The organism is Streptomyces sp. S.PNR 29 (assembly GCF_030386795.1).
Classification (GTDB): domain Bacteria; phylum Actinomycetota; class Actinomycetes; order Streptomycetales; family Streptomycetaceae; genus Streptomyces.
The window spans coordinates 285342-400684 of sequence record NZ_JANUQM010000007.1 but is presented as its reverse complement, the minus strand read 5'-3'; the positions used below and the strand labels follow the sequence as shown (position 1 = coordinate 400684).

Here is a 115343-nt window from a genome sequence, read left to right as displayed (position 1 = left end):
AGGCGCTGGCCGGGCTGGGCGCGGCCGCGCTGTTGCCCACGACGCTGGCGCTGATCAGCCACGCGGTACCCGACCCGCACCAGCGCGCCAAGTTCGTCGGTCTGTGGGCCGCTGCCCTGATGACCGCACTGGCCATCGGCCCCCTGATGGCAGGGGTGATCCTCGACCACGTCGCCTGGCGGTGGATCTACCTGCCGGCCATACCGGTGGCCGTCCTCGCCATGGCGATCGCGGCGCCGCTGGTTGCCGACTCCCGGGCTCCCGGCTCCCGCAGGCTGGACTGGCCCGGGCAGATCACCGCCGCACTGGCGATCACCTCCCTCGTCTACGGCGTGATCGAGGGCGGCGCCGAGTCCTTCTCCCATCCCCGGGTGATCGCCGCCCTGGCGCTGGCCGCCGTCGTCCGCTCCGTCGAGACCGCCCTCAGCTTGCGGGAGGTCAAGCAACTCACCTACGAGCCCGGCCGCTGACCGGAGCGCGGGCCGAGGCGCTCCGCGGACCGCCTACTCTTGAAGGCATGACCAGCAGCAGCGACCGGAGCTCCGCAGTGGACGTTCAGGGATCCAAGAGTTACGAAATCCGCACCTACGGGTGCCAGATGAACGTCCATGACTCCGAGCGATTGGCCGGGCTGCTGGAGGACGCCGGCTATGTGCGCGCCCCCGAGGGCTCGGACGGCGAGGCGGACGTCGTCGTCTTCAACACCTGCGCCGTCCGCGAGAACGCCGACAACAAGCTGTACGGCAACCTCGGCCACCTCGCCCCGAAGAAGGCGAGGCGGCCCGGGATGCAGATCGCGGTCGGCGGCTGCCTGGCCCAGAAGGACCGCGACACCATTGTGAAGAAGGCGCCCTGGGTGGACGTCGTCTTCGGCACGCACAACATCGGCAAGCTGCCGGTGCTTCTGGAGCGCGCCCGCGTGCAGGAGGAGGCGCAGGTCGAGATCGCCGAGTCGCTGGAGGCGTTCCCGTCCACGCTGCCGACGCGGCGCGAGAGCGCGTACGCGGCCTGGGTCTCCATCTCCGTCGGCTGCAACAACACCTGCACCTTCTGCATCGTCCCGGCCCTGCGCGGCAAGGAGAAGGACCGCCGGCCCGGCGACATCCTCGCCGAGGTCGAGGCCCTGGTCGCCGAGGGCGTCTCCGAGATCACGCTGCTCGGGCAGAACGTCAACGCCTACGGCTCCGACATCGGCGACCGCGAGGCGTTCAGCAAGCTGCTGCGGGCCTGCGGGAAGATCGAGGGCCTGGAGCGCGTCCGTTTCACCTCCCCGCACCCGCGCGACTTCACCGACGACGTCATCGCCGCCATGGCCGAGACGCCGAACGTGATGCCGCAGCTGCACATGCCGCTGCAGTCCGGCTCGGACACGGTCCTGAAGGCGATGCGCCGCTCGTACCGGCAGGAGCGTTACCTGGGGATCATCGAGAAGGTCCGGGCCGCCATCCCGCACGCGGCGATCACCACCGACATCATCGTGGGCTTCCCCGGCGAGACCGAGGAGGACTTCGAGCAGACCCTGCACGTGGTGCGGGAGGCCCGGTTCGCGCAGGCGTTCACCTTCCAGTACTCCAAGCGCCCGGGCACCCCGGCCGCCGAGATGGAGAACCAGATCCCCAAGAAGGTCGTCCAGGCACGCTACGAGCGTCTGGTCGCCCTCCAGGAGGAGATCTCCTGGGAGGAGAACAAGAAGCAGGTCGGCCGCACTCTGGAGCTGATGGTCGCCGAGGGCGAGGGCCGGAAGGACGACACCACCCACCGGCTCTCCGGCCGGGCCCCCGACAACCGCCTGGTGCACTTCACCAAGCCGGAGCAGCAGGTCCGCCCCGGCGACGTGGTGACCGTCGAGGTCACCTATGCCGCCCCGCACCACCTCCTCGCCGAGGGCCCCGTGCTGAACGTGCGCCGCACGCGCGCGGGTGACGCGTGGGAGCAGCGCAACGCCCAGGAGCGGGAGAAGAAGCAGGGCGTCATGCTGGGCCTGCCGAAGATCGGCGTGCCCGCTCCGCTGCCGGTCGCCACGGGCAGCGGCTGCGGCTGCGACTGACCGGCCGGGACGCGGTTCGCCTGTTCCGCGGATCGCGTACGGCGTTACGCTGCCGATCATGCTTGTCGCTGCCGCTGTCTGCCCCTGCCCGCCCCTTCTCGTGCCCGACGTCGCCGCGGGCGCCGCACCCGAGCTGGACGCCGCGCGTGCCGCGTGCACGGACGCGCTCGGCGTGCTCGCGGCCGCCCGGCCCGATCGGCTGGTCGTCGTCGGGCCCGTCGAGCAGGGCGGCCCCGAGACGTACCCGGAGGGCACGCGCGGCTCGTTCCGTGGCTTCGGCGTGGCGGTCGACGTGACGCTGGGGGCGGACAAGGGGGCGGGGGCCGAGCGGGAGCTGCCGTACTCGCTGGCCGTGGCCGCGTGGCTGCTGGAGCGGACCGGCTGGTCCGAAGCCCCGATCGAGGGAATCGGCGTGGGGGAGACTCTTGTGCCCGGGCGATGTGCCGGGATCGGGAGGGACATCGCCGGGCGGCCCGAGCGGGTCGCGCTGCTGGTGATGGGCGACGCCAGCGCGTGCCGCACGCTCAAGGCGCCGGGCTACCTCGACGAGCGGGCCGCGCCCTTCGACGCGGAGATCGCCCGAGCGCTGGGGGCGGCGGACACGGCCGCCCTCGCCGCGCTGGACGCCGGGCTGGCGCACCAGCTGAAGGCCTCCGGCCGTGCCCCCTGGCAGGTCCTCGCGGGCGCCGCCGAGGACACCGGGCTCGCCGGCACGGTGCTGTACGACGACGCGCCGTACGGAGTGGGGTACCTCGTCGCAAGCTGGTCGTAGCCCTCACGTGCCTGTGCCCGTGCGCCGGACGGCCGAGTACGGGGTTGTGCTCGGGCCGGGGTCCGTCGTCGTGTCGGCGCCTGTGCGCCAGACGGTCTCCGTGCGCTCGGCGCGGGATCCGGCTCGTGTCGTGTCCGCGTGCGTGGCGGCGTTCACCTGGGCCGAGGACCGGCTGCCCACCGACGTCCGCACGTGAAACGGCGGACGGCCGGGAGCGTCGTGCTCCGCGGCCGTCCGCCGATGTGCCGGTCAGGAGGTCGGCGGTGGTCCGGCGGGCGGCGTGGTGCCCGGCCCGGTGGGCGGCGTGACGCCCGGTCCGGCCGGCGGCGTGGTGCCGCCGGTCTCCGCTTCGGGGCCACCCTTGTGCGCGAGTCGGTCCATGGCGTCCTTGGCCCTGCCCGTGCCTCTCTGGATCCTGTCGCTGTACTTGCCCTTGGTCTTCTCGTCGACGACCTTCGCGGCCCTGTCAAGGCCGTGCTCGACCTTGTCGATCTTGTCCCCGTGCCGCTGCGCGAGGTCAGAGACCTTGCCCTTCGCCGGGCCCAGCTTGGCCTTCATGTTGTCCAGGAGACCCATGGTTCACCTTCCCTCGCGGGGCAGTTACGTGCGGGCGCCCTCACCGGCCTCGTTGTCGACCGCCTCGTCGGCGGACTGCTGCCTGGGGATCTCGACGCCGTCGGAGTCGGTGTCCTCGGCGGCCTCCGTCGCCGCCGGCTTCACCGCCTCCCCGGCTCCGGCCTCGGCCGTACCCTTCCCCTCTGCCGCCTCCTCCGCCTCGGAACCGGCTGCCGGTGTGTCGGCCTGCTTCTCCGCGGCCGGCACCTCCTCCGTGGCCTTCCACCTCCGGAGAAGCCGTGCAAAAACGCCCATATCAACTCCATACGTTACTCGTGCGGGCGAAATCCCGCGTCGCCCGGTGCGTCCGTTTGCGCAGCTCGGGCCACCACCCCCGGGATCCGGCGGCGGGAACCTCGCAACGGGCAACGACCCCGGGGCCGTACCGTCACGTAACTCGTTCGAGAGCACGGTGTGATGTTTGGGAGACTGGGGCGGTGAGCAGTGGACCCCCCACCCCCCGCGTCATCGCCGTCGTCGGACCCACCGCGGCCGGAAAGTCCGATCTGGGAGTTTTCCTGGCCCAACGGCTCGGCGGCGAGGTCGTCAACGCCGACTCCATGCAGCTCTACCGAGGGATGGACATCGGCACCGCCAAGCTGACGTGCGAGGAGCGCGGCGGCGTCCCGCACCACCTCCTGGACATCTGGGACGTGACCGTCACGGCCTCCGTCGCCGAGTACCAGCGGCTGGCCCGCGAACGAATCGACGCGCTGCTCGCCGAAGGGCGCTGGCCGATCCTGGTCGGCGGCTCCGGCCTCTACGTCCGCGGGGCCGTCGACAACCTGGAGTTCCCCGGGACCGACCCCGAGGTCAGGGCCCGGCTGGAGGAGGAACTCGTGCTGCGCGGCTCCGGGGCGCTGCACGCCCGCCTGGCCGCCGCCGACCCCGGGGCCGCGCGGGCCATCCTGCCCAGCAACGGCCGCCGGATCGTCCGGGCCCTGGAGGTCATCGAGATCACCGGCAGGCCCTTCACCGCCAACCTCCCCGGCCACGACTCCGTATACGACACCGTGCAGATCGGCGTCGACGTGGCGCGCCCCGAGCTGGACGAACGCATCGCGCGCCGGGTCGACCGGATGTGGGAGGCGGGTCTCGTCGACGAGGTGCGCGCACTTGAGGCGCAGGGGTTGCGCGAGGGGCGTACGGCCTCACGTGCGCTCGGCTACCAGCAGGTTCTCGCAGCGCTCGCCGGGGAGTGCACGATGGACGAGGCCCGAGCCGAGACCGTACGCGCCACCAAGCGCTTCGCGCGCCGCCAGGATTCGTGGTTCAGGCGCGATCCGCGGGTGCACTGGTTGAGTGGGGCTGCGGCGGATGTCACAGATCTTCCGCACCTCGCCCTGTCGTTGGTCGAACGACCGGTTACAGCCTGATCACGTGATGGCATCGGGACGCCCAGGCCGCCATCCCGGCCTCCGGCGTCATGCCATCATCGAGCTTCGATCGACCAAGTGGAGTCCTAGTTGGGAGGGCGCGTGGCGATGGAGGCCGGCCCTCGTGACACCGCACAAGGCACCGAGCGCCTCACCGCTGACCTCGGTGAAGGCACCGTCATCGGTGAACCGGAGCAGGACGGTACCCCTCTGAGCTCCGACGGGCCCGACGAGACCCAGGGCGGTGTGACCGCCGACGGCCCCGAGCCCGAGGAAATGTACACGGGCGGCGAGGAGGTCGAGGTCGAGCTGCGCCCGCAGCGCCGGCTGCGCATCTGGCAGCTCGCGCCCATCGTGAGCCTGGCCGCGGTCGGTTCCCTGATGTTCGCCTTCCCGCTCGCCTTCGACTTCGGCGACAGCGGGGCCGTGATCGCGATGCTGGGGCTGCTGATCTGCTCGTGCGCGGCCGGCTGGGGCATGATGGCCGCCCGCCGGGTGGGCTACACCTGGCCGGGCCTGCCGCAGCGGGGCTCCGAATGCCGCCCGGACTGGCGGGTGGTCCTCGCCTATGTCGTGGCGGTCGCCGCGGTGGTCGTCCTGGCCGTGTGGCGAGTGGCCCGGCTGCGCGGGTGACGCCCGGCGGCCGTCATCGGCCGGCGTCCGCCTGTCGTACCCACCCCGTACGATCGAGGAATGAGCACGCGGATCGCCTTCCTCAAGGGGCACGGCACCGAGAACGACTTCGTGATCGTCCCGGACCCCGAGAACACCATCGACCTGCCCCCCGCCGCCGTCGCCGCCCTGTGCGACCGCCGCGCGGGCATCGGCGGTGACGGACTGCTGCACGTGGTGCGGTCCGCCGCGCACCCCGAGGCCCGGCACCTGGCGGCCGAGGCCGAGTGGTTCATGGACTACCGCAACGGCGACGGCTCGATCGCCGAGATGTGCGGCAACGGCGTACGGGTCTTCGCGCGCTACCTGCAGCACGCCGGGTACGTCGGCGAGGGCGACCTGACCGTCGCCACGCGCGGGGGCGTGAAGACCGTGCACATCGCCAAGGAGGGCGACGTGACCGTCGGCATGGGCAGGGCGCTGCTGCCCGAGGAGGGCGTCACCGTGAGCGTCGGCGAGCGCAGCTGGCCCGCGCGGAACGTGAACATGGGCAACCCGCACGCGGTCGCCTTCGTGGACGACCTCGCGCACGCCGGGGACCTGTTCTCCCCGCCGGCGTACCGCCCGGCCACCGTCTACCCGGACGGCGTGAACGTCGAGTTCGTGGTCGACCGCGGCCCGGGGCACGTGGCGATGCGGGTGCACGAGCGCGGTGCCGGCGAGACCCGCTCGTGCGGCACGGGCGCGTGCGCCGTCGCCGTGGCCGCCGCCCGCAGGGACGGTGCCGACCCGGCCGTGACCGGCACCCCGGCGACCTACACCGTCGACGTGCCCGGCGGCACCCTGGTGATCACCGAGCGGCCCGACGGCGAGATCGAGATGACCGGTCCCGCGGTGATCGTCGCCGAGGGCGAGATCGACCCGGAGTGGCTGGAAGAGGCCGCCCGCCGCCGAGCCTGACGGCCCGTCGGCTTCGGTAACCGGCTCTGACCTGCGGCGCCCGGAAGGGCCTGGGCAAGGGCGCCGCGGAATCGCATGGCCGAAACCGTCTCTCACCCGGGCCGCACGGCGCGAAAACGCAGACTTCCCGACTCTCGCACGAATGGGTGATCCGTTTCACGCTCCGCGAGAGGCGGTCAGACGCACGTGATGGGCTCGGTAGCATCAAGCACCGGCCCGGACGGGGGACCGACGCCTTCCCCTGAGCCGTGTCCGCCTGGGGCACCCCGTCCGCCGGTCCACGCAGCCGGAGGTGCCCATGAGTGCGGAGGCCACAAACCCTGCGACGCCAGGCCCGGTGACGTCGGGCCCGACGACATCGGGCCCGATGACGCCGACGACGTCCCGCAGAAAGGCCCGCGCCCGCATCGACCTGCGCCGCCTGGGCCGCGCCGCGCTGCTCGGACCCGCCACCCGCGACCGGCTGCCCGACGCCATCAGCCACGTCGTCGAGGCGCACCGCGCCCACCACCCCGACGCCGACCTCGAACCCCTGCGCCGCGCCTACCTCCTGGCCGAGTCCTCGCACCGCGGCCAGATGCGCAAGAGCGGCGAGCCGTACATCACGCACCCGCTCGCCGTCACCCTCATCCTGGCCGAACTCGGTGCCGAGACCACGACCCTGACGGCCTCTCTGCTCCACGACACCGTCGAGGACACGGACGTGACCCTCGATCAGGTCCGCGAGCAGTTCGGCGAGGAGGTCCGCTATCTCGTGGACGGCGTCACCAAGCTGGAGAAGGTCGACTACGGCGCCGCCGCTGAACCCGAGACCTTCCGCAAGATGCTCGTCGCCACCGGCAACGACGTCCGCGTGATGTCGATCAAACTCGCCGACCGGCTGCACAACATGCGCACCCTCGGCGTCATGCGCCCCGAGAAACAGGAGCGCATCGCCAAGGTCACCCGCGACGTCCTCATCCCGCTCGCCGAACGGCTCGGCGTCCAGGCCCTCAAGACCGAGCTGGAAGACCTCGTCTTCGCGATCCTGTGCCCCGAGGAGCACGAGCACACGCGGAAGCTGATCGCCGAGAACGCCGCCCGCGCGGACGACCCGCTCGCCGAGGTCTCCGACGAGGTGCGCGCGGTCCTGCGTGAGGCCGACATCCCGGCCGACATCCTCATCCGGCCCCGTCACCTCGTCTCCCTGCACCGGGTCTCCCGCAAGCGCGGCCGGCTCCGCGGCTCCGACTTCGGGCGCCTGCTGGTGCTGGTGAACGAGGACGCCGACTGTTACGCCGTGCTGGGTGAGCTCCATACGTGCATGACGCCGGTCGTCTCGGAGTTCAAGGACTTCATCGCCGTACCCAAGTTCAACCTGTACCAGTCGCTGCACACCGCCGTGGCCTGCAAGGACGGCCAGGTCGTCGAAGTCCTCATCCGCACCCACCAGATGCACAAGGTCGCCGAGGCCGGCGTGGTCGCGCTGGGCAATCCCTACGCTCCCCCCGCCGAGGAGCAGTCCGCCGGCGACGGCGAGCGCGTCGACCCCACCCGGCCCGGCTGGCTCTCCCGGCTTCTTGAGTGGCAGCGCGCCGCCCCCGACCCCGACACGTTCTGGTCCACCCTGCGCGAGGACCTCGCCCAGGACCGCGAGATCACCGTCTTCCGGCCCGACGGCGGCACCCTCGGTCTGCCCGAGGGAGCGACCTGCGTGGACGCCGCGTACGCGCAGTACGGCGAGGACGCGCACGCGTGCATCGGCGCCCGCGTCAACGGCCGTCTGGCGACGCTGAGCACGGTGCTGAAGGACGGCGACACCGTCCAGCTCCTCATGGGTCAGGACCCGGCCTCGGAGCCCTCCAGGGAGTGGCTGGAGCACGCCCACACGCCCGCCGCCCGGATCGCCATCCAGCGGTGGCTCGCGGCGCACCCGGCGCACGGGGACGGGCAGGAGCACGGCGGCGCCGAGGCGGGCGCCGCGGCTTTCCGGCCCGCCGCCGAAGGACTGGCCACCGAGGGACCGGCCCCCGGCCCCTCCACCGCCCACGTCCTCGTCGACCGGCCCGGCGCGACCGTACGCCTGGCCGGCTGCTGCACCCCCGTGCCGCCCGACGACGTCATCGGCTTCGCCGTGCGCGGGGGAGTGGTGACGGTGCACCGCGCCGAGTGCCCTGCGGTGGCGCGCATGCAGAGCGCGGGGCGCCCGGAGGTCGGCGTGCGCTGGGGTGACACCACCGAGTGCCGGGTCACGCTCGTCGCCGAATCGTTCGTCCGGCCCCATCTCCTGGCGGACCTCACCGAAGCCATGGCCCTCGAAGGCGCGGAGATCGTCTCCGCGACCGTCGAACCTCCGGCCCGTCAGCACGTACGCCACACGTACACCGTCCAGCTCCCGGACGCCGCACACCTGCCCGCCCTGATGCGGGCGATGCGCAACGTCGCCGGGGTGTACGACGTGAGCCGGGCGCAGCCGCAGACGCAGGGCACGTGAGGCGGACGGGCGCCGGAGGCGGCACTGGCGCATATGTACGTCACTGACGCACCCGTTCGAGTGGGCCGGGCGCGCGGCGTCGCCGCACCGTACACGTGCGCTGATAGCCGTGGTCCATGCTGCTCACCCCCCACCCCTGCATCAGGACCCCGCGGCGGCTGAAGGCGACGGCCCTGCTCGCCTCGGCCGTCTCCGTCTGCCTGGTCGCCGCGAGTGCCCCCGCGACGCCGCTGGGCATCGGCGACCGCCTCTTCCCGTACCTGGGAAATCCCGGCTACGACGTCGCGTCGTACGACCTGGCCTTCACCTATCCCGGTACCAACCGCGAGCCCCTCCGGGCCGTCACCACGATCGACGCCCGGACCACCGCCGACCTGGACCGCGTCAACCTCGACTTCGCCCACGGGAAGGTCGACTCGGTGAAGGTCGACGGCAGGCCCGCCACGTTCACCAGCGCCGGTGAGGACCTGGTGATCACGCCGGAAAAGCCGCTGTCCCAGGGCAGCCGGGTGAAGATCACCGTGCGGCACACCAGCGACCCCGCGCCCGCGAAGGGGCGGGAGGGCGGCTGGGTGCGCACCGCGGACGGCCTTGCCATGGCCAACCAGGCCGACGCCGCCCACCTGGTGTTCCCGTGCAACGACCACCCCTCCGACAAGGCGCTGTTCACCATCCGGGTCACGGCGCCCGACGGGTACACGGCCGTCGCGGGCGGCCTGCCGGCCGGCGTGGACCGGGACGGCGGGACGAGCACCTGGACGTACCGGACCAAGCACCCCATGGCCACCGAACTCGCCCAGGTGTCCATCGGCCGCTCCACGGTGCTGCGCCGCACCGGCCCGCACGGACTGCCCGTACGCGACGTCGTGCCCACCAGGCACCGCGCCGCGATCGAGCCGTGGCTGGAGAAGACCCCCGGCCAGATCGCGTGGATGGAGAGCAAGGTCGGCCGCTACCCCTTCGAGACGTACGGGTTGCTCACGGCCGACGCCGACACCGGCTTCGAACTCGAGACGCAGACGCTCTCCCTCTTCGAGAGAAAGATCTTCGCCGAGGGCGGCTACCCGAAGTGGTACGTCGAGTCGATCATGGTGCACGAGCTGGCCCACCAGTGGTTCGGCAACAGCGTCAGCCCGCGCACCTGGTCCGACCTGTGGCTGAGTGAGGGGCACGCCACCTGGTACGAGGCCCTGTACGCGGAGGAGAAGGCGGGCAAGGCCCTGCAGGCGAGGATGAAGGCCGCGTACGGCGTATCCGACCGCTGGCGCGCGAGCGGCGGGCCCCCGGCCGCGCCCAAGGCGCCGGCGCCCGGGAAGAAGACCGGCATCTTCCGGTCGAACGTCTACGACGGCGCCGCCCTCGTGCTGTACGCCCTGCGCCAGGAGATCGGCCGCCCGGCCTTCGAACGCCTCGAACGGGAGTGGGTGAGCGTCCACCGGGACGGCAATGCGACGACCGCGGACTTCGTCCGGCTCGCCTCCCAGATCTCCGGACGTGACCTGGGCGGCTTCTTCCAGGCCTGGCTGTACGGCGCGAAGACCCCGCCCATGCCCGGCCACCGGGACTGGAAGACGTCGGCGGCCGGGGCGGCGACCGGTGAGGCGCACGGCAGGACGCGCGGCGTGCACACCAAATAAGCCGGTGACCAGACGGGGCGTGCCGTGCGACCATCTTCAGGTCGGCACGGCACGGAGCACGGGAATCTTCCGGGGTGTCCCTGCGTTGTCGACAGTGACGGACCAGCTCCGTCGCCGTAAACGGCTTCCCATCTACGTAAGGATCCAATGACCTCCTCTTCTTCCCCTTCCCAGGACACCAAGCGCCTCGCGCGCGCCTACGCCGAAGGTCTTCGGGCCGATGCCCTGATGGAAGAGGACGTCGCCTGGAGCCCCGAGATCGACGGAGAGTGGGACGGCGACCAGTTCGACCGCTCCGACCGCGCGGCTCTGCGCCGTGTGGTGGGCCTGTCCACCGAGCTCGAAGACGTCACCGAGGTCGAGTACCGCCAGCTGCGTCTGGAGCGGGTCGTCCTCGTCGGCGTCTGGACCTCGGGAACCGTGCAGGACGCGGAGAACTCCCTCGCCGAGCTCGCCGCCCTCGCGGAGACCGCGGGCGCTCTGGTGCTCGACGGCGTGATCCAGCGCCGCGACAAGCCCGACGCGGCGACGTACATCGGCTCCGGCAAGGCCGAGGAACTGCGCGACATCGTGCTCGAAACGGGCGCGGACACCGTCATCTGCGACGGTGAGCTCAGCCCGGGCCAGCTGATCCACCTCGAAGACGTCGTCAAGGTCAAGGTCATCGACCGTACGGCCCTGATCCTGGACATCTTCGCCCAGCACGCCAAGTCCCGAGAGGGCAAGGCGCAGGTCGCGCTCGCGCAGATGCAGTACATGCTGCCGAGGCTGCGCGGCTGGGGGCAGTCGCTGTCCCGGCAGATGGGTGGTGGCCGCGGCGGCCTCGCGACGCGTGGTCCCGGTGAGACCAAGATCGAGACGGACCGGCGCCGGATCCGCGAGAAGATGGCGAAGATGCGCCGGCAGATCGCGGACATGAAGGCCGGCCGCGACATCCAGCGCCAGGAGCGCAAGCGCCACAAGGTGCCCTCGGTCGCCATCGCCGGCTACACCAACGCCGGCAAGTCCTCCCTGCTCAACCGCCTCACCGGCGCGGGCGTGCTGGTGGAGAACGCCCTGTTCGCGACCCTCGACCCGACCGTGCGCCGGGCCGAGACCCCGAGCGGACGGCTGTACACGCTGGCGGACACCGTCGGCTTCGTCCGCCATCTGCCGCACCACCTGGTCGAGGCGTTCCGCTCCACGATGGAGGAGGTCGGCGACTCCGACCTGATCCTGCACGTGGTCGACGGATCGCACCCGGCTCCGGAGGAGCAGCTGGCCGCCGTGCGCGAGGTGATCAGGGACGTCGGCGCCACCGACGTACCCGAGATCGTCGTGATCAACAAGGCCGACCTGGCCGACCCGCTGGTGCTCCAGCGGCTGCTCCGGGTCGAGAAGCGCTCCATCGCCGTCTCGGCCCGCACCGGCCAGGGCATCGAGGAACTGCTCGCCCTGATCGACAACGAGCTGCCGCGTCCCTCGGTCGAGATCGAGGCGCTCGTGCCGTACACCCACGGCAAGCTCGTCGCCCGCGCTCATGACGAGGGTGAGGTGATCTCCGAGGAGCACACCCCGGAGGGCACCCTGCTCAAGGTGCGGGTGCACGAGGAACTGGCGGCCGAGCTGGCACCGTACGTGCCGGCCGCGACCGCCTGATCGACGACCGAAGGCCCGCCCCCTGGCGCGCAGGGGGGCGGGCCTTCATCGCATCGGCGTCACCGACCGCCGTACGTCCTGCTCATGTTCTGGTACAGCGCCTCGGCCTCCCGGCCCAGCTGCGGGCCCGCGAGCCAGGTGTTGTCGAGCGGACCGATCGACGTGTTGGAGACCAGCACGGTCTTGCCGTTCTGCACCCGGAACCAGCCGCCGCCGGACGATCCGCCGGTCATGGTGCAGCCGATGCGGTACATCGTCGGCAGCGAGGGGCTCAGCGAGAACCGGCCCGGCTGATCGATGCACTTGAACATCTTCAGACCGTTGTACGGCGGCGCCGCCGGGTAACCCCAGGCGCCCATCTTGGCGACCTCGGTCGCCGACGGGGCGGAGAAGTCCACGTCCAGCGCGGCGCCGACCGTCTCCTCCAGGGACTTGGCGCCGGACTCCGGCTTCACGTGCAGCACGGCGTAGTCGTACGCGGCGCCGTCGCCGCCGGTCTCCGAGCCGCCCTTGATCCACTCGTTGGAGGTGGAGGCCCAGTCCGCCCACCAGTTGCCGTAGGGCGCGATCTCCGTCGGGTTCGCGTTGCTCAGTTCGGCCTCGGGCTTGCCGAGGTCGTTGTAGGCCGGGACGAAGACGATGTTGCGGTACCAGCCGCCGCTGCCGCCGGCGTGCACACAGTGGCCGGCCGTCCAGACGAGGTTGGACTTGCCCGGGTGGTTGACGTCCTTGATGACCGTGCCGGAGCAGACGGCCGGACCCTCGGGCGAGTCGAAGAAGACCTTGCCGACCGGGGCCGCGTTCTTGTGGTACGGCGTCTTCTCGGCCGCTGCCCGGACGGGCGCCGGCTCCGGGTCGCTGACGCCCCGGCCGCCCGCCGCGTCCTTCGTCGAGACCGTCTTGTCGGCCTCCTTCGCGGACTGCATCCGCTCCGGTTTCCAGAGGCCCTCGATCACCGGGTTGACGAAGTCCTTGGCCTCACTGAGCCACTTGTCCTTGTCCCAGTCCTTCCAGCCGCCGTTCTTCCACCGGTCGACATCGATGCCGTGCTCCTTGAGCTTGTTCGCGAGGTCGGCCGGAATCCGGACCTTGCCGCCGCCGGCGGCCTGGGAGGTGGTGGCGCCCGGCTCGGCGTCCGCGTCGGTGCCGCTCGAACCAGCACAGGCGGTCGCGGTGAGCGCCAGGGCCGCGACGAGCCCGGTGGCGGCGAGGACGGTGCGTCGCCCGCGCCTGGGCGCGGAGGGCGTACGTGTGGAACGCATGGTGCGTTGACCCCCGTTGACATGTGCGTAAGTCATGTGCTTGTCACGGTGACGGGCACCGCTGAGACGGGCCCGCCACGATCGACTCCCCACTATGCCCGTCGAGTTGAGGTCTTACGGCGGTGGCGTGGTGAAGGTTTCCGTCACCGACCGGCGAACTTGCCGCTCACCGCGTCGTACACGCCCTTGGCCTCCGCGCCCAGCCGCGGACCGGCCAGCCAGCCCGATGTCACCGGGCCTATCGAGGTGTTGGACACCAGCGCCGGCTTGCCGTCGGCACCCGTAGCGACCCAGCCGCCCCCCGACGAACCGCCGGTCATCGTGCAGCCGATCCGGTACATCGTCGGTTCCGACGTGTTGATCGACAGCCGGCCCGGCCTGTCCTGGCACCGGTACAGCTTCTGCCCGTCGTAGGGCGGCGCGGCCGGGTAGCCGATCGCCGTCACGCTCCTCACCTTCGGCGCGGCCGGGGCGTCGAAGTCCACCGGCAGTGCCGAACCGACCGTCTCCTCCAGCGACTTGCCTCCGCTGCCCTCCTCCGGCGTCACATGGATGACGGCGTAGTCGTACGAGGCACCGTCGCCGCCCGTCGAACCGCCCTGCTCGATCCACTGGTCCGAGGTCTGCGCCCAGTCAGCCCACCAGACGCCGTAGGGAGCGGCCTCCTCCTTGGTGGCGTTCCGCAGTTGCGCGGCCGGCTTGCCCGCGTTGTTGTACGACGGCACGAACGCGATGTTCCGGTACCAGCCGCCCTTCTTGCCGGCGTGCACACAGTGGCCCGCCGTCCACACCAGGTTGGACTTGCCGGGGTGGGCCGGGTCCTTCACGACCGTCGCCGAGCAGACCATCGTGCCCTCGGGGGAGTCGAAGAAGACCTTCCCGGCTGTGGCGGCGTTGGCGTGGTACGTCGGTGGCACGGCCTGCGCGGCCACCGGCTCCGGCGTCGGGTCGGTGACGCCCTGGTCACCGGAGAGGTCGCTCTCGTCGACGCCGTGGTCCGGCTCCTCGGCGTCCCGCATGCGGTCCGGGTCCCACAGGCCCTCGATGATCGGGTTGACGTAGTCCTGGGCCTCGCGCAGCCAGTCGTCCCGGTCCCAGTTCTTCCAGGCGCCGTTCCTCCACTTGTCGATGTCGATCCCGTGTTCCTTGAGCTTGTCCTTGAGCCCGTCCGGGATCCTGATCCTGCCGTCACCGGCATCCGACGCCGACGCGGAGGCCGAAGCCCCGCCGGCCGCCTCGGGTTCCCCCGACTCGCAGGCGGTGGCGGTGAGCGCGAGCGCCGAGGCGAGGGCGAGGTGAACGGTGAACGACGGCCGTATGGATCGCATCCTGGTGATTCCCCCTGCTGTGACAAAGCGTGGTGCCGGTGCCGGTGCCGGTGCCGTGAAGTCACGGGTGATCTCACGGCGCCCTGGAACGGCACACACACTATGTGCTCGCCGTGGGAGAGCTCCGGCTGAACGGCAACGGGTTCGCTACTGGGCGCCTGAGCCGGCGAGGCATCGGTCGGGCGGCCGGCCAAGGATTTCGGAGCAACCCGTAACCCGGTGAGCGGTCCGGGGTTGGTAGCGGTGGGGGGCCTGCTGTCCGTGTGCGGTCCCCTGTGCCCGTGGCGTTGCGAGCAGCCGACTCGCCAGTGGACAGCGGGAGGACCAGGGAGCCGTGGCGGAGTCTGCGTCTGCGTATGGAGGGCCTTCTGGGGCGCGTGGCGGTGAGGGGGCGCCTTCCGGGGTGAAGGGCGGTGAGGGGGCGCCTTCCGGGGCGCGGGTGGCGCACGAAGGGAGCCTGCGGCGCCAATCGGCGCGCGAGTCGGCGGCACGCACGTATGCGCACGCTCTGCCGATCGTGCCGGTCCGGGCGCGGGGGCTCACCATCGAGGGCGCGGACGGCCGCCGCTACCTCGACTGCCTCTCCGGCGCGGGGACACTCGCCCTGGGACACAACCACCCGGTCGTCCTGGAGGCGATCCGCAAGGTCCTCGACTCCGGGGCGCCGCTGCACGCCCTCGATCTGGCCACACCCGTCGAGGACGCCTTCATCACCGAGTTGTTCCGCACGCTGCCGCCCGGATTCGCCGCCCACGCGCGCGTGCGGTTCTGTGGACCGGCGGGCACGGACGCGGTGCAGGCTGCCGTCCAGCTCGTACGAGCCGCGACCGGGCGGACCGGCGTGCTCGCGTTCACCGGCGCCGACCACGGCACGACCAGCGGGGCGCTGGGGTCGCCCGAAGACATCTCCGGCACCCCGATCGCGCACGTGCCCCACTCGCAGGACCGTCGCTGCCCATCCGGCGCGGGAGGCGAACGCGGCACCGAACTCGCGCTCCGCTGGACCGAGTCCGTCCTCGACGACCCCGAGTCGGGGACGCCGCTGCCCGCCGGAGTGATCCTTGAGCCGGTCCGGGGCGAGGCCGGCGTGGTCCCCGCGCCCGACGCGTGGATGCGACGCATACGGCAGATCACGGCCGACCGGTCCATCCCGCTGATCGCCGACGAGACCCGGACGGGCGTCGGCCGGACCGGGGCCTTCTGGGCGGTGGAGCACAGCGGTGTCACCCCCGACGTGATGGTGCTCTCGAAGGCGATCGGTGGGAGCCTGCCGCTGGCGGTCGTGGTCCACCGGGACGACCTCGGCCCTTGGCAACCCGATTCCCTTGCCGCCACCTTCCGCGGCAACCAACTCGCCATGGCCGCCGGCACGGCGACACTCGCCTACGTCCGCGAGAACCGACTCGCCGAGCGGGCGGCTGCGCTGGGGGACCGCATGCTGGGGCAGCTGCGGGCGGTGGCGGGGGAGTTCGCCTGCATCGGTGAGGTGCGTGGGCGGGGGCTGATGCTCGGGGTCGCGGTGGTGGATCCGGAGCGGGGGGCTGCGGCTGGTGGGGGTGCCGGCTCCGAACTCGCGGCCGCCATCCAGCGGGAGTGCCTCCGGCGGGGTCTGATCGTCGACCTCGGCGGTCGGCACGCGAGCGTCCTACGGCTGCTTCCGCCGCTGACGATCACCGATGAGCAGGCGTCCGCGGTCCTCGACCGACTGGCCGACGCGGTGCGGGCGGTGGACGACGGCAGCTTTCGGACCCCGGACGCGTGAGGGACCTCGGGTCCTTCGACCGGGAGTGAATTGCCCTGATAGTGCCTAAATGTTCTGAAGGTCTCGGATACCTCGGATACTCCGGGGGAGCCCCGACCGCTTCGAAGAGGAACCGTCTTGAACACCATCCCCGCACCTCACAACCGCTCTCTCCCACAGACGGACCGCTCGTCCCACGCACCGGCGCCGCTCCAGCGGACGCCCGCATCGGTCCCTCGCCAGGAGGGCGCGGGGCGGGGCGCCGAGTTGTTGCACGGTGCCACCACCGACCTCCTGGAGCATCCCGACCCCCATACCGCCGCCCAGGCCGCGGCCGTGGAGAACCTGCTGCGTTGCTGGGTGCGGGAGCACAGCCTGCCCGCCCCCGACGACGGCATCCTCCGCATCCCCCTGCCGGCCGGTGGCACCGCCCTGCTCGCTCCGGTCCACTACTGGTCCCCGACGGGCTGGCACCGCTTCGGCCTCCCGTATCTGGCCGACGCCCTCGAACAGATCCCTGAACAGATCCCTGAACAGTCCCGCGAGAAGTGTCCCGAACATTCCCGAACGGTGGACGCCGTCACGGTGGCGGCACTGCTCACCAGAGAGACGCTCAACGGGAGGCATGCGCAGGGCGGTGGAGAGGCGACCGGTGACGCGGGGACCGCTGTCGACCTCGTGGCACGCGTCGCCGACTCCCTCCGCCGGACGGCCACCTTCATCAGCGACCGCCGGGAACGTCCCTCCGACACCCCCGACCTCTTCCTCTCCGCCGAACAATCCCTCGTACTCGGACACCCTCTGCACCCGGCCCCCAAGAGTCGTGAAGGACTCTCAGCGGCCGAAGCACGGCTGTACTCACCCGAGTTGCGCGGCTCCTTCCCCCTGCACTGGATGGCTGTCGCTCCCGCCGTACTCGCCACCGACTCCGCCTGGACCGAACGCGGCCGCCCACTCACCGCAGCCCAGCTCACCGCACGCCTCGCCGGAACCGGGCTCAGGCTGCCGGACGGGTACGTGGCGCTCCCTGTGCACCCCTGGCAGCTGCGCGAGATCCGGCACCGTACCGAGACCGCCGCCCTGCTGGACGCCGGACTGCTCCGGGACCTCGGGGCGCACGGCGCCCCCTGGCACCCCACCTCTTCCGTACGAACCGTCTACCGAACCGGCGCCCCCGCCATGCTCAAGCTGTCGCTGGGCCTGCGCATCACCAACTCCCGCCGGGAGAACCTCCGCAAGGAGCTGCACCGAGGCGTCGAGGTCCACCGTCTGCTCCGCAGCGGACTGTCCCCGCAATGGCGGGCGGCGCACCCTCACTTCGACATCGTCCGCGACCCGGCCTGGCTCGCCGTCGACGGACCGGACGGCAGGCCCGTGCCGGGACTCGACGTGATGATCCGGCACAACCCGTTCACCCCCGCGGACGACGTCTCCTGCATCGCCGGACTCGTCGCACCCCGGCCCCGTGCCCGGGCGGGCACGTCCGAGGGCCGGCCGGAGGAGGCCCACGGTCCCGCCGCACGCTCCCGTCTGGCCGAGCTCGTCACGCGCCTCGCCGAGCGAACCGGGCGCCCCCGCGGCGCCGTTGCTGCCGAGTGGTTCCTGCGCTACCTCGAACAGGTCGTACGCCCCGTGCTCTGGCTGGACGCAGAGGCGGGCATCGCCCTGGAGGCACATCAGCAGAACACGCTGCTCCTGCTGGATGCCGACGGCTGGCCCGCGGGCGGCCGCTACCGCGACAACCAGGGTTACTACTTCCGCGCGTCACGGCGCGCCGAACTCCAGGCCCGGCTGCCCGGCATCGGCGCGCACAGCGACACCTTCGTCCCCGACGACGTCACCGACGAGCGCTTCACGTACTACCTCGCGGTCAACAACGTGCTGGGCCTCATCGGTGCCTTCGGCTCCCAGCGCCTCGCCGACGAACGACTGCTGCTCGCCGCCTTGCGACGCTTCCTCAGCCGTGCCGCCTCCGGCCCGGACCGGCTGCGCACCCCACTGCCCGCACGCCTGCTCGACTCACCCGTCCTGCGCTGCAAGGCCAACCTGCTGACCCGGCTGCACGGCCTCGACGAACTCGCGGGCCCCGTCGACGCCCAGTCCGTCTACGTCACCATCGCCAACCCCCTGCACTCCTGACCACCACTCCTGACCACCGGAACCCCTCCCACCCTCTACGAGCTTGAGGACCGCGCCCCCCCAACGCCTCACCCCGCCTCCTGAGAGGAGCGTCGCCGTGCCTCCGACCGACGCGAGCGCCGACGCCGGTTCAGCCCCGACCGCCGACACCCGCACCGAAACCAGCCCCGATACGGACGAGAACAGCGCCGGTACGGACAACGAGGACACGCTGGAGCTGCACCTGACCGAGGAACTCGCCGCGCTCCTCATGGAGGACCCCGACGTCGGCGACGACAGCCCGGAGGGTGCCCGGGGCACGGCACGGTCCGCTTCCCCCGCCCCGCTCCGAGACGCCTCCGCCCCTTCACCCGGAGGCGACTCCCTCGTCCTCCCCGGCGACGATCTCCTCGACCACATCGTCGACTGGGGCCCGACCGTCACCCCCGTGGGTGTGTTCCATCTCGTACCCATCCGCGTCGAACGAGACCTTCCGCTCGTCAGCCGCTGGATGAACGACCCAGCCGTCGCGGCGTTCTGGGCCCTGGCCGGACCGCGGAGCGTGACGGAGGACCACGTGAGGGCCCAGCTCGACGGAGACGGCCGCAGCGCCCCCTGCGTAGGCGTGCTGGACGGCATGCCGATGAGCTACTGGGAGATCTACCGGGCCGACCTCGACCCGCTGGCCCGCTACTATCCCGCCCGGCCTCACGACACCGGAGTCCACCTCCTCATCGGGGAGGCCGCCGATCGTGGACGGGGCGTCGGCAGCACCCTGCTCAGAGCCGTCGCCGACCTTGTTCTCGACCAGCGGCCCGCCTGCGCACGCGTCGTCGCGGAACCCGACCTGCACAACATCCCCTCCGTCGCCGCCTTCCTGAGCGCCGGCTTCCGGTTCTCCGCCGAGATCGACCTGCCCGCCAAGCGGATCGCCCTGATGATCCGAGACCGGGCTCTGCGCGACCTGCTGTAGCACCGCCTTCCGCCCAACCCCTCCAGCAGACCACCCACACCACCCCGCCCCCGCCGCCCCGATGCCCGTCCGCACCGACACCGACGTCCCGGCCTGCCTACCCGCTCCAGCCCCCACCGAGCTGACCCGTCCACCAGCCACCGACAGCCACCGACCTCATGTCCCACGACCAACCGCCCCGACCCCGTTTCGCGCCATCACAGCCATCCGCCCTGCTCACCCCCGCTCTCCCGCCCCGTCCCGAGGAGCCCGACGTCTTGATCCCACCCTCCGTCCCCGCCTTGCTCACCCGTTTGTCAGTGCCGGGCCGTAGGGTGGTCGCGCTATGACGAAGCCCTCACTCCCCGAACTCCTGCACGCTGCCGTCACCGCCGTCGGTGGCACGGAGCGTCCCGGCCAGGTGGCCATGGCCGAAGCCGTCGCGGAAGCGATCGACGACGGTTCCCATCTGCTGGTCCAGGCCGGCACCGGCACCGGAAAGTCGCTGGGATATCTGGTGCCCGCGCTCGCCCACGGTGAGCGGGTCGTCGTCGCGACCGCGACCCTGGCCCTGCAGCGCCAGCTCGTGGAGCGTGACCTGCCGCGCACGGTCGAGGCGCTGCACCCGCTGCTGCGCCGCCGCCCGGAGTTCGCGATGCTCAAGGGCAGGTCGAACTACCTGTGCCTGCACCGCCTCCACGAGGGAGTCCCGCAGGACGAGGAGGAGGGCCTCTTCGACCAGTTCGAGGCGGCCGCCCCCACCAGCAAGCTGGGCCAGGACCTGCTGCGGCTGCGCGACTGGGCGGACGAGACCGAGAGCGGCGACCGCGACGACCTCACGCCCGGGGTCTCCGACCGGGCCTGGGCGCAGGTCTCCGTCTCCTCGCGCGAGTGCCTCGGGGCTTCCAAGTGCGCCTACGGCGCCGAATGCTTCGCGGAGATGGCCCGCGAGCGCGCCAAGCTCTCCGATGTGGTCGTCACCAACCACGCGCTGCTCGCGATCGACGCCATCGAGGGCGCGCCGGTCCTTCCGCAGCACGAGGTGCTGATCGTCGACGAGGCGCACGAGCTGGTCTCCCGGGTCACCGGGGTCGCCACCGGCGAGCTCACCCCCGGTCAGGTCAACCGAGCGGTGCGCAGAGCGGCGAAACTCGTCAACGAGAAGGCCGCCGACCAGCTCCAGACCGCCGCCGAGGGCTTCGAGCGGCTGATGGAGCTGGCGCTGCCGGGCCGACTGGAGGAGATCCCGGAGGACCTCGGCTACGCGCTCATGGCGCTGCGCGACGCCTGCCGTACGGTCATCTCCGCGATCGGAGCCACCCGCGACAAGTCCGTCGAGGACGAGAACGCGGTCCGCAAGCAGGCGCTGGCATCGGTCGAGAACGTGCACGACGTGGCGGAACGGATCGTGAACGGCTCCGAGTGGGACGTCGTCTGGTACGAGCGTCACGATCGCTTCGGAGCCTCCCTGCGCGTCGCCCCCATGTCCGTGTCGGGCCTGCTGAGGGAGAAGCTCTTCGCGGACCGCTCGGTCGTCCTGGCTTCCGCGACCCTGAAGCTGGGCGGCGACTTCAACGGTGTCGGCGCCTCCCTGGGGCTGGCCCCGGAGGGCACGGAGGGCGACGACGTCCCGAAGTGGAAGGGCGTCGACGTCGGCTCGCCCTTCGACTACCCCAAGCAGGGCATCCTGTACGTCGCGAAGCATCTGTCGCGCCCCGCGCGGGACGGCGACCGTGCGGACATGCTCGATGAGCTCACGGAGCTCATTCAGGCGGCCGGCGGCCGCACCCTGGGCCTGTTCTCCTCCATGCGGGCGGCCCAGCTGGCCGCCGAGGAGCTGCGCTCCCGCATCCCGGAGTTCCCGATCCTCCTCCAGGGCGAGGAGACCCTCGGCGAGCTGATCAAGAACTTCGCTGCCGACCCGAAGACCTGCCTCTTCGGCACGCTCTCGCTCTGGCAGGGCGTCGACGTGCCCGGGCCCAGCTGCCAGCTGGTCGTCATGGACAAGATCCCGTTCCCGCGCCCGGACGACCCGTTGATGAGCGCCCGCCAGAAGGCGGTGGAGGACGCGGGCGGCAACGGCTTCATGGCGGTCGCCGCCACGCATGCGGCGCTGCTCATGGCCCAGGGCGCCGGCCGCCTCGTACGGGCCTCGGGCGACCGCGGTGTGGTCGCCGTACTGGACCAGCGCCTCGCCACGGCTCGGTACGGCAGCTATCTGAAGGCGTCGCTGCCCGACTTCTGGTACACCACGGACCGTAACCAGGTGCGTAAGTCGCTGGCCGCGATCGACGCGGTGGCGAAGCAGACTGAAGCCGGATAATCGGTTGGCCTGCCCCACTGCCGGGACAGGCCAACCCCTGACCGCGTCCATCCGTCACCAGGTCGGAAGCCACACGCCACAGGGAGCCGGAAGCCACGCGCCGCAAGGGGCCGGAGGCCAGGAGCCGCAGGGGACTGGAAGCCCCACGGGCCGCAGGTAGCCCGGACAGCACAGGGCCCCGGAACCGGCGCAGGGGTCCCGGGGCCCGGTCAAAGAGCGGGGCTCACCCGCCCGCCGCAGCCGTCACACGCGCCGCAGCACCGCCACGACCTTGCCCAGGATGGTCGCGTCGTCACCCGGAATCGGCTCGTACGCCGAGTTGTGCGGCAGGAGCCAGACATGGCCGTCCTCGCGCTTGAAGCGCTTGACGGTGGCCTCGCCGTCGAGCATCGCGGCCACGATGTCGCCGTTCTCGGCGACCGGCTGGCGGCGGACCGTGACCCAGTCGCCGTCGCAGATGGCGGCCTCGATCATCGAATCGCCGACCACCTTCAGCACGAACAGTTCACCGTCGCCGACCAGCTGTCGGGGCAGCGGGAAGACGTCCTCGACGGACTCCTCGGCGAGGATCGGGCCACCGGCGGCGATGCGGCCGACCAGCGGGACGTACGACGCGGCCGGCTTGCCCGCGGTGTCGGTGGGCTGCACGGTGGCGGCCTGGTCGGAACCGCGCACCTCGTACGCGCGCGGGCGGTGCGGGTCGCGGCGCAGGAAGCCCTTGCGCTCCAGTGCCATCAGCTGGTGTGCGACGGAAGAGGTGCTGGAAAGTCCGACGGCCTGGCCGATCTCCCGCATGGACGGCGGGTAGCCGCGACGCTGCACCGAGTCCCTGATGACCTCGATCACCCGGCGCTGTCGGTCGGTGAGCCCGGAACTGTCCGCCCGGATGCCTGGAGGTCGGCCGGGCAGGGAACGCTTGTGCCCCTCGGTATTCGTGGCTTCGTTCATCGCATGCACCGGCTCGAATCGGCCCTGGGAGCGGTCCTGGGCAGTGATGGTGGCACTGTCTGCGGTGGTGGTCACGTCGGCCCCTCTCGATGGTCTCCCTGCTGGACAACGGTAGTTGCTTTCGAAAGGTTGCGCCAAACACACGTTCGAGTGAAAAAACGCGAATCACCCGGCGTGATCTTGCGTCTGGGTGTATGGCTACCGCAGTGCCTGGCGGGACAAAAGGGCCCATTGTTGTACCCTTCACCGCCGGGGTGGCGACCTCGTGGGTTGTCGCTCCAGTCTGCCATCCGGCATTCCGGCAAGCGGGCACCGGCTCTCATCTGTGCGGGAGTCGCACGCCCCCTCCTCCGGGCGCCCACGGTATCTCCGCATGTGTCGCAGCGATACGGCTGTGCACTCCGGAGAGCGAAACGGCTGTGCACTCCTGGGTGGGTGCGATGCACGACTCGCGCGGTACCCGCCCGTACGGATGCGACGCGCGTGTACGGCTGGATGTATGAGCCAATCCCCACATCTAGTGGTTGGATTGCAGCAGCGGCCCAGAAGTTGTGGTCCCCCGGGTCTTCGCGCTCTCGGAGATCGCCTATGCTTGGGGCTGCTTCATGGGGCCCGAGAGGCCTGTGAGGCTATTGAGTCTGCTGTGAGGAGGGTTGGAGTCCATGCACTGCCCCTTCTGCAGGCACCCCGACAGCCGTGTGGTCGACAGCCGTACGACCGACGACGGCACGTCGATCCGCAGGCGTCGCCAGTGCCCTGACTGCTCCCGTCGGTTCACGACCGTGGAGACGTGCTCGCTCATGGTGATCAAGCGGTCCGGGGTCACCGAACCGTTCAGCCGCACCAAGATCATCAACGGCGTGCGCAAGGCATGCCAGGGACGGCCCGTCACCGAGGACGCGCTCGCCCAGCTCGGCCAGCGGGTCGAGGAGGCGGTACGGGCCACCGGAAGCGCCGAGCTGACCACTCATGATGTGGGGCTGGCCATACTCGGGCCCTTGCAGGAGCTCGATCTTGTCGCCTATCTGCGGTTCGCCTCCGTCTACCGGGCGTTCGACTCGCTCGACGACTTCGAGGCCGCGATCGCGGAACTGAGGGAGCAGACGGGACACCCCGCCGCGGAGGACGGGGATCACGAGGGGCGCGAGGACGCTGTCGCGGGGAGCCAGGAAGACGACCGCGGGTCCGGAGGGGCTGCACAGGTCCCCGAGCCCGCAGGCACCGCCGACTGACCGGCGGGCCGGACCCGGACGCAAGCCCGGGCCCGGCCGGACGGCGGCGATGAGGAAGACCTGTTGCGGGCGGCAGCGAGGGTGCCCGCGACACCAGACAGAACACCGTGCCACGGGAACAACGGGGCACTTCAGGGCGTTTTCGCCCGTACAGGGAGGCGGCATGACAGAGACGGCGAGCGGTCCGGCACGGAGTAGCCGAGCCAAGAGCACGAAGGCCGGCAAGGGACTGCGTATCGAGCGCATCCACACCACCCCTGGGGTCCACCCCTACGACGAGGTGGCCTGGGAGCGCCGTGACGTCGTCATGACCAACTGGCGCGACGGCTCGGTCAACTTCGAGCAGCGCGGCGTCGAGTTCCCCGACTTCTGGTCGGTGAACGCGGTCAACATCGTCACCAGCAAGTACTTCCGCGGTGCCGTCGGCACCCCGCAGCGCGAGACCAGCCTCAAGCAGCTGATCGACCGCATCGTGAAGACGTACCGGAAGGCCGGTGAGGACCACAAGTACTTCGCCTCGCCCGCCGACGCCGAGATCTTCGAGCACGAGCTGGCGTACGCCCTCCTGCACCAGATCTTCAGCTTCAACAGCCCCGTCTGGTTCAACGTCGGCACGACCCAGCCCCAGCAGGTCTCCGCCTGCTTCATCCTGTCCGTCGACGACTCCATGGAGTCGATCCTCGACTGGTACAAGGAAGAGGGCATGATCTTCAAGGGCGGCTCCGGTGCCGGCCTGAACCTCTCCCGCATCCGCTCCTCCAAGGAGCTGCTCTCCTCCGGCGGCAACGCCTCCGGCCCGGTCTCCTTCATGCGCGGCGCCGACGCCTCCGCCGGCACGATCAAGTCCGGTGGCGCCACCCGCCGCGCCGCCAAGATGGTCGTCCTCGACGTGGACCACCCGGACATCGAGGACTTCATCGAGACCAAGGTCAAGGAGGAGGAGAAGATCCGCGTCCTGCGCGACGCCGGGTTCGACATGGACCTGGGTGGCGAGGACATCACCTCCGTCCAGTACCAGAACGCCAACAACTCGGTCCGCGTGAACGACGAGTTCATGAAGGCGGTCGAGGCCGGCGGCAACTTCGGCCTGCGCGGGCGGATGACCGGAGAGGTCATCGAGGAGGTCGACGCCAAGGCGCTCTTCCGCAAGATCGCCGAGGCAGCCTGGGCCTGCGCCGACCCCGGCATCCAGTACGACGACACCATCAACAACTGGCACACCTGCCCCGAGTCCGGCCGGATCACCGCGTCGAACCCGTGCAGCGAGTACATGCACCTGGACAACACGTCCTGCAACCTGGCCTCGCTGAACCTGATGAAGTTCCTGAAGGACGACGGCCTGGGCAACCAGTCCTTCGAGACCGAGCGCTTCCAGAAGGTCGTCGAGCTGGTCATCACCGCGATGGACATCTCCATCTGCTTCGCGGACTTCCCGACCCAGAAGATCGGCGAGAACACGCGCGCGTTCCGCCAGCTCGGCATCGGCTACGCCAACCTCGGCGCCCTGCTGATGGCCACCGGCCACGCCTACGACTCCGACGGCGGCCGTGCCCTCGCCGGCGCCATCACCTCCCTGATGACGGGTACGGCGTACCGCCGCTCCGCCGAACTCGCCGCGGTCGTCGGCCCGTACGACGGCTACGCCCGCAACGCCGACGCTCACAAGCGCGTCATGAAGCAGCACGCCGACGCCAACGGCACGGCCGTCCGCATGGACGACCTGGACACCCCGGTGTGGGCCGCCGCCACGGAGGCCTGGCAGGACGTGCTGCGCCTCGGCGAGAAGAACGGCTTCCGCAACTCCCAGGCGTCCGTCCTCGCCCCGACCGGCACCATCGGCCTCGCGATGTCCTGCGACACCACCGGTGTCGAGCCCGACCTCGCGCTGGTGAAGTTCAAGAAGCTGGTCGGCGGCGGCTCGATGCAGATCGTCAACGGCACCGTCCCGCAGGCCCTGCGCCGCCTGGGCTACCAGGAGGAGCAGGTCGAGGCGATCGTCGCCCACATCGCCGAGCACGGCAACGTGATCGACGCTCCCGGCCTCAAGCCCGAGCACTACGAGGTGTTCGACTGTGCCATGGGCGAGCGCGCCATCTCCCCGATGGGGCACGTCCGCATGATGGCCGCGATCCAGCCGTGGATCTCCGGCGCCATCTCCAAGACGGTCAACATGCCGGAGACGGCGACCGTCGAGGAGGTCGAGGAGATCTACTTCGAGGCCTGGAAGCTGGGCGTCAAGGCGCTCGCCATCTACCGCGACAACTGCAAGGTCGGCCAGCCTCTCTCCGCCAAGAAGAAGGAGGAGGAGAAGGCCGAGGAGCAGCCCGCCGCGGAGCCCACGATCGAGAAGGTCGTGGAGTACCGCCCGGTCCGCAAGCGCCTCCCGAAGGGACGTCCCGGCATCACCACGTCGTTCACCGTCGGCGGCGCCGAGGGCTACATGACCGCCAACTCCTACCCGGACGACGGTCTCGGCGAGGTCTTCCTGAAGATGTCCAAGCAGGGCTCGACCCTCGCGGGCATGATGGACGCCTTCTCCATCGCGGTCTCCGTCGGCCTGCAGTACGGCGTGCCGCTGGAGACGTACGTATCGAAGTTCACCAACATGCGCTTCGAGCCGGCCGGTATGACGGACGACCCGGACGTGCGGATGGCCCAGTCGATCGTCGACTACATCTTCCGCCGCCTGGCGCTGGACTTCCTGCCCTTCGAGACGCGTTCCGCGCTCGGCATTCACTCCGCCGAGGAGCGCCAGCGCCACCTGGAGACCGGTTCGTACGAGCCGGCCGACGACGAGGTCGACGTCGAGGGCCTGGCCCAGTCGGCGCCCCGCGCCCAGGAGCTGAAGGCCGTCAGCAGGCCGAGGACCGAGGCCGAGGCGGCCAAGCCCGCCCCGCAGCAGGCCCACACCAGTGCCGAACTGGTGGAGATGCAGCTGGGCATCCAGGCCGACGCCCCGCTGTGCTTCTCCTGCGGCACCAAGATGCAGCGGGCCGGTTCCTGCTACATCTGCGAGGGCTGCGGCTCGACCAGCGGCTGCAGCTGACGCGTAGTCCCTGAAACGGAAGGGCGCCGGCCTTGTGCCGGCGCCCTTCCGCCATCAACCGGGTACGAACGTCAGGACCGGCGCGCCGCGCCCATGGTCCTGGTGAAGGTCGTCGGGTCGCCCTCGAAGCCGTGGACGCCCGCGTGGAAGTTCCAGGCGCCGGACTCGTCACGGACGAACTCCGCCACCGTCGCCGCCGTCGCCCCGAGGACACCGCCGAAGTCGTCCTCGGCCAGAACGGTGTAGCCCTCGCGTATGCGCAGGCCCGGGTTGAGCACGCTGACGAACGTCCGTTCCGCGGGGCGTTGCTGGATGACGACACCCACCACCACGCGCGCGTACCGGCTGTCCAGCCGATTGAGCTCCAGCGTCATGACCTCGTCGTAGCCGAAGCCCTTGCCGTCCTTGCTGTCCCGGTTGAGATAGATGGTGCCGTCGGGGGAGCGGCTGTCGAAGTGCACCATGTAGGCGGGATCGCCGTGCGGATCGCTCGCCAGGTAGGTCGCGGCGACGATGTCCAGATCGGCGGGCGGCTGTCCCGCCGGATTCGGGTCCCACCTCAGTGCGATCTCGACCTTGCCGATTCCCTTGCTGAGGCCGCTCACAGACTTCCCCTTCCCCGGTCACGGTTCTGCCGTCCACCCCAACCACCGAGCACTAACGGCCGGTTGTCCATCCTGCCACGCGCGCGGGGGCGTGTGCGGCCGAGCTGTCCGCCGGAGAGTGACCGACGCCACGCTCCGTGGCCTTACCATGGCGCGGTGCTGGTCAAGTGGATTCGCTGCACCGTGGTGGACCGCCGCGGCTTCGAGCGGGGGCAGCGAAAGTGGGCGGGGCTTCTGGGGGAGCCGGGTTTTCGCGGGCAGGGCGGCGGCTGGAGCCGCGGGCGGCCCGATGTGGCGCACATATTCGCCTTCTGGGAGAGCCGCGCCTTCTACGACTCCTTCATGGCGCGTTCGCACGACCGGCTCGCGTCGGCCCAGTCGGGCACCTTCAAGGACGCCCAGGTCAGACTGTTCGACCACCGCTTCGACGTGAAGACCGGCTTCGAGCCGCGATTCACGGACACGGACCTGCTGCGGGTGGCGCTCTGCCGTGTCCACGAGGAGCGGGCCGAGCACTTCGTGCTGATGCAGGAGAAGGTCTGGAACCCGGCGATGGCCGGCTCACCCGGCATGATCCGTGGCCTGTTCGGCGAGGCGCCGGGTAACGAGTTCCTGGTGCTGTCGATGTGGCGGTCGGCCGCCGAACACGGCAAGTACCGCACCGAGCGAGTGGAGCGGCTCGCCCTGCGAGCCCAGACGGAGGCCGACGTCGCGGCCCTCACCGGCGACATCGTGGACCTGGAGCCCTCCTGGACCGTGTGATTCCGCAACGCGCCGACCACGCGTCCGCGGGTGGCCCGAGGTGCAGAATCTGTGTGACCTGTGCCGTATGAAGCCCTTACCGGTGCTCGACGGACCGCGAACCGATCTAGGGTTTTGGCATGGCACGACCACGGCGCATCATCCTTGTCCGGCACGGCGAGTCAACGGGCAATGTCGATGACTCCGTGTACGAGCGCGAGCCCGACCACGCGCTGGCCCTGACCGACCGGGGCTGGCGGCAGGCCGAGGAGACGGGAAAGAGGCTGCGCGAGCTGTTCGGCCGCGAACGCGTCAGCGTGTACGTCTCCCCGTACCGCCGTACGCACGACACCCTGCGCGCCTTCCACCTCGATCCCGAGCTCATACGCGTACGGGAGGAGCCCAGGCTCCGCGAGCAGGACTGGGGCAACTGGCAGGACCGCGATGACGTGCGCCTGCAGAAGGCGTACCGGGACGCCTACGGTCACTTCTTCTACCGCTTCGCCCAGGGCGAGTCCGGCGCCGACGTGTACGACCGGGTCGGCGGCTTCCTGGAGAGCCTGTTCCGCAGCTTCGAAGCGCCGGACCACCCCCCGAACGTGCTCATCGTGACCCACGGGCTGGCCATGCGGCTGTTCTGCATGCGGTGGTTCCACTGGACGGTCGCGGAATTCGAGTCGCTGTCGAATCCTGGGAACGCCGAGTTCCGGATGCTCGTTCTCGGGGAGGACGGCAAGTACACCCTTGACCGGCCCTTCGAACGGTGGCGAGATCCGGAACCGTACGGGATCACCGGATAGAGTGGCAGGGCGATGACCGCTGACTCCTCTCCCGACGGGCGCCTGGAGCGCGCCCTGGCCAGCCTGCGCGGACTGTCGGTGGGGGACGCGCTGGGCTCACAGTTCTTCGTGCCGGTGAACTACCCGCTGCTGAAGCACCGCACGGTGCCGGCGGGGCCCTGGCAGTGGACGGACGACACGGAGATGGCCTGCTCCGTGGTCGCGGTCCTGGCCGCCCACCAGCGCATCGACCAGGACGCCCTGGCGCGTTCGTTCGCCGTGCACCACGATTTCGACCGGGGCTACGGACCGGCGGTGGGCCGCCTGCTGCGGCTGGTCCGCGAGGGCGAGGACTGGCGGGAACTCGCCGCGGCGCTCTTCAAGGGACAGGGCTCCTGGGGCAACGGTGCCGCGATGCGGATCGCACCTCTGGGGGCCTGGTACGCGGACGACCCGGAGCAGGCGACCCACCAGGCGGAGATCTCGGCGTACACCACCCACCAGCACCGGGAGGCCGTGGTCGGCGCCATGGCCGTCGCAGCGGCAGCCGCGCTGGTCGCCGCCCCTGTCGGCCCGCCGGGCCCCGAGGCGCTCCTCGACGGTGTGATCGGGCTGGTGCCGAAGCGGAGCGCGGTCGGCGCGGGGCTCCGGCGCGCCCGGGACATGCTCGACTACGGGGACCCGACCACGGTCGCGGCCGTACTGGGGTGCGGGCGGCGTACGTCGGCCCATGACACGGTGCCCTTCGCGCTCTGGTCTGCCGCGCGGGCTCTCGATGACTACGAGCAGGCGTTCTGGACGACTGCGCAGGTTGGCGGGGACGTGGACACGACCTGCGCCATCGTCGGCGGAGTGCTCGCCTCCGGCAAGGCGGGATCGCCGCCCGCGGAGTGGCTGGAGCGGACCGAGGCGCTGCCGGACTGGGTGCCTACGACGGCGTAGCGCGGCCCCTCGGAAACTCTCTGTGCGTATCGGGAACTCTCCGTGACCGAGTGCACGTTGTCGTGGCATCCGCTCTGTGAGGTGTGAGGCCCGTGCATGCGGAGTGGTTCGCGAGCGTGGCAGGGGGGTGTCATGGAAGTTCTGCTCATTGCAGGCGCGTTGCTGTTGCTCCAGCGCGTCGTGGCCGTGCCGGGTCGGGTCTCCTTGCGCCTGCCGTATGCCATCGCGGCCCGCGCGGCGTGTCGCGCGGGCCGCGTGCGGATGGCCGGACCGCCGGCCTCGCCGTCCGTCTCCGGGACGAGGCCGGGCCATCCGTGGCCGGTCGTGGGCCGAAGGTGCCTACGGGGCCTCGTGACGTCCGTCCGCGGGCCAGGGCCGGCCTGCGGTGCCGCACTCCGGTCAGCCGACGCCCGGGCCGGCCGAGCCGGAGAGTGCCTCAAGGTCGCTCTTGCGGACCCGGATCACCAGCCAGGCGGTGGACAGGGCGAGGACGGCCATCGCGGCCGCCGGGATGAAGGCCGTCGAGATGCCCTGGGCGAGCACCTCGTGCCCCCAGGGTGCGGGCAGCTGGTGCGACGTGGCGAACTCCGTCTTCTGTTCCGCGGAGGCGTTGGCGAGGAAGTTCGGCAGCTGCTTCTCCGCCTCGTCCCTGCTGGCCGTGCCGAACACGGTCGTCAGGATGGACAGGCCGAGCGAACCGCCCACCTGCTGCGTGGCGTTGAGCAATCCGGACGCCGCGCCCGCCTCGTGCTGGGCGACACCGGAGACCGCTGTGAGGGTCAGTGTCACGAAGTTCAGGCCCATGCCGAAGCCGAAGACGAGCATCGGTCCGAGAATCCCGCCGACGTACGAGCTGTCGGAGCTGAGCAGGGTCTGCCAGGCCAGCCCGGTGGCGACGAGCGTCGCACCCACGAGCATGAACGGTTTGGGGCCGAAGACGGGCAGGAAACGCTGCGACAGTCCCGCGCCGAGCGCGATCACGACCGTCACCGGCAGGAAGGCGAGGCCCGCCTCGATCGGGCTGTACCCCAGCACGTTCTGCACGAAGAGCACGATGTAGAAGAACATGCCGAACATCGCCGCGGCCAGGCTCAACATGATCACGTATGTGCCGGAGCGGTTCCGGTCGGCGAACATCCTCAGCGGTGTGATCGGCTCCTTGGCCCGGGACTCGATGAGCGCGAAGGCCAGCAGCAGGACCACGGCGGCGCCGAAGGACCCGATGGTCAGACTGTCCCGCCACCCCTCGTCCGCGGCACGGATGAAGCCGTAGACGAGGGACGCCATGCCCGCCGTCGAGGTCACGGCGCCCGCGATGTCGAACCGTCCGGTGTGCCGTTCCGACTCGCTGATGTACAGCGGCGTGAGGACGGCGATGAGAACGCCGATCGGCACGTTGACGAAGAGCACCCAGCGCCAGTCGAGCCACTCGGTGAGCATGCCGCCCGCGAGCAGTCCGATGGCGCCGCCGCCCGCGGAGACGGCGGCGAAGACGCCGAAGGCCCGGTTGCGTTCCGGGCCTTCGGGAAACGTGGTGGTGATGAGCGCCAGCGAGGTGGGCGACGCTATCGCGCCTCCCACGCCCTGGAGGACGCGCGCGGCGAGCAACTGCCAGGGCTCCTGGGCGAATCCGCCGAGCAGCGAGGCGAAGGTGAAGAGCAGGATGCCGGTCATGAAGACCCGGCGACGGCCGAGGATGTCACCGGCCCGGCCGCCGAGGAGCAGCAGGCCGCCGAAGGTCAGCGTGTAGGAGCTGACGACCCACGTGAGTTCGGTGGTGCTGAACTTGAGCGCGTCTTGAATGTGCGGAAGGGCGATGTTCACAATCGTCGCGTCGAGTACCACCATGAGTTGGCAGGCCGCGATGACGGTGAGCGCGATGCCGGGATGCCCCTCCCGGCGGGCCGCACCTGGTTTTTGGTCCTTGATCAACTGAGAGGTTGTCACTATGGGTCCCCCACAAATGCGTTAGTGAACGCTGGCGTTCACTGTCGCGTCAACGCTAGTGACTCCCGGACAGTGAACGCAAGCGTTCACTCGCCTTTTCGTCGTGCGGTCCGTCCCCCTTGTGCCGCCGCGTGGCGCATCCTCTTACCCGGAATCCCCGCTTCCTCTGCTCGCTGGAGACACTCGGATGGTTACTTCGCGCTGGGCGGCCGCCTCCGCTCGGGCGGCCGCTCCTCGCCGCCGTGGCGCCGTGCTCGAACGCGCGATCCTGGACGCCGCGTTGGAGCAACTCAGTACGGTCGGCTGGAACGGCCTCACGATGGAGGGTGTCGCCGCCGGCGCCCAGACGGGAAAGGCGGCGGTCTACCGTCGCTGGCCTTCCAAGGAGGATCTGGTCGCGGACGCGCTGCGGGCCGGACTGCCGCGCTTCGACGAGGTTCCCGATCTGGGCAGTGTGCGCGAGGACCTGTTCGCGCTGTGTCGGCGAGCGCGCGAGGCGATGTTCTCCCGCCCTGGATTCGCTCTGCGTTCAGTGATTCACGAATGCGACAGCGTCCAGGCGGAGCGCTTCCATGGAGTGATCTTCGACGGGGTCGTGGAGCCGATCATCGCGATGCTTCGCGAGGTCATCGACCGTGGAATAGAGCGGGGTGAGGTGCGCTCCGGCGCTGCGAACGGATACGTCTTCGATGCTATCCCGGCGATGATGATGTACCGCTCGAAGATTAGCGGATGCGAATGGTCCGACCGGGAACTCGAGGACATGATCGACCACCTGATGGTTCCGCTGCTGCGGCCCGACGGCGCTTGAGGCGGCCCCGTTCGCGTCGTGACGTCGCTCGGGGAAACCGGGGTGTCGCCGCGGGTTCCGGGCGGCGTACGCTAAGGGCGCCATGCCGTACGAACCACCTACTCACACCGTCGAGCGCTCCCTTCGCGCCACGACCGGAGCGAAGATCATTGCCGGTGTCGACGAGGTGGGGCGCGGCGCGTGGGCCGGCCCCGTCACCGTCTGCGCGGCGATCACCGGACTGCGTCGGCCGCCCCAAGGCCTCACCGACTCGAAGCTGCTCACCGTCAAACGGCGCACCGAGCTCGCCGAGGAGCTGCGGACGTGGGTGACGTCGTACGCCCTGGGGCATGCCTCCCCGGAGGAGATCGACGACCTGGGCATGACCGCCGCCCTGCGGTTGGCGGCGGTACGCGCTCTGGAGGCCCTGCCGATCCGCCCGGATGCGGTGATCCTCGACGGCAAGCACAACTATCTCGGGTCGCCCTGGCAGGTCCGTACGGTGATCAAGGGCGACCGGTCGTGCGTGGCTGTCGCGGCGGCCTCGGTGATCGCCAAGGTCCAGCGCGACAAAATGATGGCCGAACTGGGTATCGACCATGCAGACTTCGGTTTTGCGGACAACGCCGGGTATCCGTCTCCCGTGCACAAGGCCGCACTGGAGGAGCGGGGCCCCACCCCGTACCACCGGTTGTCGTGGGCGTATCTTGATGCGCTGCCCCAGTGGCGGCACCTCAAGAAGGCCCGCAGCTGGGCGGACGGAAGCGTTCCGGAAATCGAGGGTCAGCTCGGCTTCGATTTCTGACGATTCCGCTCGCACTTATGTGCCACCCGCCGACGCGGGCCGTACCAACGTTTGATAAACATCAGCTCATGCCTCTCATTCCCGAGGAGCCTCAGATTCACGAGAGTGCCCAGGGTCCCCGCGCCACTCCGGCCAGCGGCCGCACCGCGCCGACCCCCCGCCCCGTACCCGGCCCCCGCCCCGCGGCTCCGTCGCGTCCCGGTCGTCCCGGCCCGCTCCGGGCCACGCCGCCGGTGCAACGTACGCCGCGTGACGTGCCCGCGCCCAAGCCCGGACCGTCGGCTCCGGCCGCCCCGGCCGCCGCTTCGGCCACCCCGCAGATCCAGCTGATCCCGGCCTCGGCCGAAGGCGCCCTCGATGCCGCAGAGGAAGCCGTGGACCTGCTTCTGGACTCGGGCCGCGCCCCCGGCGACGTGCTGGTGATCACCACCGGCGAGTCCCATCCGTGGGCCGCCCACGAGCTGTCCTTCGGCGAAGCCTCCTACTGGGCGCAGCACGACGCGGGCGACGACGTCTTCTACGCGGACGCCGCCGTCGCGGACCGGGCTGCCTCACGGCCGGTGGTCGTGGTCGCCGTCAACGGAGGTCCCGAAGCCGCTGCCGTCGGCGCGCTGTCCCTGGCCCACTCCCGGGCCGGTGCCCTGCTGATCGTCTGCGGCGACCCGCAGCGCATCAACTCGGTGCTGGGCGCGGGCGTCTGAGCCGCTCCGTCGCCCCTCGGCGGACGCCTGACGGCGTAGGCGCCACCGTGCCGGTGATCCGCACGGTGGGGCCTTTGACGTGCCCGGGTTCGCCGCACGGGGCGCCGGATCCAGGAGGGAGCAGGGCGGTTGCCCGGAGCCGGGGAGCCTGGTGGCCTGCGGACCTGCTGTCCCCGTCGTAGGCCCTACGACGGGGTGTACCGGTGGACCCGTGATGCCGGGGTCTTCGTTGGTCCGAGTTTGCTCAGCGAGCCGCCGCGCGGCGCAGTACCTCGGAAGCAGCGCCGCCGGTGCGCGGCGGCGGGAGTGGTGTCTCGGAGGTGGCGAACGGCTCCGGTGCCGAATTCATGCTGGGGCGACGCCCACCGCGCCCTTCGCCGAGGACCTGCCAGCCGTCACGCGTCAGCGTGATGTACGCCCCGCAGCGCAGCCCGTGGAGCGTGCAGGCGTCTCGCAGGCCCCACATCCACGCGCCGTCCTCCTCCGTCCAACGCGCGTCGCCTTCACGGCAGTAGAGCAGTACGGCGGTGCGCACCGGAGTGCGGCGCCGCAGGTCGTGCGGGATGACCCGGCGCAGCTGGGCGAGCAGGACGTTGCGGAACATCCAGCCGTCGGCCGGGGCCGTACGGCGGGTGAACGAGGCGCTCGCGCAGAGCCGGTCTTCCGGATCGAGCACGGCCACGATGGCGGTCGCCGGCTTGGGGTGATGCCGGGAGTGCAGCCCGCTGACGACTTCCCGGGGATTGCGCAGGAGTGGGATTCCCGCGGCGGCCCACTCCGCGAGTTCGAGCACGCGGTTGGCGGAAGCGGCGGACGACGACAGTGATGCCGCCGAGGACGGAGCGAATCCGAAGGTCACGTTCCTCCCTTCGGCTACGCGCCCATACAGCGGGCGGGGTCGGATTCGGGGGAGCGCGCACCGCAGCGAAGCCCTGCCGGGTAGCGGACGAGCCGTGCGGGAGCGGACTTCAATTCTTCCTGTCGAACTTGATTGCGGCAACGAGCAATTGAGTCCGTCGACCGTTATCGGATGATGCGAGTCTTATATCCCTACCCAGCGTGTTGCCGGGTGACGCATGGGGCGTTCGAGCGCGACACGTTCGTACGCCATGGTGGCAGGTGCCGTCCGGAGGCGGACAGTGCCTGCGGCGGGGGACAACGCGGGACGGACTCCGCCGAACGGCACACGTGCGTGGCTCAGCGTGTGCCGTGCGGTCAGCCCTGCACGGCCAGGACCAGCGGCAACACTCCTTCCGCGCCGGCCCGGCGGAGCATGCGGGCCGTGACTGCGAGGGTCCAGCCGGTCTCGGTGCAGTCGTCCACGAGCAGGACCGGTCCCCGGTTCTCGGCGAGAGCGGCGGCGAGGGCGGGTGGCACGGTCAGCGCCCCGTCGAGCGCCTTCAGCCGCTGGGCGCTGTTGCTCCGTGAGGCCCGGGGTGCGTCGCCCGTGTACTCGACGGTGCCCAGCAGCGGCATTCGGCCGATCTCCGCGATGCGTGCCGCGAGGGTGTGGATCAGCTGTGGCCGCGTGCGCGAGGCGACGGTGACCACGCCGACGGGACGCTGCTGGGCGTCCGCCGTCCCCGTGGCCCAGCCGCCGGGGCCCTTGGCCCAGTCGGCCAGCACGCTCACCACGGCCCTGGCCACGTCGTCCGGCACGGGCCCGTCCGGAGCGTGCGGCGCGAGCATCGGCCGCAGCCGGTTGCCCCAGCCGATGTCCGACAGGCGCCCCAGAGCCCGCCCGGGGGCGGCCTGTTCACCGGCCGGAATACGGCCCTTCAGGTCGATGCCGATCGCCGGAAGCCCGGTCGGCCACATGCGGCGCGGCTCCACTTCGACGCCGGCCCGGCCCAGATCGACGCGCGCGGCGTCGACTGCGTCCGTGGAGGCGTCCGCGGTGAAGCGCGGGCCCGCGCAGTTGTCGCAGCGGCCGCAGGGCTTGGCCGCCTCGTCGTCGAGCTGGCGCTGCAGGAACTCCATCCGGCACTCCGCCGTCGACGCGTAATCGCGCATCGCCTGCTGTTCGGCCCGCCGCTGCCGTGCGACCCAGTCGTACCGCTCCGCGTCGTACGTCCACGGCCGGCCGGTCGCGATCCAGCCGCCCTTGACCCGCTTGACGGCTCCGTCCACGTCGAGAACCTTGAGCATGGTCTCCAGGCGGGAGCGGCGCAGTTCCACCAGGGGTTCCAGGGCGGGCAGCGACATGGGCCCCTCCGCGCGCGTGAGGATGTCGAGTGTGCGGCGCACCAGGTCTTCCGGCGGGAAGGCCAGCGAGGCGAAGTACTCCCAGATCGCCTCGTCCTCCTTCCCCGGCAGGAGGAGCACTTCCGCGTGCTCGACACCGCGACCGGCGCGGCCGACCTGCTGGTAGTAGGCGATGGGGGAGGACGGCGAACCGAGGTGGACCACGAAGCCCAGGTCCGGCTTGTCGAAGCCCATGCCGAGCGCCGACGTGGCGATCAGCGCCTTGACCTTGTTGCCGAGGAGGTCGTCCTCGGCCTGCTGCCGGTCGGCGTTCTCCGTCTTTCCCGTGTAGGAGGCGACGGTGTGCCCGCGCTGCCGCAGGAAGGCCGTGACCTCCTCGGCGGCGGCCACCGTGAGTGTGTAGATGATGCCGGAGCCCGGCAGCTCGCCCAGGTGGTCGGCGAGCCAGGCCATCCGGTGGGCGGCGTCCGGCAGACGCAGCACACCCAGGCTCAGGCTGTCCCGGTCCAGGGGGCCGCGCAGGACAAGAGCGTCAGACGTGCCCCCGGTGCCGAGCTGCTCGGCGACGTCGGCGGTCACGCGGGCGTTGGCGGTGGCGGTGGTCGCCAGCACGGGCACACCGGGCGGCAGGTCGGTGAGCATGGTGCGCAGCCGCCGGTAGTCCGGGCGGAAGTCGTGGCCCCAGTCGGAGATGCAGTGCGCCTCGTCCACCACGAGGAGCCCGGTCGCGGCGGCCAGCTTGGGCAGCACCTGGTCGCGGAAGTCCGGGTTGTTCAGGCGCTCGGGGCTCACCAGCAGGACGTCGACCTCTCCCGCGGCGATCTCGGCCTGGATGGCGTCCCACTCCTCGGTGTTGGAGGAGTTGATGGTCCGCGCGTGGATGCCGGCCCGGGCCGCGGCCTCGACCTGGTTGCGCATCAGCGCGAGCAAGGGGGAGACGATCACGGTGGGGCCACTGCCCCGGGCCCGCAGCAGGGACGTCGCCACGAAGTAGACCGCGGACTTGCCCCAGCCCGTGCGCTGAACGACCAGGGCCCGGCGCCGGTCGGCGACCAGCGCCTCGATCGCCCGCCACTGGTCCTCGCGCAGCCGGGCCGCGCCCGAGGTGTCGCCGACGAGACGGGCGAGGACCGCGTCGGCGGCCGTCCGGAGGTCCGCGTTGTTCGTGTGCTCCATGCGTTCCATACAACAGGACGGCACTGACAGCCGGGGCGACGTGGCGGCGACGGCCGCCTGACGGATGACGAGGTGACGTGTCCCTGATCTGAGTTATCCACAGGTCAAAGCGGAATCTCAAGATCCGCGAGATCGTCGGCGCATGACGAACCACAGCGAAACGACGGGCTCCTCCGACAACGGCGACATCGCCAGGGGCGACGGCCCGGAAGCCGGCGACCGGCGCGGTCCCCACGACCCGGTCACAGGGCCGGAGGTCCGCCTCGACGCCACCACGCCCGGCAAGCGAGGCCGCCCCGATCAGCAGGCGCACGCCGGGGACCACATCACCTGCACCCCGTACGACGGCCATGACACCGAACACCAGGTCACCCTGCGCACCCCGGCCGAGCTGGCCGACGCCCTGCCCTATCTTCTCGGGTACCGCCCCGAGGACAGCATCGTCCTGGTCGCCCTGCACGACAGGGACGGTCGTGGCAGGTTCGGCGGACGGGCCCGGCTCGGCATTCCCGTGAACGCGGACGACTGGGCCTCCGCGGCCCGGCAACTGGCCCACGGTCTCGTGACCGGAAGCGAGCGCAGAGGCGCCCGGCCGGAGCAGATGGTCGCCTACCTCTGTCAGGAACCGTCGCAGGGAGAGTCGGGGCGGCAGGTCATGGCACGACTGCGCCCGCTGGCCCAGAAGCTGCGCGTCGAGTGCGGTTCCCTCGACGTGCCGGTGGTCGAGGCGCTGTGCATCTCCGACGGCCGCTTCTGGTCGTACTGCTGTGAGAACGAGGTCTGCTGTCCGGCCGAGGGCACCCCGATGGGACTGCCCGGCACCTCCGTGCTGGCCGCCGCTGCCACCTACGCCGGCATCCAGGTGCGCGGCACGCTGCGCGAGCTGCGCGCCCGGCTGCTTCCCTGGGAGAACTCGGCCGCCCTCGAACAGGAGGCCGCTCTCGACACGGCCAGCAGGGCGCTCGTCCCCCGGATCCTGGACGACGTGAGCCGCGCGGACGTGGCCGAGGAGACCCTGGCGCTGGCCGAACGGATCATGGACCGCCTCGCCGGCGCCCGGTCCGTGTCCGGCACGCTCACGGCCGATCTCCGCGATGACGAACTGATCACACACGAAGAGGCCGCGAAACTGATCCTCGGCCTGCAGGACCGCTCGACCCGCGACCGCGCGGCGGAGTGGATGGAAGGCGAGGAGGCCGGTCCCGCTCTCCGTCTCTGGCGAGCCCTGGCCCGTCGCTGCGTGGGACCGTACGGCGAACACGCCGCCGCTCCGCTCACCCTCGCCGGCTGGGTCGCCTGGTCCACCGGGGATGAGCTGGAGGCGCGGGAAGCCCTCGCCATGGCCCTGGGCGCGGAGCCCGATTACCTCTTCGCCCGCCTCTTGCACCAGGCATGCAACGAGGGGCTCGACCCCGAGTCGGTCCGCCGCTGCCTGCGCGCGGAACGCGAGGGCCGCGGGCACACGGCAACCGGTCGGCCCGACCACAGGGACTGCGCCGACAGGCCGGAGGAGCCCGAGGCGGCCGAGGACTCGTCGACGCCGGAGACCGCTTCCCGCCGCCGACGCCGTACGCGCCCTGCCGGTGTCCCGGGCCGTGCCGGGGCCGCAGCCCGTCAGCAGGGCTCGAAGGCCACACCTCCGCGTAGGCCGAGGGGCGACACGCGTCCCGACGGTGCGCGGACGGGCGCTACGCGGTCGCGTACCTCGGGGAGGGGAACCGTGAGCCGTGGCACCCGTCCGGACGGTGTGCGGGGAGGCGAACGCCGCACGGAGGGCGAGGTATGAGGGCTGTCACTGGCGCTCCCTACCCCTGCGGCCATCCGGCGGGGTCGTCCGGCCGCGGGCGTTACCAGGAGGAGGCCCGTCCCGTTCACCTGAGTGGCGGAACGTCTGGACGGGACGTGACGCCGCACCGTCCATGTCCCGCTGGAGCCCTCACCCGGCGCTGCAGCCGCCAGAGGCGCACAGAGTGCAGAGGAAGCCCTCCCATGCATCAGCCGACTCCGCCCTCCGCCGCCGACGACAGCTCCACCGGGCCCGCATCGCCGTCCCTGCCGCCGGGCGCTGCGTCACCCGAGTCGGGGGACAGCGCATACCGCGGCCAGTCAGGGTCTCCGCAGGAGGCTCAGCACATCCCTCGGCTTCCCAGCCGGCGCCCGCCCGCATCGACGGACCTGGGCCAACGCTCTGGCCGGCCGCCGGATGAGGGTGCGGCCGCTGGACCGAGGGCGAGGTCAGCCACCCCGGGGCTGAACCCGAGTCCCAGTTCGCCCACGGGGTCGCGCGCCTCCCCGTCCGCGCCCATGGACTGGGGCAGGACGCCATCACCGACCCCCGATACGGCAGCACGTCGCTCATCGCCGACCGTTCCAAAGAGCACGCCTGTCCGAGGAGCGCCGCTTGCGGCGTCCCGCCGCTGCGGCGACCTGCCTCCCACCCACACCGCGATGATCTGCGTCGCTCTCCCGGGCCTCGCCATCTCCACGGAACACGCACAGCTGACCGGGCAGGGACTGGAGGGGTTCTACCGGGCGGGCCGGCGCCTGCTCTCCCGGTGCCGGCTTCGCGTGGCGGGACGGGAACCTCTCGCGGTCCAGGCACGGATGACCGCCGCCGACAGCGCCCGATTCGTGGGCACTCTCCGGGCATCCCCGCCGGCGGGGCCCGACCCGGACGTCATCGTCGAGCGGACCCGTCACGCGGACGGCACAGAACGGATCACGCTGCACAGCGCGGCGCCGCGCCCCCTGCGTCTGCCGGTCGAGGTGGCCCTCGGCACGGACCTGGCCGACCTGGCTGCGATCGCGTCCGGCAACGCGGGACCCGAGCTGCCCGCCAGCGTCCACGACTCAGGCCTGCGCTGGTCCGGCGCCCTCGGCACCTCCTCCGTCACGGCCGACCCGCCACCCGCCGACGCACTCGCCTCCGCCGGGCTGCTGCGATGGGAGTTCATGCTTCCCCCGGGCGGCAGTGCCAGCGTGGAACTGCGGATACGGCCGGACGGCGCCGGTTCTGTCCGGGCCGTGGGGCGCGCGGCGACCAGCCCTCTCGCGTCCGCCCGCGCGGCGGGTGACGATCCCAGGGTTCCCGCCCTCCTGCGGACCAGCGTCGAGGACCTCCAGGCCCTGCTGCTGCGCGACCCCGCACACCCTGCCGACACCCACCTCGCGGCCGGGGCACCCTGGCGCTGCGGCCTGGCCCCCGCCGACGCACTCGCCGCGGCCCGGATGACGCTGCCCCTCGGTACGCGCCTGGCCGCGGGCACCCTGCGCACGCTGGCCCGCACCCAACTCGGCGGTCCGGGGCCGCGGTCCGGCATGATCCCCGGTCCGCTGAGGGACGCAGGCCCACACCTGCCACCGGGCTGCACCGGCACGGAGGCCACGCTGCTCTTCCCCGCGCTCCTCGCAGAGGCCCGCCGCTGGGGGCTCCCCGAGAACGAGACGGAGGAACTGCTGCCGGCGGCGGAGCGCTGTCTGACCTGGCTGCGCACCACCGTGGGCGACGGCACGTATGTGCCCGACCCGCATCCGGGCGGTCCCGTCCGCTGTGAGACCCAGGCCCACGCCCACCGTGCCGCCCTGCTCGGCGCCGACCTGCTCGACGCGTGCGGCAGACCGGGCGGCGCCGGGCTGAGGCAGTGGGCCCGGGAGTTGCGGACGGCATTCCGGGAGGAGTTCTGGGCCGACACCCCGGGAGGCGGTCGGCCGGCGGCAGCCCGCGCCCCGGACGGCAGCCTCGTGGCGCAGCTGAGTGCGTCCGCCGCCCATCTCCTGGACACCGGCCTGCTGGGCGGAGGCGCGCAGGCCCCCGGCCTGCTCGACAAAGGGCAGACCGAACACCTCGCCCGGCTCCTGGGCAGCCCGGGCATGGACTCGGGATGGGGCCTGCGCGGACTCGGCGCGAAGGAAGCCGGATACAACCCCTTCGGCCATCGCGCCGGCGCCGTACGGGTCCAGGAGACGGCGGTCGCCGTCGCGGGCCTGGCTGCCGCCGGGTACGAGAAGGAGGCGAGCTCGCTGCTGCGAGGAATACTCGCCGCGGCCGACACCTTCGGTCACCGGTTGCCCGAGATGTACGCGGGGGAGCAGCGCGCCGACGGAAGCGCTCCCCTGCCGCACCCGGCAGCCTGCAGGCCCGCGGCCACAGCGGCGGCGGCCGGGGTACTGCTGCTGACCACGCTCGCGGGAATCCGCCCCGACGCCCCGGCTGGGACGATCACCCTGCGCCCGGTGCGCAGCGCGCCCCTCGGGGAGATCGGTCTCACGGGACTGCGGGTCGCGGGCGCCCCCTTCTCCGTACGGGTCAGCCGGCTGGGCCTCGCCATGGTCGAGGAGGCGGCAGACGGGCTGCAACTGGGGGTGTGACCCGGCGGGAATCGGCACCGCACGAAACCGGAAGTAGCTGGTGAGCTCCATACCGATCCGAAGTGATCAACCACTGACGAGGCCGGCGAAGGGAGTGTTTATCGTCAGGCAGACGACTATGATCGCCGCATGCCCTACGACCCGTCAGCCTTTCCGCCCTTCGCCGTCACCGTGGACCTGGTCGTGCTGACCGTGCGCCGTCATTCCCTGTGCGCGCTGGCGGTGCGCAGGGGCGAGCCGCCGTTCCAGGGACGCTGGGCCCTGCCCGGCGGCTTCGTACGGGCTGACGAGGACCTTGCCCAGGCCGCGGCACGCGAGCTGGCCGAGGAGACCGGACTGCGCGTCCACGACCCGTCCGTGCCGGCCCAGGACAACGGTGCCCACCTGGAACAGCTGGCGACGTACGGCGATCCCAAGCGTGATCCCCGGATGCGCGTGGTCAGCGTCGCCCACCTCGCCCTTGCTCCCGACCTGCCCGCACCGCGGGCGGGCGGCGACGCCAGTAACGCGCGCTGGGCGCCGGTCGAGGAGCTGCTGCAACAGGCCGGTTACGGCCGTGACGGCGAGCCGATGGCGCCGCTCGCCTTCGACCACGCCCAGATCCTGGCCGACGGGGTGGAACGCGCCCGCTCCAAGATCGAGTACTCGTCGCTGGCCACGGCCTTCTGCCCGCCCGAGTTCACCGTCGGAGAGCTGCGCCGGGTCTACGAGGCCGTGTGGGGTGTGGCGCTCGACCCGCGCAACTTTCACCGCAAGGTCACAGGCACCCCGGGCTTCCTCGTCCCCACCGGCGGTACGACCACACGCCAGGGCGGCCGTCCGGCCCAGCTCTTCCGCGCCGGCGGCGCGACACTGCTCAACCCGCCGATGCTGCGCCCCGAAGTGTGACGCAGGGGGCGACATGCCGCCTGGGCCGTCCACCATCGCTGCAAGCGCACGCGGCCCCGTATCGGTCCGTCGGGCGAACGGCGGTCCGACAGGCCTGATCCTCCTCCCCAGAGCGGGCCTCGCATGACCGAAAAAGCGGACATAGCGCGCTATCTTGCTTCGGGTGATCCAGGCCTTCGGACTGACGAGCAACCCTCGCAAAGAGCTTCCGCCCGCCGTCGACGACGTTTCCTTCGAGGCACGCGCAGGCCGCGTCACCGCGCTGCTCGGTGCACCGGGCGCGGGCAAGACGACGGCACTCAGACTCATGCTCGAACTTCAACAGGGCCGGGGCATCACCTACTTCAGGGGCCGCCCCCTGCACCGCATCGCCCACCCCGCGCGCGAAGTGGGCGTGATGCTCGGCGACGTGCCAGGACACCCGGCGCGTACGGTCCGTGGTCACCTGCGCATGCTGTGTGCCGCAGCCGGGGTTCCGGCCCGGCGTGCCGATGAAGTCCTGGAGGCCGTCGGCCTCGTGAGCCTGCGCGAGGAACGCCTTGGCACCCTCTCGCGCGGCATGGACCGCCGCCTCGGCCTGGCCTGCGCCCTGCTGGCCGACCCGCACGCCCTCGTGCTCGACGATCCCGCCGACGGGCTCTCGCCCCGCGAGACCCGTTGGCTGCACAGCACGCTGCGCGCACACGCGGATCGCGGTGGCACGGTGCTGCTCACCACCGCCGACCCCAAGGCGGCCGCGCGCGCCGCCGACCGCGTGGTCACGCTGGACCAGGGCAGGCTCGTGGCCGACCAGGACGTCGCGGACTTCGCCCGCACCCGGCTGCGCCCCCGCGTCGCCATTCGCAGCCCGCACGCCGCCCGCCTCGCCGCCCTCCTCGCCAAGGAGGCCCGCACCGCGCAGCGCTCCGTGGAAGTCGTACGAGAGGGCGGAAACCGCCTCTTCGTGTACGGCAGTACCTGCGCCGACATCGGCGAGACCGCCTTCCGTCACGGCATCGTCGTGCATCAACTGGCCGACGAGATCGGAGACATGGGGCCCGGCGCCGAAGCCGCGCCCCCGGGCGTGCCGCACACCCCCCAGGAGCCCGCTCCGGCCGAAGGCAGCCGCGCGGTGGACGCCCGGCAGGCGACCCACACACTCCGATCACTGGCGGGCACCTCGGAGAAGACTGCCGACGGCAACCGGGCGGCCCGCGTACCTCAGGCTTCCGCCGAAGCGCGAAAGCCGCCCTTCACGGCCGCGTCGCGCCCCACTGCCGGGGGGCCGCACCCGCGCCACGGTGAGCCGCAGTTCCGCGGCGGTGAGCTGCAGCCGTGTCACGGTGAGCCGCAGTTGCGTGCCGGGGGGCCGCAGGCGCGCAACGGTGAGCCCCAGTTCCGGGGCGGTGAGCTGCAGCCGCGTTATGGTGATCCGCGGTTGAGCGGCGGCGGGCCGCAGCCGCGCAACGGTGAGCGGAACTCCCGCCGTGGCGGGCCGCAGTCTCTCACCGCGGAGCAGCTGCGCCGCGTCGACGGGTCGGAGCCCTCCGCGGATGCGCAGGCACTCGCCGACGTTCAGGCGTCCGACGCCCCCGGCGCTTCGGTCGCCCGTCCCCAGCAGAAAGCCGCCGCGCGCGCCCTCGGCCCCGCCCAGGCCCGCGGGGGCGATTCCCTGCCCTCTCTCCCGCCCCCCATCTCCGTCCGCCCCGCCCGCAGCCCGCTCCGTCCGCTGCGCTACGAACTCCGCCGCGCCGTCGGGATCAGCACGGGGTTCCTCACCGGGGCCGCCGTCCTCGTAGCGTCCGCCTTCACCGCTGTACTCCTGGCCCGCATCGGTCACACCCCGCAGTCGCGCCTGCTCGTCGCGTGGCCGCGGGAACTGCCTCTGCCGCCTGCGGCGCTCGGTGCGGGGCTGCTCGGCGCGCTCTCCTTCGGTGACGAGTTCCGCCATCCCGCCCTGGCGGCGGACCGCGGCACCGTGCCCCGCCGGCTGGGGCTGTTGGCCGCCAAGCTCCTGGTCTCCGCGGCCACCGCGCTGATGCTGGCCGTCCTCACGGTGGGCTGCGACGCCGAGATGCTCTATCTCTTCTACGGACGGGAACTCGCACAGGTTCCCGCCGACTGGCTCTCGCTGAGTGCAGGTTGGGTCGGGCTCGTCGTCGGGTGCGCGTGGGCCGGCGTGCTGGCCGCAGGTCTCTTCCGGTCCACCACGGCCGGACTCGCAGCGGTGGTCGCCGTGCCCCTTCTCGTCGTACCGGTCGTACACAAGGTCTGGGAAGGGCCATCCGTGCGGACGGCGGCCGGCCTTCCGATGCGGCTGCGGGAGCTGTTCCTCGTGCAGTGGCCCTTCGGGGGTGAGCGCTATCTGGCCGCTGCGCTGCGGGTGGTCGCCCAACCCGTGGGCAGCGCAATGACGTTCTCGCTGGCCACTCTCCTGTGCGCGTACCTGCTCACCACCCTGCGCAGCAGAGTCCGATAGCGACTGTCTGTGACGCTTTGGTATCCGAACGTGTGCATAACTCCCTGGGAGAAGCCCATTTCTTTCCGATAAGGCGTCAATTGCGACGGGGTGAGCGATCACCCTTTCGTGTGCTTTTCACCAAAGACCTCAAGGGAGTTGGAGTCAGCGCCGACAAAGGTTCCGTGAGTACCCTTGCGCACACCATGATGACCGCCGCCCGCTCCGCAGACTCCGGCCTCGCGAGCCCGGGCGAACTCGACCGCTACCCCTACGCCGAGGCGCCCGCCGCTGACCGCGTCGGAGCCCCTGCCTGGGAGGGGGCGGACCCGGAGCTGGGCCGCGTGGGCCGGCGTGCCGCGGGCAGCCGCGGACGCGGACTGCACGGCCAACTCGTCCAGCAGCTGGGCCAGATGATCGTTTCCGGCGACCTGGGTGCCGACCGCCCCCTGGTCCCCGAGGAGATCGGCCAGCGCTTCGAGGTGTCCCGCACCGTCGTCCGCGAGTCGCTCCGTGTCCTGGAGGCCAAGGGCCTGGTCAGCGCCCGCCCGAACGTCGGTACGCGCGTGCGCCCCGTCAGCGACTGGAACCTGCTCGATCCGGACATCATCGAGTGGCGGGCACTGGGCCCGCAGCGCGACGACCAGCGCCGGGAGCTGAGTGAGCTGCGCTGGACGATCGAGCCGCTCGCCGCCCGCCTCGCCGCCGGGCACGGGCGCGAGGAGGTGCAGCAGCGCCTCGCCGACATGGTGGGGATCATGGGCCACGCCATGGGGCAGGGTGACGTGCTCACCTTCTCGCGCGCCGACGCCGAGTTCCACGCGCTGCTCATCCAGATCGCGGGGAATCGCATGCTGGAGCACCTCTCCGGGATCGTGTGCGCCGCCCTCCAGGTCTCCGGCGGGCCGGTCACGGGCTGTGACCGGCCGAACGACGCGTCACTGGCACACCACGGCAGGATCGTCGACGCCCTCGCCGCCGGCGACGGCGCGGCAGCCGAGATGGCCATGCGCCAACTGCTCACGGTCCACCCCGAGGTGGAACGCGTGGTGCCCGCTCCGCGCGAGCACTGACCGCGTTCCGCGGGCGGCACGGCCGGGGATGCCGGACCCCTCCTACGGTCATGCTCGGTCGACACCGTCCCCTGTCGGACCCCGCAGAGTCGCCGTGATTCTGCGGGGTCCGACGGTGCGATGCGGTGGAGTCCCTCGGAGCGACTCGGTCGGAAGCGCCGACGACCCACTCTGCCCGCATCTGACCAATTTTGAGCGATTACGAGGTGTGACTCGGGCCACGCGGTTTGGGCGTAACGCTCGCGGGAACAACGCGATGACCTAAGAGGTGACAGCCGCGGAGGGAATACGGACGCCGTTCATGGCGCTGTGCATCTCCCCGGCCCCCGCCCGCGCCGTCGGCCCATCCCAAGCCGGCGGTCGGCTCCTGTCCACTGTGGACGGGGCCGGAAGCCGTTTTCCAACGTTCCGAGAGGTTGTTCGTGTCGGCCAGCACATCCCGTACGCTCCCGCCGGAGATCGCCGAGTCCGTCTCTGTCATGGCGCTCATTGAGCGGGGAAAGGCTGAGGGGCAGATCGCCGGCGATGACGTGCGTCGGGCCTTCGAAGCTGACCAGATTCCGGCCACTCAGTGGAAGAACGTACTGCGCAGCCTCAACCAGATCCTCGAGGAAGAGGGTGTGACGCTGATGGTCAGTGCCGCAGAGCCCAAGCGCACCCGCAAGAGCGTCGCAGCGAAGAGTCCCGCCAAGCGCACCGCCGCCAAGACGGTCGCGGCGAAGACGGTGACCACCAGGAAGGCCACCGCCACCGCCACGCCGCAGGCGCCCGCCGCTGACACTGCTGCCGTCGAGGAAGAGGCACCGGTCAAGAAGGCGGCTGCCAAGAAGGCCACCACCAAGAAGGCGGCCGCGAAGAAGACGACCGCCAAGAAGGCCGTGGCCAAGAAGACCACCGCCAAGAAGGACGACGTCGAGCTGCTCGAAGACGAGGTGCTTGAGGACACCAAGGTCGCCGAGGAGCCCGAGGGCGCCGAGAACGCGGGCTTCGTGCTCTCCGACGAGGACGAGGACGACGCGCCCGCTCAGCAGGTCGCCGCGGCCGGCGCCACCGCCGACCCGGTCAAGGACTACCTCAAGCAGATCGGCAAGGTCCCCCTGCTCAACGCCGAGCAGGAGGTCGAGCTGGCCAAGCGCATCGAGGCGGGTCTGTTCGCCGAGGACAAGCTGGCCAACTCCGACAAGCTGGCGCCGAAGCTCAAGCGCGAGCTGGAGATCATCGCCGAGGACGGCCGCCGGGCCAAGAATCACCTGCTGGAGGCCAACCTCCGTCTGGTGGTCTCCCTGGCCAAGCGCTACACCGGCCGCGGCATGCTCTTCCTGGACCTCATCCAGGAGGGCAACCTCGGTCTGATCCGCGCGGTGGAGAAGTTCGACTACACCAAGGGCTACAAGTTCTCCACGTACGCCACCTGGTGGATCCGCCAGGCGATCACCCGCGCCATGGCCGACCAGGCCCGCACCATCCGTATCCCGGTGCACATGGTCGAGGTCATCAACAAGCTCGCGCGCGTGCAGCGCCAGATGCTCCAGGACCTGGGCCGCGAGCCCACCCCGGAGGAGCTGGCCAAGGAGCTGGACATGACCCCGGAGAAGGTCATCGAGGTCCAGAAGTACGGTCGCGAGCCCATCTCGCTGCACACCCCGCTGGGCGAGGACGGCGACAGCGAGTTCGGTGACCTCATCGAGGACTCCGAGGCGGTCGTCCCGGCCGACGCGGTCAGCTTCACGCTCCTGCAGGAGCAGCTGCACTCCGTGCTGGACACCCTGTCCGAGCGCGAGGCGGGCGTCGTCTCCATGCGCTTCGGTCTCACCGACGGTCAGCCGAAGACCCTCGACGAGATCGGCAAGGTGTACGGCGTCACGCGTGAGCGCATCCGCCAGATCGAGTCCAAGACCATGTCGAAGCTGCGTCACCCGTCGCGTTCGCAGGTGCTGCGCGACTACCTCGACTAGTAGCTCTCGGTCGTACGGCCGGCGAGGCCCGGTTCCCCTCGTGGGGAGCCGGGCCTTCGTGCATCGCGCGGGTGCGGGCTACGGGGGACTGGATCACTCTGGGTGTTCCATCGTCACCTCGGAGTGAGGAGCCCGCATGCGTTGCCCCGTTGTCCGGGCGCTGGCCCGGCCGCTGGTGCTGGCGGCCGCGACGGCCGCAATACCCTTGGCGTCAGCCGCCCCTGTGGCCGCCGACAGTGTCGTCGTCGGCGGTTACCCCGTGGACGTGTCCCAGAGCCCCTGGACGGTGGCGCTGTCCAGCCGTGACCGGTTCGGGGGTACGCGGGCGGGACAGTTCTGCGGAGGAGTGGCTGTCGGCCGGAGCACCGTGCTCACCGCGGCTCACTGTATGAGCGAGGACGTTCTGGGGGAGCCGCCGGAGGAGGTGGGCGACCTCAAGGTCGTCGCGGGACGTACGGATCTGCGTTCGGACCAGGGGCGGGAGATACCCGTACGCGCCGTCTGGGTGAACCCGCAGCACGACGACATCAGCAACGTCGGGGACTTCGCGGTGCTCACTCTTGCCGAGCGCCTTCCGGCCGGCCTGGCCATCGGCATGGCCGCCGCCGGGGATGCCGCATACGCGCCCGGAACCCGCGCCGTGGTCTACGGATGGGGTGATGCCACGGGCGCCGGCGACTACGCAGACAGTCTGCGCGCGGCACACGTACGCGTGCTGCCGGACGCCTCCTGTGAGCGGGCGTATCCGGGCAGTGCCGACGGGGCGTACCTCGCCGACACCATGCTGTGCGCCGGCGAGGAGGCCGGCGGTCGCGATGCGTGCCAGGGGGACAGTGGCGGGCCGCTGGTCGCCCGGGGGAAGCTGATCGGGCTCGTGTCCTGGGGGAGCGGCTGCGGGCGGTCGGACAGCCCCGGCGTCTACACGCGGGTGTCCGCCGTCCTGCGGACGCTGGGATGGGAAGCGGCCGCCCAGGGGCGGCCGAAAGGCGCCTGACGGGAGCCTGACGGGCTTCGCGGGAGTACGAGCGAGGGCGGCCGCCTCGGGAGGCGGCCGCCCGTTCACCGGCCTGTGCCGGGCTGGCTCGTCGTCGGACGCGAGATGTCAGCGCTCTTCTTCGGAGGCAGATGCCGGAACGGACGTCAGCCGCTCCGTCTCGTCCTGTATCTCAGCGGCGATCTTCTTGAGTTCCGGCTCGAACTTGCGCCCGTGGTGGGCACAAAAGAGCAGTTCTCCGCCGCTCAGCAGGACGACGCGCAGGTATGCCTGGGCGCCGCAGCGGTCGCAGCGATCAGCGGCCGTCAGCGGGCTCGCGGAAGTCAGAACAGTAGTCACGTCGCCTCTTCTCTAGCTCGACGAGCTGTCGTACCAGGGTCAACATCCAACCAGCCCCAAAACGTTCCCGCTCGTGGCTTTTCCTCGAAAAATCTCTCTGTGGCGGCTGGCTGTTGCCGGTTGGCGGCGAATGTGCCGTATTGCGTGTCTCTGCGTAGTACGGGTTCGCGCTGTCGGTCAGTGTCGGTCCCCCCGGCTGGATTGCCGGTTTGTTCATGAGGACGTGCCCGGAGCCTAAATGGTTCATGCCTCGAAGGGAACGTGATGTGTACTTCACCCCATCGAGGGATCGAACATGCATGCGACCCTGGACTAGTCTGTGCTCCCGACGAGGGTGGCGTTACAACGGCTCTACCAGGCCTCGGTACCCTCTGAGCGGTGACCCAAGGCGCGCCCTTACCCAAGAGGGCCCCATCTGAAATTCAGCGAGGAGCGAACCGCGTGACCGCCGAGACGTCCGTGCCGTCCACAGCGCTGCTGGCAGGAGCAGACCGGGACGGTTCCAACTACACCGCGCGGCACCTGCTCGTCCTTGAGGGGCTTGAGGCCGTGCGCAAGCGCCCGGGCATGTACATCGGCTCGACCGACAGCCGCGGTCTGATGCACTGCCTGTGGGAGATCATCGACAACTCCGTCGACGAGGCCCTCGGAGGCTACTGCGACCACATCGAGGTGATCCTCCACGACGACGGCTCGGTCGAGGTCCGGGACAACGGCCGCGGCATCCCGGTCGACGTCGAACCCAAGACCGGCCTCTCCGGCGTCGAGGTCGTCATGACCAAGCTGCACGCCGGCGGCAAGTTCGGCGGCGGCTCGTACGCGGCCTCCGGCGGTCTGCACGGCGTCGGCGCCTCCGTGGTGAACGCCCTGTCCGCCCGGCTGGACGTCGAGGTGGACCGCGCGGGACACACCCACGCCATCAGCTTCCGCCGCGGAGTCCCGGGCGCCTTCGCGGCGCTGGGCCCGGACGCCAAGTTCGAGGCCAAGGGCGGGCTGCGCAAGGCCAAGAAGATCCCGAAGACGCGTACCGGCACGCGCGTGCGGTACTGGGCCGACCGCCAGATCTTCCTCAAGGACGCCAAGCTCTCCCTGGACACGCTGCACCAGCGCGCCCGCCAGACCGCGTTCCTGGTGCCCGGGCTCACCATCGTCGTCCGCGACGAGTACGGCCTCGGCGAAGGCGGCAGCAAGGGCGAGGAGTCCTTCCGCTTCGACGGCGGAATCAGCGAGTTCTGCGAGTTCCTGGCGAGCGACAAGCCCGTCTGCGATGTCCTCCGCTTCAGCGGACAGGGCACCTTCAAGGAGACGGTTCCGGTCCTCGACGACCGCGGCCAGATGACGCCCACCGAGGTCACCCGCGAGCTCGGCGTCGACGTCGCGCTGCGCTGGGGAACCGGCTACGACACGACGGTCAGGTCGTTCGTCAACATCATCGCCACCCCCAAGGGCGGCACCCATGTCGCCGGCTTCGAGCAGGCCGTCACCAAGACGATGAACGAGGTGCTGCGCACCAAGAAGCTCCTGCGCGTCGCCGAGGACGACATCGTCAAGGACGACGCCCTGGAAGGCCTCACGGCGGTCGTCACGGTCCGCCTCGCCGAGCCGCAGTTCGAGGGCCAGACCAAGGAAGTCCTCGGCACCTCGGCGGCCCGGCGGATCGTGAACAACGTCGTCTCCAAGGAGCTCAAGGCGTTCCTGACCTCCACGAAGCGTGACGCCGCCCAGCAGGCCCGCGTCGTGCTGGAGAAGGCCGTCGCAGCGGCCCGCACCCGCATCGCCGCCCGCCAGCACAAGGACGCGCAGCGCCGCAAGACAGCCCTGGAGTCCTCCTCCCTGCCCGCCAAGCTCGCCGACTGCCGCAGCGACGACGTCGAGCGCAGCGAGTTGTTCATCGTCGAGGGCGACTCCGCGCTCGGTACGGCGAAGCTCGCCCGGAACTCCGAGTTCCAGGCGCTGCTGCCGATCCGCGGCAAGATCCTCAACGTCCAGAAGTCGTCCGTCACGGACATGCTGAAGAACGCCGAGTGCGGCGCGATCATCCAGGTCATAGGAGCCGGTTCCGGCCGGACCTTCGACATCGACGCGGCCCGCTACGGCAAGATCATCATGATGACCGACGCCGACGTGGACGGCTCTCACATCCGGACCCTGCTGCTGACGCTGTTCCACCGCTACATGCGGCCCATGGTCGAGGCCGGCAGGGTGTTCGCCGCGGTGCCGCCGCTGCACCGCATCGAGCTGATCCAGCCGAAGAAGGGCCAGGACAAGTACGTCTACACGTACTCGGACCGGGAGCTGCGCGACAAGCTCATGGAGTTCCAGAGCAAGGGCATCCGGTACAAGGACTCCATCCAGCGGTACAAGGGCCTCGGCGAGATGGACGCCGACCAGCTGGCCGAGACCACGATGGACCCGCGCCACCGCACGCTGCGCCGGATCAACCTCACCGATCTGGAGGCCGCTGAACAGGTCTTCGACCTGCTGATGGGCAACGAGGTAGCCCCGCGCAAGGAGTTCATCTCCAACTCGGCGGCGACGCTGGACCGCTCGCGCATCGACGCGTAGACGCCGCGCTGGATCCGGGCCGGGCTCCGAGAGGTTCGGGGCCTGGCCCGCCGGGCCGGTGCGGCCACCAGCGGGTTGAGTCACCTGATGGGGTGAAGAGCGCGAGGAAGAAGAGTCGCGGATCTTTCCGTTCTGTCCATCCTTGGACATGCAGCCAAGCAACGGTCGTCCCCGCCGAGGCGGGGGCGGTCACGACAGTTCGGCCGGGCATCACGATGATCACACCCCGGCCTTCGACCGGGCGCCCGGGGCGAGCCTGAGGTACGACGACCCCTGGTACGACGCCCTCGCCTCCGGCTGGGGTGAGTCGGCGGACACCGGCGTGCCCCCGGCGGCGCGCGGGGAGAGCGGGGACGGGACGCGGGCCACGGCAGCCGACGTGTACCTCGAGGTGCAACGCAGTGAGGCCTTCCAGGAGGTGCGCGGTCGGTACCGGAGGTTCGTGGTGCCGGCGGTGGCCGTGTTCCTGGCCTGGTACGTGGCCTACGTCGTCGCCGCCACGGCCGCGCCCGGGCTGATGGCCCGGCCCGTGGCGGGGGCAGTGAACGTGGCGATGCTCGCGGGGCTCGGGCAGTTCCTGAGCACCTTCGTGCTCACCTGGGCATACGCCCGGCACGCGCGGCTGCGCAGGGACAGGGCCGCGCTCGAACTGCGCTGGGACACCCAGGAGCTGGCGCGCGGCGTTCGGGGCGGTGCTGCGTGACGGGCGACCACAAGACGCCCGCGTTGTTGCTGTTCAGCGCGTTCGTGGTGGTCACGCTGGCGATCACGACGTGGGCGAGCCGCAACCGGCGCGGATCGGCGGAGGAGTTCTACGCGGGCGGTCGGCTCTTCACCCCCATGGAAAATGGTTTTGCCATCGCGGGTGACTACATGTCGGCCGCCTCCTTCCTCGGCATCTCCGGGCTCATCGCTCTGTTCGGCTACGACGGGATGCTCTACTCGGTGGGCTTCCTCGTGGCGTGGCTCGTGGTGCTCTTCCTCGTCGCTGAACTGGTGCGCAACTGCGGGCGGTTCACGCTGGCCGACGTGGTGGCGGCGCGCATGAGGGAGCGGCCGGTGCGGATCGCGGCGGGAACTTCGTCGGTGGCCGTGTCCGTTCTGTATCTGGTGGCGCAGATGGTGGGCGCGGGCAGTCTGGTCGCGCTGTTGCTCGGGGGCACGAGCGAGGGCGCGCAGAACTGGACCATCGTCGGCGTCGGAGCGCTCATGGTGATCTATGTGTCGTTGGGAGGGATGCGGGCCACCACGTGGATTCAGATCGTGAAGGCGGTCCTGCTGCTCTGCGGCACCGTCGCGCTGACCGTGCTCGTCCTGGTCCGGTTCCACGGCGACGTCGACCGACTGCTGCTCACGGCGGCGGAACGCAGCGGTCACGGTGAGGCGTTCCTGGCGCCCGGGCTGAAGTACGGCGGGGACTGGACCGCTCGCTTCGACTTCATCAGCCTGGGGCTTGCCCTGGTGCTGGGCACGGCCGGGCTGCCGCACATCCTCTCCCGCTTCTACACCGTGCCCACCGCACGGGCGGCACGGCGTTCGGTGGTCTGGGCGATCGGGCTCATCGGCGGCTTCTATCTGATGACGATCGTCCTCGGCTACGGTGCGGCCGCACTCGTGGGGCCGGATGCCGTACGGGAGTCGAACGCGGCCGGGAACACGGCCGTTCCGCTGCTGGCGCTCGATCTGGGCGGCGGCGCGGAGTCCACAGGGGGAACGGTTCTCTTCGCGGTCGTGGCCGCTGTCGCCTTCGCCACGATCCTCGCGGTGGTCGCCGGCATCACGTTGGCCTCCTCGGCGTCCGTGGCCCACGACCTGTACGCGTCCCTGCGGCGACGCCGCGGCAAGCCGCGCAGTGAGGTGGTCGTGGCGCGCGTCGCCGCGGTCGGCATCGGCGTGGTCGCGATCGCTCTCGGCCTGCTCGCCCGTGACCTCAACGTCGCCTTCCTCGTCGGCCTCGCCTTCGCCGTCGCCGCGTCGGCCAACCTGCCCGTGCTGCTCTACTCCCTGTTCTGGCGGCGCTTCACCACGCGCGGCGCCGTGTGGGCCGTCTACGGCGGGCTGATCCCGGCCGTGGTGCTCGTGCTGCTGTCGCCGGTGGTGTCGGGCAGCCCCGACGCCCTCTTCCCCGGCGTCGACTTCCAGTACTTCCCGCTGCAGAACCCCGGCCTCGTCTCGATCCCGCTGGGCTTCGTCGCGGGGTGGCTCGGGACGGTCACCTCGACGGAGGTCCCCGACGAGGCCAAGCACGCGGAGACGGAGGTGCGGGCGTTGACGGGGGCGGGGGCGGCGTAGGGGCGGCGCCTCCATGGTCGTACGGCTATGGCGCCACCCACGCGTACTGGTGCTCCGGTCGGCCCGTGTCGCCGTACTTGAGGGAGAGACGGAGGCGTCCGGCCTGTTCCAGGTGGCGGAGGTAGCGCTGGGCCGTGGAGCGGCTCAGGCCCGTCTCGGCGGCGACCTCGTGGGCGGAGAGCGGGTGGTCGGCGCGGTGCAGGACGCGGCAGATCAGTTCGGTCGTCGGCTCCGAGTGGCCGCTCGGAAGGCCTGGTGACGACGGGACCGGCGCGGTGCGCAGGGCGCTGAAGATCCGGTCGACCTGTTCCTGCCCGGCGATGCCGCGGCCGCCGACGCGGTCGACGGTGCGGCGCAGGGCGGCGTAGGAGTCCAGGCGGGTGCGCAGCGCGGCGAAGGTGAACGGCTTGACGAGGTAGTGCAGGGCGCCCAGGCGCATCGCGGTCTGTACGGTTCCCACGTCGCCGGCCGCGGTGATCATGATGATGTCGGTGCCGTGCCCCTGCTCCCGCATGCGGTGGACGAGTTCGAGGCCCGTCTGGTCGGGCAGGTAGTGGTCGAGCAGCACCAGGTCGACGCCTCCGCGCTGTACCGCGGTCAGTGCCTGGGCCGCACTGTGCGCGCGGGCCACTACCCGGAAGCCGGGAACCTTTCCCACGTATGTGGCGTTGATCTCGGCGACACGGAAGTCGTCGTCCACGACCAGGACGTCAATCATCGGGCCTCTTTCCGTCAAGGCCAGGCGAGCGTTAAGCCCGTGTTTCGGCTTCGCTGTTTCTATCGCGAGCAAAATGAGCACAACAGGCGGTTGCAGGCAAAAGAACGGTATGCGCTCAGAAGACTGATGCCGTGCCCCACGCCACATCTACCGTCCCCGGCCATGAGCGCAGACACCAGCCCCGCCATCGAACTGCGGGGCGCCAGCAAGACCTTCAGGACCCCCTCCGGGGCCCTGCACACGGCCGTCAGAGAACTGGATCTCACGGTGGGGCGTGGCGAGTTCGTCGCAGTCGTCGGGCCCACGGGCTGCGGCAAGTCGACCACGCTGACCCTGGTCAGCGGCCTGGAGGAGCCGACCGAGGGCGACGTCCTGGTCGCCGGTGAGCCGGTGCGCGGCGTCGGTGACAAGGTCGGGTTCGTCTTCCAGCAGGACGCCACCTTCCCCTGGCGCTCGGTCCTGTCCAACGTGATGGCGGGCCCGCTCTTCCGCGGCGTACCGAAGGCCGACGCGAAGCGGAAGGCGCGCGAATGGCTGGCCCGGGTCGGGCTCGCCGCCTTCGAGGACCGCTACCCGCACCAGCTCTCCGGCGGCCAGCGCAAGCGGGTCGCGCTCGCCGCGACCTTCGTCAACGATCCCGAGATCCTGCTCATGGACGAGCCGTTCTCGGCCCTCGACGTGCAGACGCGGGCCCTGATGTCGGACGAACTGCTCGAACTGTGGGAGGGCACGGGCGCCTCCGTCGTCTTCGTCACCCATGACCTGGAGGAGTCCATCGCCCTGGCCGACAAGGTCGTGGTGATGACCGCCGGGCCGGCCACCGTCAAGCAGGTCTTCGACATCGATCTGCCGCGACCGCGCAAGGTCGAACAGGTGCGCATGGAACCCCGGTTCATCGAGATCTACCGCGAGATCTGGGAGTCCCTCGGCGAAGAGGTCCGCATCACCCGCGAGAGGGGTGCAGCCCATGTCGCATGAGGTCCTCAGCACGCCGATCACCGAAACGGCCAAGGCCCCGGAGCGCGCGTACTCGCGGGCCCGAGCCGCCCGCAGACGCAAGATCGTCGTCTCGGCCGTCCGTGCGCTGCTCCTCGTCGCCGTCCTCGGTCTGTGGGAGGCGCTCTCCCGGGCCAAGGTCATCGATCCGTTCAACTTCTCGATGCCCTCGAAGATCTGGGACCAGATCTCCACATGGGTGATGCACGGGACCGCGCTCGGCTCGCTGGGCGAGCAGATCTGGTACACGCTGTACGAGGCGTTGCTCGGCTGGGTCTTCGGCGTGATCGCCGGTGTCGTCCTCGGTATCGCGTTGGGGCGGATCACCTTTCTCGCCGATGTCCTTGGTCCATACATCAAGGTGCTCAACTCGATACCCAGGATCGTCCTCGCACCCATCTTCGTGATCTGGTTCGGGCTCGGACCGGCCTCCAAGGTGGCCTCGGCCGTCGTCCTGGTGTTCTTCCCGGTGTTCTTCAACGCCTTCCAGGGCGCCCGCGAGGTCGACCGCAACCTCGTCGCCAACGCCCGGATCCTCGGCGCGAGCGACCGCAGGGTGACGCTTCAGGTCGTCATCCCGTCCGCCACCTCGTGGATCTTCACCAGCCTGCACGTCAGCTTCGGCTTCGCTCTCATCGGCGCGATCGTCGGCGAGTACATCGGCGCGACGAAGGGCATCGGCCTGCTCGTCGCGCAGTCCCAGGGCACCTTCAACGCGGCCGGTGTGTACGCCGCGATGGTCATCCTGGCCGTCGTCGCGCTCCTCGCGGAAGGGCTGCTCACCTTCGCCGAGCGCCGCATCTTCCGCTGGAAGCCGCACCGCTCCGAGAGCTGAACAGGCCTCCACAGCATCTCTGTTCCTTCCCGCACCGCTCCCTCACAAGGACGTGAACCACCATGCGCAAGACCGCCAGATACGCCGCGCTGGCCGCCGCCGGACTGCTCGCCCTCTCCACCCTCACCGCCTGTGCCAACGACGCGGCGGGCACGAGCGCCGACTCCGGCAGCAACGGCGACGGCAAGGGAACGAAGGTCAAGATCATGGTCGGTGGCCTGGACAAGGTCATCTACCTGCCGGCGATGCTCACCCAGCGGCTGGGCTACTTCGACGCCGAGGGCCTGGACGTTCAGCTGCTGAGCGAGCCCGCCGGTGTCCAGGCCGAGACCGCTCTCGTCTCCGGCCAGGTCCAGGGAGCCGTCGGCTTCTACGACCACACGCTCGACCTCCAGACGAAGGGCAAGCACGTCGAGTCCGTCGTGCAGTTCTCGCGTGCGCCCGGCGAGGTGGAGATCGTCTCCACCAAAGCGGCGGGCGACATCACGTCACCCGAGGACTTCAAGGGCAAGAAGCTCGGCATCACCGGCCTCGGCTCCTCGACCGACTTCCTCACCAAGTACCTCGCGGTCAAGAACGGCGTGAGTGTCAGCGAGTTCACCCCGGTCGCCGTCGGCGCGGGCCCGACCTTCATCTCCGCGCTGCAGAAGGGCGCCATCGACGGTGGCATGACGACCGACCCGACCGTCGCCACGATCCTGGACAAGAAGGCAGGCAAGATCCTCCTCGACATGCGGACGCCGCAGGGGTCGCAGGAGGCGCTCGGCGGTCCCTACCCGTCGTCCAGTCTCTACATGCAGACGGACTGGGTGAACAGCCACAAGGACACGGTCCAGAAGCTGGTCAATGCATTCGTCAAGACCCTCAAGTGGATGTCCACCCACAGCGCGTCCCAGATCGCCGACAAGATGCCCGCCGACTACTCGCAGGGAGACAAGGCCCTCTACGCACAGGCGATCAAGAGCACGCTGCCGATGTTCACCAAGGACGGCGTGATGCCCGCGAACGGCCCCGCAACGGTTGAGAGGGTGCTCAAGGCGTTCAACCCCAACATCAAGAACGCCGACGTGGACCTGAGCAAGACCTACACGACGGAGTTCGCCGAGAAGGCGGCGGGCTGACATCCGTATGAGGGGAGGGCACGGTTCCTTCCCCCGCCACCACGGGCCGTGCTCAGGCGCGGGTCGCCCACACGTAACGGTGTTCCGGGCGGCCCGCGTCGCCGTACTTGAGGGTCAGCCTGGCCCGTCCTGTGCGCTCCAGGAGCTTCAGGTAGCGCTGGGCGGTCTGGCGGCTCACCCCGGTCCGCTCGGCGATCTCCTGGGCCGACAGCGGGCCGTCGGCGTTCATCAGGGACTGGCGCACCAACTCCGCGGTCGTGGGGGAGTGCCCCTTGGGCAGGTCCGGCTCCGACGGCGCCGACAGGGCGCCGAAGATACGGTCCACCTCCGCCTGTTCCGCCTCACCGCCGCTGTCGAGGGTGCGGCGCAGCTCCGCGTAGGCCTCCAGCTTGGCGCGCAGACCCGCGAAGGCGAACGGCTTGACCAGGTACTGCAGCGCGCCGTGCCGCATCGCCGCCTGCACGGTGGACACGTCCCGTGCCGCCGTCACCATGATCACATCGGTCTGGTGGCCGCGCCGGCGCATCTCCTGGACGACCGCCAGGCCCGTCTCGTCGGGCAGGTAGTGGTCCATGAGGACCAGGTCCAGGCGGGGCAGCGTCTCCAGCTGCCGCAACGCCTCCGCCGCGCTGTGCGCCGCACCGGCGACGTGGAACCCCGGCACCTTCTCGACGTAGGCCGCGTTGACCTGCGCGACCCGGGTGTCGTCGTCCACGACAAGGACCTCGATCATCGCGACTCCTCCTCGGTGGCGGTCTGCGTGGCTGCCGTCGCGGTGAGGGCGGGTACCGTCTCCGGCTCGGTGAGCGCCTCGGGCAGCACGACGGTGAACTCCGCGCCTCCGCCGTACGCCTCGCCGACCGTCGCGCTGCCACCCTGCCGCTCGGCGAGCCTGCGCACCAGGGAGAGCCCGAGGCCGCGCTGGCGGTGGGCCGGCGGCTTCTTGGTGGACCACCCCTCCGTGAAGACCAGCTCCCGTTGTTCCACCGGGATCCCGGGTCCCGTGTCACGCACCCTGAGAACCGCGGTGCGCCCCTCGGCGCTCAATTCGACCTCCACGCGCGCGTGCGGGGTGCCCGCGACGGCGTCCAGCGCGTTGTCCACCAGGTTGCCGACGATCGTGACGAGCCCCCTGGGGTCGATCAGGCGGTCCGGCAGCCGCGTCCGGTCCGAGACCCACAGGGCGACTCCGCGCTCGGCCGCCACGGTCGCCTTGCCCACCAGCAGGGCGGCGAGCAGCGGATCCCGGATCTTCTCGGTGACCTGTTCCGAGGTGGCCCGGTGGTCGCCGACCACCTCCCCGACGAACTCCACGGCGTCGTCGTACATCTCCAGTTCCAGCAGCCCCAGCAGCGTGTGCATGCGGTTGGCGTGCTCATGGTCCTGGGCGCGCAGGGCGTCGATCAGACCGCGCGTCGAGTCCAGTTCCCGGCCCAGTTGCTCCAACTCGGTGCGGTCGCGCAGGGTGGCGACGGCGCCGCCGTCGTCGGTGGGCATGCGGTTGGCGACCAACACCCGCTGGCCGCGGACGGTGAGCAGATCGGTGCCGGTGACCCGGCCCGCCAGGACGTCGGCCGTGCGGCCCTCGCCGAGCGCCTCGTCGGGGGACCGGCCGACGGCTTCGTCACCGATGCCCAGCAGGCGCTGCGCCTCGTCGTTGAGGAGGCGGATGTGGCCGACGCGGTCGAGGGCGACGACGCCCTCCCGGATGCCGTGCAGCATTGCCTCACGTTCCGCGAGCAGCCCCGCGATATCGGAGAAGGCCAGGTCACGGGTCTGCCGCTGGACCCGGCGGGAGATGAGCCAGGCGGCCAGCGCGCCGACCGCCAGGGCGCCGCCGGCGTACGCGAACAACCCCGGGATGGCGTGGATCAGACGGGCCCGGACGCTGTCGTACGCGATACCGACCGACACCGCGCCGACGATGTGGCCCTCGCCGTCGCGCAGGGGCACCTTGCCGCGGGCGGTGCGGCCCAGGGTGCCCTCGTCGATGGCCATGACCTCCTTGCCGGCCAGGGCCTCACTGGGGTCCGTCGAGACGGTCCTGCCGATCTGCCGCACATCGGTGTGCGACCAGCGCACACCGCGCCAGTCCATCACCACGACATATCTGGCCTTGGTGGCCTTCCTGATCCGCTCCGCCTCCCTCTGCACCGGCCCGTCCGGCGACGGCGGGGTGGTCTCCAGCTCCTTGACGAGCTGCGGCTCCTGCGCGGTGGTCTGCGCGATGGAGAGCGCCCGGCGCATCGCCTGGTCGTCCAGCTGGTGGCTCAGGGGTGCGAGGAAAAGACCGGTGGCGAGCACCGCGACTCCCGCGGCGATCGCCACCTGCATCAGCAGCACCTGCGAGAACACCCGCCGTGGCAGACCGAGGCGCAGGCGGCGTGCTGGGGGAGTGGGGCTCATACCCATGACGGTACGTGGGGCTACCGAGCTGCCGTAACGGGTGTGGCGTGGATCTCTTGATCAACGCATGGGAAGCCAGTGCCCGATCAATGCGTGGACAACCGGCGTCAAGCGCCAACGGAGCAAAGCTCCAGGTCAGCTCGCGAGCGCCGTCGTCACCGCCAGCTCGCGCACCTCCACCACGTCCATCCGCGCCGGCGTCCCCAGCACCGACGCCCCGCAGCTCTCCGCACGGGGCGGCAGGGACGCGCCATGGGCCACCACGACCCGCCAGTGACGCCCGTCCACGTGGGCGACGGTCACCTCCCAGCGCGGAGCGGCGCCGTCCGTCCGTACGACGCTCAGCGTCTCGGCCCCGTACTCGCCCACCGCCGTGCGCACGGCCAGCTCGGCCGCCTGGCCGGGCCGCTCCCAGGCCGAGTTCCCGCGGCACCCCGCCACGACGATCCGCCCCTCCTGCGCACCGTGCAGGACCTCCTTGACGGCATGGGCCTCGGCCCTGCCGTACGCGTAGCCGTACGGCAGCACGAGCAGCGTCGGGGAGAAGCGATGTCCACCCAGATGGGTGACCTCCCAGACGCCCTCGGCTCCGGAGGCGGCGAGCTCGGCGGCCAGGGGCCGGCCGAGGAGCGCGCAGCAGCGGTCGCGCTTGCCGTTGGTGCAGACGAGGGCGAGCGGATCGCCCGTGTGGGGCCCGCCCCCGAGCGCCGCGTCGAACGTGCGGTGGTCGCCCCTGCCGAGCGCGGCGAAGTCGAGTTCGAGCAGTTGCCGGGGGTCCGCGGTGGTGGCGGTGCGCAGCCACACGTTCCCCGGCATCGTGTGGGCCGCGTACACCTGACGCTCGGCGGACGTGCCGCAGTCCGCGTGCCGACCGGGACGGCGGATGAGCGCGATGCGTACGCCCGTGTTCTTCGCCGCGGCCTCCAGGGCGCGGCCGAGCGCGGGGTCCAGGTGGCTCGACGTGAGCGCCTTGGCACCCCACGGGCCGGGCTGTTCGAGCAGCAGCCAGGTCCTGGCGGTGGCCGCGGTTCCCGCGACGGGCTCGTCGAGACCGCGGGAGACGGTTGAGCACGTACTCACAGAGGTGAGCCTAACCTGACTTGGGCCGAGATTGACGCTCAGGCCCTGCCGGAGGATCAGTGCGGCATCGGCTGAGGTGGCTTCGGACCCACGTAGAAACCGCTCGGGCGCATGCGCAGCGGGCGTTCTCCGTACTCCTCCAGGGCGTGGGCGATCCAGCCCGCCGTACGCGCCACGGCGAAGATGGTCTCGCCGGCGGTGGCGGGCATGCCGGACGAGGCGGTGAGCACGGCGAGCGCCAGGTCGACGTTGGCGTGCAGCGGTGTGTGGCGGGCGGTGGTGGCCACGATGTCCCGGGCCGCCGCGAGGGCGGGCGCGGCCCGGGGGATCTCCTCAAGGAGGGCGAACAGGGCACGCGCGCGTGGGTCCTCGCCGGGGTAGAGCCGGTGGCCGAGTCCCGGGATGCGGCGCCCGGCCCGCAGCTCGTCCGCGATCACGGGTGCCGCGCTGCCCTGGTCGAGCACTTCGAGCAGCAGCCGGTGGGCGAGCCCGCTGGCCGCGCCGTGCAGCGGGCCCTCGATCACGCCGAGCCCGGCGGAGACGGCGGCGTAGGCGTGCGCACGGGCCGAGGCGGCGACACGCACGGCGAGCGTCGAGGCGGCCAGGTCGTGGTCGGCGAGCAGTCCGAGCGCCGTGTCCAGGACGTGCAGGGACGCCTCGTCGGCGGGACGCCCGCTGAGTCGCGCCCACAGGCGGTGGGCCAGCGGGCCCTCGTCGCGGTGGTCGTGCCACATGGGTGGCAGGGCGGCGACCAGGGTGGGGATGAGGGTGCGCGCGGTGCCGAGTACGGCCTCCTCCGACAGGTCGAAGCGCAACGGGTCCGCGGCAGCGGCGGCGACGGCGGCGACCCTCAAGCGGTCGGTGGGCGCCGTGTGCTCGGGCAGGGCCTTGACCGCGCGGCGGGCGACGGCGACGGAGGCCTGGGGGGCGGTGAAGGTGGCGCCGGGACGGGGCCGTCCCGTCCACAGCCACTCGGCCACCTCTTCGTAGGTGTGCCGTGCGGCCAGTTCGGCCGCGTCGACGCCCCGGAAGTAGTACCGGTCCTTGTCGATGAGCGTGATGCGCGTCCGGACGGACAGCTCGTCCCCTGAGCTCGACGTTCCGCCGCGCTCCCGCCTGTTGCGGCGGGCGAGCGCCTCCACCTCCTTGGCGTCGAAGGTGCTGCCCCGGCCGCCGGGCACGCGGCGGCTGCCGAGCTGACCGCGGCTCACGTACGCGTACACGGTCTCGGGTTTCACGCCGAGCAGTTCGGCGGCCTCCTTGGTGCTCAGCCGCCGTTCCGCATCGACGGGGCCGGGTTCTCGATCACGCATAGCGGCCACCGTAACCACCCTTGCAGCCCATGGACGACACATTGATTCAATCAATATTGACAGGAAATTAGTCAATCATGGACAGTCGAATCAAGTCCAGGGAGGGTAATCATGCCAGTCAATAGGTCGGCAGCCACACGCGTCGAGGTGCCACGGGGACTCGCCGGCGTCGTCGTGACCGACACGGAAATCGGTGACGTCCGGGGGCTTGAGGGCTTCTATCACTACCGTCAGTACTCCGCTGTGGAACTCGCGCAGACCCGCGGCTTCGAGGACGTGTGGCATCTCCTGGTCCACGGCGACCTGCCGGACGCCGAGCGCCGCGCCGCCTTCGCCGCCGAGACCGCCGCGTTGCGGCGGCTGCCCGACGAGGTGCGCGAGGCGCTGCCCGCCATCGCGGCGGCCAGTGGACGATCGGGCCCGCTGTCCGGGATGCGCACGGCTCTGTCGCTGCTCGGCGCGGCCGAGGGCTTCCGTCCGGTCTACGACATCGACCCCGACCGCCGCCGCCAGGACACCCTCGTGGCGGCGGCGGCCGTACCGACCCTGCTCACCGCGCTGCACCGGTTGGGAAAGGGGCTCGACCCGGTGGAGCCGCGCGAGGACCTGTCCTACGCGGCGAATTACCTCTACATGTTGACCGGCTCGGAACCGGACGAGCACCGGGCCCGCGCCATCGAGCAGTACTTGATCTCAACCATTGATCATGGATTCAATGCGTCAACCTTCACGGCCCGGGTCATCGCGTCGACGGGTGCGGACGTGGCGGCGTGCCTCGCCGGAGCGGTGGCGGCGCTGTCGGGTCCGCTGCACGGCGGTGCGCCCAGCCGTGCGCTGGACACCCTGGACGCGATCGGCACTCCCGACCGCATCGGCCCCTGGATCCGCGAACGGGTCCTCGCCGGCGAGCGGATCATGGGCTTCGGCCATGCGATCTACCGGACCGAGGACCCCCGCTCCCGGATGCTCCGCGAGGTGGCTCGGCGGTTCGGCGGCCCGCGTGTGGAGTTCGCCGTCGAGGTGGAGCGCCAGGTGGAGGCGATCCTCGCCGAACTGAAGCCCGGCCGCGAGCTCCACACCAACGTCGAGTTCTACGCGGGCGTGGTCATGGAGCTCTGCGGCCTGCCGCGCGAGATGTTCACGCCGACGTTCGCGGCGGCGCGGGTGGTGGGCTGGAGTGCCAACATCCTGGAACAGGCGCAGGACTCGAAGATCATCCGGCCGGTGGCGCGCTATGTGGGGCCGGTGCCGCCGGTGGCCGTGCCGACGACGGTCTGAACGGCCGAGGCCTGCCCGAAGTATGCCGGGCAGGCCCTGCTCGCCGTCGCGTGCGGCTGTGCGCCCGCTGTTCGCCGTGACCTGCGGCTGCCTGCGTTCCCGCTATGACGTGCGGCTAGGCGTCCGGGATCTGCGCCTTGGCCCGGAGCAGGGTTTCGCGGGTGATGACGACGATGCGTTCGTCGTCCGCGCGGGATGCGTCATGGGGAAGTTCCGGGTCGAGGAGCGGCGTGGCCTCTGTCCCGATCACCGCGAAATTCCCGTCGCTCAGTTCGAAGATGTCTGGGCAGGACTGGCCGCTCAGGCTTCCGCGCTCACGCGGAGATGCCCCAACTCGACGCACGATCTTCACCGGTGGATCACGAATCCTTGGAACTCGAAGTAGCAGAACTCTCCGAGCGGCGGGGTCCCTCGGAGTGCGGCGCCGACCGGGCAGGGGTACGCCTGGGCGAGCGCTGAATCGTCCTCCGAGAGCGGATCCGCCCTCGGAGCGCCCAGACGAGGGGCAGGCGACAACATAGCGCTTCCGGGGCGGAAGTTATGGCAGAGGCGGCGTTCACGCTGTGAAATGTCTGTTTCCCAGGGTGGTCGCTCGCCTGTTGGGGCTACTGCAACTCCTCCGGGAGTTCACCGGCCACCCACCACTCCTCGGCGTCGTCCAGATCCTGGATGAGCTGGTCCACCATCCGGCCGAGGCGGGCTTCGTCCGAAGAATCCCTCAGGCTGGCCCGATGGTGGCGGGTGGCCTCCCAGTACTGCCGGAAGATCGCGTTCTGGCAGATGATGCGCAGGTGGCCGCGGAGTTCCTCCTCGTTGACCACGCCGATGTGGTAGGCGTGCAGTGCGTTGGTGTAGAGCGCGTTGGCGAACAGGAACTGCCGCTGTGTTCTTGCCGGTACCTCGGTTTCGTAGGTGTCCAGCACGGCGGCCAGGTCCGGGTCGTCCATGGCCTTGCCCAGGAGATCGATCAGCAGGCGCTGCTGGCGGGACAGGTCGGCGTGCCGCTGCCCCTGGCCGTCCTGCTCGATGCGGTCGAGCCGGCGGCGCAACTCCTCGTACTTCCGAAAGTGGTTGGTCAGCAGTGCCGCGGTGCCGGCCGCGACGGCCAGGCTCGCGAAGACGGCCGACCGCGCCCTCCCCAGTGGAATCTTCTGTGTGGCCATGTCAACCCCCGTATCAGGCAGCCGTCCGCCGGTCGTCGGTACGTCGGGACGTGGGTCGACTGGAGGGGACCGGCGAGCGGTGGGCGGCCCTTGCCGTCTCCCAGAGTGCCGAGCGGCTCTGATCGGCGGGGAGGCGGAGAGGAGGCGCACGGAGGGAAGCGAGGGTCGCACAATCCGGCGCCATGCCCAACGTCTGCCCCGCAAGTGCTGCTAACAATCGTTCACTTCGTCGCGTATCTTGCGGCTCGTATCCTGGGGCGGCATTCAATCTTCGTAGGTGCACCGGGATCGTGAGCCGGTGCACGCGTCGGCTTGAGAGAGGTCGCACGGTGAGCCAGCCGAGCCCGGTCCCGGGCGCAAACCCCGGCCCGAACCCGAGTTCCAGCTCCGTCCCGCGGCAGATCCCGGTCGTCGTCCTCGCCGGGTTCCTCGGCTCCGGGAAGACGACCCTGCTCAATCACCTCCTTCACCGCAGCGGAGGCAGCCGCATCGGCGCCATCGTCAACGACTTCGGCGCCATCGAGATCGATGCGATGGCCGTGGCGGGAGCGCTCGGCGACTCCACCGTCTCCCTGGGGAACGGCTGTCTGTGCTGCGCCGTCGACGCCGGCGAGCTCGACCTCTATCTCGAACGGCTCGCCCGGCCCTCCTCCGGCATCGACGTCATCGTGATCGAGGCCAGCGGTCTTGCCGAGCCCCAGGAACTCGTGCGGATGGTGCTCGCCAGTGAACATCCGGGTGTGGTGTACGGCGGACTCGTCGAGGTCGTCGACGCCGCGGAGTTCGACGACACACGCGCGAAGCACCCCGAGATCGACCGGCATCTCGCACTTGCCGACCTCGTCGTGGTCAACAAGCTCGACCGGGCGGCGGACGGCGAACGCGTCCTCGGCCTCGTACGTTCCCTCACCGACCGTGCCGCCGTGGTACCGGCCACCCACGGCCGTATCGACCCCGAGTTCCTCTTCGACTGCAAGCCGAGCGAGGAGCGCGTCGGGCAGCTGTCCTTCGACGACCTGCACGATCACGACTTCAGCGGCGACGATCATGCCGAGCACCTGCACACCGCCTACGACAGCCTGTCCTTCGCCTCCGAAGTGCCGCTCGACCCGCGCCGGTTGATGGCGTTCCTCGACAGCAGGCCCGAGGGGCTGTACCGGATCAAGGGATACGTCGACTTCGGCCCGCACGATCCCGGGAACCGGTACGCCGTCCACGCCGTCGGGCGGTTCCTCCGCTTCTACCCGGAGCCCTGGGCGCCCGGCGATGAACGCCTCACCCAGCTGGTCCTCATCGGCTCCGGCATCGACGCGTCGGCCCTCGCCAAGGAACTGGAGGCGTGCAAGAGCGACGCCCCGCACGCCGACGAGCACGGCATGTGGGGCGTCCTGCGCTATGTACAGGGCCCCGGCGAGCAGGATCCCGGATCGTGGGACACCTACGGCCCTCACGACCCGGACCCCGAGGACCCGCCGGTCTAAACCGGCCCGGCCACCACCGACACCGTCTTCGGCAGCGACACGCCCGAACCGTCGCGGCGCGGGTCGATCTCCGGCAGGTCGGCCGGCGAGCCGTTCTTCTGCGCGGCCAACGCGGGGGTGGCGCCCGCCCAGGCCAGGGACAGGCAGTCCTCGCCCTTGAGGAACCGCTGGCAGCGCACACCACCGGTGGCGCGGCCCTTGCGCGGGAACTGGTCGAAGGGGGTCAGCTTGGCCGTCGTCTGGACGGAGTCGTCCAGCGTGCCGCGCGACCCGGCCACGGTGAACACCACCGCGTCCACGGCCGGGTCGACCGCCGTGAACGAGATGACCTTCGCGCCCTCGGCGAGCTTGATGCCCGCCACGCCACCCGCCGGACGGCCCTGCGGCCGGACCTGCGAGGCCTGGAAACGCAGCAGCTGCGCGTCGTCCGTGATGAAGACCAGGTCCTCCTCACCGCTGCGCAGTTCGACCGCGCCGACGATCCGGTCGCCCTCCCTGAGGGTGATCACTTCCAGTTCTTCCTTGTTGGCGGGGTAGTCCGGCACCACGCGCTTGACCACGCCCTGTGCCGTGCCCAGCGCCAGCCCCGGCGACGACTCGTCGAGCGTCGTCAGGCAGACCACGTCCTCGTCGTCCTCCAGGGAGACGAACTCCGCCAGCGGCGCGCCGCCCGACAGGTTCGGTGACGTCATGGTCTCCGGGAGCTGGGGGAGGTCGATCACGTTCACCCGGAGCAGGCGGCCGGCCGAGGTGACCACGCCCACCTCGCCGCGGGCCGTGGCCGGCACCGCGGAGACGATCACGTCGTGCTTGACGCGCTTGGCGCCGGCGCCCTCCGGGAAGGGCTCGCTGTTCGCCGTGCGGGCCAGCAGACCCGTCGAGGACAGCAGCACCCGGCACGGGGCGTCCGCCACCTGCAGCGGTACGGCCGCCACCGGCGTACCCGACGACTCCAGCAGGACCGTACGGCGCTCGGTGCCGAACTTCTTGGCCACCGCGGCCAGTTCCGAGGAGACCAGCTTGCGCAGCTCCGCGTCCGACTCCAGGATCCGGGTCAGCTCCGCGATCTCCGCGTTGAGCCGGTCCTTCTCCGCCTCCAGCTCGATGCGGTCGTACTTGGTCAGGCGGCGCAGCGGCGTGTCCAGGATGTACTGGGTCTGGACCTCGCTCAGCGAGAAGCGTTCCATCAGGCGTTCCTTGGCCTGCGCGGAGTTCTCGCTGGACCGGATGAGGCGGATGACCTCGTCGATGTCGACCAGGGCCGTGAGCAGGCCCTCGACCAGGTGCAGACGGTCCCGCTTCTTGCCGCGGCGGTACTCGCTGCGGCGCCGTACGACGTCGAAGCGGTGGTCGAGGTAGACCTCCAGGAGTTCCTTCAGGCCCAGCGTGAGCGGCTGGCCGTCGACCAGCGCGACGTTGTTGATGCCGAAGGACTCCTCCATCGGCGTCAGCTTGTAGAGCTGCTCCAGGATCGCCTCCGGCACGAAGCCGTTCTTGATCTCGATGACCAGGCGCAGGCCGTGCTGCCGGTCGGTGAGGTCCTTGACGTCGGCGATGCCCTGGATCTTCTTGGAGCCCACCAGATCCTTGATCTTGGCGATCACCTTCTCCGGGCCGACCGTGAAGGGCAGCTCGGTGACGACGAGGCCCTTGCGGCGCGCCGTCACGTTCTCCACCGACACCGTCGCGCGCATCTTGAAGGTGCCGCGGCCCGTCTCGTACGCGTCCCGGATGCCGGACAGGCCGACGATCCGGCCGCCGGTGGGCAGGTCGGGGCCCGGGACGTGCTTCATCAGGGCGTCGAGATCGGCGTTCGGGTGCCGGATGAGGTGGCGGGCGGCCGCGATCACCTCGCGCAGGTTGTGCGGCGGCATGTTCGTGGCCATGCCGACCGCGATGCCCGAGGCACCGTTGACCAGGAGGTTCGGGAAGGCGGCGGGCAGCGCCACCGGCTCCTGCTCCTGGCCGTCGTAGTTGGGTGCGAAGTCGACGGTGTCCTCGTCGATCGACTCCGTCATCAGGCTCGCGGCATCGGCGGCCCGGCACTCGGTGTACCGCATCGCGGCCGGCGGGTCGTCGTTGCCCAGCGAGCCGAAGTTGCCGTGGCCGTCGACGAGCGGCACGCGCATGGAGAACGGCTGGGCCATGCGCACCAGGGCGTCGTAGATCGACGCGTCGCCGTGCGGGTGCAGCTTACCCATGACCTCGCCGACGACGCGGGCGCACTTCACATAGCCGCGGTCGGGGCGCAGGCCCATCTCGTTCATCTGGTAGACGATGCGGCGGTGCACCGGCTTGAGGCCGTCGCGCGCGTCCGGCAGGGCGCGGGAGTAGATGACCGAGTACGCGTACTCGAGGAAGGAGCCCTGCATCTCGTCGACGACGTCGATGTCGAGGATCTTCTCCTCGTACGAGTCGTCGGGCGGCGGGGTCTTCGTACTACGGCGGGCCATCGCTGCCGGCTCCTCCTGTTTTCTGGTCGCTCGCCTGCGGGTCGCTCACGTCGGTACCGAGAGCACGACCGTGCTCAGCCCTTCGGGCCCGGTCGTCCTCTCGGTACCGACGCGCCCCTTCGGCTCACTCTCGCTGAAGCGTGAACGGTGTCTGACGCGGACCATTGTGGACCGCGGCACTGACAACGCGGGACCAGGACCCGGCATCGGCGGCCCGCGCTGGCAGGTGCCCGCAGAGTACGCGGTCCGGCCGAGTGACCCGGTTCTCGCTGTCGGCGTACGGCCTCCGGGAACTTCGCCGACGCTCCGCACGCTTGCATACAGTGGCAGGACGGCAGGAAAACCGCGGTTTCCACGACCGCGTCCGCGATCGAAGGGACGTACATGCCCATGGGTCACACGGCCACAGCCCAGGCAGGCTCCGGCGGCCTGACAGCGACCGAGCACCGCCTGGCCAACGGCCTGCGCGTGGTGCTCTCCGAGGACCACCTGACCCCGGTCGCGGCGGTGTGCCTCTGGTACGACGTCGGCTCACGCCACGAAGTCAAGGGGCGTACCGGCCTGGCTCACCTTTTCGAGCACCTCATGTTCCAGGGCTCCGCCCAGGTCAAGGGAAACGGCCACTTCGAGCTGGTGCAGGGGGCCGGCGGCTCGCTGAACGGCACCACCAGCTTCGAGCGGACCAACTACTTCGAGACCATGCCCGCCCACCAGCTGGAGCTCGCCCTCTGGCTGGAGGCCGACCGCATGGGCTCCCTGCTGGCCGCCCTCGACGACGAGTCCATGGAGAACCAGCGGGACGTCGTCAAGAACGAGCGCCGGCAGCGCTACGACAACGTCCCCTACGGCACGGCGTTCGAGAGGCTGACCGCCCTCGCCTACCCGGAGGGCCACCCCTACCACCACACGCCGATCGGCTCGATGGCCGACCTGGACGCGGCGACCCTGGAGGACGCGCGCGCGTTCTTCCGCACGTACTACGCGCCGAACAACGCGGTCCTGTCGGTCGTCGGCGACATCGACCCGGAGCAGACGCTCGCCTGGATCGAGAAGTACTTCGGCTCCATCCCCTCCCACGACGGCAAGCCCACCCCCCGGGACGGCACGCTGCCCGACATCATCGGCGACCAGCTGCGCGAGGTCGTCGAGGAGGAGGTCCCGGCCCGCGCCCTGATGGCGGCCTACCGCCTGCCGCACGACGGCACACGCGCGTGCGACGCGGCGGACCTCGCGCTGACCGTCCTCGGCGGCGGCGAGTCGTCCCGCCTGTACAACCGGCTCGTACGACGGGACCGCACGGCCGTGGCCGCCGGCTTCGGCCTGCTGCGGCTCGCCGGGGCGCCCTCCCTGGGGTGGCTGGACGTGAAGACGTCCGGTGACGTCGAGGTGCCGGTCATCGAGGCCGCCATCGACGAGGAGCTCGCCCGGTTCGCCGAGGAGGGCCCCACGGCCGAGGAAATGGAGCGGGCCCAGGCCCAGTTGGAACGTGAGTGGCTGGACCGGCTCGGCACGGTCGCGGGCCGCGCCGACGAACTGTGCCGGTACGCCGTGCTGTTCGGCGACCCGCAGCTCGCCCTGACCGCCGTCCAGCGCGTGCTGGACGTGACGGCTCAGGAGGTCCAGGAGGTCGCCAAGGCCCGCCTGCGCCCCGACAACCGCGCGGTGCTCGTCTACGAGCCCGTCGCCGCCGAAGCCGAAGACGCCGAGGACACCGCGGCCGTGGCCACCGACGAGAACGAGGAGGCGGCGAAGTGACCGAGCTCGCCCCGATGGAATTCCACCCCCAGCCGCAGGCGGGCGAGCCCAAGCCCTGGGCGTTCCCGGCCCCCGAGCGCGGGACGCTCGACAACGGCCTGACGGTCCTGCGCTGCCACCGCCCCGGCCAGCAGGTCGTCGCCGTCGAGGTGCTCCTGGACGCCCCTCTGGACGCCGAGCCGGCCGGCCTCGACGGCGTCGCCACGATCATGGCGCGCGCCTTCTCCGAGGGCACCGACAAGCACACCGCCGAGGAGTTCGCCGCCGAGCTGGAGCGCTGCGGCGCCACCCTGGACTCGCACGCCGACCACCCCGGCGTCCGCCTGAGCCTGGAAGTGCCGGCCTCCCGCCTGTCCAAGGCGCTCGGCCTGATCGCCGACGCCCTCAGGGCGCCCGCCTTCGCGGACAGCGAGGTCGAGCGGCTGGTGCGCAACCGCCTCGACGAGATCCCGCACGAGCTGGCCAACCCCTCCCGTCGCGCCGCCAAGGAGCTCTCCAAGGAGCTGTTCCCGGCGAGTTCGCGCATGTCGCGCCCGCGCCAGGGCACCGAGGAGACGGTCGCGAACATCGACTCCGCGGCCGTACGCGCCTTCTACGAGAAGCACGTCCGCCCCGCCACGGCCACCGCGGTGGTCGTCGGCGACCTCACCGGTGTCGACCTCGACGCGCTGCTGGGTGACACGCTCGGCTCCTGGACCGGCTCCGCCGCCGAGCCCAGGCCCGTGCCGCCGGTGATCGCCGACGACACCGGCCGGGTCGTCATCGTGGACCGCCCCGGCGCCGTCCAGACACAGCTGCTGATCGGCCGCATCGGGCCGGACCGGCACGACCGCGTGTGGCCCGCACAGGTGCTCGGCACGTACTGCCTCGGCGGCACCCTCACCTCCCGCCTGGACCGCGTCCTGCGCGAGGAGAAGGGCTACACCTACGGTGTGCGGGCCTTCGGACAGGTTCTCAGGTCCGCGCCGGACGGCACGGGCGCGTCTATGCTCGCCATCAGCGGCTCCGTCGACACCCCGAACACCGGCCCCGCCCTGCAGGACCTGTGGACGGTGCTCCGTACGCTCGCCGCGGAAGGGCTCACCGACGCCGAGCGCGACGTCGCGGTGCAGAACCTCGTGGGCGTGGCGCCGCTGAAGTACGAGACCGCGGCGGCGGTGGCGAGCACGCTGGCCGACCAGGTCGAGCAGCACCTGCCCGATGACTACCAGGCCACGCTGTACCGCCAGCTCGCCGCGACCGGGACCGTGGAGGCCACCGCGGCGGCCGTGAACGCCTTCCCGGTGGACCGTCTGGTGACCGTCCTCGTCGGTGACGCGGCGCAGATCAAGGCGCCCGTCGAGGCCCTCGGCATCGGCGAAGTCACCGTCGTCTCCGCCGAGTAGAGACCCGGCTGCGGCACGCGCGCGTAGGGGCCCTGGTGACCAGAAGGTCGCCAGGGCTCCCTTATGCCCGAATTGGGGCGGAGGTTGCGTGTCTGCCCTGTGGGATGCGCTACAAAAACCGTTACACGTTTGGGGATTGACAGGCGTCCCGTTTAGCTTCGTCCAGGCTGTCCGTCAGGCAGTGCGCCGCACCCGCGGCACCGGACAGTCATCGCCGAGTCCCCGTACGGCGCGAGCCAGGGGAGCCGGGGACCCAACCGCAGTCCCTGGGGTGAATCGGGCGCCCGCGCGTGCAGCGAGGGGGTCCGTAGGAGACCTTCCTGCTCCGAACCCGTCAGCTAACCCGGTAGGCGAGAGGGAAGGAAAGGACCAGCAGACTTCATGGCGTTCACCTGCGCCACCGGGAAGCACCGTCGTCCCAGTCGGATGAAGCGCGCGACCACCAGGGCCGTCGGCGCCGCCGCCCTCACCACCACCGGTGTCGTCGGCGCCCTCGCGGCCCCGGCGATGGCGGCCGAGCCCACCGCCGAGCAGACCGCTCTCACTCCCGTCGTCACCATCGGCGACTCGGTGGCCGACCAGATCGACGCCCAGGCCGCCGCGCAGCAGCAGGCCGCCGAGGAGGCCGCCGCGCAGAAGAAGGCCGAGGAGGCCGCGCGCAAGCGGGCGGCCGAGGCGGTCAAGCAGGCGCGTGAGGCGAAGGAGCGTGCCGCCCGCGAGGCCGAGCGCAAGCGCCTCAACACCTACGTCCCGCCGATCAGCGGCTCCTACATCTCCACCGGGTACAAGTCCGGCGGCTCCCTGTGGTCCTCCGGCAGCCACACCGGCGTCGACTTCCACGCGGCCAGCGGCACCGCCGTCCACGCGGTCGGCTCCGGCACCGTCGTCGAGGCAGGCTGGGGCGGTTCGTACGGCAACCAGATCGTGATCAAGATGAACGACGGCACGTACACGCAGTACGGCCACCTGTCGTCCATCGGCGTCTCGGTCGGCCAGCGGGTCACCCCGGGCCAGCAGATCGGCCTCTCCGGCGCCACCGGCAACGTCACCGGGCCGCACCTGCACTTCGAGGCCCGTACCAGCCCGGAGTACGGCTCCGACATCGACCCGGTCGCCTACCTCCGCTCCCACGGCGTGAACGTCTGAGACGCGGGGGACGCCCGAGACAGACGGCTCCGCTTCCCGCAGCCCCGGCTCCCCGAGCCGGGGCTTTCGGCGTTTTCGATGTCCGGCTGTCCAAAAAATATGCATGGTTTCCGGCTCGCCGTCGGAAATTCCGGCCCTTTGCAATAGAGTCACTCGCACAACGTCAATGGACGACGTTTCACGGGGATTAAGGCGGAGGTCGGTCATGCGTATTCCGGCGCACTCGGTGTGCACGGCGATCCGGGACGACATCGTCGCGGGTGTCTACGAGCGCGGCAGCCGCCTCACCGAGGAACTCCTCGCCCGCCGCTACGGTGTCTCCCGTGTCCCCGTCCGAGAGGCGCTGCGCACCCTGGAGGCCGAGGGCTTCGTGGTGACCCGGCGGCACGCGGGCGCGTGCGTCGCGGAACCCACCGAGCAGGAGGCCTCCGACCTGCTGGAGATGCGCATGCTCCTGGAGCCCCTCGGCGCCTCCCGGGCCGCTCAGCGGCGCACCGAGGCCCATCTGAAGGTGCTGCGCGGCCTCGTCAGGCTGGGGCAGGAGCGCGCCAGGCGCGGCAGCAGCGAGGACCTGCGCTCACTCGGCGGCTGGTTCCACGAGACACTCGCCCAGGCCTCCGGCAGCCCCGCCCTGGCCTCGATGCTGACCCAGCTGCGCCACAAGATCGCCTGGATGTACGCCGTGGAGGCACCCGCCAACCCCGTGGAGTCCTGGGCCGAGCACGGCGCGATCGTGGACGCCGTGGCGCGCGGCGACGGGGAGCGCGCGCGGACGGTCACGGCGGTGCACACCGAGCGGGCGGCCGCCGCGCACCGTTTGCGATTCCCCTCCGGTGCGGGCCGCGCGGAGCGTGTGAGGAACTCGCAACATCCCGTAAACATGTCGGGCCTTCGGCATTAACACGGACGCCGTATACAAAGAGCGGGGAATTCTCGGGGGATTATTTTTGCTGCCCGTGAGCAGGAAATGCGAAGGGCTCGCCCGATAATTCGGACGAGCCCTTCGGGTTGCGCGAGCCGTGTCATTCAGGCGACGACCACCGCAACCGTCGATCGACGTCGTTCTCAGACGGTCTCGGGCAACTCCTCAAGGCCTTCGGAGACCAGCTTCGCCAGACGGTCCAGGGCGGCGTCGGCGCCCTCGGCGTCGGAGGCGAGGACGATCTCCTCACCGCCCTGGGCGCCCAGGCCCAGGACGGCCAGCATGGAGGCCGCGTTGACGGGGGTACCGCCTGCCTTGGCGATCGTCACCGGGACGCCTGCGGCCGTGGCGGCTCGGACGAAGATGGAGGCGGGGCGGGCGTGGAGGCCCTCGGCCCAGCCGACGTTGACGCGGCGCTCAGCCATGTGATGCTGCCCTTCAGTGTTCAGGGTTGTCTAGACCAGTTTCCCACACGTGAAGCAGGGCCGGGAGCGGACCCTCGCCCGCCCCGGGGTGCCGTCGGACCGCGGCCTCGATCCGACATACGCCCTCCACAGACTGCCCTGCGCCCTTGTCGTACGCGAGCCGTACTCTGGGCCCATGCAGACCTCGCCGGACCGGCATGAGTACCCCGCCCACTGGGAGGCCGACGTGGTGCTGCGCGACGGCGGCACCGCGCGCATCCGCCCCATCACCGTTGATGACGCCGAGCGCCTGGTCAGCTTCTACGAGCAGGTCTCCGACGAGTCGAAGTACTACCGCTTCTTCGCGCCGTACCCTCGCCTGTCCGCCAAGGACGTCCACCGCTTCACGCACCACGACTTTGTGGACCGGGTGGGACTCGCGGCCACGGTGGGCGGCGAGTTCATCGCCACCGTACGCTACGACCGGATCGGCTCCGACGGAATGCCCGCGTCCGCACCCGCCGAAGAAGCCGAGGTCGCCTTCCTCGTGCAGGACGCCCACCAGGGGCGTGGCGTCGCCTCCGCGCTCCTCGAACACATCGCCGCCGTCGCGCGGGAGCGCGGCATCCGCCGCTTCGCCGCCGAGGTACTGCCCGCCAACACCAAGATGATCAAGGTGTTCACGGACGCCGGGTACACCCAGAAGCGCAGCTTCGAGGACGGCGTCGTCCGTCTGGAGTTCGACCTCGAACCCACCGACCGCTCCCTCGCCGTGCAGTACGCGCGCGAACAGCGGGCCGAGGCGCGGTCCGTGCAGCGGCTGCTGATGCCCGGCTCGGTCGCCGTCGTCGGTGTCGGCCGCATGCCCGGCGGCGTGGGCCGCAGCATCCTCGGCAACATCCGGGACGCCGGGTTTCCCGGCCGGCTCCACGCCGTGAACCGGGCCTTCCCGGAGGGCCTGAAGGAAGTCGACGGGGTGCCCGCCCACCGCTCCGTACGGGACATCGAGGGACCCGTCGACCTCGCGGTCGTCGCCGTCCCCGCCGAGCACGTCCCCGAGGTCGTCACCGAATGCGGTGAGCACGGCGTCCAGGGGCTCGTCGTGATCGCCGCCGGGTATGCCGAGAGCGGCCCCGACGGACGCGAACGCCAGCGCGCTCTGGTGCGGCACGCGCGCGCGTACGGCATGCGGATCATCGGGCCCAACGCCTTCGGGATCATCAACACCTCGGCGGACGTACGGCTGAACGCCTCCCTCGCCCCCGAGATGCCGCGCCCCGGCCGCATCGGTCTCTTCGCCCAGTCCGGCGCCATCGGCATCGCCCTGCTGTCCCGGCTGCACCGACGCGGGGGAGGGGTCACCGGGGTCACGGGCGTGTCGACCTTCGTCTCCTCCGGCAACCGGGCCGACGTCTCCGGCAACGATGTCCTGCAGTACTGGTACGACGATCCGGACACCGACGTCGTCCTGATGTACCTGGAAACCATCGGCAACCCACGCAAGTTCACCCGCCTCGCACGGCGCACGGCGGCGGCGAAGCCGCTGGTCGTGGTGCAGGGCTCCGGTTCCGCCCCGCAGGGACACGCCGTACGGGCGACACGGTTGCCGCACGCGACGGTGTCCGCGCTGCTCAGGCAGGCCGGGGTGATCCGTGTGGAGACGATCACCGAGCTGGTCGACGCGGGGCTGCTGCTCGCCCGGCAGCCACTGCCGGCCGGGCCGCGCGTGGCGATCCTCGGAAACTCCGAGTCGCTGGGGCTGCTGACGTACGACGCGTGCCTCTCCGAGGGGCTGCGGCCGCATCGACCGCTGGACCTGACGACGGGCGCGTCGGCGGAGGACTTCCACGCCGCGCTGTCCCGGGCGCTGGCGGACGACACCTGTGATGCCGTGGTCGTGACGGTGATACCGGCGGTGGGGGAGGCGTCGCCCGGAGAGGCGGCCCTGGCCGAGGCTCTGCGGTCCGCCGCGGAGACCGTGCCGGGAAAGCCGGTGCTGGTCGTGCATGTGGAACTGGGCGGGATCGCCGAAGCGCTGTCGGCCGCGGCCAGCACCGCACCGCAGGCGGGCCCGCAGGCACCCGGCGCCGTGGGCGCCGCCCACCCGATCCGCCCGTTGGACCGTCGGCCCACCGCCGAACCGGAGCGGTCAGCGGGCGCCGCCGATGCCTCCCGGACCCACCCCGCGCGCATCCCCGCCTACCCCGCCGCCGAACGCGCCGTCCGCGCCCTCGCCGAGGCCGTCAAGTACGCCCAGTGGCGACGCGACGCCGCCGACCCCGGCAAGGTGCCCGAGTACGAGGACATCGACGAGAAGGGCGCCGCGGAGCTGATCGACGGCATGCTCGCGCGCGGGCAGGGGCTGACCCTCGGCACCGACGAGACCTGCGACCTGCTCGGCAAGTACGGCATCGAGGTCCACCGCGCCCTGCACGCCCCCACCCCCGACGACGCCGTCACCGCCGCGCGCGCCCTCGGCTACCCCGTCGCCCTCAAGGCCACTGCCCCCCACCTGCGGCACCGCGCCGACCTGGGCGGCGTACGCCTGGATCTCGCGGACGAGGAGCAACTGCGGCGGGCGTACGCGGAGTTGACCGAACTGTTCGGGACGCCGGAGGAGCTGCGGCCGGTGGTGCAGGGCATGGCGCCGCGCGGTGTCGACACCGTCGTACGTGCCGTCATCGACCCGGCGGCCGGAGCGGTGCTCTCCTTCGGGCTCGCCGGGGCCGCCACCCAACTGCTCGGGGACATGGCGCACCGGCTCATCCCGGTCACCGACCGGGAGGCGACCTCGCTCATCCGCTCGATCCGCACGGCACCGCTCCTGTTCGGCTGGCGCGGCTCGGCACCGGTCGACGCGCCTGCCCTGGAGGAACTGCTGCTGCGTGTGTCGCGTCTGGTCGACGACCATCCGGAGGTCGTCGCGGTCACCCTGGAGCCGGTCGTCGTCGCCACGCGCGGCCTGAGCGTGCTCGGCGCCTCCGTCCGCCTGGCGCCCCCACCCGCCCGCGACGACCTCGGACCGAGGACCCTCCCGACGTACTGAACCCGCCGGAACCCACGGCGACGGGCGTGAGCGGTGCCTCGCAGTCAGTGCTCCCCCGTAGGATGGACCGCATGGCCAAGACCAGTACGACGACCCAGGGGCTGCGTGCGGCGATCGAGCGCAGCGGCTACTACCCGGCCCTCGTGGCCGAGGCGGTGGAGGCCGCCGTGGGCGGCGAGCCCATCCGGTCGTACCTGGTCCACCAGGAGACGACGTTCGACCAGAACGAGGTGCGGCGGCACGTGACGGTGCTGGTCCTCACCGGCAACCGCTTCATCGTGAGTCACACCGACGAGCAGGCCGCGGACAACACCTCCCCGACGCCGTACGCCACGACGTCCACGGAGTCCGTCAAGCTCAGCCGGATCTCGTCGATCGTGGTCAGCCGCGTGGTCGCCAACCCGGAGCAGTACAAGCCGGGCACCCTGCCGCGCGAGGTGGTGCTGACCATCGGCTGGGGCGCCGTCTCCCGCATCGACCTGGAGCCCGCCGCCTGCGGCGACCCCAACTGCGAGGCGGACCACGGCTACACGGGCAACTCGACGGCCGACGACCTGAGCCTGCGCGTCAGCGAGGCCGGGGACGGCCCCGAGACGGTGCGCCAGGCCCTCGCCTTCGCCCAGGCGCTGTCCGAGGCGACCGCGGACACCACCCGCTGATGTCCCACCCGTCTCCCCCCGCCGCCCATGATCGAGGGCGCTCCACGCCCACCCCTCCCGAACCGGCCTGGGACCACCCGGAACCCCTCGCCGTCGACTCGGCGCCCGTCCCCGAATACGGCACCGGCTCGCTCGCCGATCTGCTGCCCACGCTCGCCGCCGGCATGGGCGTCCCCGGCATGATCGCGACGATCCCGGAGCTGACCCCCGCCGACCGCACCTGCGTGTTCCTGATCGACGGCCTGGGCTGGGAGCAGCTGCGAGCGCACCCCGAGGACGCCCCCTTCATGACGTCCCTGCTGGCCACCTCCCGCGGCGGCACCGGGCGTCCGATCACCGCCGGCTACCCGGCGACCACCGCGACCTCCCTCGCCTCCGTCGGCACCGGCCTGCCGCCGGGCGCCCACGGCCTGCCGGGCTACACCGTGCGCGACCCGGCCACCGGCGAGCTGATGAACCAGCTGCGCTGGCAGCCGTGGACGGAACCGCGCGCGTGGCAGCCCCACCCCACCGTCTTCCAGCTCGCCGCAGCCGCGGGCGTGCACGCCGCCCAGGTGACCTCCCCGACCTTCGAGACGACCCCGCTGACCAAGGTCGCGCTCAGCGGCGGAACGTTCCACGGACGGCTGACCGGCGAGGAGCGCATGGACCTCGCGGCCGAACAACTCGCCGTCGGCGACCGCTCCCTGGTCTACACGTACTACTCCGAACTGGACGGGTCCGGCCACCGCTTCGGCGTCGACTCCGACACCTGGCGCGGCCAGCTCGCTCACGTCGACCGGCTCGTCCAGCGCCTGGCCGAGCAACTGCCGCCGCACAGCGCGCTCTACGTCACCGCCGACCACGGCATGCTCGACGTGCCCTTCGACGAGCAGCACCGCATCGACTTCGACGAGGACTGGGAGCTGCGCGCCGGCGTCGCCCTGCTCGGCGGCGAGGGGCGCGCACGGCATGTCTACGCGCTGCCGGGCGCGGAGAACGACGTGCTGATCTGCTGGCGCGAGGTGCTCGGCGAGCAGTTCTGGGTGGCCTCACGCGACGAGGCGATCGCGGCGGGCTGGTTCGGACCCCAGGTCGACGCGCGGGTGTACGACCGGATCGGTGACGTGATCGCCGCCGCACGCGACGACGTTCTGATCATCGCCTCGGAGCGGGAGCCGAAGGAGTCGTCGATGGTCGGCAACCACGGCTCGATGACCCCTGCCGAGCAGCTGGTCCCCCTCCTCGAAGTACGCTCCTGACGCGTCCCTGTCCGCTGAAGCTCCGCGAAGTCTCCCTGTTGCCGAAAGGTGCTCACCTCACCATGCCCGAGCTGGTGTTCTTCTCCGGAACCATGGACTGCGGGAAGTCGACGCTGGCTCTGCAGATCGAGCACAACCGTTCGGCACGCGGTCTGACGGGCATGATCTTCACGCGTGACGACCGGGCCGGCGAGGGCAAGCTCTCCTCGCGCCTCGGCCTGGTCACGGACGCGGTGGAGGTCGAGGACGGGATGGACCTGTACGCCTACCTCGTCGACCACCTCTCGCAGGGCCGGCGCGCGGACTACGTGATCGCGGACGAGGCGCAGTTCCTGGCGCCGGTTCAGATCGACCAACTCGCCCGCGTGGTCGACGATCTGGACATCGACGTCTACGCCTTCGGCATCACCACCGACTTCCGCTCCAAGCTGTTCCCCGGCTCCCAGCGGCTGGTGGAACTGGCCGACCGAGTGGAGGTGCTCCAGGTCGAGGCCCTGTGCTGGTGCGGCGCCCGTGCCACGCACAACGCCCGCACGATAGGCGGTGTCATGGTCGTCGAGGGCGCCCAGGTGGTGGTCGGCGACGTCAACCAGTCCGCGGACGAGGTCGGCTACGAGGTGCTGTGCCGCCGGCACCACCGGCGCCGTATGACGGCCGCGACGGCCCGGGCGGCGGCGCTGTCACCGGACGTGCTGCCGGTGTCATCCTCCTGAGTGGCCGGCAGAGACCGGCGCCGGTCTCTGCAGCAGGGCGAACCTCGCCCCCTCCGGGTCCGCAACCAGCGCCACCCGGCCGTGGGAGCCGTCCCGGACCGGCCTGAGGACGTGACCGCCCAGGTGCAGGAGGCGCTCGACGGCGTCGTCCACGTCGTCCACGTCGAAGTACGTCATCCAGTGCGGCCCCCGGTCACGGGGCAGCGCGTGGCCCAGGCCGCGGATGCCGGCGACGGGGCGGCCGTCCAGATGCAGAGTCAGGTAGTCCAGGTCGGCGGAGACCACCGGCTCCCGCTCGTAGCGGAACACCGTCTCGTAGAACTTGGCGACGCTCTCGGACTCGAAGGTCAGCAGTTCGTTCCAGGCAGGTGTGCCGGGCACGCCCGTGACGGCCGTCCCGAGGTGGGCGGCCGCCTGCCATACGCCGAAGACGGCGCCCGAGGGGTCCAGGCAGATGGCCAGGCGTCCGGCGTCGCCGGCGTCCAGTGGGCCCACGCCGACCGTGCCGCCGCACTGCCGTACCGATGCGGCCGTCAGGTCCACGTCGTCCGAGGCGAGGTAGGGCGTCCAGGCGATGGGCAGCTGCCGTTCCGGGGGCAGTTGGCCGATGCCCGCCACCTCGTGTCCGTCGAGCAGAGCCCGCACGTAGGGGCCGAGCTGCTGGGGGCCCGGCTGGAACTCCCAGCCGAACAGCGCTCCGTAGAAGTCCTGGGTCGTGGCGGGCCCGTGCACCATCAGACTCACCCAGCAGGGCGTGCCGGGCGTGTGCCGAGCGGGCTGGAAGCCGTTCAGGCCGGCCGACCCCCGTGCGTCGGTCATCGTCACTCTCTTCTTGGCCCCCTAGCGGTGGCCGTGTCGCATCCGCTCTGACGGACCCCCGTGCCGATGCTCGCACCAGCCGCGGTACCGCGCTTCGCGGCACGCCCCGCGCGACGGTCCCTGCCCGGAAGATGCCTGATGTGTGGTTCCGTGTTCGTTTCCGCGCGGCGGCTGACGGATGTCGATCGGCTGTACAGCATGTGCCCGGTCCCGTACGCCTCGTGACCGGGCCTGTCCGGCGGGCAGAGTAGCCGGACCTGAGCGACTCGGCCACCCCTGTGCGCAAGGATGGTGGCCATGAACGCCATCATCTCCGCAACCGAACTCGCGAATGATCTGGCGGGGGAGAACCCGCCGGTCCTGCTGGACGTCCGCTGGCAGTTGACCGTCGCCAAGGCGGCCGGGGAGCCGCCGTTCGACGGCCGGGCCGAGTACGAGGCCGGGCACATCCCCGGCGCGGTCTTCGTCGACCTGGACAGGGAACTCGCCTCCGCGCCCGGCGAGAAGGGGCGGCACCCGCTGCCCGACGTCGCGGAGTTCGGCGCCGCCATGCGCCGGGCGGGCGTGTCGGCCCGGACGCCGGTGGTCGTGTACGACGGAGGGCAGGGCTGGGCGGCGGCGCGTGCCTGGTGGCTGCTGCGCTGGACCGGGCACCCTGACGTGCGGGTCCTCGACGGCGGACTGCCGGCCTGGCAGGGCCCGCTGGAGACCTCGGTGCCGACTCCGGCCGAGGGCGACTTCGAGCCGGTGCCGGGGGCCATGGGGCTCCTGGACGCCGACGGTGCCGCGGCGCTGGCACGGTCGGGGGTGCTGCTGGACGCGCGGGCGGGGGAGCGCTACCGCGGCGAGGTGGAGCCGATCGACCGGGTCGGCGGGCACATTCCGGGCGCCGTGTCGGCGCCGACGACCGAGAACGTGGGCGCGGACGGGCGGTTCCTGCCCGCGGAGGACCTGCGGGACCGTTTCAAGGCCCTCGGCGTGTCCGGCGGCACGGAGGCCGGCGTGTACTGCGGTTCGGGCGTCTCCGCGGCGCACGAGGTGCTGGCGCTGGCGGTCGCGGGCATTCCGGCAGCGCTGTACGTGGGGTCGTGGTCGGAGTGGTCGTCGGATGCTTCGCGGCCGGTGGCGGTGGGGCCGGACCCCCAGTAGCCGACGCTGCTGTCGCGTACGGCAGGAGGGCCCGCACCCACCGGTGCGGGCCCTCCTGCCGTACGCCCGCCTACTCCTGCTTCTTCCGCCGTGTCCCGAACACGATCTCGTCCCAGCTGGGCACGGCCGCTCTGCGGCCCGGCCGGACACCGTCCGCCTCGGCCTGGCGGTCGGTGGAGCCGATGAGGCGGTCGCGATGGCTGCCGACGGAGCGCGGCATGAGGACGTCGGCGTAGGCGGAACCGGCCGAGGCCGCGGGGGCCGGGGGCTCCTCCGCCTCGGCTTCCTCGACGGGCTCCTCCTCGGGCTCCGCGGGACGTTCGGGGACGACCAGGTCGCCCCGGAAGCTCGGCACCGCTTCCAGCAGGCTGGTCAGCGAATCCCGCTCGCCCGTGCTCTCCTCCGCCGGTTCCGACGACTGCGCCGGCAGGCTCGGCCGCTCACGGTCGGCGGACCGGTCCAGCGGCCGGTCGCGCGGCAGCCGGGCGATGCGCGGAACGAACGGGAAGCTGGGCTCCGGCGCCGCGAGATCGTCGGACTCGCCGATCAGCGCGCGCGCCTCGTCGTCGACGGCCTGCACGAGCCGCCGGGGCGGGTCGTACGTCCAGCTCGCCGAGTGCGGTTCGCCCGCGACGCAGTAGACCAGCAGGACCTCCCAGGTGCCGTCGTCGCGGCGCCAGGAGTCCCACTGGACGGTGTCCTTCTCGGCGCCGCGCAGCAGCAGCCGCTCCTGGACGGCCTCGCCGAGCGGCGGGCCGGAGTTCTCGCCGGGGCGGCGGACCGGGGTCTTGCGGGCCCGCTCCGCCATGAAGGCGCGCTCGGCCAGCACGGGCCCCTCGAAGCGGCGTACGCGATCGACGGGGATGCCGGCCAGTTGGGCGACCTCCTCCGCCGTCGCGCCCGCTCGTATCCGCGCCTGGATGTCACGGGGGCGGAGATGGCTCTCCACCTCGATCTCGATCTGGCCGAGGCGGGGACGGTCGCCGCGCACGGCGGCGCGGAGCCGTTCGTCGATGGGAAGCGTGTACTCCGTGCTGTCCGCAGCCTTCAGCACCAGCCGTGTGCCGTCATTCGAGACGGCCACGACACGCAGTTCGGGCATGGGGACCTCCCGGGTGGTGCCTGCCGACGTCACGTGCGTCGCTGCTTCCGCTAGTCGAGTGTGGCCTGCCCGGGTGCAGCCTGCCACAACCTTGCCGAGTTGCCCGGCGTGTCGGGCGCGGGCCCTGGATCGCCGTTATGGCACGGTTACCTATTCGCAACGCTAAGTGACAAAAACCGTCACCCTGTGCAACTAGCCCCCTCCCGGCGGTCCTTCAAGGCCCTGTGCACCCTGACGGGAGACCGGACCCAGGGCTCGCAACAGTACTCCATTTGGGCCACGTGCGTGGATTGGCGCGCCGCCGAACTTCTCGCAAGGGGTGAGGCTCGGCCGCCGTGGCCGGGTTTCGCGATCTTGCAAGTGGCGCATTTCACGCACACCTCAGGAACGGATTCAACTGCTGCTATGCCCCCAGGACCCTCCGCAAGTAGTCGTTCTGGAACCGCCGATCGGGGTCGAGGCGATCCCGCAGTTCGGTGAACTCCCCGAAGCGCGGGTACACCCGGGAGAAGTACTCGGCGTCCCGCGTGTGCACCTTGCCCCAGTGCGGGCGGCCCTCGTGGGCGGTGAAGATGCGTTCGGCAGCGGTGAAGTACGCCTGATAGGGCGTGCCCTGGAACATGTGGACGGCGATGTAGGCACTGTCGCGGCCCGACGCCGTCGACAGCGTGATGTCGTCGGCCGGGGCGGTGCGCACCTCGACGGGGAAGCTGATCCGCAGGCTCGAACGGTCGACCATGGCCTTCAGTTCGCGCAGTGTCTCGACCACGGCCTCGCGCGGAACGGCGTATTCCATCTCCACGAAGCGCACCCGGCGCGGAGACGTGAAGACCTTGTAAGGAATGTCGGTGTAGGTCCGTGCGGACAGCGCCTTGCTGGAGATCTGCGCGATCGCCGGGATCGTGGCCGGCGCCGCGCGACCGACCCAGTTGGCCACCTGGAAGACGCCGTTGGAGAGGAACTCGTCCTCGAACCAGCTCTGGAGCTGGGGCACCGGCTTCTCCGGGCCCGCGCTGCGGTTGTTGCGCTTGGTGTTGGTGTTGCCCGTGTGGGGGAACCAGTAGAACTCGAAGTGCTCGTTCTCGGCCCAGAGTTCATCGAAGTCGGCGAGGACCTTGACGAACGGCATGGGCTCCTCGCGGGCCGTGAGCAGGAAGATCGGCTCCACGGCGAACGTGATCGCGGTGACGATGCCCAGGGCACCGAGGCCGATGCGGGCGGCCGCGAAGATCTCCGGGTTCTCCTTCTCGGAGCAGGTGAGCACCAGGCCGTCGGCCGTGACCAGTTCAAGGGCCTTGATCTGGGCGGCGATCGAGCCGGACTCGCGGCCCGTGCCGTGGGTGCCCGTACTGATGGCGCCGGAGACCGTCTGCTCCATGATGTCGCCCATGTTCGTCAGCGACAGACCTTCACGCGCCAGGGCCACGTTGAGTCTCTTGAGCGGGGTGCCGGCCTCGACCGTGACGGTCATGGCCTCCCGGTCAATGGTGCGTATGCCCGTCAACAGTTGAGGGCGTATCAAGACGCCGTCCGTGGCGGCTATGGACGTGAAGGAGTGACCGGTGCCGACGGCCTTCACCTTCAGGCCGTCCTCGGCGGCCTTCCGGACGGCCTCGGCCAGCTCGTCGACGGAGGCGGGAGTCACCTCCCGCGCGGGACGCGCGGAGACATTGCCGCCCCAGTTACGCCACGTGCCGTTCTTCCCGCTCACTGTGGTGCTCAACGGTGCCTCCCCGACCCGGAGCCGGCCTCTTGAGCCGGCGGTACCCGAGGAAACCGACCGCGACCGCGACGGCCCCGGCCACCGCCGGAACCCCGTACCCGGCGCGCGCCCCGGCCGCGTCGATGACCCAGCCGGCCACGGAGGAGCCGAGCGCGACCCCGACCGCGAGCCCCGTGCTGACCCAGGTCATGCCCTCGGTCAGGTGCGCACGTGGTACGTGCTCTTCGATGAGGGACATCGTCGTGATCATCGTGGGAGCGATGGACAGACCCGCAACGAACAGCGCCACGGCCAGAAACGGCAAGTTTCCGACCAGTAGGAGGGGGATCATACTCACGGCCATCGCGCAGACACCCAGCAACCATCGAGGTTCGGGCGCTCCGGAGAAGCGCAGCAGTCCGAAGACGATCCCCGCCACGCAGGAGCCGGCCGCGTACAGCGCGAGCACGACGCTCGCGGCACCCTTGTGGCCCTGCTCGTCGGCGAAGGCGACGGTGACCACGTCGACCGCCCCGAAGATCGCTCCGGTCGCCACGAAGGTCGCCACCAGCACCTGCAGGCCCCCGGAGCGCAGCGCCGTACCGCCGCCGCGGTGCTCGCGCGGGTGCGGCTTCGGCTCGGTGGCGCGCTGCGCGGTCAGCCAGAAGACACCGACGGCCAGGAAGCAGGCGGCGAGCAGCGGCCCGGCCTCCGGGAACCAGGCCGTGGACAGCCCGATGGAGATGATCGGCCCGAAGATGAAGCAGACCTCGTCCACCACGGACTCGAAGGAGTACGCGGTGTGCAGCTGCGGGGTCCCCCGGTACAGGGCCGCCCAGCGGGCCCTGATCATCGCGCCGACGCTCGGCACGCAGCCGATGCCCGCACAGCACACGTACAGCACCCAGTCCGGCCACCCGTAGTGCGCGGCGACCAGCAGCCCGGCCGCCGCGGCGAGCGAGACCAGCGTCGCCGGGCGCAGCACCCGCCGCTGCCCGTACTGGTCCACCAGGCGCGAGACCTGCGGACCGGCCACCGCGGCGGCCAGCGCGATGGTCGCCGACAGGGCACCGGCCAGCCCGTACCGCCCGGTCAGCTGCGAGACCATCGTGACCACGCCGATGCCCATCATCGACAGCGGCATACGGCCGAGGAAGCCCGCGGCGGAGAAGCCCTTGGAGCCGGGGGCGGCGAACAGGGCGAGGTAGGGGCTGGGCAACGGGGTCTCCGGAGAAGCTCAGTAAGGTGCGAGCGCAGTCGATACAGCTTACGGGTCAGGCGAACCCGATGCGCCGGCGAATATCGGACGCGATCCGATTCGTCACCGGGCGGTTTCCGGCCCGTCAGTGCCGAGTGGCAGGATCGACCCATGCCAGACGCGCTCGATGCCACCCCCTACGACGCCCTGCTCCTGCTCTCGTTCGGCGGCCCCGAGGGCCCGGACGACGTGATCCCGTTCCTGGAGAACGTGACGCGCGGCCGCGGCATCCCCAGGGAACGTCTCAAGGAGGTGGGCGAGCACTACTACCTGTTCGGCGGGGTCAGCCCGATCAACGACCAGAACCGCGCCCTGCTGGACGCCCTCCGCAAGGACTTCGCCGACCACGGCCTCGACCTGCCGGTCTACTGGGGCAACCGCAACTGGGCGCCGTATCTGACCGACACCCTGCGCGACATGGTCCGCGACGGCCGCCGCCGCATCCTGGTCCTCGCCACCAGCGCCTACGCCTCGTACTCGGGCTGCCGCCAGTACCGCGAGAACCTCGCCGACGCGCTCGCGACCCTGGAGACGGAGGGCCTGGAGCTGCCGAGGCTCGACAAGCTGCGGCACTACTTCAACCACCCGGGCTTCCTGGAGCCCATGATCGACGGGATCGTCCAGTCCCTCGCCGACCTCCCCGAGGACGTCCGCGACGGCGCGCACATCGCGTTCACCACCCACTCGATCCCGACCGCCGCCGCGGACACCTCCGGCCCCGTCGGGGACCACGGCGACGGCGGCGCGTACGTCCGGCAGCACCTGGACGTCGCCCAGCTGATCGCCGACGCCGTCCGCGAGCGCACCGGCGTCGACCACCCCTGGCAGCTCGTCTACCAGTCCCGCTCCGGTGCCCCGCACATCCCGTGGCTGGAGCCCGACATCTGCGACCACCTGCAGGAGCGGCAGGCCGCCGGGGCCCCGGCCGTCGTCATGGCCCCGATCGGCTTCGTCTCCGATCACATGGAGGTCATGTACGACCTCGACACGGAGGCCAAGGCCAGGGCCGAGGAGCTGGGGCTGCCGGTGCGCCGCTCCGCGACCGTCGGCGCCGACCCGCGGTTCGCCGCCGCCGTCCGCGATCTCGTGCTGGAGCGCGCCGCCGTCGAGCGCGGGCAGGAGGTCACGCCGTGCGCCCTGGGCGCGCTCGGTCCCAGTCACCACCTCTGCCCGGTGGGCTGCTGCCCGGCCCGCGCCTCCCGCCCCGCCGCCGCGGGCGCCGACAGCCCCTACGCGTGAGGAGCCCCGTGACCGACCCCCTGCACTCGGAACTGCTCGACCTGGCCCGTGAGGCCGCCCACCGCGCGGGCGCACTGCTGCGCGACGGCCGACCCGCCGACCTCGCGGTCGCGGCCACCAAGTCCAGCCCGATCGACGTGGTCACCGAGATGGACATCGCGGCCGAGAAGCTGATCACCGGCATGATCGCCGACCAGCGTCCGGACGACGGCCTCCTCGGCGAGGAGGGCGCCTCCACCGAGGGCACGAGCGGCGTCCGCTGGGTGATCGACCCGCTCGACGGCACGGTCAACTACCTGTACGGCCTGCCCACTTGGGCCGTCTCCATCGCCGCCGAGCAGGACGGCGAGACCGTCGTCGGGGTGGTCGCGGCCCCGATGCGCGGCGAGACGTACCACGCGGTCCGCGGCAGCGGGGCATGGGCGACGGGAGCCTGGGACGGCGAGCGCAGGCTCGCCTGCCGTACCGCGCCGCCCCTGGACCAGGCCCTGGTCTCCACCGGCTTCAACTACGTCACCGAGGTCCGCGCCCACCAGGCCGACGTCGCCCAGAAGCTGATCCCGCTGCTGCGCGACATCCGGCGCGGCGGCTCGGCCGCGGTCGACCTGTGCGACGTCGCCGCCGGCCGCCTCGACGGCTACTACGAACGCGGCCTGAACGCCTGGGACCTCGCGGCGGGCGACCTGATCGCCCGCGAGGCGGGCGCGCTGACCGGTGGACGCCCCGGAGAGCGCCCGTCACGGGATCTGGCGGTCGCGGGCACCCCTGGCGTCTTCGAGCCCCTCCAGCGCCTCCTGGAGGACTTCGGCGCCTGGCACGACTGACGCGTGCCCCCGGTCGAAGGCAGGCGGACATCACACCGGACACTGCGTGAACACCGCCGCACGCGAACGCGACGGGGCCCCGGTGCTGGATTCACCGGGGCCCCGTCGCGTTACGGGCGTGCGGGCGATCAGACGCTGGACGCGCCGACCTCCACACCGTGTTCGGCGGCGAGGCGGTGCAGGTCGTCGAGCTCGGCCAGCTCCACGTCGACGAGGAAGTCGTCGCCCTCGTCACGAGCCCGCGACAGGTCGGACTCGGTCGCCCTTATGCGCTGCAGAAGTCCTGCGGTGAAAGCGTCCATGCTACGCCCCCTCGTCCTGGGTCGTGGGTCGGTGGCACGGGGGTGTGCCGTGGGTGGAAAGGGGCGATCACGTCTCCTGTGGATGCCCAGCGCCGCTCAGCTGGGCGGCGACGGTGCCGGGCACCCACGCCCGCCCTGAGCGAAGCGGTTGGCTGCGCACCGCGTGGTCGTGCGGTACATGCAGAGCGTGATCGCGGGGTGTAGAACTCGTCCTCCCCAAGCTCCCTTCCGCGGAAACCTCAACCGCACGAGAAAATCTCGCATTCCCGTTCTCACACCCGCCCCTCATGGCGCCCTCACCCGTCTTACAGCCGACTTATGGCCGAAAAGTGCAGGATGGAGGTCTACACACCCACGAAGACCCCTGCCCGCATGCGCCGGAACCGGTGCTACGCGGGTGGACAGAGGAAGGACAAGCGACGTGCGCGTACTCGTCGTCGAGGACGAGCAACTGCTCGCCGATGCGGTGGCCACCGGACTGCGCCGGGAGGCCATGGCCGTCGACGTCGTGTACGACGGTGCGGCCGCCCTGGAGCGCATCGGCGTCAACGACTACGACGTGGTCGTCCTCGACCGCGACCTCCCGCTCGTGCACGGCGACGACGTCTGCCGCAAGATCGTCGAACTCGGCATGCCCACGCGCGTGCTGATGCTCACGGCCTCCGGAGACGTCAGCGACCGTGTCGAGGGCCTGGAGATCGGCGCCGACGACTATCTGCCCAAGCCCTTCGCGTTCAGCGAGCTCATCGCCCGCGTGCGCGCCCTCGGACGGCGGACGAGCGTGCCGCTGCCGCCCGTCCTGGAGCGCGCCGGCATCAAGCTCGACCCCAACCGCCGCGAGGTCTTCCGCGACGGAAAGGAGGTCCAGCTCGCACCGAAGGAGTTCGCCGTGCTGGAGGTGCTCATGCGCAGCGAGGGCGCGGTCGTCTCCGCCGAGCAACTCCTGGAGAAGGCCTGGGACGAGAACACCGACCCGTTCACCAACGTGGTCCGCGTGACCGTCATGACCCTGCGCCGCAAGCTGGGTGAGCCGCCCGTCATCGTCACCGTGCCCGGCTCCGGCTACCGGATCTGATCCCCGTGGCCGCGACACCTGCGCCTCCTCAGGCGCCCCCGAAGCCCACCTGGGATCCCCGGAGGCCGGTGCAGCCCTTCCCGTGGCTGCGCCCGACCATCCGGATACGGCTGACGCTGTTGTACGGCGGCATGTTCCTGATCGCGGGCATCGTGCTGCTGCTGATCATCTACCTGCTGGCCGCCCAGGCCCTGAACGTGGGCAGTGAGCTGCCGTTCAAGATCGCTCAGGGCAAGGTCACCAGCGATATCTGCGACCTGCCCGCCAGCGCCTCGCCCGACGTGTTCAACAGAGCCATGAACGAGTGTGTCAACGAGCAGCGTCAGCACGCCCTGGACAGCCTGCTCAGCCGCTCGCTCCTGGCCCTGCTCGGCCTCGCCGTGATCGCCTTCGCCTTCGGTTACGCCATGGCCGGCCGTGTCCTGTCGCCGCTCGGCCGGATCACCCGCACCGCGCGCGCGGTGGCGGGGTCGGACCTGTCCCGCCGTATCGAGCTGGACGGCCCGGACGACGAGCTGAAGGAACTGGCGGACACCTTCGACGACATGCTGGAGCGGCTCCAGCGGGCCTTCACCGCCCAGCAGCGCTTCGTCGGCAACGCCTCGCACGAGCTGAGGACGCCGCTCGCGATCAACCGCACACTGCTGGAGGTGCACCTGTCCGACCCGGGCGCGCCGGTGGAACTGCAGCAGCTCGGCAAGACGCTGCTGGCCACCAACGAGCGCAGCGAGCAGCTCGTCGAGGGCCTGCTGCTGCTCGCCCGCAGTGACAACCAGATCGTCGAGCGCAAGCCCGTGGACCTCGCCGAGGTCGCCTCGCAGGCCATCGACCAGGTGCGCGCCGAGGCGGAGGACCGGAGCGTGGAGATCCGCGGCAAGCGCGAGCCCGTGGTCGTCCAGGGCAACGGCGTGCTCCTGGAGCGGATCGCCCTGAACCTCGTGCAGAACGCGGTGCGTTACAACGTCGCCGAGGACGGCTGGGTGGAGGTCACGACCGAGGCCCAGCACGGCCAGGCGGTCCTGATCGTCTCGAACACGGGGCCGGTCGTGCCGGCGTACGAGATCGACAACCTCTTCGAGCCGTTCCGGCGGCTGCGTACGGAGCGCACGGGCAGCGACAAGGGCGTCGGCCTCGGTCTGTCCATCGTCCGGTCCGTGGCCCGGGCGCACGGCGGGCACATCTATGCCCAGCCGCGTGAGGGGGGAGGGCTCGTGATGCGGGTCACGCTACCGATCTGAGATCATGACCTCGGAGTTCACCGACACACGGGGGTGTTCGCTTTGCGCGGAATTTCTGGGACGCTGTCCCGACATCTTCGTGTGTGATCGATCACAGCTGCGATTTTCCGGCCATCTACTCTCCGTGATCATGTGTCCTTCGAAAGGTCGGGAAAATCCCTGTTTTCGCAGGTCGTGATCACGGGAAGTACACGGTGAGACGCCTTTGGACTGCGGCGTTCGGACCGTGTACGGTCCCCATCGCCATCCAAGCCGATCACTCTTGAGGGGTCCGGTTGGGTGTCGATTGAGTAACAGACCTTGATGTGAGGCAAAATCTCCGCCTCAGGTCGGGCACAAGTCCGGCCTCTCACGCGTTACGTGCGCTGGAGACACCGCAGACACCCAGAGGGGGAGAGCGACATGGCAACCGACTACGACACTCCACGCAAGACCGACGACGACGTCGACTCGGACAGCCTCGAAGAACTCAAGGCCCGGCGGAACGACAAGTCGGCCTCCGCCGTGGACGTGGACGAGTTCGAGGCCGCCGAGGGTCTGGAACTCCCGGGCGCCGACCTCTCGAACGAGGAACTGGCCGTCCGGGTGCTGCCGAAGCAGCAGGACGAGTTCACGTGCATGAGCTGCTTCCTGGTGCACCACCGCAGCCAGCTGGCCCGGGAGAAGAACGGTCAGCCGATCTGCCGCGACTGCGACTGAGGCGGGGTCGGCCGTGACCGGCTCGACCCCTCCCTGGAAGCGCCGCTTCTCCGGCAGGGGAGCGGACGAAGGGCCGTCCGACGGCCCGAAGTACGGCGCGCGTGACGACGAGCGAGGCTCAACCGGTACGGGAGCGGCCTCGCTCGAACCGGCAACGGGCCGGGGTGACCTCCCGGCGCCCGTGGAGGCCCCCACGCCCGTAGCCCGGCGCCGCGTGGCGGTGATCCGGCAGAAGGCCAGGGAAGGCGTCCGCAAGGGCGGTGACCGCGCCCGGGCGGGACTGGCGCGCCTCACCGACCGCATCATCGAACTGGCTCCGCGGGTCCCCGTACGGGACCTGGCGACGCTCCGCAGGCAGTTCCCGGGCCTCGGACCCGAGGAGATCGCGGACAGGCTCGTGGCGGGCGCGGCGAACGGCACGGCCACGGTCGGAGCGGGGATCGGGGCGGCGGCGATGCTGCCCGTACCGCCGGCGATGCCGACGGAGCTGGCCGCCGAGATCACGGGCGTCGCGGTGATAGAGCTCAAGCTGATCGCCGAGCTCCACGAGGTGTACGGCGTGCGACCGCCCGGCAACCTCATGGAGCGCAGCAGCGCGTATCTGGACTCCTGGTCGGGGGAGCGCGGGGTCGACGTGACCAAGCCGTCGTCCTTCAACTTGGCGGTGAACAGTCACATGAAGCGGCAGCTGCGCCAGCAGATCATGAAGCGGCTGATGCGCAATCTGCCGAATCTGATGCCGTTCATGGTGGGAGCGGCCGTGGGGGCGGTCATGAACCGCCGGGACACCAAGCACCTTGCCGCCCGGATCAGGGCGGATCTCCGGAAGATCCAGGTGCCGTGGGAGGCCCTGCCCGAGCTTCCGGCTCTGGAGCGTCCGGCTGACGCGCTGGAGATGGGGACCGACGTCACGAAGGAACTCGGGCGCGGCCCGAAAGAGGACGCGGAAGAGGGCCCGAAACATGACCCGGAAGATGACGGGCGCTGAGTGACGGGCGGTCGTGCTGGGTTCGGCCCCGCCGGAATGCCCCCCGTGGTGCCGCATCCTCGCCCCGCCGGCGCCCGTGTCGGGTGACGCCTCGGCCGTCTGTTCCGGGCCGGCCCTTCGTCCGGTGCCCGGCCCCGGCTACACCGCCGCCTTCGCCGCCTTCAGGGCCTCCGCCAGGCGTTCCGGCTCGCGCGTCGACAGGTACAGGTACGGCGTCGGGTCCTCGGGGTCGGTGACCTCGACGCGCAGGGCCGTGGGGATGTAGGCGCGCAGCAGCAGGAAAGCGCGCGTGTCGGCCTTGTGGGTGCGCCAGGCACGGGCCTCCTCGGCGTCCAGCACCTGCGCCTCGCCCAGGGCCGTGACCGGGATCTTCGCGTCGCCCGCGATCAGGGAGTCGCCCACGACACGGATGCGGACCGAACCGTACGAGCTGGTGACGACCGCCGCGGCCGCGGTGCCGCCGGCCAGGCCGCCGAGCATCGGCAGCGTGCCGAACGGGAGCAGGATCAAGGCCATCGACAGCCCCACCAGGAAGCAGACCAGCCACCAGGAGCGGGGCGCGGTGAGGCGTTCTTCGTACGGGGCGGCGGAGAGCTGCATGGAGCCAAGCTTGGCATGGTGTCGGGGCAGTACCGACGCGCGGGTAAGGTCTGCGGCTGTGAGTGGTACTTCCGCAGCTCTTCAGCCTCCCGCCGACGCGGTGAAACCGGTGCGACATCCGGACGCCCCCGCGCCCGGTGAGCTTCTGGGGGCGCACTACGGCCAGTGCTTCGGCTGTGGCGGCGAACAGCCGCACGGGCTGCGTCTTCAGGCACGGGCCGGCGAAGGCGTCTCGCTCACCGCCGAGTTCACCGTGCAGGCCGCCCACCAGGGCGCTCCCGGCCTCGCGCACGGCGGTGTACTGGCCGCCGCCCTGGACGAGACCCTCGGCTCCCTGAACTGGCTGCTGCGGACCATCGCGGTGACCGGACGGCTGGAGACCGACTTCGTGCGGCCCGTGCAGGTCGGTACGACGCTCCATCTGCAGGCCGAGGTGACCGCGGTGGCCGGGCGGAAGATCTACTCGACCGCGACCGGGCGGATCGGCGGCCCGGACGGACCGGTCGCCGTACGGGCCGACGCGCTCTTCATCGAGGTCAAGGTCGACCACTTCATCGACCATGGCCGCGAGCAGGAGATCCAGGCCGCCATGAACGACCCGGACCAGATCCGGCGCGCCCGCGCCTTCGAGGTGAACCCGTGAGCCGCGACCCCGTGAACGTACTGATCCGCCGCGTCGACCCCGACGTACCGCTTCCGACGTACGCACACCCCGGTGACGCGGGTGCGGATCTGCGCACCACCGAGGCGTGCGAACTGGGGCCCGGGGAGCGGGCCGTGCTGCCCACGGGAGTGGCTGTCGCGCTCCCGGAGGGGTACGCGGCCTTCGTGCATCCGCGGTCCGGTCTGGCCGCCCGCTGCGGTGTCGCCCTCGTGAATGCCCCGGGGACGGTTGATGCCGGGTACCGTGGGGAGATCAAGGTGATCGTGGTGAATCTCGACCCGCGCGAGCCCGTGCGGTTCGAGCGCTTCGACCGGATTGCCCAACTGGTCGTCCAGCAGGTCGAGAGGGTCCGCTTCCGTCAGGTCGCGGAGCTTCCCGGCTCGGCGCGGGCCGAGGGGGGCTTCGGGTCCACCGGGGGTCATGCCGCGGTGGACGACGGAGGCGGCACAAGCGGTCAGGCCGCCTTGAGCGGCACGACGGGTGGGAATCGATACGCTTCGGTCGTATCCGACCGGGAAGGACAGTGACGTGTTCGGACGTCGCAAGAAGAAGGGTGCCGCCGAGGACGCGGCCGGCGAGGCCGAGCAGGTCGTCGACAGCGTCGACACTGAGGCGGACGACGAGGTCGAGCGGGTCAGGCTCGAACCCGAACCGCGGCCCGACGGCCCCTGGGACAGCTCCGAGGTACGCGACCCGGCCGAGGGCCGCGTGGACCTGGGCGGCCTGTTCGTGCCGGGGGTCGACGGCATGGAGCTGCGGGTGGAGGTCGCGGGCGACGCGATCGTCGCGGCGACCGTCGTGCTGCACGACAGCGCCATCCAGCTGCAGGCATTCGCCGCGCCCAAGCGCGAGGGCATCTGGGGCGAGGTGCGTGAGGAGATCGCGACCGGCATCACCCAGCAGGGTGGCATCGTCGACGAGGTCGAGGGGCCGCTCGGCTGGGAGCTGCGGGCCCAGGTGCCCGTGCAGCTGCCGGACGGCACGGGCGGCTTCCAGGTCGTGCGGTTCGTCGGTGTGGACGGGCCCCGCTGGTTCCTGCGCGGCGTGATCTCGGGCCAGGGCGCGGTGCAGCCGCAGGCCGCCGGACTGCTGGAGCAGATCTTCCGGGACACGGTCGTGGTCCGCGGCGAGGGCCCGATGGCGCCTCGCGACCCGATCGTCCTGAAGCTGCCGAACGACGCGCAGATGGTCCCCGAAGGGGTCCAGCAGGAAGAGGGCGGCTCCCGCTTCTCCGGCGGCATGGGCCAGCTGCAGCGCGGACCGGAGATCACCGAGGTCCGGTAGCGGTAGGAGGAACCGCCGAAGGACCGCACCCATCGCGCGGTGCGGTCCTTTGTCATGTGCGGATCCGTGACGTGGGGACGGCGGCATGTGCCGACCCGGCCCGAACCGTTGATCGATCGGCCGCCCGGCGGGGATACTGACCCGGTCCCATGGGGGAGGGCAGATGAGCCAGGTGGTCACCGAGACCATGGTGCGCGTCGAGAACGTGCACAAGTCGTACGGGCGGGGAGCCGCCGCCGTCCACGCGCTGCGGGGGGTCTCCTTCGAGCTGCCGCGCGGCGAACTCGTCGCCCTCAAGGGGCGTTCCGGCTCCGGGAAGACCACGCTCCTCAACATCGTCGGCGGGCTCGACGCGCCGGACGAGGGGCGGGTCACGGTCGACGGGAAGGATCTCGCGGCGCTGGACGAGGACGGGCTGCTCGCTCTGCGCCGGGACCGTGTCGGCTTCGTCTTCCAGTCCTTCGGGCTCATCCCGATCCTCACCGCCGCCGAGAACGTGGGGGTGCCGATGCGGCTGCGCCGGGCCCATCCGCGCGAGCGCGAGGAGCGTGTCGAGCTGCTGCTCTCCCTGGTCGGCCTCGCCGACCACGCGGCCCAGCGGCCCGGCGAGCTCTCCGGCGGCCAGCAGCAGCGCGTCGCCATCGCCCGCGCCCTGGCCAACAACCCCGCACTCCTCATCGCCGACGAGCCGACCGGCCAGCTGGACGCGGAGACCGGTCACGCCGTGATGGAACTGCTGCGGGCGGTCGTCCGCAGCGAGCAGGTCACGGCCCTGGTCGCCACGCACGACTCGACCCTGCTCGACCTGGCCGACCGGGTGCTGGAGCTGCGCGACGGGGAGATCGGCGAGGGCTGACCGCCGCTGTGCGTCAGGGTTCCGTCAAAGACGGCCCCGCGACCCTGCCCGGGCCCTTTTGTCAGGATTGCTGGCCGTAAGGTCGACCCTGCGCAGTCAGCAGACCGGAAGACATGGGGCATGAGACGCGGGAAGCTTTGCATCTACCTCGGTGCGGCACCGGGCGTCGGAAAGACGTACGCGATGCTGTCCGAGGCGCACCGCCGCGTCGAGCGGGGCACGGACTGCGTGGTGGGCTTCGTCGAGCACCACGGCCGGCACCGCACCGAGGCGATGCTGCACGGTCTGGAACAGATCCCGCGCAGGCAGCTGGAGTACCGGGGTGGGACCTTCCCCGAGATGGACCTGGACGCCGTCCTGGCCCGCGGCCCCGAGGTGGCGCTCGTGGACGACCTCGCCCACACCAACGCTCCCGGCTGCCGCAACGCCAGGCGCTGGCAGGACGTGGAGGAGCTGCTGGCCGCCGGCATCGACGTGGTCTCGACCGTCAACATCCAGCACCTGGAGTCGCTGGGCGATGTCGTCGAGTCGATCACGGGCGTACGGCAGCAGGAGACCGTCCCGGACGAGGTGGTGCGGCGGGCCGACCAGATCGAGCTGGTCGACATGTCGCCTCAGGCGCTGCGCCGCCGGATGGCGCACGGCAACATCCACCAGCCGGACAAGGTCGACGCGGCCTTGTCGGACTACTTCCGGCCCGGCAACCTCACCGCGCTGCGGGAGCTGGCGCTGCTGTGGGTGGCGGACCGGGTCGACGAGTACCTGAAGCAGTACCGCAGTGAGCACCGGGTGTCGCGGATCTGGGGTTCGCGGGAGCGGATCGTGGTCGGCCTGACCGGCGGTCCGGAGGGTCGGACGCTGATCCGCCGGGCGGCCCGTCTGGCGGAGAAGGGCGCGGGCGGTGAGGTGCTGGCGGTGTACATGGCGCGCAGCCACGGGCTCACCTCGGCCTCGCCCAAGGAACTCGCGGTGCAGCGGACGCTGGTGGAGGACCTGGGCGGAACCTTCCACCATGTCGTCGGCGACGACATACCGGCCGCGCTGCTGGACTTCGCGCGCGGGGTGAACGCCACCCAGATCGTCCTCGGCTCCTCGCGCCGCAAGACCTGGCAGTACGTCTTCGGCCCCGGCGTCGGCGCCACCGTCGCCCGGGACTCCGGACCCGACCTCGACGTGCACATCGTCACCCACGACGACGTCGCCAGGGGGCGTGGGCTCCCGGTGGCCCGGGGCGCGCGGCTCGGGCGGGCCCGGCTGCTGTGCGGCTGGCTGGTCGGCGTCGCCGGCCCGGCGATCCTCGCGGCCCTGCTCAACACCGTGCCTCTCGGACTCGCCAACGGCATGCTGCTGTTCCTCACGCTGACGGTGGCGGCGGCCCTGCTCGGCGGCCTCCTCCCGGCACTCTCCTCGGCCGTCTTCGGGACACTGCTGCTGAACTACTTCTCCACACCGCCCCTGCACCGGCTCACCATCGCGGACCCCAAGAACATCGTCGCCCTGGTGATCTTCGTCGGCGTCGCGGTCTCCGTGGCCTCGGTCGTCGACCTGGCGGCCCGCCGCACCGACCAGGCGGCCCGGCTGCGCGCCGAGTCGGAGATCCTGTCCTTCCTCGCGGGCGACGTGCTGCGCGGCGAGACCAGCCTGGAGGCGCTGCTGGAGCGGGTCCGCGAGACCTTCGGCATGGAGTCGGCCGCCCTGCTGGAACGGGAGAGCGAGGTGGCGCCCTGGACGTGTGCGGGGCGGGTCGGCCTCGGGCGGCCGGTGCAGCGGCCGGAGGACGCGGACGTGGACATGCCCGTCGGCGACCACATGGCGCTCGCACTGACGGGCCGGGTGCTGCCGGCCGAGGACCGCCGGGTGCTGTCCGCGTTCGCCGCCCAGGCCGCCGTCGTCCTGGACCGGCGGCGTCTGCGGGAGGAGGCCGACCGGGCACGTGCGCTGGCCGAGGGCAACCGCATCCGCACCGCCCTGCTGGCCGCCGTCAGCCACGACCTCCGTACACCGCTGGCGGGGATCAAGGCGGCGGTCTCCTCGCTGCGGTCGGACGACGTGGCGTGGTCCGAGGAGGACCGGGCGGAGCTGCTGGAGGGCATCGAGGAGGGCGCCGACCGCCTCGACCACCTCGTGGGCAACCTGCTCGACATGTCCCGGCTGCAGACCGGCACGGTCACGCCGATCATCCGTGAGATCGACCTCGACGAGGTGGTGCCGATGGCGCTGGGCGGGGTGCCCGAGGACAGCGTGGAACTGGACGTTCCGGAGGCGCTGCCCATGGTCGCCGTGGACGCGGGACTGCTGGAGCGGGCCGTCGCCAACCTCGTCGAGAACGCCGTCAAGTACAGCCCGGCCCAGGTGCTCGTGTCGGCGAGTGCCCTGGGCGACCGGGTCGAGGTGCGGGTCGTCGACCGCGGGCCGGGCGTCCCGGACGAGGCCAAGGACCGCATCTTCGAGCCCTTCCAGCGGTACGGTGACGCCCCGCGCGGAGCGGGCGTGGGGCTCGGGCTGGCCGTGGCTCGCGGCTTCGCCGAGGCCATGGGGGGAACGCTGAACGCCGAGGACACGCCCGGCGGGGGCCTCACCATGGTGCTCACGCTCCGCGCGGCCGAGTCGCGCAGGGAACTTCCGGACCGAGCGGAACCGGAGAGGCAGGCCTCATGGTGAGCCCGACCGGGGGGACCCCGCAGGCCCCCACGCGGGTGTTGGTCGTCGACGACGAGCCGCAGATCGTGCGTGCCCTCGTGATCAACCTCAAGGCGCGCACGTACGAGGTCGACACGGCCCACGACGGCGCCACCGCCCTCCGGCTCGCCGCCGCCCGCCACCCCGACGTCGTCGTCCTCGACCTGGGCCTGCCCGACATGGACGGCGTCGAGGTGATCAGGGGCCTGCGCGCCCGGACCCGGGTGCCGATCCTGGTGCTGTCCGCGCGGCACTCCTCCGACGAGAAGGTGCACGCGCTGGACGCGGGGGCCGACGACTACGTCACCAAGCCCTTCGGCATGGACGAGCTGCTGGCCCGGCTGCGGGCCGCCGTACGCCGCGCCGAGCCGGTCCGGGACGGCGAGGACGACGTGATCGTGGAGACCGACGAGTTCACCGTCGACCTGGCCGCGAAGAAGGTGAACCGGGGCGGCGGGGACGTACGGCTGACGCCCACGGAGTGGCACCTGCTGGAGGTGCTCGTGCGTAACGCCGGCCGCCTGGTCGGCCAGAGGCAGCTGCTGCAGGAGGTGTGGGGGCCGTCGTACGGGACGGAGACGAACTACCTGCGCGTGTACATGGCGCAGTTGCGGCGGAAGCTGGAGGCGGATCCGTCGCATCCCAAGCACCTCATCACCGAGCCGGGGATGGGGTACCGCTTCGAGAAGTGACGCCGGTTCGGGCACCGACCCCGGTGGGTACGTAGCTGTCAGTGCACCCCGGTACGCTTCAGATATGAGTCCTGTTCCTCGTTCCGACAAGCCGGTGGGCCGGTTCCGGCGCATGTTCGACCGGCTCTCCTCTTCGCAGGAGGACCTGGAGTCCGAGGAGCTGCGGGAGGACGCCGACACCGCCGGCGCCACGCGGATCGGTGACTGCCAGGACCGACAGATCGTCACGGTTGCTGGTACCTTGCGCACGGTCACCCTACGGCCGCGCGCGGGAGTCCCCGCGCTGGAGGCGGAGCTGTTCGACGGCTCCGCCGCCCTGGACGTGGTGTGGCTCGGCAGGCGCTCCATCGTGGGGATAGAGCCGGGGCGCAAGCTGATCGCATCGGGCCGGATCTCGATGAGCCGGGGCCGCCGGGTGCTGTTCAACCCGAAGTACGAACTGAGACCCCTCGGACGGGAGTAGCCGGTGACGTCACTCGACAAGCCGACGGAAGACACATCCGCGGACGACGCCCGGGCGGTGACGGAAGCCGCGCTGTTCGAGGCGTTCGGCGGGGTGCGGGGCATGGTCGAGACGGTGCTGCCCGGCCTTCTCTTCGTCACGATCTACACGCTCAACAAGGACCTGCACATGTCGGCGATCGCGGCGCTGGCCGTGTCGCTGGTGCTGGTCGTGGTCCGGCTGGCGATGAGGGACACCGTCAAGCACGCCTTCAGCGGTGTCTTCGGCGTCGCCTTCGGTGTCGTCTTCGCGATGATGACGGGCAACGCCAAGGACTTCTATCTGCCCGGCATGCTCTACACGCTGGGTCTGGGCCTCGCCTACATCGTCACGACCCTGTGCGGTGTGCCGCTGATCGGTCTGATGCTCGGCCCGGTCTTCAAGGAGAACCTCTCCTGGCGCACGCGCAACCCCGGCCGCAAGAAGGCGTACGCCAAGGCCAGCTACGCCTGGGGCGCGATCCTGCTCGCCAAGTGCGCGATCCTCTTCCCGCTGTACTGGTGGGCGGACACGACCCAGCTCGGCTGGGTGCTGGTCGCGCTCAAGATCCCGCCGTTCCTGCTCGCCGTGTGGCTGACGTGGGTGTTCCTCGCGAAGGCGCCCGCGCCGATCGACGTGTTCGCGGAGATGGAGGCCCAGGAGAAGGCCGAGGAGGAGCGGAAGGCGGCGCTGGCCGCGGAGCGCGGAGAGACGGCGGGCAGCCACCGGCGCGAGGCCTAGACCAGCCCCCGGTCCCGTACGACGACGGAGGGCGCCCTGACAGTTCAGGGCGCCCTCCGTCGTCGTACTCCTCCGGTCAGCTCGCCGCGCCGTCCCGGCGTACCGACAGCAGGTCCTCCAGCTGCTCCTCACGAGCCGGTGCGGCCACGAACAGAAGCTCGTCGCCCGCCTCCAGGGAGTCGTCCTGGGACGGGGTGAGGACGCGTGTGCCGCGGATGATGGTGACGAGGGAGGTGTCCTCGGGCCACTCGACGTCGCCGACCTGGGTGCCGGCCAGCGCCGACTCCTCCGGCAGGGTCAGCTCGACGAGGTTGGCGTCGCCGTGGCTGAAGCGCAGCAGCCGGACCAGGTCGCCGACGCTCACCGCCTCCTCGACCAGAGCGGACATCAGGCGGGGGGTGGAGACGGCCACGTCCACGCCCCAGGACTCGTTGAACAGCCACTCGTTCTTCGGGTTGTTCACCCGGGCGACGACGCGCGGAACGCCGTACTCCGTCTTCGCCAGCAGGGAGACGACCAAGTTGACCTTGTCGTCGCCCGTCGCGGCGATCACCACGTTGCAGCGCTGGAGCGCCGCCTCGTCCAGGGACGTGATCTCGCAGGCGTCGGCGAGCAGCCACTCCGCCTGCGGGACGCGCTCGACCGAGATCGCGGTCGGCGCCTTGTCGATGAGCAGGACCTCGTGGCCGTTCTCCAGCAGCTCGCCCGCGATCGAGCGGCCGACCGCGCCGGCTCCGGCAATGGCGACCCTCATCAGTGACCGCCCTCCTCTTCAGGGCCCTTGGCGAAGGCCGCCTCGACCTTGTCGACCTCGTCGGTGCGCATCATCACATGCACCAGATCGCCCTCCTGCAACACCGTCTGCGAGGTGGGCAGGATCGCCTCGCCCAGCCGGGTCAGGAACGCCACGCGGACGCCCGTCTCCTCCTGCAGCCTGCTGATCTTGTGGCCCACCCAGGACGTGGAGGCGTGCACCTCGGCGAGCTGCACCCCGCCGGTGGGGTCGCGCCACAGCGGCTCGGCGCCCGAGGGGAGCAGGCGGCGCAGCATCTGGTCGGCCGTCCAGCGGACGGTCGCGACGGTGGGGATGCCGAGGCGCTGGTAGACCTCGGCGCGGCGGGGGTCGTAGATGCGGGCGGCGACGTTCTCGATGCCGAACATCTCGCGGGCCACGCGTGCGGCGATGATGTTGGAGTTGTCGCCGCTGGAGACGGCGGCGAAGGCGCCGGCCTCCTCGATGCCCGCCTCGCGCAGGGTGTCCTGGTCGTAGCCGACTCCGGTGATCCGGCGACCGCCGAACGAGGAGCCCAGGCGGCGGAAGGCGGTGGGGTCCTGGTCGATCACGGCGACCGTGTGGCCCTGTTGCTCCAGGGTCTGGGCGAGAGCGGACCCCACTCGTCCGCAGCCCATGATGACAATATGCATCGCGTCACACCGCGCTTCCTGCAGACCCTCTGACCTTCGTGAATGTCGTGCTCATGTCTCTCTTTCGGCTCGCCAGGCAACACGTCGCGGCCTGTGTGCGGGCCGCAGGGCAACATCATGCCGGTGGATACCGCTTGTGATGCCCCCCGGGGGGCCGGGCGCCGCGTTCAAAACGTGCCTGTCTCCAACGTATCTGCCATGCCGAGGGGGCTGCCCGGCGCCCGGGACCACCGCCGGGCGGCACGCCCCGGGCAAGGGTGGCGCGACGGCAGTCGGGGGCATCGGTTGTGGGGAACTCCTGGGGCGGGCGGCGGCGTTGGAGGCGGGGGTGTTGCGGGCGGGAGGCGGACCCCCACGCCCGGTCACACCGTCACCGGCGGCTGATGCTCCGGACGCTCGCGAGGGTCAGGATTCCGAGGCCGATGAGGGCGGCTGCGGCGCCGATCAGTTCTGCGGTGGCGTGCATGGAACCTCCAGGGGGCGGCGACAGCCGGGGGAATCGGGGGCCCTGTCCTGTGGGCGGCGGGCCGACAGGCGGGCCTAGTCATATAGGCATGGGAACCCGGCGAGCTGCCGAATCCGCAGCCGAGCGGCCTTCGATTTCACCCGGAGAGCAGACGTCGCGCAGAGGTGGGCGACGGGGGCTCCACGTCTCCGGCGCAGCCGCGGGCGGGGGAGGGTGGGCGACGCCCCATTCGAACGCTTACGATCCTCTGTTGTGTCCAAACTGACCGACGTGCCCAAACGGATCCTCATCGGGCGCGCACTGCGCAGTGACCGGCTGGGGGAAACTCTCCTGCCGAAGCGCATCGCCCTGCCCGTCTTCGCCTCCGACCCGCTGTCCTCCGTGGCGTACGCGCCCGGAGAGGTGCTGCTGGTCCTCTCCATCGCGGGCGTGTCGGCATACCACTTCAGCCCCTGGATCGCGGTCGCGGTCGTCGTGCTGATGTTCACCGTGGTCGCCTCCTACCGGCAGAACGTGCACGCCTATCCGAGCGGCGGCGGCGACTACGAGGTCGCGACCACCAACCTCGGGTCCAAGGCGGGCCTGACGGTGGCGAGCGCACTCCTCGTCGACTACGTCCTCACCGTCGCCGTGTCCATCTCGTCCGGCATCGAGAACCTCGGGTCCGCGGTCCCCTTCGTCGTCGAGCACAAGGTGTTCTGCGCGATCGCCGTGATCGTGCTGCTGACGCTGATGAACCTGCGCGGCGTCCGGGAGTCGGGCACGATCTTCGCCATCCCGACCTACGTGTTCGTCGCGGGCGTCTTCACCATGATCGCCTGGGGCACGTTCCGCGGACTGGTCCTCGACGACACCATGCGGGCGCCGACCGCGGACTACCAGATCAAACCCGAACACCAGGGCCTGGCCGGCTTCGCCCTGGTCTTCCTCCTGCTGCGCGCCTTCTCCTCCGGCTGTGCCGCGCTCACCGGCGTCGAGGCGATCTCCAACGGTGTTCCGGCCTTCCGCAAGCCCAAGTCCAAGAACGCGGCGACCACGCTGGCGATGATGGGCCTGCTCGCCGTCACCATGTTCTGCGGCATCATCGCGCTGGCCGCGGCGACCAAGGTGCGCATGGCGGAGAACCCGGCCGTCGACCTCATCCACAACGGCACCCCGCTCGGCGCGGACTACGTGCAGAACCCGGTCATCTCCCAGGTCGCCGAGGCCGTCTTCGGCAAGGGCAGCTTCCTGTTCATCGTGCTGGCCGCGGCCACCGCGCTGGTGCTGTTCCTCGCCGCGAACACCGCCTACAACGGCTTCCCGCTGCTCGGCTCGATCCTCGCCCAGGACCGTTACCTGCCGCGCCAGCTGCACACCCGCGGCGACCGCCTCGCCTTCTCCAACGGCATCGTGCTGCTGGCCGGCGCGGCCACGCTCCTGGTGTGGATCTACGGCGCCGACTCCACGCGGCTGATCCAGCTGTACATCGTCGGCGTCTTCGTGTCCTTCACGCTCAGCCAGACCGGCATGGTCCGGCACTGGAACCGCCACCTGGCCACCGAGAAGGACGCTGCCAAGCGGCGCCACATGGTCCGTTCTCGCGCCATCAACGCCTTCGGTGCCTTCTTCACCGGCCTGGTGCTGGTCGTCGTCCTCGTCACCAAGTTCTCGCACGGCGCCTGGGTCGCGCTGCTCGGCATGTGCATCTTCTACGCGACGATGACGGCGATCCGCAGGCACTACGACCGCGTCGCCGAGGAGATCGCGGCCCCCGAGGGCCCGAGCGACGACATCGTACGGCCGTCCCGCGTCCACTCGGTCGTGCTGATCTCCAAGATCCACCGTCCGACCCTGCGTGCCCTCGCCTACGCCAAGCTGCTGCGCTCGGACACCCTGGAAGCGCTCAGCGTCAACGTCGACCCGGCGGAGACCAAGGCGCTGCGCGAGGAGTGGGAGCGGCGCGGCATCGACGTACCGCTGAAGGTGCTGGACTCTCCGTACCGCGAGATCACGCGGCCCGTCATCGAGTACGTCAAGAGCCTGCGCAAGGAGTCGCCGCGCGACGCGGTCTCCGTGATCATCCCCGAGTACGTGGTCGGCCACTGGTACGAGCACCTGCTGCACAACCAGAGCGCGCTCCGGCTCAAGGGCCGGCTGCTGTTCACGCCGGGCATCATGGTGACCTCGGTGCCGTACCAGCTGCAGTCCTCCGAGGCGGCCAAGCGGCGGGCCCGCAGGCGTCAGGAATGGAACGCGCCCGGCGCGGTGCGGCGCGGGCCCGCGCAGGAGCGGGCGAAGGAGTCCTCGTCGGCCAACTAGACTGGTGGGCTGTTGTCCGCCCGTTCCCCCTCAGAAGTTGTGGAGTTCCCCCGCCATGCAGGCAGAACCGAAGAAGTCACTGGTGGGGGAGGAGTACGAGGTCGAGATCGGCCCCGTCGCCCACGGCGGCCACTGCATCGCCCGCACGTCCGAGGGCCAGGTGCTGTTCGTCCGGCACGCACTGCCCGGTGAGCGAGTCGTCGCACGGGTGACCGAGGGCGAGGAGGGGGCCCGGTTCCTCAGGGCGGACGCCGTGCGGGTGCTGGAGGCCTCCAAGGACCGGATCGACGCCCCCTGCCCGTTCGCCGGCCCCGGCCGCTGCGGTGGCTGCGACTGGCAGCACGCCAAGCCGGGCGCCCAGCGGCGGCTGAAGGGCGAGGTGATCGCCGAGCAGCTGCAGCGGCTCGCGGGCCTCACGCCTCAGGAGGCGGGCTGGGACGGCACGGTGGTGCCGGCCGAGGGCGACAAGGTGCCCGCGGGCGAGGTCCCGGCGTGGCGCACCCGCGTGCAGTACGCGGTGACCGCCGACGGCCGCGCGGGCCTGCGCCGGCACCGCTCCCACGAGGTCGAGCCGATCGACCGCTGCCTGATCGCCGCCGAGGGGGTCAGCGAGCTGGGCATCGAGAAGCGCGACTGGACCGGCATGGACTCCGTCGAGGCGATCGCGGCGACGGGCTCCCAGGACCGGCAGGTGATCCTGACGCCGAAGCCGGGCGCGCGCCTGCCGCTCGTGGAACTGGACCGCCCGGTGTCCGTCATGCGGGTCGACGAGAGGTCCGGCGGCGTCCACCGCGTCCACGGCCGCCCCTTCGTCCGCGAGCGCGCGGACGGACGGACGTACCGTGTCGGAGGCGGCGGCTTCTGGCAGGTCCACCCCAAGGCGGCGGACACGCTCGTCACGGCGGTCATGCAGGGCCTGCTGCCGCGCAAGGGCGACATGGCGCTCGACCTGTACTGCGGCGTCGGCCTGTTCGCGGGTGCGCTCGCCGACCGGGTCGGCGAGCAGGGCGCGGTCCTCGGTATCGAGCACGGCAAGCGCGCGGTGGAGGACGCCCGGCACAACCTGGCCGACTTCGACCGTGTGCGTATCGAGCAGGGAAAGGTCGAGTCGGTGCTGCCGCGGACGGGCATCACCGAGGTCGACCTGATCGTCCTGGACCCGCCCCGCGCGGGGGCGGGCCGTAGGACGGTGGCGCATCTCGCGTCGCTGGGGGCGCGGAGGATCGCCTACGTGGCGTGCGATCCGGCGGCGTTGGCGCGGGATCTGGGGTACTTCCGGGACGGGGGGTACCGGGTGCGCACGTTGCGGGCGTTCGATCTGTTTCCGATGACCTCGCATGTGGAGTGCGTGGCCGTTTTGGAGCCCGCGGGAGATCTCCCTCGCCGCCCTTGATCCAGCGCTCACGGTCGTGGAGCAGGCGAGCAGGTCAGTTGCGTCCGGCCATGACACCGCCATCGACGTCCCAGACGGCACCGGTGACCCAGTCGGTCTGGTTCGACAGGAGGAAGGCGACGGTGGCGGCGACGTCCTTGGAGGTGCCGGTCCGGCCCAGGGGATGGAAGGTGTTGAAGCCGTCGAGCGCGGAGTCGACGTCCGCCTTGGGGATGAACTCCTCGTAGATCGGGGTGCGCACGACGGCGGGAGCGACGGCGTTGACGCGGATGCCGTGCGGGGCCAGTTCCATCGCGAGGTGCTGGGTCAGTGCGTGCAGTCCGGCCTTGGCCATCGAGTACGCCGACGAGGGCGTCGCGGCGATGGCCTGGTGCGCCCACATGGAGCCGATGGTGACGACGGCTCCCCTCGCCCCGCGGGCGATCATGTTGCCGGCCACGGTCTGGGTGAGGAAGAAGAAGGCCCGGTTGATGGCCTGGTAGCGGTCGTAGTCCTCGCAGGTGTGCTCCAGGAAGGGCTTCGGGGCGAAGACACCGGCCGCGTTGACCAGGAGGGTGGCGTCGGCGTGCTCTTAGGTGAGGACGGCGCGCAGCCGCTCGACGGCCACGGGGTCGGCCAGGTCGGCCGCCAGTCCGGCGGCCTTGCCATGGGCGGCCGGTGGGGGACGTCGGGCGAGGTGAGCTTGGAGCGGGGGACCATCGCCGAGCCCAGGCCGAGCTTCGTCCAGTCCTCCAGGACCTGGTAGCCGGCGGCTTCTCCCGGATAGGTGCGCAGGGGCATCTCGTTCGCCTGGAAGAGCTGTGTGGTGAACGTGGTCAGGCCACAGGTGTCCGGTACGAGGATGAACTGCTCCTTGCCGGCCTCTTCCAGTTCGAGCGGAGCCTCCTCGGCGGGATCGGGGCTGACGACGACGATCGGCTCGACGTCGATGACCCGGTGCTCGAAGCGCGGCATCGGGGCCACGGCCGGGATCAGGATGATGTCGAGCCGGCCGGCCAGCAGGCATTCCCGCAGTTCCTGCATGTTCGCCTCACGCAGCACGAGGTCGCGGGGCTCGGGCAGGTCGCAGACCATGCTGAACGCCCGGGCGACCAGATGTGAGCCGATCAGAGGGGAGAGGCCCATGCGGATCTTCTGCTCGCCGGGGTCGGTCAGCCGTCGCGCCTCCGCCGCGACGGCGTCGAGCGCGGCCAGCGCCCGCTCGATCAGGGGCAGGATCCGGGCACCGAAGGCGGTCTGGGTCACCCCGCGCGGCGATCGGTCGAACAGCCTGTCACCGAGGCGCTCCTCAAGTTTGGCGATCCCGTTGGACAGGGCGGGCTGGGTGACTCCGTACGCCCGCGCGGCCGCGCTGAAGGACTTGGTCTCCGCGACTGCCTGGGCGTAGCGGAGCCCTTCGGGGTTCAGACGATCGGTCATAGCCATGCCTTATCACTGCGTTCACTGATGCCCCCTACCGGGCCTGCCGGCTTCTGCCCGGGCGGGCCCCCCGGCTGGTTCAGCATAACCAGCGGCTATGTCGGGCTCAGGGCCGCACGCGGTAGGTCAGGTGCGTGACCAGTGTTGCCGACCGCGACTTCACCTGCTCCAGTTCCAGTGGCGGGACGCCCTCGAAGAGCCGCGTGCCGGCACCGAGCGTGAACGGCACGATGTGCAGCCGCAGCTCGTCGATCAGGCCGGCGGCGAGGTACTGGTTGATGGTGTTCGCGCCGCCCTGGATCGAGACATCGCCGTCGGCGGCCGCCGCCTGTGCCTGTGCCAGTGCCGAGGCGATTCCGTCAGTGACGAAGTGGTACGTGGTGCCGCCGTCCATCGGCTGCGGCTCGCGCGCGTGGTGGGTGAGCACGAACACCGGCGCGTGGAACGGCGGATCGTCGCCCCACCAGCCGTTCCACTGCCGGTCCCACTCACCGCGCACCGGGCCGAACATGTTGCGCCCCATGATGAATGCTCTGGCGGCGGTCATCCGGTCGACCTCGGCCCGGTTCTCGTCGGGCGTGTCGAACATCCAGGCGTGCAGCTTGTCGCCCGAGCCGTTGCCGCCGTCGTCGCCGAACGGGCGTTCCTCGGTCTGGTTCAGCCCGGCCGAATACCCGTCGGCCGAGATCGTGATGTCGCAGACCACCCTGCCCATGCGTTGGGTCATCGCTCCCCCTGCCCGTAGCGACCTCCGTCGCCTCCGCGGTGATCTTTCCGGCAAGCGTCAGCAAACAGGCACAGTATGGCATTCAATACCACATGACCACATGCCGACGTAGGTGGTGAGGGTGCGTGCGGCGTGCAGGGCTCTGCTCCTGCATGGCTTACGAGGAGCAGGAGGCCGCTCTAGGCGGCCGGCGCCTGCTCCGGCAGCACGTGGTCGCCGACCTTGTCCGTGCTCAGGCACAGGGAGCAGACGACCGCGTCATGGGTGGCGCAGGCGGCCAGGTCGGGGCGCTCGTAGGGCTGGTGGCAGACGTGGCAGTCGTACGTCGTCCCGCTGGGGTTGCCCTGCGCGTCGAGGAGCGGCTCGGCGATGCCGTCGTCGGTGCGGCGCAGGTAGTACCTGCCCTTGGTGACGACCGCCATCAGCGGGGTGAGGACGAAGGCGATGACGGCCGCGGCGACGGGGGAGTACGGCTGCAGGGTGTCACCGAGAGCGTGGAAGTACAGGGCGATGGACAGGCCGGAGGCGGCGACGAAGGCCACGACGCCGACCGGGTTGACGGCGTACAGCATGCCCCGGCGGAACTCCGGCTGGAGCGGGGAGAGCTTCAGCAGGTACTTGTTGACGCCGATGTCGGTGGCCACGGTGACGACCCAGGCGATCGCGCAGTTCGAGTAGAAACCGAGGATGCTGTTGAGGAAGCTGAACATGTCGGCTTCCATCAGGGCCAGCGCGAAGCCCAGGTTGACCAGGACGAAGACCATGCGGCCGGGGTAGCGCCTGGTCACCCGGGTGAAGGAGTTCGTCCACGCCAGCGAGCCGGAGTACGCGTTCGTCACGTTGATCTTGATCTGGCTGATCACGACCAGCGCCACGGCGAGCGGGACGACCATCCAGGACGGCATCATCGCGTCGAACGCGCCGCGGAACTGCTGGATCGGCTCGGGAGCGGCCGTCGGGCCGACCTCGGCCAGGATGTACACGGCGAGGAAGACACCGATGGCCTGCTTCAGCGCGCCGAGCACCACCCAGCCGGGCCCGGCCATGACCACCGCGGTCCACCAGCCGCGCTTGTTCGCCTCGGTCCTGGGCGGCATGAAGCGCAGATAGTCGATCTGCTCACCGATCTGCGCGATCAGCGACAGACACACACCCGCGCCGAGCAGCACGGAGGCGGTGTTCACGCCGCCTTCGCCGTCCGTGCCCGGGTAGGCGAGGAAGCGGTCGACGGTGCCGGGATCCTCGGCGACCAGGTAGACCAGCGGGGCGACCATCAGCAGCAGCCAGATGGGGGTCGTCCACACCTGGAGCTTGCTGAGCGCCTTCATGCCGTAGATGACCAGCGGCACCACCATCAGCGTGGAGACCAGGTAGCCCAGCCACAGCGGGAGTCCCAGGCCGAGTTTGAGGCCCTGGGCCATGATCGAGCCCTCCAGGGCGAAGAAGATGAAGGTGAAGCTGGCGAAGATGACGCTGGTCAGGACCGAGCCGTAGTAGCCGAAGCCGGAACCGCGGGTGATCAGGTCCAGGTCGATGTTGTAGCGGGCGCCGTAGTACGCCAGCGGAAAGCCGGTGACGAAGATGACCACCGCGGCGACGGCGATCGCCAGGAGCGCGTTGCCGGTGCCGTGCGCCAGGCCGATGCCGGCGCCGATGGAGAAGTCGGCCATGTAGGCGATGCCGCCGAGCGCGGTGGTCGCCACGACCATGGGGGTCCAGCGGCGGTAACTGCGCGGCGCGAAGCGGAGGGTGTAGTCCTCCAGGGTCTCCTTGGTCGCCTGGCTGGTCGGGGAGGCCGGCGCTGCGGCCGTCTCGGGCGGCTCCGTGATGCTCAGCTTCGAATCCATGATCGGACAGGCTAGAAACCGCTTGTTACCCGAAACACCGTCGTGTCGTGAACGGGTCGTTTCCGGGGGTCCGGGGGCTCCGGAGGCTCCGGGGCTTTGGGAGCTCCGGGGGCTCCGGGGCTTTGGGGCCCACACCAGCGGGCTGCGGTCGCACGCGCGGCGGACTTCCTCGACGGCGCCGCAGCGCTGATGGTGTCGAAGAGCAGCTCCGGCGGTACCCGGGAGTCGACGCAGGAGAGGATCACGCCGAAGGGATTGGGGGTAACGCTCGGCGTCGAGGAGTGGAAAGGAGCACCTCGATGTTCTTCATCGACACCCTGGAGGTGAAAGGTCTCGGCAACCGCAGCTATGTCGCGGGAGGCCAGCGTACGGCCGTCGCGGTGGACCCCCCGAGGGACATCGACCGGGTGATCGCCGCGGCTGCCCGCCGGGGAGTGCGCATATCCCAGGTCGTGGAGACGCATCTGCACAACGACTACGTGACGGGCGGACTGGAGCTGGCCCGGGTCACGGGCGCCGCCTATCTGGTCCCGGCCGGCGCGCGGGTCTCCTTCGAGCGGGTCCCCGTGGACGACGGCGACACCGTGGACATCGGCTCGGGTCTCACCCTGCGCGCCCTCGCCACCCCCGGCCACACTCCGCACCACACCTCCTACGTGCTGGAGGAGGCCGGAGCGGCCGTCGCCGTCTTCACCGGCGGATCCCTGCTCATCGGCGCGGTGGGCCGCCCGGACCTCGTCGAGCCGCGCCTGACCGAGCGACTGGCCCGCGAGCAGCACGCCTCCGCCCGCCGCCTCGCCGCCGAACTGCCCGACGAGACGCCGGTCCTGCCCACCCACGGCTTCGGCAGCTTCTGCTCCTCCGTGCAGGCCGAGGGCGACGCCGCGACCATCGGCAAGGAGAAGACGGCCAACCAGGCCCTCCTGCAGGACGCCGAGACCTTCGTACGGCACCTGCTGGCCGGCCTGGACGACGTGCCCGCGTACTACGCGCACATGGCACCCGTCAACGCGGCCGGCCCACCCCCGGTGGACCTGACCCCGCCCGCCGTCGCCGACGCCGAGGACATCGCGGTGCGGCTGGCGGCCGGCGAGTGGGTGGTGGACCTGCGGAACCGGGTCGCCTTCGCCGCGGGCCACGTCGCGGGCTCCTTCAACTTCGAGGCGGACGGGAAGCTCGCCGCCTATCTGGCCTGGCTGATCCCGTGGGGCAAGCCCGTGACGCTGCTGGCCGAGTCCCCGGACCAGTTGGCGGCCGCCCAGCGGGAGCTGGCCCGGGTCGGCATCGACCGTCCCGCCGCCGCGGCGACCGGCGAACCCGCCTCGTGGACCCGTGCGGGGGAGTCGCCGGCCTCCTTCCCGCGGGCCGGCTTCGCCGAACTGGCGTCAGCCGGCGGCGAGATCGTCGTCCTGGACGTCCGCCGGGACGCGGAACGGGCCGACGGGTACGTCCAGGGCTCGGCGCACATCCCGATCCACACCCTGCACCAGCGGATCGACGAGGTGCCGGCCGGTCAGGTGTGGGTGCACTGCGCCAGCGGCATGCGCGCTGCGATCGGGGCCTCGCTGCTGGACGCGGCGGGCCGTGACGTCGTCGCCGTGGACGACACGTTCGACGCGGCCGCGAGGGCAGGACTGCCGGTCATCGGCGGCTGACCGGCACCGCGGACGCCCCTGGGCTGTCCGGCGTATCTTGCCGGGCTCTCCCTGAGCACAGCCGGTGCTGTGGCACTTGACGGTGCTTCCGATCAATTGGGTCGACACCCGTTCCGACCTTCGGGAAACTCCTGGCGATGACTCAACGAACCGACACGCCGCCCGCGTGGGACGAGCGTACGCAGCTGGTCACCTTCCTGGACTACGCCCGTGACACCGCGCGAGCCAAGTGTGAGGGCGTGTCCGCCGAAGACGCCCGCAAGGCCCCGCTACCGAGTTCACCGCTGATGACGTTGTGCGGGCTGATCAGCCATCTACGGTGGGTCGAGTACTACTGGTTCCAAGTGATGTTTCTGGGCGAGGAGCTCGCGGGGCCGCTCGCTGAGGCGACCGACGATGATCCCGACCCTGAGATGCGGACAGCAGCCGACGTCCCGTTGCCCCAGCTTCTCGCCGAGTACGAGGAGCAGAGCGCCCGCTACCGTCGCCTGGTGTCCGACCACGACCTGAACGCAACGGCCAAGCGTTCCATCAGCGACGGCCGCCACGTCGACCTCCGGTGGGTGATCCTCCACCTCATTGAGGAGACGTCCCGCCACAACGGCCACCTCGATGTCGTGCGTGAGCTCATCGACGGGCGGACCGGCGCCTAATACCGCATCAGGCGACGTTTGCGCTGCCTGTACGGTCAGGGCATGCATGCCAGCGGCTCGGAATCGATCTCCCTGCGGGCGAGAGCGGCGGCTACCTGCACGACGACGAACAGGTGCTGACACGGCTTGCTGAGCTGTCCCAAGTCCCGGTCGGTGCCAGGATGTGCGGATCGGTGGGCATGCCCGTGGCGAAGATCGCCGAGGTGACATTGACCAGCGCATGGCCTCGCTCGCCGGACCCCTGCCCTCAGCGCCGCAGCCGCCGGACCAGTCCCGCTGCCGTGCCCGCGGCGGCCAGCCCCGCGCCGGCCAGGGTCAGAGCCCTGGCCGTCCGCCCCGGCGGCGTGGGCCGGGCACCCGGGGCGACGCCGTACGCGCTGCCCGGGGCGTCGGGCACGGCCGAGGCCAGCAGTTCCGCCAGGTGGACCGCCTCGTGGCCGCCGCTGTCCAACTCGTGGATCTGGGTACGGCAGCTGAAGCCGTCGGCGAGGACGACGGTACTCGCGTCCTCCTCCCGCAGCCGCGGCAGCAGCACCTGCTCCGCGCACGCCTCGCTGACCTCCAGATGACCGCGTTCGAAGCCGAAGTTGCCGGCCAGCCCGCAGCAGCCGGACTCCAGCCGCTCGGTGCCGACCCCGGCGCGCCGCAGCAGCTCCTGGTCGGCGTCCCAGCCCAGCACGGCGTGCTGGTGGCAGTGCACCTGGGCGACGGCTCGCGCGGACCGGTCGGGCACCTGCGGGGGCTCGTAGCCGGGGGAGTGCTCGGTGAGCAACTCGGCCAGCGTCACCGTCTGGTCCCGCAGCCGGCGCACGTCCCGGTCGCCCGGGAACAGCTCGGCCGCGTCCGACCGGAACACGGCCGTACAGCTGGGCTCCAGCCCGACGACCAGCCCGCCCGCCCGGACGTGCTCCGCGAGACGGCGCACGGTCCGGGTCAGTACCCGTTCGGCGATGCCGAGCTGCCCGGTGGAGATCCAGGTCAGCCCGCAGCACAGGGGTTCCGTCGGCAGCTCGACCCGCCAGCCCGCGTGCTCCATCAGCCGTACGGCAGCCTGGCCGATGTGCGGGTGGAAGTGGTTGGTGAAGGTGTCGGGCCACAGCAGGACGGTGCCGCGCTCCCCGTCGCCGTACGGCTCACGACCGGCGAACCACTGCTGCAGCGTCCGCCCGGCGAACAGCGGCACCTCCCGGTCCTCCACGCCCGCGACCGCGACGGCGGCCTTCGACAGCGGCGGGGTGTGGGTGAGGGCGTTGACCACCGGCCCGAGCCGGGTGCGGCCGACGGCCTGGGCGAGCGCGGGCAGCCAGCCCATCGACAGGTCGGAGCGGGGCCTGCGCCATGGGCGGCCCTCGTAGTGGTGCGACAGGAACTCCGCCTTGTATGTGGCCATGTCCACGTCGGCCGGACAGTCCTTCTTGCAGCCCTTGCACGCCAGGCACAGGTCGAGCGCGTCCTTGACGGCCTGCGAGCGCCAGCCGTCCCGGATGGCGCTGTCACCGTGCCCGTCGAGCATCTCGAACAGCAGCCGGGCCCGCCCGCGCGTGGAGTGCTCCTCCTCCTTCGTGACCTGGTACGACGGGCACATCACCGAGCCGCCCTGGTGGGTGTGCTGCCGGCACTTCCCGACGCCGACGCACCGGTTGGCGGCCTCCGCGAAGGACCCGCCGTCGTGCGGGAACCGGAAGTGCAGGTCGCGGGGGACGTACGGGGCCCAGTCGCCGCCCAGGCGCAGGTTCTCGTCCAGCCGGTACGGGGCGACGACCTTCCCCGGGTTCATCCGGTCCAGCGGGTCGAACACGGCCTTCAGCCGCCCGAACGCCTCCACCAGCTCGTCCCCGAACATCCGCGGCAGCAGCTCGCCCCGGCTCTGCCCGTCCCCGTGCTCACCGGACAGGGAGCCGCCGAACTCGACGACCAGATCCGCCGCCCGCTCCATGAAACGCCGGTACGTGGCCACCCCGTCCGCGCTGTACAGGTCGAAGGGGATCCGGGTGTGCACGCAGCCCTGCCCGAAGTGGCCGTACAGGCTGGGCCCGGTGTCGCTCTGGTAGCCGAACTCCTCGAACAGCGCCCGGAGCCGGCGCAGATAGTCACCGAGCCGCTCGGGCGGCACCGCCGAGTCCTCCCAGCCCTCGAACGTGTCGGGCCGGTCCGGGATGTGCGCGGTGGCGCCGAGGCCCGCCTCACGGACCTGCCACAGCTCCTCCTCCCGCTTCGGGTCGTCCAGGAACGCGACGTTCGGATCGTGCTCCGTCTCGTGCAGCGCCT

Annotated in this window: 96 protein-coding genes and 1 riboswitch (2 of these 97 cut by a window edge); of the genes, 64 read left to right on the top strand and 32 right to left on the bottom strand. The window is 70.9% G+C overall.

What is annotated here, in order from left to right; genetic code table 11:
- The 4 genes in view from NW895_RS21340 to NW895_RS21325 are tightly spaced (at most 58 nt apart) and all read left to right on the top strand, a layout consistent with a single transcriptional unit that may run on beyond the window.
- Positions 1–470, top strand: partial view of an MFS transporter gene (locus NW895_RS21340; RefSeq protein ID WP_354670101.1) — the 3' portion only. The gene continues 274 nt to the left of window position 1, outside the view; 470 of the gene's 744 nt are visible here — the last part of the coding sequence; the start codon falls outside the window, past its left edge; its stop codon occupies positions 468–470.
- Positions 471–517: 47 nt separating this feature from the next.
- Entirely contained in the window at positions 518–2047 is a 1530-nt protein-coding gene (gene miaB / locus NW895_RS21335) for a tRNA (N6-isopentenyl adenosine(37)-C2)-methylthiotransferase MiaB (RefSeq protein WP_289937350.1), read from the top strand.
- A gap of 58 nt (positions 2048–2105) precedes the next feature.
- Positions 2106–2819: a class III extradiol dioxygenase subunit B-like domain-containing protein gene (locus NW895_RS21330; RefSeq protein WP_289937349.1), complete on the top strand. Its 714-nt coding sequence runs from the start codon at positions 2106–2108 to the stop codon at positions 2817–2819.
- 19 nt (positions 2820–2838) lie between these two features.
- Positions 2839–3015 (top strand): hypothetical protein, encoded by a 177-nt coding sequence (locus tag NW895_RS21325; protein WP_289937348.1) that lies wholly within the window; start codon positions 2839–2841, stop codon positions 3013–3015.
- Between the two features lie 53 nt (positions 3016–3068).
- Here NW895_RS21325 and NW895_RS21320 read toward each other — a convergent pair whose 3' ends face one another.
- Both NW895_RS21320 and NW895_RS21315 read right to left on the bottom strand, forming a co-directional pair.
- Entirely contained in the window at positions 3069–3395 is a 327-nt protein-coding gene (locus tag NW895_RS21320) for an antitoxin (RefSeq protein WP_289937347.1), read from the bottom strand.
- A gap of 24 nt (positions 3396–3419) precedes the next feature.
- On the bottom strand, positions 3420–3689 hold the full coding sequence (locus tag NW895_RS21315) for a hypothetical protein (protein ID WP_289937346.1): 270 nt from the start codon (positions 3687–3689) through the stop codon (positions 3420–3422).
- A 182-nt stretch (positions 3690–3871) separates the two neighbouring features.
- On the opposite strand from NW895_RS21315, the gene miaA reads away from it, so the two are divergent.
- The 6 genes from miaA (at position 3872) to hflX (ending at position 12130) form a co-directional block, all read left to right on the top strand.
- Positions 3872–4810, top strand: coding sequence for a tRNA (adenosine(37)-N6)-dimethylallyltransferase MiaA (gene miaA, locus NW895_RS21310; RefSeq protein ID WP_289937345.1), 939 nt, complete (start codon positions 3872–3874; stop codon positions 4808–4810).
- A 108-nt stretch (positions 4811–4918) separates the two neighbouring features.
- A complete protein-coding gene (locus tag NW895_RS21305; protein WP_289937402.1) occupies positions 4919–5443 on the top strand; it encodes a hypothetical protein in 525 nt (174 codons plus the stop codon).
- Between the two features lie 60 nt (positions 5444–5503).
- Positions 5504–6382 carry a diaminopimelate epimerase gene (dapF, locus tag NW895_RS21300; RefSeq protein WP_289937344.1) on the top strand — a complete coding sequence of 293 codons (879 nt, stop codon included), beginning with the start codon at positions 5504–5506 and terminating at the stop codon, positions 6380–6382.
- A 298-nt stretch (positions 6383–6680) separates the two neighbouring features.
- Entirely contained in the window at positions 6681–8855 is a 2175-nt protein-coding gene (locus tag NW895_RS21295) for an HD domain-containing protein (RefSeq protein WP_289937343.1), read from the top strand.
- A 116-nt stretch (positions 8856–8971) separates the two neighbouring features.
- Positions 8972–10492: a M1 family metallopeptidase gene (locus tag NW895_RS21290; protein ID WP_289937342.1), complete on the top strand. Its 1521-nt coding sequence runs from the start codon at positions 8972–8974 to the stop codon at positions 10490–10492.
- A gap of 147 nt (positions 10493–10639) precedes the next feature.
- Positions 10640–12130, top strand: a complete 1491-nt coding sequence (gene hflX / locus NW895_RS21285; RefSeq protein WP_289937341.1) for a GTPase HflX — start codon at positions 10640–10642, stop codon at positions 12128–12130.
- A gap of 59 nt (positions 12131–12189) precedes the next feature.
- On the opposite strand, the gene NW895_RS21280 is transcribed toward hflX, so the two are convergent.
- Positions 12190–13392 (bottom strand): hypothetical protein, encoded by a 1203-nt coding sequence (locus NW895_RS21280; RefSeq protein WP_289937340.1) that lies wholly within the window; start codon positions 13390–13392, stop codon positions 12190–12192.
- Between the two features lie 143 nt (positions 13393–13535).
- Positions 13536–14720 (bottom strand): hypothetical protein, encoded by a 1185-nt coding sequence (locus NW895_RS21275; protein ID WP_289937339.1) that lies wholly within the window; start codon positions 14718–14720, stop codon positions 13536–13538.
- 403 nt (positions 14721–15123) lie between these two features.
- Between NW895_RS21275 and NW895_RS21270 the strand changes: the two genes are divergently transcribed.
- The 4 genes from NW895_RS21270 (at position 15124) to NW895_RS21255 (ending at position 21854) form a co-directional block, all read left to right on the top strand.
- Positions 15124–16482 carry a diaminobutyrate--2-oxoglutarate transaminase family protein gene (locus tag NW895_RS21270; protein WP_289937338.1) on the top strand — a complete coding sequence of 453 codons (1359 nt, stop codon included), beginning with the start codon at positions 15124–15126 and terminating at the stop codon, positions 16480–16482.
- 246 nt (positions 16483–16728) lie between these two features.
- A complete protein-coding gene (locus NW895_RS21265; protein WP_289937401.1) occupies positions 16729–18600 on the top strand; it encodes an IucA/IucC family protein in 1872 nt (623 codons plus the stop codon).
- Positions 18601–18697: 97 nt separating this feature from the next.
- Positions 18698–19552 (top strand): GNAT family N-acetyltransferase, encoded by an 855-nt coding sequence (locus NW895_RS21260; protein WP_289937337.1) that lies wholly within the window; start codon positions 18698–18700, stop codon positions 19550–19552.
- Positions 19553–19877: 325 nt separating this feature from the next.
- Positions 19878–21854 (top strand): ATP-dependent DNA helicase, encoded by a 1977-nt coding sequence (locus NW895_RS21255; RefSeq protein WP_289937336.1) that lies wholly within the window; start codon positions 19878–19880, stop codon positions 21852–21854.
- A gap of 243 nt (positions 21855–22097) precedes the next feature.
- Here the strand turns inward: NW895_RS21255 and lexA are convergent, their stop codons facing one another.
- A complete protein-coding gene (gene lexA / locus NW895_RS21250; RefSeq protein WP_289937335.1) occupies positions 22098–22877 on the bottom strand; it encodes a transcriptional repressor LexA in 780 nt (259 codons plus the stop codon).
- Between the two features lie 587 nt (positions 22878–23464).
- Here lexA and nrdR point away from each other — a divergent pair.
- Together nrdR and NW895_RS21240 are read left to right on the top strand one after the other, a co-directional pair.
- The gene (gene nrdR / locus NW895_RS21245) at positions 23465–24034 is read left to right on the top strand and encodes a transcriptional regulator NrdR (RefSeq protein WP_289937334.1); all 570 of its coding nucleotides are present in this window, start codon (positions 23465–23467) and stop codon (positions 24032–24034) included.
- A gap of 163 nt (positions 24035–24197) precedes the next feature.
- Positions 24198–27080: a vitamin B12-dependent ribonucleotide reductase gene (locus tag NW895_RS21240; RefSeq protein ID WP_289937333.1), complete on the top strand. Its 2883-nt coding sequence runs from the start codon at positions 24198–24200 to the stop codon at positions 27078–27080.
- A gap of 71 nt (positions 27081–27151) precedes the next feature.
- Here the strand turns inward: NW895_RS21240 and NW895_RS21235 are convergent, their stop codons facing one another.
- Complete coding sequence (locus NW895_RS21235; RefSeq protein WP_289937332.1) at positions 27152–27685, bottom strand: TerD family protein; 534 nt, start codon at positions 27683–27685, stop codon at positions 27152–27154.
- A gap of 156 nt (positions 27686–27841) precedes the next feature.
- Between NW895_RS21235 and NW895_RS21230 the strand changes: the two genes are divergently transcribed.
- The 3 genes from NW895_RS21230 to NW895_RS21220 all read left to right on the top strand — a co-directional run bounded on the left by NW895_RS21230 (position 27842) and on the right by NW895_RS21220 (position 30147).
- Positions 27842–28447 (top strand): YdbC family protein, encoded by a 606-nt coding sequence (locus NW895_RS21230; protein WP_289937331.1) that lies wholly within the window; start codon positions 27842–27844, stop codon positions 28445–28447.
- Positions 28448–28566: 119 nt separating this feature from the next.
- Complete coding sequence (locus NW895_RS21225; RefSeq protein ID WP_289937330.1) at positions 28567–29226, top strand: histidine phosphatase family protein; 660 nt, start codon at positions 28567–28569, stop codon at positions 29224–29226.
- Between the two features lie 12 nt (positions 29227–29238).
- Complete coding sequence (locus NW895_RS21220; protein ID WP_289937329.1) at positions 29239–30147, top strand: ADP-ribosylglycohydrolase family protein; 909 nt, start codon at positions 29239–29241, stop codon at positions 30145–30147.
- Between the two features lie 399 nt (positions 30148–30546).
- Here NW895_RS21220 and NW895_RS21215 read toward each other — a convergent pair whose 3' ends face one another.
- A complete protein-coding gene (locus tag NW895_RS21215) occupies positions 30547–32094 on the bottom strand; it encodes an MFS transporter (protein WP_289937328.1) in 1548 nt (515 codons plus the stop codon).
- A gap of 187 nt (positions 32095–32281) precedes the next feature.
- On the opposite strand from NW895_RS21215, the gene NW895_RS21210 reads away from it, so the two are divergent.
- From NW895_RS21210 to NW895_RS21200, 3 genes are all read left to right on the top strand, one after another.
- Positions 32282–32905: a TetR/AcrR family transcriptional regulator gene (locus tag NW895_RS21210; RefSeq protein WP_289937327.1), complete on the top strand. Its 624-nt coding sequence runs from the start codon at positions 32282–32284 to the stop codon at positions 32903–32905.
- An 82-nt stretch (positions 32906–32987) separates the two neighbouring features.
- Positions 32988–33689: a ribonuclease HII gene (locus tag NW895_RS21205; RefSeq protein ID WP_289937326.1), complete on the top strand. Its 702-nt coding sequence runs from the start codon at positions 32988–32990 to the stop codon at positions 33687–33689.
- Between the two features lie 68 nt (positions 33690–33757).
- Positions 33758–34390, top strand: coding sequence for a hypothetical protein (locus NW895_RS21200; protein ID WP_289937325.1), 633 nt, complete (start codon positions 33758–33760; stop codon positions 34388–34390).
- A gap of 244 nt (positions 34391–34634) precedes the next feature.
- Here the strand turns inward: NW895_RS21200 and NW895_RS21195 are convergent, their stop codons facing one another.
- Together NW895_RS21195 and NW895_RS21190 are read right to left on the bottom strand one after the other, a co-directional pair.
- A complete protein-coding gene (locus NW895_RS21195; RefSeq protein ID WP_289937324.1) occupies positions 34635–35249 on the bottom strand; it encodes a hypothetical protein in 615 nt (204 codons plus the stop codon).
- A 356-nt stretch (positions 35250–35605) separates the two neighbouring features.
- Positions 35606–37771 carry a RecQ family ATP-dependent DNA helicase gene (locus NW895_RS21190; RefSeq protein WP_289937323.1) on the bottom strand — a complete coding sequence of 722 codons (2166 nt, stop codon included), beginning with the start codon at positions 37769–37771 and terminating at the stop codon, positions 35606–35608.
- 142 nt (positions 37772–37913) lie between these two features.
- Here NW895_RS21190 and NW895_RS21185 point away from each other — a divergent pair, with 142 nt between their 5' ends.
- The 7 genes from NW895_RS21185 (at position 37914) to NW895_RS21155 (ending at position 49486) form a co-directional block, all read left to right on the top strand.
- Positions 37914–39557, top strand: a complete 1644-nt coding sequence (locus NW895_RS21185) for a DUF4192 domain-containing protein (RefSeq protein WP_289937322.1) — start codon at positions 37914–37916, stop codon at positions 39555–39557.
- Between the two features lie 662 nt (positions 39558–40219).
- Positions 40220–42139, top strand: coding sequence for a glycogen debranching N-terminal domain-containing protein (locus NW895_RS21180; RefSeq protein WP_289937321.1), 1920 nt, complete (start codon positions 40220–40222; stop codon positions 42137–42139).
- Between the two features lie 129 nt (positions 42140–42268).
- Entirely contained in the window at positions 42269–43027 is a 759-nt protein-coding gene (locus NW895_RS21175) for an NUDIX hydrolase (RefSeq protein WP_289937320.1), read from the top strand.
- 163 nt (positions 43028–43190) lie between these two features.
- The gene (locus NW895_RS21170; protein ID WP_289937319.1) at positions 43191–45485 is read left to right on the top strand and encodes an ATP-binding cassette domain-containing protein; all 2295 of its coding nucleotides are present in this window, start codon (positions 43191–43193) and stop codon (positions 45483–45485) included.
- 164 nt (positions 45486–45649) lie between these two features.
- The gene (locus tag NW895_RS21165; RefSeq protein ID WP_289937318.1) at positions 45650–46537 is read left to right on the top strand and encodes an FCD domain-containing protein; all 888 of its coding nucleotides are present in this window, start codon (positions 45650–45652) and stop codon (positions 46535–46537) included.
- Between the two features lie 422 nt (positions 46538–46959).
- Complete coding sequence (locus tag NW895_RS21160) at positions 46960–48492, top strand: RNA polymerase sigma factor (protein ID WP_289937317.1); 1533 nt, start codon at positions 46960–46962, stop codon at positions 48490–48492.
- 136 nt (positions 48493–48628) lie between these two features.
- A complete protein-coding gene (locus NW895_RS21155; protein ID WP_289937316.1) occupies positions 48629–49486 on the top strand; it encodes a serine protease in 858 nt (285 codons plus the stop codon).
- Between the two features lie 108 nt (positions 49487–49594).
- Here NW895_RS21155 and NW895_RS21150 read toward each other — a convergent pair whose 3' ends face one another.
- Positions 49595–49825, bottom strand: a complete 231-nt coding sequence (locus NW895_RS21150; RefSeq protein WP_103783682.1) for a hypothetical protein — start codon at positions 49823–49825, stop codon at positions 49595–49597.
- Between the two features lie 441 nt (positions 49826–50266).
- Between NW895_RS21150 and NW895_RS21145 the strand changes: the two genes are divergently transcribed.
- The 3 genes from NW895_RS21145 (at position 50267) to NW895_RS21135 (ending at position 54682) form a co-directional block, all read left to right on the top strand.
- Entirely contained in the window at positions 50267–52390 is a 2124-nt protein-coding gene (locus NW895_RS21145; RefSeq protein ID WP_289937315.1) for a DNA topoisomerase IV subunit B, read from the top strand.
- Between the two features lie 148 nt (positions 52391–52538).
- Positions 52539–53093 (top strand): DUF485 domain-containing protein, encoded by a 555-nt coding sequence (locus tag NW895_RS21140; RefSeq protein WP_289937314.1) that lies wholly within the window; start codon positions 52539–52541, stop codon positions 53091–53093.
- Positions 53090–54682, top strand: a complete 1593-nt coding sequence (locus tag NW895_RS21135; RefSeq protein ID WP_289937313.1) for a cation acetate symporter — start codon at positions 53090–53092, stop codon at positions 54680–54682. The genes NW895_RS21140 and NW895_RS21135 overlap by 4 nt, the downstream gene beginning before the upstream one ends.
- A gap of 25 nt (positions 54683–54707) precedes the next feature.
- Here NW895_RS21135 and NW895_RS21130 read toward each other — a convergent pair whose 3' ends face one another.
- Positions 54708–55400 (bottom strand): response regulator, encoded by a 693-nt coding sequence (locus tag NW895_RS21130; RefSeq protein WP_289937312.1) that lies wholly within the window; start codon positions 55398–55400, stop codon positions 54708–54710.
- A 162-nt stretch (positions 55401–55562) separates the two neighbouring features.
- On the opposite strand from NW895_RS21130, the gene NW895_RS21125 reads away from it, so the two are divergent.
- The 3 genes from NW895_RS21125 to NW895_RS21115 all read left to right on the top strand — a co-directional run bounded on the left by NW895_RS21125 (position 55563) and on the right by NW895_RS21115 (position 58352).
- On the top strand, positions 55563–56378 hold the full coding sequence (locus tag NW895_RS21125; protein WP_289937311.1) for an ABC transporter ATP-binding protein: 816 nt from the start codon (positions 55563–55565) through the stop codon (positions 56376–56378).
- Positions 56368–57231, top strand: a complete 864-nt coding sequence (locus tag NW895_RS21120) for an ABC transporter permease (protein ID WP_289937310.1) — start codon at positions 56368–56370, stop codon at positions 57229–57231. The genes NW895_RS21125 and NW895_RS21120 overlap by 11 nt, the downstream gene beginning before the upstream one ends.
- A gap of 62 nt (positions 57232–57293) precedes the next feature.
- Positions 57294–58352 carry an ABC transporter substrate-binding protein gene (locus tag NW895_RS21115; RefSeq protein ID WP_289937309.1) on the top strand — a complete coding sequence of 353 codons (1059 nt, stop codon included), beginning with the start codon at positions 57294–57296 and terminating at the stop codon, positions 58350–58352.
- Between the two features lie 52 nt (positions 58353–58404).
- Here NW895_RS21115 and NW895_RS21110 read toward each other — a convergent pair whose 3' ends face one another.
- The 4 genes from NW895_RS21110 to NW895_RS21095 all read right to left on the bottom strand — a co-directional run bounded on the left by NW895_RS21110 (position 58405) and on the right by NW895_RS21095 (position 63151).
- Positions 58405–59085 (bottom strand): response regulator, encoded by a 681-nt coding sequence (locus tag NW895_RS21110; protein ID WP_289937308.1) that lies wholly within the window; start codon positions 59083–59085, stop codon positions 58405–58407.
- Positions 59082–60758 carry a sensor histidine kinase gene (locus tag NW895_RS21105; RefSeq protein ID WP_289937307.1) on the bottom strand — a complete coding sequence of 559 codons (1677 nt, stop codon included), beginning with the start codon at positions 60756–60758 and terminating at the stop codon, positions 59082–59084. Before NW895_RS21105 ends, NW895_RS21110 begins: the two co-directional genes overlap by 4 nt.
- Before the next feature lie 135 nt (positions 60759–60893).
- A complete protein-coding gene (locus NW895_RS21100) occupies positions 60894–61838 on the bottom strand; it encodes a sucrase ferredoxin (protein ID WP_289937306.1) in 945 nt (314 codons plus the stop codon).
- A gap of 56 nt (positions 61839–61894) precedes the next feature.
- Positions 61895–63151 (bottom strand): citrate synthase, encoded by a 1257-nt coding sequence (locus tag NW895_RS21095; protein WP_289937305.1) that lies wholly within the window; start codon positions 63149–63151, stop codon positions 61895–61897.
- Positions 63152–63262: 111 nt separating this feature from the next.
- Here NW895_RS21095 and NW895_RS21090 point away from each other — a divergent pair, with 111 nt between their 5' ends.
- Positions 63263–64429, top strand: coding sequence for a citrate synthase/methylcitrate synthase (locus tag NW895_RS21090; RefSeq protein WP_289937304.1), 1167 nt, complete (start codon positions 63263–63265; stop codon positions 64427–64429).
- A 115-nt stretch (positions 64430–64544) separates the two neighbouring features.
- Here NW895_RS21090 and NW895_RS21085 read toward each other — a convergent pair whose 3' ends face one another.
- Together NW895_RS21085 and NW895_RS21080 are read right to left on the bottom strand one after the other, a co-directional pair.
- Positions 64545–64781, bottom strand: a complete 237-nt coding sequence (locus NW895_RS21085) for a hypothetical protein (RefSeq protein ID WP_289937303.1) — start codon at positions 64779–64781, stop codon at positions 64545–64547.
- A 253-nt stretch (positions 64782–65034) separates the two neighbouring features.
- Positions 65035–65592 carry a DUF6082 family protein gene (locus NW895_RS21080; protein WP_289937302.1) on the bottom strand — a complete coding sequence of 186 codons (558 nt, stop codon included), beginning with the start codon at positions 65590–65592 and terminating at the stop codon, positions 65035–65037.
- 401 nt (positions 65593–65993) lie between these two features.
- On the opposite strand from NW895_RS21080, the gene NW895_RS21075 reads away from it, so the two are divergent.
- Positions 65994–67073 (top strand): GTP-binding protein, encoded by a 1080-nt coding sequence (locus NW895_RS21075; protein ID WP_289937400.1) that lies wholly within the window; start codon positions 65994–65996, stop codon positions 67071–67073.
- On the opposite strand, the gene NW895_RS21070 is transcribed toward NW895_RS21075, so the two are convergent.
- Positions 67070–69526 (bottom strand): DNA topoisomerase IV subunit A, encoded by a 2457-nt coding sequence (locus tag NW895_RS21070; protein ID WP_289937301.1) that lies wholly within the window; start codon positions 69524–69526, stop codon positions 67070–67072. The two genes, NW895_RS21075 and NW895_RS21070, sit on opposite strands and share 4 nt — an antisense overlap.
- A 384-nt stretch (positions 69527–69910) precedes the next feature.
- Between NW895_RS21070 and NW895_RS21065 the strand changes: the two genes are divergently transcribed.
- The 4 genes from NW895_RS21065 to NW895_RS21050 all read left to right on the top strand — a co-directional run bounded on the left by NW895_RS21065 (position 69911) and on the right by NW895_RS21050 (position 74713).
- Positions 69911–71281, top strand: a complete 1371-nt coding sequence (locus NW895_RS21065) for a pitrilysin family protein (RefSeq protein WP_289937300.1) — start codon at positions 69911–69913, stop codon at positions 71279–71281.
- On the top strand, positions 71278–72666 hold the full coding sequence (locus NW895_RS21060) for a pitrilysin family protein (RefSeq protein WP_289937299.1): 1389 nt from the start codon (positions 71278–71280) through the stop codon (positions 72664–72666). The genes NW895_RS21065 and NW895_RS21060 overlap by 4 nt, the downstream gene beginning before the upstream one ends.
- A gap of 202 nt (positions 72667–72868) precedes the next feature.
- A riboswitch (cyclic di-AMP (ydaO/yuaA leader) is annotated at positions 72869–73034 on the top strand.
- A gap of 13 nt (positions 73035–73047) precedes the next feature.
- A complete protein-coding gene (locus NW895_RS21055) occupies positions 73048–73812 on the top strand; it encodes a M23 family metallopeptidase (RefSeq protein ID WP_289937298.1) in 765 nt (254 codons plus the stop codon).
- A gap of 205 nt (positions 73813–74017) precedes the next feature.
- Positions 74018–74713 carry a GntR family transcriptional regulator gene (locus tag NW895_RS21050; protein ID WP_289937297.1) on the top strand — a complete coding sequence of 232 codons (696 nt, stop codon included), beginning with the start codon at positions 74018–74020 and terminating at the stop codon, positions 74711–74713.
- A gap of 164 nt (positions 74714–74877) precedes the next feature.
- Here the strand turns inward: NW895_RS21050 and NW895_RS21045 are convergent, their stop codons facing one another.
- Positions 74878–75159, bottom strand: a complete 282-nt coding sequence (locus NW895_RS21045; protein ID WP_030235221.1) for an HPr family phosphocarrier protein — start codon at positions 75157–75159, stop codon at positions 74878–74880.
- A gap of 175 nt (positions 75160–75334) precedes the next feature.
- Here NW895_RS21045 and NW895_RS21040 point away from each other — a divergent pair, with 175 nt between their 5' ends.
- The 4 genes from NW895_RS21040 to NW895_RS21025 all read left to right on the top strand — a co-directional run bounded on the left by NW895_RS21040 (position 75335) and on the right by NW895_RS21025 (position 80797).
- Positions 75335–78184 (top strand): bifunctional GNAT family N-acetyltransferase/acetate--CoA ligase family protein, encoded by a 2850-nt coding sequence (locus NW895_RS21040; protein WP_289937296.1) that lies wholly within the window; start codon positions 75335–75337, stop codon positions 78182–78184.
- 62 nt (positions 78185–78246) lie between these two features.
- Positions 78247–78843, top strand: coding sequence for a DUF5998 family protein (locus tag NW895_RS21035; protein WP_289937399.1), 597 nt, complete (start codon positions 78247–78249; stop codon positions 78841–78843).
- Positions 78843–80084 (top strand): nucleotide pyrophosphatase/phosphodiesterase family protein, encoded by a 1242-nt coding sequence (locus NW895_RS21030; RefSeq protein ID WP_289937295.1) that lies wholly within the window; start codon positions 78843–78845, stop codon positions 80082–80084. The genes NW895_RS21035 and NW895_RS21030 overlap by 1 nt, the downstream gene beginning before the upstream one ends.
- Positions 80085–80146: 62 nt before the next feature.
- Complete coding sequence (locus NW895_RS21025; RefSeq protein ID WP_289937294.1) at positions 80147–80797, top strand: thymidine kinase; 651 nt, start codon at positions 80147–80149, stop codon at positions 80795–80797.
- Here the strand turns inward: NW895_RS21025 and NW895_RS21020 are convergent.
- Positions 80786–81616, bottom strand: a complete 831-nt coding sequence (locus tag NW895_RS21020; RefSeq protein WP_289937293.1) for a VOC family protein — start codon at positions 81614–81616, stop codon at positions 80786–80788. The genes NW895_RS21025 and NW895_RS21020 overlap by 12 nt on opposite strands.
- 297 nt (positions 81617–81913) lie before the next feature.
- Here NW895_RS21020 and NW895_RS21015 point away from each other — a divergent pair, with 297 nt between their 5' ends.
- Positions 81914–82765: a sulfurtransferase gene (locus NW895_RS21015; RefSeq protein WP_289937292.1), complete on the top strand. Its 852-nt coding sequence runs from the start codon at positions 81914–81916 to the stop codon at positions 82763–82765.
- A 70-nt stretch (positions 82766–82835) separates the two neighbouring features.
- On the opposite strand, the gene sepH is transcribed toward NW895_RS21015, so the two are convergent.
- The 3 genes from sepH to NW895_RS21000 all read right to left on the bottom strand — a co-directional run bounded on the left by sepH (position 82836) and on the right by NW895_RS21000 (position 86788).
- Positions 82836–83867: a septation protein SepH gene (sepH, locus tag NW895_RS21010; protein ID WP_289937291.1), complete on the bottom strand. Its 1032-nt coding sequence runs from the start codon at positions 83865–83867 to the stop codon at positions 82836–82838.
- Between the two features lie 403 nt (positions 83868–84270).
- Entirely contained in the window at positions 84271–85590 is a 1320-nt protein-coding gene (locus NW895_RS21005) for a D-arabinono-1,4-lactone oxidase (protein WP_289937290.1), read from the bottom strand.
- Entirely contained in the window at positions 85550–86788 is a 1239-nt protein-coding gene (locus NW895_RS21000) for an MFS transporter (RefSeq protein ID WP_289937289.1), read from the bottom strand. The genes NW895_RS21005 and NW895_RS21000 overlap by 41 nt, the downstream gene beginning before the upstream one ends.
- 150 nt (positions 86789–86938) lie before the next feature.
- Here NW895_RS21000 and NW895_RS20995 point away from each other — a divergent pair, with 150 nt between their 5' ends.
- Together NW895_RS20995 and NW895_RS20990 are read left to right on the top strand one after the other, a co-directional pair.
- Positions 86939–88066 (top strand): ferrochelatase, encoded by a 1128-nt coding sequence (locus tag NW895_RS20995; RefSeq protein ID WP_289937288.1) that lies wholly within the window; start codon positions 86939–86941, stop codon positions 88064–88066.
- Between the two features lie 8 nt (positions 88067–88074).
- Positions 88075–88890 carry an inositol monophosphatase family protein gene (locus NW895_RS20990; RefSeq protein WP_289937287.1) on the top strand — a complete coding sequence of 272 codons (816 nt, stop codon included), beginning with the start codon at positions 88075–88077 and terminating at the stop codon, positions 88888–88890.
- A gap of 128 nt (positions 88891–89018) precedes the next feature.
- On the opposite strand, the gene NW895_RS20985 is transcribed toward NW895_RS20990, so the two are convergent.
- Positions 89019–89192 (bottom strand): hypothetical protein, encoded by a 174-nt coding sequence (locus NW895_RS20985; protein WP_289937286.1) that lies wholly within the window; start codon positions 89190–89192, stop codon positions 89019–89021.
- Positions 89193–89613: 421 nt separating this feature from the next.
- Between NW895_RS20985 and NW895_RS20980 the strand changes: the two genes are divergently transcribed.
- The 4 genes from NW895_RS20980 to NW895_RS20965 all read left to right on the top strand — a co-directional run bounded on the left by NW895_RS20980 (position 89614) and on the right by NW895_RS20965 (position 93192).
- Positions 89614–90267, top strand: a complete 654-nt coding sequence (locus NW895_RS20980) for a response regulator transcription factor (protein WP_003993508.1) — start codon at positions 89614–89616, stop codon at positions 90265–90267.
- Between the two features lie 5 nt (positions 90268–90272).
- A complete protein-coding gene (locus NW895_RS20975; RefSeq protein ID WP_289937285.1) occupies positions 90273–91505 on the top strand; it encodes a HAMP domain-containing sensor histidine kinase in 1233 nt (410 codons plus the stop codon).
- Positions 91506–91907: 402 nt separating this feature from the next.
- On the top strand, positions 91908–92204 hold the full coding sequence (locus NW895_RS20970) for a DUF4193 domain-containing protein (RefSeq protein ID WP_003993510.1): 297 nt from the start codon (positions 91908–91910) through the stop codon (positions 92202–92204).
- A gap of 13 nt (positions 92205–92217) precedes the next feature.
- The gene (locus NW895_RS20965) at positions 92218–93192 is read left to right on the top strand and encodes a hypothetical protein (protein WP_289937284.1); all 975 of its coding nucleotides are present in this window, start codon (positions 92218–92220) and stop codon (positions 93190–93192) included.
- 138 nt (positions 93193–93330) lie between these two features.
- Here NW895_RS20965 and NW895_RS20960 read toward each other — a convergent pair whose 3' ends face one another.
- Positions 93331–93792 (bottom strand): DUF3093 domain-containing protein, encoded by a 462-nt coding sequence (locus NW895_RS20960; RefSeq protein ID WP_289937283.1) that lies wholly within the window; start codon positions 93790–93792, stop codon positions 93331–93333.
- 58 nt (positions 93793–93850) lie between these two features.
- Here NW895_RS20960 and NW895_RS20955 point away from each other — a divergent pair, with 58 nt between their 5' ends.
- The 8 genes from NW895_RS20955 (at position 93851) to NW895_RS20920 (ending at position 101189) form a co-directional block, all read left to right on the top strand.
- Complete coding sequence (locus NW895_RS20955) at positions 93851–94435, top strand: PaaI family thioesterase (RefSeq protein WP_289937282.1); 585 nt, start codon at positions 93851–93853, stop codon at positions 94433–94435.
- Positions 94432–94983 carry a dUTP diphosphatase gene (dut, locus tag NW895_RS20950; RefSeq protein ID WP_289937281.1) on the top strand — a complete coding sequence of 184 codons (552 nt, stop codon included), beginning with the start codon at positions 94432–94434 and terminating at the stop codon, positions 94981–94983. Before NW895_RS20955 ends, dut begins: the two co-directional genes overlap by 4 nt.
- Position 94984: 1 nt before the next feature.
- Positions 94985–95740 carry a DUF3710 domain-containing protein gene (locus NW895_RS20945; RefSeq protein WP_289937280.1) on the top strand — a complete coding sequence of 252 codons (756 nt, stop codon included), beginning with the start codon at positions 94985–94987 and terminating at the stop codon, positions 95738–95740.
- A 163-nt stretch (positions 95741–95903) separates the two neighbouring features.
- Positions 95904–96596, top strand: coding sequence for an ABC transporter ATP-binding protein (locus NW895_RS20940; protein ID WP_289937279.1), 693 nt, complete (start codon positions 95904–95906; stop codon positions 96594–96596).
- A 120-nt stretch (positions 96597–96716) separates the two neighbouring features.
- Positions 96717–99257 (top strand): sensor histidine kinase KdpD, encoded by a 2541-nt coding sequence (locus tag NW895_RS20935; RefSeq protein ID WP_289937278.1) that lies wholly within the window; start codon positions 96717–96719, stop codon positions 99255–99257.
- Positions 99251–99967, top strand: coding sequence for a response regulator (locus NW895_RS20930; RefSeq protein ID WP_289937277.1), 717 nt, complete (start codon positions 99251–99253; stop codon positions 99965–99967). Before NW895_RS20935 ends, NW895_RS20930 begins: the two co-directional genes overlap by 7 nt.
- Positions 99968–100031: 64 nt before the next feature.
- Positions 100032–100430, top strand: coding sequence for an OB-fold nucleic acid binding domain-containing protein (locus NW895_RS20925; RefSeq protein WP_289937276.1), 399 nt, complete (start codon positions 100032–100034; stop codon positions 100428–100430).
- Between the two features lie 3 nt (positions 100431–100433).
- A complete protein-coding gene (locus NW895_RS20920; protein ID WP_289937275.1) occupies positions 100434–101189 on the top strand; it encodes a DUF3159 domain-containing protein in 756 nt (251 codons plus the stop codon).
- A 76-nt stretch (positions 101190–101265) separates the two neighbouring features.
- Here NW895_RS20920 and NW895_RS20915 read toward each other — a convergent pair whose 3' ends face one another.
- Complete coding sequence (locus NW895_RS20915) at positions 101266–101943, bottom strand: TrkA family potassium uptake protein (protein WP_289937274.1); 678 nt, start codon at positions 101941–101943, stop codon at positions 101266–101268.
- Positions 101943–102614 carry a TrkA family potassium uptake protein gene (locus NW895_RS20910; protein WP_289937273.1) on the bottom strand — a complete coding sequence of 224 codons (672 nt, stop codon included), beginning with the start codon at positions 102612–102614 and terminating at the stop codon, positions 101943–101945. Before NW895_RS20910 ends, NW895_RS20915 begins: the two co-directional genes overlap by 1 nt.
- Positions 102615–103332: 718 nt before the next feature.
- Between NW895_RS20910 and NW895_RS20905 the strand changes: the two genes are divergently transcribed.
- Together NW895_RS20905 and NW895_RS20900 are read left to right on the top strand one after the other, a co-directional pair.
- Positions 103333–105381, top strand: a complete 2049-nt coding sequence (locus NW895_RS20905) for an APC family permease (RefSeq protein WP_289937272.1) — start codon at positions 103333–103335, stop codon at positions 105379–105381.
- A gap of 55 nt (positions 105382–105436) precedes the next feature.
- Positions 105437–106774, top strand: a complete 1338-nt coding sequence (locus tag NW895_RS20900) for a class I SAM-dependent RNA methyltransferase (RefSeq protein ID WP_289937271.1) — start codon at positions 105437–105439, stop codon at positions 106772–106774.
- Between the two features lie 34 nt (positions 106775–106808).
- Here the strand turns inward: NW895_RS20900 and NW895_RS20895 are convergent, their stop codons facing one another.
- The 4 genes from NW895_RS20895 to NW895_RS20880 all read right to left on the bottom strand — a co-directional run bounded on the left by NW895_RS20895 (position 106809) and on the right by NW895_RS20880 (position 110767).
- The gene (locus NW895_RS20895; RefSeq protein ID WP_289937398.1) at positions 106809–107285 is read right to left on the bottom strand and encodes an SDR family oxidoreductase; all 477 of its coding nucleotides are present in this window, start codon (positions 107283–107285) and stop codon (positions 106809–106811) included.
- On the bottom strand, positions 107198–108193 hold the full coding sequence (locus NW895_RS20890; protein ID WP_289937270.1) for a LysR family transcriptional regulator: 996 nt from the start codon (positions 108191–108193) through the stop codon (positions 107198–107200). Before NW895_RS20890 ends, NW895_RS20895 begins: the two co-directional genes overlap by 88 nt.
- A gap of 106 nt (positions 108194–108299) precedes the next feature.
- On the bottom strand, positions 108300–108920 hold the full coding sequence (locus NW895_RS20885; RefSeq protein WP_289937269.1) for a dihydrofolate reductase family protein: 621 nt from the start codon (positions 108918–108920) through the stop codon (positions 108300–108302).
- A 179-nt stretch (positions 108921–109099) separates the two neighbouring features.
- On the bottom strand, positions 109100–110767 hold the full coding sequence (locus NW895_RS20880; RefSeq protein ID WP_289937268.1) for an allantoin permease: 1668 nt from the start codon (positions 110765–110767) through the stop codon (positions 109100–109102).
- A 299-nt stretch (positions 110768–111066) separates the two neighbouring features.
- Here NW895_RS20880 and NW895_RS20875 point away from each other — a divergent pair, with 299 nt between their 5' ends.
- Both NW895_RS20875 and NW895_RS20870 read left to right on the top strand, forming a co-directional pair.
- Complete coding sequence (locus NW895_RS20875) at positions 111067–112422, top strand: MBL fold metallo-hydrolase (RefSeq protein WP_289937267.1); 1356 nt, start codon at positions 111067–111069, stop codon at positions 112420–112422.
- Positions 112423–112559: 137 nt separating this feature from the next.
- A complete protein-coding gene (locus NW895_RS20870; protein WP_289937266.1) occupies positions 112560–113075 on the top strand; it encodes a DinB family protein in 516 nt (171 codons plus the stop codon).
- A gap of 247 nt (positions 113076–113322) precedes the next feature.
- Here the strand turns inward: NW895_RS20870 and NW895_RS20865 are convergent, their stop codons facing one another.
- Positions 113323–115343: the 3' portion of an FAD-binding and (Fe-S)-binding domain-containing protein gene (locus NW895_RS20865; RefSeq protein WP_289937265.1), read on the bottom strand. Its footprint extends 1093 nt past the window's final position; 2021 of the gene's 3114 nt are visible here — the last part of the coding sequence; its start codon lies off the right edge, out of view — the gene reads right to left on this strand; it ends in the stop codon at positions 113323–113325.

Bases quoted from the DNA above. Each gene is read 5' to 3' on its own strand.
- miaB (WP_289937350.1), top strand. From the start codon at position 518: ATGACCAGCAGCAGCGACCGGAGCTCCGCAGTGGACGTTCAGGGATCC.
- NW895_RS21330 (WP_289937349.1), top strand. From the start codon at position 2,106: ATGCTTGTCGCTGCCGCTGTCTGCCCCTGCCCGCCCCTTCTCGTGCCC.
- NW895_RS21320 (WP_289937347.1), bottom strand. From the start codon at position 3,395: ATGGGTCTCCTGGACAACATGAAGGCCAAGCTGGGCCCGGCGAAGGGC.
- NW895_RS21315 (WP_289937346.1), bottom strand. From the start codon at position 3,689: ATGGGCGTTTTTGCACGGCTTCTCCGGAGGTGGAAGGCCACGGAGGAG.
- NW895_RS21305 (WP_289937402.1), top strand. From the start codon at position 4,919: ATGGAGGCCGGCCCTCGTGACACCGCACAAGGCACCGAGCGCCTCACC.
- dapF (WP_289937344.1), top strand. From the start codon at position 5,504: ATGAGCACGCGGATCGCCTTCCTCAAGGGGCACGGCACCGAGAACGAC.
- NW895_RS21295 (WP_289937343.1), top strand. From the start codon at position 6,681: ATGAGTGCGGAGGCCACAAACCCTGCGACGCCAGGCCCGGTGACGTCG.
- NW895_RS21290 (WP_289937342.1), top strand. From the start codon at position 8,972: ATGCTGCTCACCCCCCACCCCTGCATCAGGACCCCGCGGCGGCTGAAG.
- hflX (WP_289937341.1), top strand. From the start codon at position 10,640: ATGACCTCCTCTTCTTCCCCTTCCCAGGACACCAAGCGCCTCGCGCGC.
- NW895_RS21280 (WP_289937340.1), bottom strand. From the start codon at position 13,392: ATGCGTTCCACACGTACGCCCTCCGCGCCCAGGCGCGGGCGACGCACC.
- NW895_RS21275 (WP_289937339.1), bottom strand. From the start codon at position 14,720: ATGCGATCCATACGGCCGTCGTTCACCGTTCACCTCGCCCTCGCCTCG.
- NW895_RS21255 (WP_289937336.1), top strand. From the start codon at position 19,878: ATGACGAAGCCCTCACTCCCCGAACTCCTGCACGCTGCCGTCACCGCC.
- nrdR (WP_289937334.1), top strand. From the start codon at position 23,465: ATGCACTGCCCCTTCTGCAGGCACCCCGACAGCCGTGTGGTCGACAGC.
- NW895_RS21240 (WP_289937333.1), top strand. From the start codon at position 24,198: ATGACAGAGACGGCGAGCGGTCCGGCACGGAGTAGCCGAGCCAAGAGC.
- NW895_RS21225 (WP_289937330.1), top strand. From the start codon at position 28,567: ATGGCACGACCACGGCGCATCATCCTTGTCCGGCACGGCGAGTCAACG.
- NW895_RS21220 (WP_289937329.1), top strand. From the start codon at position 29,239: ATGACCGCTGACTCCTCTCCCGACGGGCGCCTGGAGCGCGCCCTGGCC.
- NW895_RS21210 (WP_289937327.1), top strand. From the start codon at position 32,282: ATGGTTACTTCGCGCTGGGCGGCCGCCTCCGCTCGGGCGGCCGCTCCT.
- NW895_RS21205 (WP_289937326.1), top strand. From the start codon at position 32,988: ATGCCGTACGAACCACCTACTCACACCGTCGAGCGCTCCCTTCGCGCC.
- NW895_RS21200 (WP_289937325.1), top strand. From the start codon at position 33,758: ATGCCTCTCATTCCCGAGGAGCCTCAGATTCACGAGAGTGCCCAGGGT.
- NW895_RS21190 (WP_289937323.1), bottom strand. From the start codon at position 37,771: ATGGAGCACACGAACAACGCGGACCTCCGGACGGCCGCCGACGCGGTC.
- NW895_RS21185 (WP_289937322.1), top strand. From the start codon at position 37,914: ATGACGAACCACAGCGAAACGACGGGCTCCTCCGACAACGGCGACATC.
- NW895_RS21180 (WP_289937321.1), top strand. From the start codon at position 40,220: ATGATCTGCGTCGCTCTCCCGGGCCTCGCCATCTCCACGGAACACGCA.
- NW895_RS21175 (WP_289937320.1), top strand. From the start codon at position 42,269: ATGCCCTACGACCCGTCAGCCTTTCCGCCCTTCGCCGTCACCGTGGAC.
- NW895_RS21155 (WP_289937316.1), top strand. From the start codon at position 48,629: ATGCGTTGCCCCGTTGTCCGGGCGCTGGCCCGGCCGCTGGTGCTGGCG.
- NW895_RS21140 (WP_289937314.1), top strand. From the start codon at position 52,539: ATGCAGCCAAGCAACGGTCGTCCCCGCCGAGGCGGGGGCGGTCACGAC.
- NW895_RS21130 (WP_289937312.1), bottom strand. From the start codon at position 55,400: ATGATTGACGTCCTGGTCGTGGACGACGACTTCCGTGTCGCCGAGATC.
- NW895_RS21125 (WP_289937311.1), top strand. From the start codon at position 55,563: ATGAGCGCAGACACCAGCCCCGCCATCGAACTGCGGGGCGCCAGCAAG.
- NW895_RS21120 (WP_289937310.1), top strand. From the start codon at position 56,368: ATGTCGCATGAGGTCCTCAGCACGCCGATCACCGAAACGGCCAAGGCC.
- NW895_RS21115 (WP_289937309.1), top strand. From the start codon at position 57,294: ATGCGCAAGACCGCCAGATACGCCGCGCTGGCCGCCGCCGGACTGCTC.
- NW895_RS21110 (WP_289937308.1), bottom strand. From the start codon at position 59,085: ATGATCGAGGTCCTTGTCGTGGACGACGACACCCGGGTCGCGCAGGTC.
- NW895_RS21105 (WP_289937307.1), bottom strand. From the start codon at position 60,758: ATGAGCCCCACTCCCCCAGCACGCCGCCTGCGCCTCGGTCTGCCACGG.
- NW895_RS21095 (WP_289937305.1), bottom strand. From the start codon at position 63,151: ATGCGTGATCGAGAACCCGGCCCCGTCGATGCGGAACGGCGGCTGAGC.
- NW895_RS21090 (WP_289937304.1), top strand. From the start codon at position 63,263: ATGCCAGTCAATAGGTCGGCAGCCACACGCGTCGAGGTGCCACGGGGA.
- NW895_RS21080 (WP_289937302.1), bottom strand. From the start codon at position 65,592: ATGGCCACACAGAAGATTCCACTGGGGAGGGCGCGGTCGGCCGTCTTC.
- NW895_RS21070 (WP_289937301.1), bottom strand. From the start codon at position 69,526: ATGGCCCGCCGTAGTACGAAGACCCCGCCGCCCGACGACTCGTACGAG.
- NW895_RS21065 (WP_289937300.1), top strand. From the start codon at position 69,911: ATGCCCATGGGTCACACGGCCACAGCCCAGGCAGGCTCCGGCGGCCTG.
- NW895_RS21055 (WP_289937298.1), top strand. From the start codon at position 73,048: ATGGCGTTCACCTGCGCCACCGGGAAGCACCGTCGTCCCAGTCGGATG.
- NW895_RS21050 (WP_289937297.1), top strand. From the start codon at position 74,018: ATGCGTATTCCGGCGCACTCGGTGTGCACGGCGATCCGGGACGACATC.
- NW895_RS21045 (WP_030235221.1), bottom strand. From the start codon at position 75,159: ATGGCTGAGCGCCGCGTCAACGTCGGCTGGGCCGAGGGCCTCCACGCC.
- NW895_RS21040 (WP_289937296.1), top strand. From the start codon at position 75,335: ATGCAGACCTCGCCGGACCGGCATGAGTACCCCGCCCACTGGGAGGCC.
- NW895_RS21035 (WP_289937399.1), top strand. From the start codon at position 78,247: ATGGACCGCATGGCCAAGACCAGTACGACGACCCAGGGGCTGCGTGCG.
- NW895_RS21030 (WP_289937295.1), top strand. From the start codon at position 78,843: ATGTCCCACCCGTCTCCCCCCGCCGCCCATGATCGAGGGCGCTCCACG.
- NW895_RS21025 (WP_289937294.1), top strand. From the start codon at position 80,147: ATGCCCGAGCTGGTGTTCTTCTCCGGAACCATGGACTGCGGGAAGTCG.
- NW895_RS21020 (WP_289937293.1), bottom strand. From the start codon at position 81,616: ATGACCGACGCACGGGGGTCGGCCGGCCTGAACGGCTTCCAGCCCGCT.
- NW895_RS21015 (WP_289937292.1), top strand. From the start codon at position 81,914: ATGAACGCCATCATCTCCGCAACCGAACTCGCGAATGATCTGGCGGGG.
- sepH (WP_289937291.1), bottom strand. From the start codon at position 83,867: ATGCCCGAACTGCGTGTCGTGGCCGTCTCGAATGACGGCACACGGCTG.
- NW895_RS20995 (WP_289937288.1), top strand. From the start codon at position 86,939: ATGCCAGACGCGCTCGATGCCACCCCCTACGACGCCCTGCTCCTGCTC.
- NW895_RS20985 (WP_289937286.1), bottom strand. From the start codon at position 89,192: ATGGACGCTTTCACCGCAGGACTTCTGCAGCGCATAAGGGCGACCGAG.
- NW895_RS20970 (WP_003993510.1), top strand. From the start codon at position 91,908: ATGGCAACCGACTACGACACTCCACGCAAGACCGACGACGACGTCGAC.
- NW895_RS20960 (WP_289937283.1), bottom strand. From the start codon at position 93,792: ATGCAGCTCTCCGCCGCCCCGTACGAAGAACGCCTCACCGCGCCCCGC.
- NW895_RS20940 (WP_289937279.1), top strand. From the start codon at position 95,904: ATGAGCCAGGTGGTCACCGAGACCATGGTGCGCGTCGAGAACGTGCAC.
- NW895_RS20935 (WP_289937278.1), top strand. From the start codon at position 96,717: ATGAGACGCGGGAAGCTTTGCATCTACCTCGGTGCGGCACCGGGCGTC.
- NW895_RS20930 (WP_289937277.1), top strand. From the start codon at position 99,251: ATGGTGAGCCCGACCGGGGGGACCCCGCAGGCCCCCACGCGGGTGTTG.
- NW895_RS20925 (WP_289937276.1), top strand. From the start codon at position 100,032: ATGAGTCCTGTTCCTCGTTCCGACAAGCCGGTGGGCCGGTTCCGGCGC.
- NW895_RS20915 (WP_289937274.1), bottom strand. From the start codon at position 101,943: ATGAGGGTCGCCATTGCCGGAGCCGGCGCGGTCGGCCGCTCGATCGCG.
- NW895_RS20910 (WP_289937273.1), bottom strand. From the start codon at position 102,614: ATGCATATTGTCATCATGGGCTGCGGACGAGTGGGGTCCGCTCTCGCC.
- NW895_RS20900 (WP_289937271.1), top strand. From the start codon at position 105,437: ATGCAGGCAGAACCGAAGAAGTCACTGGTGGGGGAGGAGTACGAGGTC.
- NW895_RS20890 (WP_289937270.1), bottom strand. From the start codon at position 108,193: ATGACCGATCGTCTGAACCCCGAAGGGCTCCGCTACGCCCAGGCAGTC.
- NW895_RS20885 (WP_289937269.1), bottom strand. From the start codon at position 108,920: ATGACCCAACGCATGGGCAGGGTGGTCTGCGACATCACGATCTCGGCC.
- NW895_RS20880 (WP_289937268.1), bottom strand. From the start codon at position 110,767: ATGGATTCGAAGCTGAGCATCACGGAGCCGCCCGAGACGGCCGCAGCG.
- NW895_RS20875 (WP_289937267.1), top strand. From the start codon at position 111,067: ATGTTCTTCATCGACACCCTGGAGGTGAAAGGTCTCGGCAACCGCAGC.
- NW895_RS20870 (WP_289937266.1), top strand. From the start codon at position 112,560: ATGACTCAACGAACCGACACGCCGCCCGCGTGGGACGAGCGTACGCAG.